This window comes from Candidatus Culexarchaeum yellowstonense (genome assembly GCF_024707025.1).
Classification (GTDB): domain Archaea; phylum Thermoproteota; class Methanomethylicia; order Culexarchaeales; family Culexarchaeaceae; genus Culexarchaeum.
The window spans coordinates 1-105,983 of record NZ_JANGFQ010000001.1 but is presented as its reverse complement, the minus strand read 5'-3'; the positions used below and the strand labels follow the sequence as shown (position 1 = coordinate 105,983).

General features: G+C 37.2%; 124 protein-coding genes, 14 tRNA genes, 1 other RNA gene and 1 pseudogene. 76 read left to right on the top strand and 64 right to left on the bottom strand.

Annotation, left to right across the window (positions count from 1 at the left end; all coding sequences use genetic code 11):
- From MRT15_RS00700 to MRT15_RS00690, 3 genes are all read left to right on the top strand, one after another.
- A partial coding sequence (locus MRT15_RS00700) for a hypothetical protein (RefSeq protein ID WP_304326952.1) occupies positions 1 to 442 on the top strand: 442 nt, incomplete at its 5' end.
- Between the two features lie 153 nt (positions 443 to 595).
- A complete protein-coding gene (locus MRT15_RS00695; protein WP_304326951.1) occupies positions 596 to 913 on the top strand; it encodes a hypothetical protein in 318 nt (105 codons plus the stop codon).
- Positions 914 to 988: 75 nt separating this feature from the next.
- A tRNA-Glu gene (locus tag MRT15_RS00690) sits at positions 989 to 1,089 on the top strand.
- A gap of 35 nt (positions 1,090 to 1,124) precedes the next feature.
- Here the strand turns inward: MRT15_RS00690 and MRT15_RS00685 are convergent.
- Entirely contained in the window at positions 1,125 to 1,583 is a 459-nt protein-coding gene (locus MRT15_RS00685) for a flavodoxin domain-containing protein (protein ID WP_304326950.1), read from the bottom strand.
- A gap of 83 nt (positions 1,584 to 1,666) precedes the next feature.
- On the opposite strand from MRT15_RS00685, the gene glmM reads away from it, so the two are divergent.
- From glmM to MRT15_RS00665, 4 genes are read left to right on the top strand one after another with little or no spacing between them, the layout of a single operon-like run.
- Positions 1,667 to 3,040 carry a phosphoglucosamine mutase gene (gene glmM / locus MRT15_RS00680; RefSeq protein ID WP_304326949.1) on the top strand — a complete coding sequence of 458 codons (1,374 nt, stop codon included), beginning with the start codon at positions 1,667 to 1,669 and terminating at the stop codon, positions 3,038 to 3,040.
- 3 nt (positions 3,041 to 3,043) lie between these two features.
- The gene (locus MRT15_RS00675) at positions 3,044 to 3,955 is read left to right on the top strand and encodes a hypothetical protein (protein WP_304326948.1); all 912 of its coding nucleotides are present in this window, start codon (positions 3,044 to 3,046) and stop codon (positions 3,953 to 3,955) included.
- 5 nt (positions 3,956 to 3,960) lie between these two features.
- Positions 3,961 to 4,743 (top strand): polyprenyl diphosphate synthase, encoded by a 783-nt coding sequence (gene uppS, locus MRT15_RS00670; protein WP_304326947.1) that lies wholly within the window; start codon positions 3,961 to 3,963, stop codon positions 4,741 to 4,743.
- Positions 4,733 to 5,737, top strand: coding sequence for a glycosyltransferase family 2 protein (locus MRT15_RS00665; protein ID WP_304326946.1), 1,005 nt, complete (start codon positions 4,733 to 4,735; stop codon positions 5,735 to 5,737). Before uppS ends, MRT15_RS00665 begins: the two co-directional genes overlap by 11 nt.
- Here the strand turns inward: MRT15_RS00665 and MRT15_RS00660 are convergent.
- Both MRT15_RS00660 and MRT15_RS00655 read right to left on the bottom strand, forming a co-directional pair.
- On the bottom strand, positions 5,723 to 6,118 hold the full coding sequence (locus MRT15_RS00660) for a Trm112 family protein (RefSeq protein ID WP_304326945.1): 396 nt from the start codon (positions 6,116 to 6,118) through the stop codon (positions 5,723 to 5,725). The genes MRT15_RS00665 and MRT15_RS00660 overlap by 15 nt on opposite strands.
- Before the next feature lie 56 nt (positions 6,119 to 6,174).
- Positions 6,175 to 6,618, bottom strand: a complete 444-nt coding sequence (locus MRT15_RS00655; RefSeq protein ID WP_304326944.1) for a hypothetical protein — start codon at positions 6,616 to 6,618, stop codon at positions 6,175 to 6,177.
- Between the two features lie 31 nt (positions 6,619 to 6,649).
- On the opposite strand from MRT15_RS00655, the gene MRT15_RS00650 reads away from it, so the two are divergent.
- Complete coding sequence (locus MRT15_RS00650) at positions 6,650 to 7,756, top strand: radical SAM protein (RefSeq protein WP_304326943.1); 1,107 nt, start codon at positions 6,650 to 6,652, stop codon at positions 7,754 to 7,756.
- 2 nt (positions 7,757 to 7,758) lie between these two features.
- Here MRT15_RS00650 and MRT15_RS00645 read toward each other — a convergent pair whose 3' ends face one another.
- The 6 genes from MRT15_RS00645 to MRT15_RS00620 are packed head-to-tail and all read right to left on the bottom strand — an operon-like array spanning position 7,759 to position 11,727.
- Positions 7,759 to 8,280: a hypothetical protein gene (locus MRT15_RS00645; RefSeq protein WP_304326942.1), complete on the bottom strand. Its 522-nt coding sequence runs from the start codon at positions 8,278 to 8,280 to the stop codon at positions 7,759 to 7,761.
- Positions 8,264 to 8,599: a hypothetical protein gene (locus MRT15_RS00640; RefSeq protein ID WP_304326941.1), complete on the bottom strand. Its 336-nt coding sequence runs from the start codon at positions 8,597 to 8,599 to the stop codon at positions 8,264 to 8,266. Before MRT15_RS00640 ends, MRT15_RS00645 begins: the two co-directional genes overlap by 17 nt.
- Positions 8,583 to 9,560, bottom strand: coding sequence for a DNA repair and recombination protein RadA (gene radA / locus MRT15_RS00635; protein WP_304326940.1), 978 nt, complete (start codon positions 9,558 to 9,560; stop codon positions 8,583 to 8,585). The genes MRT15_RS00640 and radA overlap by 17 nt, the downstream gene beginning before the upstream one ends.
- A complete protein-coding gene (locus MRT15_RS00630) occupies positions 9,550 to 9,897 on the bottom strand; it encodes a hypothetical protein (RefSeq protein WP_304326939.1) in 348 nt (115 codons plus the stop codon). The genes radA and MRT15_RS00630 overlap by 11 nt, the downstream gene beginning before the upstream one ends.
- A gap of 1 nt (position 9,898) precedes the next feature.
- Positions 9,899 to 11,233 carry a hypothetical protein gene (locus tag MRT15_RS00625; protein ID WP_304326938.1) on the bottom strand — a complete coding sequence of 445 codons (1,335 nt, stop codon included), beginning with the start codon at positions 11,231 to 11,233 and terminating at the stop codon, positions 9,899 to 9,901.
- 2 nt (positions 11,234 to 11,235) lie between these two features.
- Positions 11,236 to 11,727, bottom strand: coding sequence for a hypothetical protein (locus MRT15_RS00620; protein ID WP_304326937.1), 492 nt, complete (start codon positions 11,725 to 11,727; stop codon positions 11,236 to 11,238).
- 206 nt (positions 11,728 to 11,933) lie between these two features.
- On the opposite strand from MRT15_RS00620, the gene MRT15_RS00615 reads away from it, so the two are divergent.
- Genes MRT15_RS00615 through mtnP form a run of 8 tightly spaced genes read left to right on the top strand, consistent with a single transcriptional unit; the run spans position 11,934 to position 17,816 of the window.
- Complete coding sequence (locus MRT15_RS00615; protein WP_304326936.1) at positions 11,934 to 12,560, top strand: helix-turn-helix transcriptional regulator; 627 nt, start codon at positions 11,934 to 11,936, stop codon at positions 12,558 to 12,560.
- Positions 12,553 to 12,744: a hypothetical protein gene (locus tag MRT15_RS00610; protein ID WP_304326935.1), complete on the top strand. Its 192-nt coding sequence runs from the start codon at positions 12,553 to 12,555 to the stop codon at positions 12,742 to 12,744. The genes MRT15_RS00615 and MRT15_RS00610 overlap by 8 nt, the downstream gene beginning before the upstream one ends.
- 22 nt (positions 12,745 to 12,766) lie before the next feature.
- A complete protein-coding gene (locus tag MRT15_RS00605; protein WP_304326934.1) occupies positions 12,767 to 13,552 on the top strand; it encodes a molybdopterin-binding protein in 786 nt (261 codons plus the stop codon).
- 10 nt (positions 13,553 to 13,562) lie between these two features.
- Complete coding sequence (locus MRT15_RS00600; protein ID WP_304326957.1) at positions 13,563 to 14,315, top strand: ATP/GTP-binding protein; 753 nt, start codon at positions 13,563 to 13,565, stop codon at positions 14,313 to 14,315.
- 58 nt (positions 14,316 to 14,373) lie between these two features.
- Positions 14,374 to 15,066, top strand: a complete 693-nt coding sequence (locus tag MRT15_RS00595) for an acetate--CoA ligase family protein (RefSeq protein ID WP_304326933.1) — start codon at positions 14,374 to 14,376, stop codon at positions 15,064 to 15,066.
- Complete coding sequence (locus MRT15_RS00590; protein ID WP_304326932.1) at positions 15,063 to 15,938, top strand: coiled-coil protein; 876 nt, start codon at positions 15,063 to 15,065, stop codon at positions 15,936 to 15,938. The genes MRT15_RS00595 and MRT15_RS00590 overlap by 4 nt, the downstream gene beginning before the upstream one ends.
- Positions 15,939 to 15,972: 34 nt before the next feature.
- Positions 15,973 to 17,070 carry a DUF373 family protein gene (locus MRT15_RS00585; protein WP_304326931.1) on the top strand — a complete coding sequence of 366 codons (1,098 nt, stop codon included), beginning with the start codon at positions 15,973 to 15,975 and terminating at the stop codon, positions 17,068 to 17,070.
- Positions 17,067 to 17,816 carry an S-methyl-5'-thioadenosine phosphorylase gene (gene mtnP / locus MRT15_RS00580; RefSeq protein ID WP_304326930.1) on the top strand — a complete coding sequence of 250 codons (750 nt, stop codon included), beginning with the start codon at positions 17,067 to 17,069 and terminating at the stop codon, positions 17,814 to 17,816. Before MRT15_RS00585 ends, mtnP begins: the two co-directional genes overlap by 4 nt.
- An 11-nt stretch (positions 17,817 to 17,827) precedes the next feature.
- Here the strand turns inward: mtnP and MRT15_RS00575 are convergent, their stop codons facing one another.
- Both MRT15_RS00575 and hypE read right to left on the bottom strand, forming a co-directional pair.
- A complete protein-coding gene (locus tag MRT15_RS00575; RefSeq protein WP_304326929.1) occupies positions 17,828 to 18,916 on the bottom strand; it encodes a Xaa-Pro peptidase family protein in 1,089 nt (362 codons plus the stop codon).
- Between the two features lie 75 nt (positions 18,917 to 18,991).
- Positions 18,992 to 20,017: a hydrogenase expression/formation protein HypE gene (gene hypE / locus MRT15_RS00570; RefSeq protein WP_304326928.1), complete on the bottom strand. Its 1,026-nt coding sequence runs from the start codon at positions 20,015 to 20,017 to the stop codon at positions 18,992 to 18,994.
- Between the two features lie 73 nt (positions 20,018 to 20,090).
- Here hypE and MRT15_RS00565 point away from each other — a divergent pair, with 73 nt between their 5' ends.
- The 6 genes from MRT15_RS00565 (at position 20,091) to MRT15_RS00540 (ending at position 23,301) form a co-directional block, all read left to right on the top strand.
- On the top strand, positions 20,091 to 20,489 hold the full coding sequence (locus tag MRT15_RS00565) for a 30S ribosomal protein S8e (RefSeq protein WP_304326927.1): 399 nt from the start codon (positions 20,091 to 20,093) through the stop codon (positions 20,487 to 20,489).
- 87 nt (positions 20,490 to 20,576) lie between these two features.
- The gene (locus tag MRT15_RS00560) at positions 20,577 to 20,954 is read left to right on the top strand and encodes a signal recognition particle subunit SRP19/SEC65 family protein (protein ID WP_304326926.1); all 378 of its coding nucleotides are present in this window, start codon (positions 20,577 to 20,579) and stop codon (positions 20,952 to 20,954) included.
- Between the two features lie 89 nt (positions 20,955 to 21,043).
- A complete protein-coding gene (locus MRT15_RS00555) occupies positions 21,044 to 21,271 on the top strand; it encodes an H/ACA ribonucleoprotein complex subunit GAR1 (RefSeq protein ID WP_304326925.1) in 228 nt (75 codons plus the stop codon).
- A gap of 11 nt (positions 21,272 to 21,282) precedes the next feature.
- Positions 21,283 to 22,206, top strand: coding sequence for a transcription initiation factor IIB (locus MRT15_RS00550; RefSeq protein ID WP_304326924.1), 924 nt, complete (start codon positions 21,283 to 21,285; stop codon positions 22,204 to 22,206).
- Between the two features lie 92 nt (positions 22,207 to 22,298).
- Entirely contained in the window at positions 22,299 to 22,700 is a 402-nt protein-coding gene (locus MRT15_RS00545; protein ID WP_304326923.1) for a hypothetical protein, read from the top strand.
- A 1-nt stretch (position 22,701) separates the two neighbouring features.
- Entirely contained in the window at positions 22,702 to 23,301 is a 600-nt protein-coding gene (locus MRT15_RS00540; RefSeq protein WP_304326922.1) for an RlmE family RNA methyltransferase, read from the top strand.
- Here the strand turns inward: MRT15_RS00540 and MRT15_RS00535 are convergent.
- Both MRT15_RS00535 and MRT15_RS00530 read right to left on the bottom strand, forming a co-directional pair.
- A complete protein-coding gene (locus MRT15_RS00535; RefSeq protein WP_304326921.1) occupies positions 23,267 to 24,454 on the bottom strand; it encodes a tRNA (guanine(10)-N(2))-dimethyltransferase in 1,188 nt (395 codons plus the stop codon). The genes MRT15_RS00540 and MRT15_RS00535 overlap by 35 nt on opposite strands.
- A 1-nt stretch (position 24,455) precedes the next feature.
- A complete protein-coding gene (locus MRT15_RS00530; protein ID WP_304326920.1) occupies positions 24,456 to 24,980 on the bottom strand; it encodes an NTPase in 525 nt (174 codons plus the stop codon).
- 62 nt (positions 24,981 to 25,042) lie between these two features.
- Between MRT15_RS00530 and rnhB the strand changes: the two genes are divergently transcribed.
- The gene (gene rnhB, locus MRT15_RS00525; RefSeq protein ID WP_304326919.1) at positions 25,043 to 25,684 is read left to right on the top strand and encodes a ribonuclease HII; all 642 of its coding nucleotides are present in this window, start codon (positions 25,043 to 25,045) and stop codon (positions 25,682 to 25,684) included.
- Between the two features lies 1 nt (position 25,685).
- Here the strand turns inward: rnhB and MRT15_RS00520 are convergent, their stop codons facing one another.
- The 3 genes from MRT15_RS00520 to MRT15_RS00510 are packed head-to-tail and all read right to left on the bottom strand — an operon-like array spanning position 25,686 to position 28,089.
- Positions 25,686 to 26,159 carry a DUF61 family protein gene (locus tag MRT15_RS00520; RefSeq protein ID WP_304326918.1) on the bottom strand — a complete coding sequence of 158 codons (474 nt, stop codon included), beginning with the start codon at positions 26,157 to 26,159 and terminating at the stop codon, positions 25,686 to 25,688.
- Between the two features lie 5 nt (positions 26,160 to 26,164).
- A complete protein-coding gene (locus MRT15_RS00515) occupies positions 26,165 to 26,866 on the bottom strand; it encodes a fibrillarin-like rRNA/tRNA 2'-O-methyltransferase (protein ID WP_304326917.1) in 702 nt (233 codons plus the stop codon).
- A 2-nt stretch (positions 26,867 to 26,868) separates the two neighbouring features.
- The gene (locus MRT15_RS00510) at positions 26,869 to 28,089 is read right to left on the bottom strand and encodes a hypothetical protein (protein ID WP_304326916.1); all 1,221 of its coding nucleotides are present in this window, start codon (positions 28,087 to 28,089) and stop codon (positions 26,869 to 26,871) included.
- A gap of 87 nt (positions 28,090 to 28,176) precedes the next feature.
- Between MRT15_RS00510 and MRT15_RS00505 the strand changes: the two genes are divergently transcribed.
- The 5 genes from MRT15_RS00505 to MRT15_RS00485 all read left to right on the top strand — a co-directional run bounded on the left by MRT15_RS00505 (position 28,177) and on the right by MRT15_RS00485 (position 30,768).
- The gene (locus MRT15_RS00505) at positions 28,177 to 29,079 is read left to right on the top strand and encodes a dihydroorotate dehydrogenase (protein WP_304326956.1); all 903 of its coding nucleotides are present in this window, start codon (positions 28,177 to 28,179) and stop codon (positions 29,077 to 29,079) included.
- A gap of 5 nt (positions 29,080 to 29,084) precedes the next feature.
- Complete coding sequence (locus tag MRT15_RS00500) at positions 29,085 to 29,897, top strand: dihydroorotate dehydrogenase electron transfer subunit (protein WP_304326915.1); 813 nt, start codon at positions 29,085 to 29,087, stop codon at positions 29,895 to 29,897.
- Positions 29,898 to 29,946: 49 nt separating this feature from the next.
- The gene (locus tag MRT15_RS00495; protein WP_304326914.1) at positions 29,947 to 30,111 is read left to right on the top strand and encodes a 30S ribosomal protein S30e; all 165 of its coding nucleotides are present in this window, start codon (positions 29,947 to 29,949) and stop codon (positions 30,109 to 30,111) included.
- Between the two features lie 83 nt (positions 30,112 to 30,194).
- A tRNA-Leu gene (locus MRT15_RS00490) sits at positions 30,195 to 30,292 on the top strand.
- A 77-nt stretch (positions 30,293 to 30,369) separates the two neighbouring features.
- Positions 30,370 to 30,768: a CopG family ribbon-helix-helix protein gene (locus tag MRT15_RS00485; protein WP_304326913.1), complete on the top strand. Its 399-nt coding sequence runs from the start codon at positions 30,370 to 30,372 to the stop codon at positions 30,766 to 30,768.
- Positions 30,769 to 30,779: 11 nt separating this feature from the next.
- Here the strand turns inward: MRT15_RS00485 and MRT15_RS00480 are convergent, their stop codons facing one another.
- Positions 30,780 to 31,751 carry an asparagine synthetase A gene (locus MRT15_RS00480; protein ID WP_304326912.1) on the bottom strand — a complete coding sequence of 324 codons (972 nt, stop codon included), beginning with the start codon at positions 31,749 to 31,751 and terminating at the stop codon, positions 30,780 to 30,782.
- A 226-nt stretch (positions 31,752 to 31,977) separates the two neighbouring features.
- On the opposite strand from MRT15_RS00480, the gene MRT15_RS00475 reads away from it, so the two are divergent.
- The 3 genes from MRT15_RS00475 to MRT15_RS00465 all read left to right on the top strand — a co-directional run bounded on the left by MRT15_RS00475 (position 31,978) and on the right by MRT15_RS00465 (position 33,862).
- A complete protein-coding gene (locus MRT15_RS00475) occupies positions 31,978 to 33,177 on the top strand; it encodes an ORC1-type DNA replication protein (protein ID WP_304326911.1) in 1,200 nt (399 codons plus the stop codon).
- A 6-nt stretch (positions 33,178 to 33,183) separates the two neighbouring features.
- Complete coding sequence (locus MRT15_RS00470; RefSeq protein ID WP_304326910.1) at positions 33,184 to 33,759, top strand: DUF99 family protein; 576 nt, start codon at positions 33,184 to 33,186, stop codon at positions 33,757 to 33,759.
- A gap of 26 nt (positions 33,760 to 33,785) precedes the next feature.
- Positions 33,786 to 33,862, top strand: a tRNA-Thr gene (locus MRT15_RS00465).
- A gap of 176 nt (positions 33,863 to 34,038) precedes the next feature.
- Here MRT15_RS00465 and MRT15_RS00460 read toward each other — a convergent pair.
- Positions 34,039 to 34,452 carry an arsenate reductase ArsC gene (locus MRT15_RS00460; RefSeq protein WP_304326909.1) on the bottom strand — a complete coding sequence of 138 codons (414 nt, stop codon included), beginning with the start codon at positions 34,450 to 34,452 and terminating at the stop codon, positions 34,039 to 34,041.
- Between the two features lie 93 nt (positions 34,453 to 34,545).
- Between MRT15_RS00460 and MRT15_RS00455 the strand changes: the two genes are divergently transcribed.
- Positions 34,546 to 34,619, top strand: a tRNA-Ala gene (locus tag MRT15_RS00455).
- A 151-nt stretch (positions 34,620 to 34,770) separates the two neighbouring features.
- On the opposite strand, the gene MRT15_RS00450 is transcribed toward MRT15_RS00455, so the two are convergent.
- Positions 34,771 to 35,469, bottom strand: a complete 699-nt coding sequence (locus MRT15_RS00450) for a 16S rRNA methyltransferase (protein WP_304326908.1) — start codon at positions 35,467 to 35,469, stop codon at positions 34,771 to 34,773.
- A 47-nt stretch (positions 35,470 to 35,516) separates the two neighbouring features.
- Between MRT15_RS00450 and MRT15_RS00445 the strand changes: the two genes are divergently transcribed.
- The 19 genes from MRT15_RS00445 to MRT15_RS00355 all read left to right on the top strand — a co-directional run bounded on the left by MRT15_RS00445 (position 35,517) and on the right by MRT15_RS00355 (position 47,698).
- Positions 35,517 to 35,825, top strand: a complete 309-nt coding sequence (locus MRT15_RS00445; RefSeq protein WP_304326907.1) for a ribonuclease P protein component 4 — start codon at positions 35,517 to 35,519, stop codon at positions 35,823 to 35,825.
- Positions 35,826 to 35,879: 54 nt separating this feature from the next.
- Positions 35,880 to 36,161, top strand: coding sequence for a YhbY family RNA-binding protein (locus tag MRT15_RS00440; protein ID WP_304326906.1), 282 nt, complete (start codon positions 35,880 to 35,882; stop codon positions 36,159 to 36,161).
- Positions 36,162 to 36,216: 55 nt separating this feature from the next.
- On the top strand, positions 36,217 to 36,681 hold the full coding sequence (locus tag MRT15_RS00435) for a 30S ribosomal protein S19e (protein ID WP_304326905.1): 465 nt from the start codon (positions 36,217 to 36,219) through the stop codon (positions 36,679 to 36,681).
- A gap of 16 nt (positions 36,682 to 36,697) precedes the next feature.
- A complete protein-coding gene (locus MRT15_RS00430) occupies positions 36,698 to 37,045 on the top strand; it encodes a DNA-binding protein (protein ID WP_304326904.1) in 348 nt (115 codons plus the stop codon).
- A gap of 2 nt (positions 37,046 to 37,047) precedes the next feature.
- Positions 37,048 to 37,203: a 50S ribosomal protein L39e gene (locus tag MRT15_RS00425; RefSeq protein WP_304326903.1), complete on the top strand. Its 156-nt coding sequence runs from the start codon at positions 37,048 to 37,050 to the stop codon at positions 37,201 to 37,203.
- A gap of 10 nt (positions 37,204 to 37,213) precedes the next feature.
- Positions 37,214 to 37,504, top strand: coding sequence for a 50S ribosomal protein L31e (locus MRT15_RS00420; RefSeq protein WP_304326902.1), 291 nt, complete (start codon positions 37,214 to 37,216; stop codon positions 37,502 to 37,504).
- Positions 37,505 to 37,517: 13 nt separating this feature from the next.
- Positions 37,518 to 38,195 carry a translation initiation factor IF-6 gene (locus tag MRT15_RS00415; protein ID WP_304326901.1) on the top strand — a complete coding sequence of 226 codons (678 nt, stop codon included), beginning with the start codon at positions 37,518 to 37,520 and terminating at the stop codon, positions 38,193 to 38,195.
- A 1-nt stretch (position 38,196) separates the two neighbouring features.
- A complete protein-coding gene (gene rpl18a / locus MRT15_RS00410; RefSeq protein WP_304326900.1) occupies positions 38,197 to 38,448 on the top strand; it encodes a 50S ribosomal protein L18Ae in 252 nt (83 codons plus the stop codon).
- Positions 38,435 to 38,881 carry a prefoldin subunit alpha gene (gene pfdA, locus MRT15_RS00405; RefSeq protein ID WP_304326899.1) on the top strand — a complete coding sequence of 149 codons (447 nt, stop codon included), beginning with the start codon at positions 38,435 to 38,437 and terminating at the stop codon, positions 38,879 to 38,881. Before rpl18a ends, pfdA begins: the two co-directional genes overlap by 14 nt.
- 12 nt (positions 38,882 to 38,893) lie before the next feature.
- A complete protein-coding gene (gene ftsY / locus MRT15_RS00400) occupies positions 38,894 to 39,802 on the top strand; it encodes a signal recognition particle-docking protein FtsY (protein ID WP_304326898.1) in 909 nt (302 codons plus the stop codon).
- Positions 39,803 to 39,863: 61 nt separating this feature from the next.
- Positions 39,864 to 40,793 (top strand): ornithine carbamoyltransferase, encoded by a 930-nt coding sequence (argF, locus tag MRT15_RS00395; RefSeq protein ID WP_304326897.1) that lies wholly within the window; start codon positions 39,864 to 39,866, stop codon positions 40,791 to 40,793.
- A 63-nt stretch (positions 40,794 to 40,856) separates the two neighbouring features.
- On the top strand, positions 40,857 to 41,027 hold the full coding sequence (locus tag MRT15_RS00390; protein ID WP_304326896.1) for a protein translocase SEC61 complex subunit gamma: 171 nt from the start codon (positions 40,857 to 40,859) through the stop codon (positions 41,025 to 41,027).
- A gap of 4 nt (positions 41,028 to 41,031) precedes the next feature.
- Positions 41,032 to 41,475 carry a transcription elongation factor Spt5 gene (locus MRT15_RS00385; protein WP_304326895.1) on the top strand — a complete coding sequence of 148 codons (444 nt, stop codon included), beginning with the start codon at positions 41,032 to 41,034 and terminating at the stop codon, positions 41,473 to 41,475.
- A gap of 98 nt (positions 41,476 to 41,573) precedes the next feature.
- Positions 41,574 to 42,068: a 50S ribosomal protein L11 gene (locus MRT15_RS00380; RefSeq protein ID WP_304326894.1), complete on the top strand. Its 495-nt coding sequence runs from the start codon at positions 41,574 to 41,576 to the stop codon at positions 42,066 to 42,068.
- A complete protein-coding gene (locus tag MRT15_RS00375) occupies positions 42,069 to 42,716 on the top strand; it encodes a 50S ribosomal protein L1 (RefSeq protein ID WP_304326893.1) in 648 nt (215 codons plus the stop codon).
- Between the two features lie 11 nt (positions 42,717 to 42,727).
- The gene (gene rplJ / locus MRT15_RS00370) at positions 42,728 to 43,759 is read left to right on the top strand and encodes a 50S ribosomal protein L10 (RefSeq protein ID WP_304326892.1); all 1,032 of its coding nucleotides are present in this window, start codon (positions 42,728 to 42,730) and stop codon (positions 43,757 to 43,759) included.
- A gap of 56 nt (positions 43,760 to 43,815) precedes the next feature.
- Positions 43,816 to 44,139 (top strand): 50S ribosomal protein P1, encoded by a 324-nt coding sequence (gene rpl12p / locus MRT15_RS00365; RefSeq protein ID WP_369684923.1) that lies wholly within the window; start codon positions 43,816 to 43,818, stop codon positions 44,137 to 44,139.
- Between the two features lie 154 nt (positions 44,140 to 44,293).
- Positions 44,294 to 46,984: an alanine--tRNA ligase gene (alaS, locus tag MRT15_RS00360; RefSeq protein WP_304326890.1), complete on the top strand. Its 2,691-nt coding sequence runs from the start codon at positions 44,294 to 44,296 to the stop codon at positions 46,982 to 46,984.
- Positions 46,985 to 47,035: 51 nt separating this feature from the next.
- Entirely contained in the window at positions 47,036 to 47,698 is a 663-nt protein-coding gene (locus tag MRT15_RS00355) for a DUF434 domain-containing protein (protein ID WP_304326889.1), read from the top strand.
- A gap of 58 nt (positions 47,699 to 47,756) precedes the next feature.
- Here MRT15_RS00355 and MRT15_RS00350 read toward each other — a convergent pair.
- Positions 47,757 to 47,831: transfer RNA gene (locus MRT15_RS00350), tRNA-Arg, on the bottom strand.
- A gap of 109 nt (positions 47,832 to 47,940) precedes the next feature.
- Between MRT15_RS00350 and MRT15_RS00345 the strand changes: the two genes are divergently transcribed.
- From MRT15_RS00345 to MRT15_RS00305, 9 genes are all read left to right on the top strand, one after another.
- Positions 47,941 to 48,018: transfer RNA gene (locus tag MRT15_RS00345), tRNA-Asp, on the top strand.
- Positions 48,019 to 48,096: 78 nt separating this feature from the next.
- Positions 48,097 to 48,174: transfer RNA gene (locus MRT15_RS00340), tRNA-Lys, on the top strand.
- Positions 48,175 to 48,341: 167 nt separating this feature from the next.
- The gene (locus tag MRT15_RS00335; RefSeq protein WP_304326888.1) at positions 48,342 to 48,584 is read left to right on the top strand and encodes a DNA-directed RNA polymerase subunit H; all 243 of its coding nucleotides are present in this window, start codon (positions 48,342 to 48,344) and stop codon (positions 48,582 to 48,584) included.
- Between the two features lie 5 nt (positions 48,585 to 48,589).
- Entirely contained in the window at positions 48,590 to 51,919 is a 3,330-nt protein-coding gene (locus MRT15_RS00330; protein ID WP_304326887.1) for a DNA-directed RNA polymerase subunit B, read from the top strand.
- Between the two features lies 1 nt (position 51,920).
- Positions 51,921 to 54,578, top strand: coding sequence for a DNA-directed RNA polymerase subunit A' (locus MRT15_RS00325; protein WP_304326886.1), 2,658 nt, complete (start codon positions 51,921 to 51,923; stop codon positions 54,576 to 54,578).
- Complete coding sequence (gene rpoA2 / locus MRT15_RS00320; protein ID WP_304326885.1) at positions 54,579 to 55,757, top strand: DNA-directed RNA polymerase subunit A''; 1,179 nt, start codon at positions 54,579 to 54,581, stop codon at positions 55,755 to 55,757.
- Positions 55,758 to 55,823: 66 nt separating this feature from the next.
- A complete protein-coding gene (locus MRT15_RS00315) occupies positions 55,824 to 56,147 on the top strand; it encodes a 50S ribosomal protein L30e (RefSeq protein WP_304326884.1) in 324 nt (107 codons plus the stop codon).
- On the top strand, positions 56,135 to 56,569 hold the full coding sequence (locus tag MRT15_RS00310; protein WP_369684922.1) for a NusA-like transcription termination signal-binding factor: 435 nt from the start codon (positions 56,135 to 56,137) through the stop codon (positions 56,567 to 56,569). The genes MRT15_RS00315 and MRT15_RS00310 overlap by 13 nt, the downstream gene beginning before the upstream one ends.
- A gap of 35 nt (positions 56,570 to 56,604) precedes the next feature.
- On the top strand, positions 56,605 to 57,327 hold the full coding sequence (locus MRT15_RS00305) for a DapH/DapD/GlmU-related protein (protein WP_304326882.1): 723 nt from the start codon (positions 56,605 to 56,607) through the stop codon (positions 57,325 to 57,327).
- On the opposite strand, the gene MRT15_RS00300 is transcribed toward MRT15_RS00305, so the two are convergent.
- The 5 genes from MRT15_RS00300 to MRT15_RS00280 form a co-directional block, all read right to left on the bottom strand.
- Positions 57,320 to 57,763: a 30S ribosomal protein S12 gene (locus tag MRT15_RS00300; protein ID WP_369684921.1), complete on the bottom strand. Its 444-nt coding sequence runs from the start codon at positions 57,761 to 57,763 to the stop codon at positions 57,320 to 57,322. The genes MRT15_RS00305 and MRT15_RS00300 overlap by 8 nt on opposite strands.
- Positions 57,764 to 57,863: 100 nt before the next feature.
- A complete protein-coding gene (locus MRT15_RS00295; protein ID WP_304326880.1) occupies positions 57,864 to 58,823 on the bottom strand; it encodes a thiamine pyrophosphate-dependent enzyme in 960 nt (319 codons plus the stop codon).
- A 1-nt stretch (position 58,824) separates the two neighbouring features.
- Positions 58,825 to 60,027, bottom strand: a complete 1,203-nt coding sequence (gene porA, locus MRT15_RS00290; protein WP_304326879.1) for a hypothetical protein — start codon at positions 60,025 to 60,027, stop codon at positions 58,825 to 58,827.
- 5 nt (positions 60,028 to 60,032) lie between these two features.
- Positions 60,033 to 60,302 (bottom strand): 4Fe-4S dicluster-binding protein, encoded by a 270-nt coding sequence (locus tag MRT15_RS00285; RefSeq protein WP_304326878.1) that lies wholly within the window; start codon positions 60,300 to 60,302, stop codon positions 60,033 to 60,035.
- Positions 60,295 to 60,861: a 2-oxoacid:acceptor oxidoreductase family protein gene (locus MRT15_RS00280; protein WP_304326877.1), complete on the bottom strand. Its 567-nt coding sequence runs from the start codon at positions 60,859 to 60,861 to the stop codon at positions 60,295 to 60,297. The genes MRT15_RS00285 and MRT15_RS00280 overlap by 8 nt, the downstream gene beginning before the upstream one ends.
- A gap of 162 nt (positions 60,862 to 61,023) precedes the next feature.
- Here MRT15_RS00280 and MRT15_RS00275 point away from each other — a divergent pair, with 162 nt between their 5' ends.
- The 3 genes from MRT15_RS00275 to rpsJ all read left to right on the top strand — a co-directional run bounded on the left by MRT15_RS00275 (position 61,024) and on the right by rpsJ (position 63,309).
- A complete protein-coding gene (locus tag MRT15_RS00275) occupies positions 61,024 to 61,602 on the top strand; it encodes a 30S ribosomal protein S7 (RefSeq protein ID WP_304326876.1) in 579 nt (192 codons plus the stop codon).
- Positions 61,603 to 61,673: 71 nt separating this feature from the next.
- On the top strand, positions 61,674 to 62,969 hold the full coding sequence (gene tuf, locus MRT15_RS00270; protein ID WP_304326875.1) for a translation elongation factor EF-1 subunit alpha: 1,296 nt from the start codon (positions 61,674 to 61,676) through the stop codon (positions 62,967 to 62,969).
- 31 nt (positions 62,970 to 63,000) lie between these two features.
- Positions 63,001 to 63,309 (top strand): 30S ribosomal protein S10, encoded by a 309-nt coding sequence (gene rpsJ, locus MRT15_RS00265; protein WP_304326874.1) that lies wholly within the window; start codon positions 63,001 to 63,003, stop codon positions 63,307 to 63,309.
- Positions 63,310 to 63,388: 79 nt separating this feature from the next.
- Here the strand turns inward: rpsJ and MRT15_RS00260 are convergent.
- Positions 63,389 to 63,488, bottom strand: a tRNA-Ser gene (locus MRT15_RS00260).
- Positions 63,489 to 63,556: 68 nt separating this feature from the next.
- Between MRT15_RS00260 and MRT15_RS00255 the strand changes: the two genes are divergently transcribed.
- Positions 63,557 to 64,519 carry a DNA cytosine methyltransferase gene (locus MRT15_RS00255; RefSeq protein WP_304326873.1) on the top strand — a complete coding sequence of 321 codons (963 nt, stop codon included), beginning with the start codon at positions 63,557 to 63,559 and terminating at the stop codon, positions 64,517 to 64,519.
- Positions 64,520 to 65,014 carry a RecB-family nuclease gene (locus tag MRT15_RS00250; protein ID WP_304326872.1) on the top strand — a complete coding sequence of 165 codons (495 nt, stop codon included), beginning with the start codon at positions 64,520 to 64,522 and terminating at the stop codon, positions 65,012 to 65,014.
- Here MRT15_RS00250 and MRT15_RS00245 read toward each other — a convergent pair.
- On the bottom strand, positions 65,011 to 65,439 hold the full coding sequence (locus tag MRT15_RS00245) for a cyclic nucleotide-binding/CBS domain-containing protein (protein WP_304326871.1): 429 nt from the start codon (positions 65,437 to 65,439) through the stop codon (positions 65,011 to 65,013). The genes MRT15_RS00250 and MRT15_RS00245 overlap by 4 nt on opposite strands.
- A 178-nt stretch (positions 65,440 to 65,617) precedes the next feature.
- Positions 65,618 to 65,694 (bottom strand) — tRNA-Val (locus MRT15_RS00240).
- 111 nt (positions 65,695 to 65,805) lie between these two features.
- On the opposite strand from MRT15_RS00240, the gene MRT15_RS00235 reads away from it, so the two are divergent.
- Positions 65,806 to 65,879, top strand: a tRNA-Ala gene (locus tag MRT15_RS00235).
- 154 nt (positions 65,880 to 66,033) lie between these two features.
- Here MRT15_RS00235 and MRT15_RS00230 read toward each other — a convergent pair.
- Both MRT15_RS00230 and MRT15_RS00225 read right to left on the bottom strand, forming a co-directional pair.
- Entirely contained in the window at positions 66,034 to 67,404 is a 1,371-nt protein-coding gene (locus MRT15_RS00230) for an FAD-binding oxidoreductase (protein WP_304326870.1), read from the bottom strand.
- Between the two features lie 101 nt (positions 67,405 to 67,505).
- Positions 67,506 to 67,580: transfer RNA gene (locus tag MRT15_RS00225), tRNA-Ile, on the bottom strand.
- 68 nt (positions 67,581 to 67,648) lie between these two features.
- Here MRT15_RS00225 and map point away from each other — a divergent pair.
- Complete coding sequence (gene map, locus MRT15_RS00220) at positions 67,649 to 68,551, top strand: type II methionyl aminopeptidase (RefSeq protein WP_304326869.1); 903 nt, start codon at positions 67,649 to 67,651, stop codon at positions 68,549 to 68,551.
- Positions 68,552 to 68,555: 4 nt separating this feature from the next.
- Here map and carB read toward each other — a convergent pair whose 3' ends face one another.
- The 5 genes from carB to MRT15_RS00195 form a co-directional block, all read right to left on the bottom strand.
- Positions 68,556 to 71,825 (bottom strand): carbamoyl-phosphate synthase (glutamine-hydrolyzing) large subunit, encoded by a 3,270-nt coding sequence (gene carB / locus MRT15_RS00215; RefSeq protein ID WP_304326868.1) that lies wholly within the window; start codon positions 71,823 to 71,825, stop codon positions 68,556 to 68,558.
- A 4-nt stretch (positions 71,826 to 71,829) separates the two neighbouring features.
- Positions 71,830 to 72,963, bottom strand: a complete 1,134-nt coding sequence (gene carA / locus MRT15_RS00210) for a glutamine-hydrolyzing carbamoyl-phosphate synthase small subunit (RefSeq protein ID WP_304326867.1) — start codon at positions 72,961 to 72,963, stop codon at positions 71,830 to 71,832.
- Between the two features lie 245 nt (positions 72,964 to 73,208).
- A tRNA-Thr gene (locus MRT15_RS00205) sits at positions 73,209 to 73,283 on the bottom strand.
- A 276-nt stretch (positions 73,284 to 73,559) separates the two neighbouring features.
- Entirely contained in the window at positions 73,560 to 75,251 is a 1,692-nt protein-coding gene (pheT, locus tag MRT15_RS00200) for a phenylalanine--tRNA ligase subunit beta (protein ID WP_304326866.1), read from the bottom strand.
- Complete coding sequence (locus MRT15_RS00195) at positions 75,252 to 76,859, bottom strand: phenylalanine--tRNA ligase subunit alpha (RefSeq protein ID WP_304326865.1); 1,608 nt, start codon at positions 76,857 to 76,859, stop codon at positions 75,252 to 75,254. It abuts the gene before it with no gap.
- A 113-nt stretch (positions 76,860 to 76,972) separates the two neighbouring features.
- On the opposite strand from MRT15_RS00195, the gene dapA reads away from it, so the two are divergent.
- Together dapA and nth are read left to right on the top strand one after the other, a co-directional pair.
- Positions 76,973 to 77,851: a 4-hydroxy-tetrahydrodipicolinate synthase gene (gene dapA / locus MRT15_RS00190; RefSeq protein WP_304326864.1), complete on the top strand. Its 879-nt coding sequence runs from the start codon at positions 76,973 to 76,975 to the stop codon at positions 77,849 to 77,851.
- A 60-nt stretch (positions 77,852 to 77,911) separates the two neighbouring features.
- Positions 77,912 to 78,586: an endonuclease III gene (gene nth, locus MRT15_RS00185; protein ID WP_304326955.1), complete on the top strand. Its 675-nt coding sequence runs from the start codon at positions 77,912 to 77,914 to the stop codon at positions 78,584 to 78,586.
- Positions 78,587 to 78,781: 195 nt separating this feature from the next.
- Here nth and MRT15_RS00180 read toward each other — a convergent pair.
- The 9 genes from MRT15_RS00180 to MRT15_RS00140 all read right to left on the bottom strand — a co-directional run bounded on the left by MRT15_RS00180 (position 78,782) and on the right by MRT15_RS00140 (position 85,119).
- Positions 78,782 to 78,882 (bottom strand) — tRNA-Leu (locus MRT15_RS00180).
- A gap of 84 nt (positions 78,883 to 78,966) precedes the next feature.
- On the bottom strand, positions 78,967 to 79,224 hold the full coding sequence (locus tag MRT15_RS00175; RefSeq protein ID WP_304326863.1) for a TRAM domain-containing protein: 258 nt from the start codon (positions 79,222 to 79,224) through the stop codon (positions 78,967 to 78,969).
- Between the two features lie 21 nt (positions 79,225 to 79,245).
- On the bottom strand, positions 79,246 to 79,986 hold the full coding sequence (locus MRT15_RS00170; protein ID WP_304326862.1) for a 50S ribosomal protein L2: 741 nt from the start codon (positions 79,984 to 79,986) through the stop codon (positions 79,246 to 79,248).
- Positions 79,987 to 79,998: 12 nt separating this feature from the next.
- Positions 79,999 to 80,259 carry a 50S ribosomal protein L23 gene (locus tag MRT15_RS00165; protein ID WP_369684920.1) on the bottom strand — a complete coding sequence of 87 codons (261 nt, stop codon included), beginning with the start codon at positions 80,257 to 80,259 and terminating at the stop codon, positions 79,999 to 80,001.
- A 12-nt stretch (positions 80,260 to 80,271) separates the two neighbouring features.
- Positions 80,272 to 81,117 (bottom strand): 50S ribosomal protein L4, encoded by an 846-nt coding sequence (gene rpl4p, locus MRT15_RS00160; RefSeq protein ID WP_304326860.1) that lies wholly within the window; start codon positions 81,115 to 81,117, stop codon positions 80,272 to 80,274.
- A 5-nt stretch (positions 81,118 to 81,122) separates the two neighbouring features.
- Entirely contained in the window at positions 81,123 to 82,127 is a 1,005-nt protein-coding gene (locus tag MRT15_RS00155) for a 50S ribosomal protein L3 (RefSeq protein WP_369684918.1), read from the bottom strand.
- Positions 82,128 to 82,179: 52 nt separating this feature from the next.
- Positions 82,180 to 83,094 (bottom strand): putative RNA uridine N3 methyltransferase, encoded by a 915-nt coding sequence (locus MRT15_RS00150; RefSeq protein ID WP_304326858.1) that lies wholly within the window; start codon positions 83,092 to 83,094, stop codon positions 82,180 to 82,182.
- Positions 83,095 to 83,131: 37 nt separating this feature from the next.
- A complete protein-coding gene (locus tag MRT15_RS00145; protein WP_304326857.1) occupies positions 83,132 to 84,577 on the bottom strand; it encodes an RtcB family protein in 1,446 nt (481 codons plus the stop codon).
- Between the two features lie 92 nt (positions 84,578 to 84,669).
- The gene (locus tag MRT15_RS00140) at positions 84,670 to 85,119 is read right to left on the bottom strand and encodes an archease (RefSeq protein ID WP_304326856.1); all 450 of its coding nucleotides are present in this window, start codon (positions 85,117 to 85,119) and stop codon (positions 84,670 to 84,672) included.
- A gap of 60 nt (positions 85,120 to 85,179) precedes the next feature.
- Between MRT15_RS00140 and MRT15_RS00135 the strand changes: the two genes are divergently transcribed.
- Both MRT15_RS00135 and ffs read left to right on the top strand, forming a co-directional pair.
- Positions 85,180 to 85,290, top strand: a tRNA-Ser gene (locus MRT15_RS00135).
- Between the two features lie 44 nt (positions 85,291 to 85,334).
- An RNA gene (ffs, locus tag MRT15_RS00130) (signal recognition particle sRNA) lies at positions 85,335 to 85,660 on the top strand.
- Positions 85,661 to 85,668: 8 nt separating this feature from the next.
- Here ffs and MRT15_RS00125 read toward each other — a convergent pair.
- Both MRT15_RS00125 and MRT15_RS00120 read right to left on the bottom strand, forming a co-directional pair.
- Complete coding sequence (locus MRT15_RS00125; protein WP_304326855.1) at positions 85,669 to 86,604, bottom strand: TIGR00269 family protein; 936 nt, start codon at positions 86,602 to 86,604, stop codon at positions 85,669 to 85,671.
- 6 nt (positions 86,605 to 86,610) lie between these two features.
- Positions 86,611 to 87,795 carry a site-2 protease family protein gene (locus MRT15_RS00120; protein ID WP_304326854.1) on the bottom strand — a complete coding sequence of 395 codons (1,185 nt, stop codon included), beginning with the start codon at positions 87,793 to 87,795 and terminating at the stop codon, positions 86,611 to 86,613.
- A gap of 57 nt (positions 87,796 to 87,852) precedes the next feature.
- Here MRT15_RS00120 and MRT15_RS00115 point away from each other — a divergent pair, with 57 nt between their 5' ends.
- A complete protein-coding gene (locus MRT15_RS00115) occupies positions 87,853 to 88,557 on the top strand; it encodes a nucleotidyltransferase domain-containing protein (RefSeq protein WP_304326853.1) in 705 nt (234 codons plus the stop codon).
- Between the two features lie 36 nt (positions 88,558 to 88,593).
- Positions 88,594 to 88,857, top strand: a complete 264-nt coding sequence (locus MRT15_RS00110; RefSeq protein WP_304326852.1) for a hypothetical protein — start codon at positions 88,594 to 88,596, stop codon at positions 88,855 to 88,857.
- Positions 88,858 to 88,866: 9 nt separating this feature from the next.
- Here MRT15_RS00110 and MRT15_RS00105 read toward each other — a convergent pair whose 3' ends face one another.
- The 9 genes from MRT15_RS00105 to MRT15_RS00065 all read right to left on the bottom strand — a co-directional run bounded on the left by MRT15_RS00105 (position 88,867) and on the right by MRT15_RS00065 (position 95,638).
- Positions 88,867 to 89,574 carry an RNA methyltransferase gene (locus tag MRT15_RS00105; protein ID WP_304326851.1) on the bottom strand — a complete coding sequence of 236 codons (708 nt, stop codon included), beginning with the start codon at positions 89,572 to 89,574 and terminating at the stop codon, positions 88,867 to 88,869.
- The gene (locus tag MRT15_RS00100) at positions 89,565 to 90,191 is read right to left on the bottom strand and encodes a HemK2/MTQ2 family protein methyltransferase (RefSeq protein ID WP_304326850.1); all 627 of its coding nucleotides are present in this window, start codon (positions 90,189 to 90,191) and stop codon (positions 89,565 to 89,567) included. The genes MRT15_RS00105 and MRT15_RS00100 overlap by 10 nt, the downstream gene beginning before the upstream one ends.
- Positions 90,192 to 90,213: 22 nt before the next feature.
- Positions 90,214 to 91,053 (bottom strand): 16S rRNA (adenine(1518)-N(6)/adenine(1519)-N(6))-dimethyltransferase RsmA, encoded by an 840-nt coding sequence (gene rsmA, locus MRT15_RS00095; RefSeq protein ID WP_304326849.1) that lies wholly within the window; start codon positions 91,051 to 91,053, stop codon positions 90,214 to 90,216.
- Positions 91,054 to 91,058: 5 nt separating this feature from the next.
- Positions 91,059 to 91,634 (bottom strand): DUF655 domain-containing protein, encoded by a 576-nt coding sequence (locus MRT15_RS00090; protein WP_304326848.1) that lies wholly within the window; start codon positions 91,632 to 91,634, stop codon positions 91,059 to 91,061.
- 42 nt (positions 91,635 to 91,676) lie between these two features.
- Positions 91,677 to 92,018: an RNA polymerase Rpb4 family protein gene (locus MRT15_RS00085; RefSeq protein WP_304326847.1), complete on the bottom strand. Its 342-nt coding sequence runs from the start codon at positions 92,016 to 92,018 to the stop codon at positions 91,677 to 91,679.
- An 8-nt stretch (positions 92,019 to 92,026) separates the two neighbouring features.
- Positions 92,027 to 92,323, bottom strand: coding sequence for a 50S ribosomal protein L21e (locus tag MRT15_RS00080; protein WP_369684917.1), 297 nt, complete (start codon positions 92,321 to 92,323; stop codon positions 92,027 to 92,029).
- A gap of 75 nt (positions 92,324 to 92,398) precedes the next feature.
- Complete coding sequence (locus tag MRT15_RS00075; protein ID WP_304326846.1) at positions 92,399 to 93,742, bottom strand: tRNA pseudouridine(54/55) synthase Pus10; 1,344 nt, start codon at positions 93,740 to 93,742, stop codon at positions 92,399 to 92,401.
- Positions 93,735 to 94,220, bottom strand: a complete 486-nt coding sequence (locus MRT15_RS00070) for a hypothetical protein (RefSeq protein ID WP_304326953.1) — start codon at positions 94,218 to 94,220, stop codon at positions 93,735 to 93,737. The genes MRT15_RS00075 and MRT15_RS00070 overlap by 8 nt, the downstream gene beginning before the upstream one ends.
- Positions 94,221 to 94,300: 80 nt before the next feature.
- Positions 94,301 to 95,638 carry a signal recognition particle protein Srp54 gene (locus MRT15_RS00065; protein WP_304326845.1) on the bottom strand — a complete coding sequence of 446 codons (1,338 nt, stop codon included), beginning with the start codon at positions 95,636 to 95,638 and terminating at the stop codon, positions 94,301 to 94,303.
- A 125-nt stretch (positions 95,639 to 95,763) separates the two neighbouring features.
- On the opposite strand from MRT15_RS00065, the pseudogene MRT15_RS00060 reads away from it, so the two are divergent.
- A pseudogene (locus MRT15_RS00060) lies at positions 95,764 to 96,417 on the top strand (diphthine--ammonia ligase); the annotation flags it as partial.
- Here MRT15_RS00060 and MRT15_RS00055 read toward each other — a convergent pair.
- Together MRT15_RS00055 and MRT15_RS00050 are read right to left on the bottom strand one after the other, a co-directional pair.
- A complete protein-coding gene (locus tag MRT15_RS00055; protein WP_304326844.1) occupies positions 96,403 to 97,707 on the bottom strand; it encodes an amidohydrolase in 1,305 nt (434 codons plus the stop codon). The pseudogene MRT15_RS00060 and the gene MRT15_RS00055 sit on opposite strands and share 15 nt — an antisense overlap.
- Before the next feature lie 27 nt (positions 97,708 to 97,734).
- Positions 97,735 to 98,130 carry a translation initiation factor IF-5A gene (locus tag MRT15_RS00050; protein WP_369684919.1) on the bottom strand — a complete coding sequence of 132 codons (396 nt, stop codon included), beginning with the start codon at positions 98,128 to 98,130 and terminating at the stop codon, positions 97,735 to 97,737.
- Positions 98,131 to 98,214: 84 nt separating this feature from the next.
- Here MRT15_RS00050 and MRT15_RS00045 point away from each other — a divergent pair, with 84 nt between their 5' ends.
- Both MRT15_RS00045 and MRT15_RS00040 read left to right on the top strand, forming a co-directional pair.
- The gene (locus tag MRT15_RS00045) at positions 98,215 to 99,099 is read left to right on the top strand and encodes an NAD(+)/NADH kinase (RefSeq protein ID WP_304326842.1); all 885 of its coding nucleotides are present in this window, start codon (positions 98,215 to 98,217) and stop codon (positions 99,097 to 99,099) included.
- 3 nt (positions 99,100 to 99,102) lie between these two features.
- Positions 99,103 to 99,606: an NOB1 family endonuclease gene (locus tag MRT15_RS00040; protein WP_304326841.1), complete on the top strand. Its 504-nt coding sequence runs from the start codon at positions 99,103 to 99,105 to the stop codon at positions 99,604 to 99,606.
- Here the strand turns inward: MRT15_RS00040 and MRT15_RS00035 are convergent.
- The 7 genes from MRT15_RS00035 to MRT15_RS00005 all read right to left on the bottom strand — a co-directional run.
- Entirely contained in the window at positions 99,596 to 100,780 is a 1,185-nt protein-coding gene (locus MRT15_RS00035) for a PUA domain-containing protein (RefSeq protein ID WP_304326840.1), read from the bottom strand. The two genes, MRT15_RS00040 and MRT15_RS00035, sit on opposite strands and share 11 nt — an antisense overlap.
- A gap of 32 nt (positions 100,781 to 100,812) precedes the next feature.
- On the bottom strand, positions 100,813 to 102,225 hold the full coding sequence (locus MRT15_RS00030; RefSeq protein WP_304326839.1) for a Ni/Fe hydrogenase subunit alpha: 1,413 nt from the start codon (positions 102,223 to 102,225) through the stop codon (positions 100,813 to 100,815).
- An 8-nt stretch (positions 102,226 to 102,233) separates the two neighbouring features.
- On the bottom strand, positions 102,234 to 103,103 hold the full coding sequence (locus tag MRT15_RS00025) for a hypothetical protein (protein WP_304326838.1): 870 nt from the start codon (positions 103,101 to 103,103) through the stop codon (positions 102,234 to 102,236).
- A 3-nt stretch (positions 103,104 to 103,106) separates the two neighbouring features.
- Entirely contained in the window at positions 103,107 to 103,535 is a 429-nt protein-coding gene (locus tag MRT15_RS00020; protein ID WP_304326837.1) for a hydrogenase iron-sulfur subunit, read from the bottom strand.
- Positions 103,507 to 104,073, bottom strand: coding sequence for a 2-oxoacid:ferredoxin oxidoreductase subunit gamma (locus tag MRT15_RS00015; RefSeq protein WP_304326836.1), 567 nt, complete (start codon positions 104,071 to 104,073; stop codon positions 103,507 to 103,509). Before MRT15_RS00015 ends, MRT15_RS00020 begins: the two co-directional genes overlap by 29 nt.
- Positions 104,074 to 104,079: 6 nt before the next feature.
- The gene (locus MRT15_RS00010) at positions 104,080 to 104,946 is read right to left on the bottom strand and encodes a 2-oxoacid:ferredoxin oxidoreductase subunit beta (RefSeq protein ID WP_304326835.1); all 867 of its coding nucleotides are present in this window, start codon (positions 104,944 to 104,946) and stop codon (positions 104,080 to 104,082) included.
- Positions 104,943 to 105,983 (bottom strand): 2-oxoacid:acceptor oxidoreductase subunit alpha (locus tag MRT15_RS00005; RefSeq protein WP_304326834.1); only part of this gene is annotated, 1,041 nt, incomplete at its 5' end. The genes MRT15_RS00005 and MRT15_RS00010, both read right to left, overlap by 4 nt.

Below are 105,983 nucleotides of genomic sequence, written 5' to 3'. Positions count from 1 at the left end.
AATTATGAAATTGGTGGCATGGAAAATGCAGGAACAGAAGTTTAGAATATCACCCACATGTAGAGGGGCAATATTCAGAGCAAAAAGATGGTTTTATGCCACATTCTACAACAAAAACATACCACAAGAAGTTAGGGAAGAGAATAAGAAGGCTTGGACTGAGCTTGCTAGGAGGATGGTTGAGGAAGCTAATAAATATGGATATGTAGATTACCCAACAAGGCTATCAATAAAATATGAGACAGGTCCTAATAAAGAATTTAAACCCATCTCAGCAACATTAGAAATCATGAATATGGTTCCAGTAAAGACAATAGTGATTTCATCAAGACCAGAAGCATTAAAAGAAGAAGAGAAGGAAATATTAAAGAAGCAATTTGAAGAAATATTAAAGAAGGCAAAGGAGCTTGGAGTAGACGTAAAAGAATTAATTAAAAGCTAAATATACAGTCGCCACAACTAAAATTTAGAGGATAACCGAAAATCATATCACACCTCCAATGAGGAGGAAATTATATTAAGGTCCATAATTCATCCCATTTAAAGTAGTGGATAAGCTAATAAATAGGCAATTTAGATATGAAATGGGATTTGAATGAGGAGTTATATAAAATTGTATGGGCCATCAATAGATAGAGGGTTAGAGGCTTTAGATAAATTGATGAAAGAAATAACCAAAGTTTACCCATATGGTGAAGCCATAGAGCGTATAATATCCATTGTAGACCCAAGCATAGACTTGAAAACTGGGAAGAGTATACGTGGAGGCAGAGAAGTAATAGGGGAATACGACTACGTAGTGGAATGGGCCAACACCCCAACATTAGAGCAGCTTAGAAGCCTAATAAGGAAAATAGATGAAGCACTACTATACACTGGATGCAGATACACCATAACAACGAAAGAAGAATAGAAGAGTTTAGAAGCATGGGGAAAAAAATAAAACCCAAAATTTTTATCCATAAATAGTGTACTGAAAATTTTGGGAGCCTCGGTCGTATAGTCCGGCCAAGTATGCAGGCCTTTCGAGCCTGCGATCACCAGCATGGGTGACAGGAAACCCGGGTTCAAATCCCGGCCGAGGCACCAAAATAAAAATATTATTTAAAATTCGAGTAAAAAGTTCATTTTAATAATGAAGCCAATTTCAACCCAAACTCTTCAGCAAGCTTTAAATCATTCTCGCTGGGGGTCTCTGCGATGAAGAATCCAGGCATTAAAACTTTTAAACCCATAAGCTTAGCATACTTGTTGAAAACCCTTTCCAATGCTATTCCACCATCCCATCCATAACTTCCAAAGAATGCAAATGATTTGCCTTTTAAATTTAGTATACCAAGCTCTATTGCTTCCAAAATAGCCGTTAGTAGGGTATGCATATCAGGAGTGACATTTGCATATCTTGCTGGAGAACCAAACACTATTAAGTCAGCATCATTCAAAATTCTCAATGGAAATTTCTCATTAACCTTCTTCAACAATATATTAACATTTCCACCCTTTTTAAGGCCATTAACTATAGCTTCAGCTATTTTCGCAGTATTACCGGTAACACTATCGTATAGCACAACTACGTTACGCATAAATACCAAACCCAGTTACCAACAAATATAGTGGAGACAGAATTTAAAATTAACTGAGAATAAAGAATTGAGGGAGAATAAATATGGGAAGACTATTTGGGACTAATGGGATTAGGGGGAGAATAAATGAACTCACTCCAGAACTAGCTGTGAAAATAGCATTATCCATTGGAACATATTTTGGTGGAGGAGAAGTCATGATTGGATATGATGGTAGAATGACGAGTCCAATACTATTTAGAGCTGTGATAAGTGGGTTAATGGCCTCTGGATGTAACGTTTACAATTCAGGCTTAACGACAACCCCACTACTACAATTCTCAATTAAAACTCTGAAACTTGATGGAGGAGTAATGATAACAGCAAGCCATAATCCACCTGAATTTAATGGAATAAAGGTTATCGGTGGAGATGGAGTGGAAATAGATAGACCTGAAGAGGAGAAGATAGAAGACATATTCTTTAATAACAAAATTTCCAGGAAACCATGGAATGAAGTTGGACATCTCAGGGAAGCTCCCAACATGCTTGATGAATATATAAAGTCGATCAAGAGAAATGTGAATGTTAAGGGGATTTCATCAATGGGTTTTAGGGTATTAATTGACCCTGGAAATGGAGTTTCAACTCTAACGATACCAAAATTAATGAATGAATTAGACTGTGAATATGATGTGGTTAATGGGGAGATAAATGGTGAGTTTCCAGGTAGAGGGGCTGAGCCAACACCCCAAACCCTAATTGAAGTAGCTAAAATCGTGAAAAGTGGAGGATACGATTTAGGAGTATCATATGATGGGGATGGGGATAGAGCAATATTCACAGATGATGAGGGGATTGTGCATTGGGGGGATAAGACTGGAGCAGTTATAGAGGAGCATATTCTGAAGAAGAAGGGGGGAGGAGTTATAGTTACCCCAATAAGCTCATCAAAGATAGTGGAGGAGATAGCTGAGAAGTATGGTGGTAGAGTTCAATGGACCGTTGTGGGTAGCGTAGTGGTATCACATGAATTGATAAGGGTTAATGGTGTAATGGGGATGGAGGATAATGGTGGAATAATGTACCCAGAACACCAGTACGTTAGGGATGGAGCCATGGCAACAGCACTAATGCTTGAAGCAATCTATGAAAATGGAATAAAACTTTCAAAAATGATATCAATGTTACCAAAATATCATAGTGTGAAGAAGAGGGTGGAATGTAGAAATGAAATTAAACATGAAGTGATAAGGAAGATTTCCACAAAAATTGAAAGTGAAAAGCACTATAGAGTGGAAAAGATAGATGGTGTAAAAGTTTGGCTGAATAGAGATACATGGATACTCATAAGAGCCTCAGGAACCGAACCAATAATAAGGATATATGTTGAAGCTAAGAGCATGGAAGAAGCTGAAGAATTGGCATTAAGATATGAGGGTGAACTGAAATCAATTATACGAGAAATGGGAGGGTAATAGTTGAATGATCACGAATCTGAAGCAATTATAAAAAAGATAATTGCATTCAAAGATCTGGAAGACGCCATACAACTGGCAATCTCACCATCAGATACATGTATAATTGCTGAAAACGAAATCTATCAAGCAGCAAAAATATCCCCACTAATATCAGAAACCCTAATGGGCATTCCAATAAGATGCTACACACCACTAGAATACAATAGGTATGTGGCACCCTACAGAGATGCAGATAAAATGATAATCATGATAGATGATGGGGAGAAGCTGACACCAAACATGAAGAACACCATAGAAATATGCAGAATAATGGGGGTAGAATCAATCATAATACTATTCAGCGATATAAGTGGAGAATTGAAAAGGATGATGACCCCAGAAATAATTCCACTAAAATTCAGCCCAAACCTAGAAGCCATGGAGAAACTTATAATATCAACAGCAATAACAATAAAGGTATTGGCAGAAGCAGCTTCAAGGAAAATGGATAATCCAAGGGCAAAAGACGTATTGAAAGGATTAGGAGAAGTAAAGGTTTACGAGGAAGATGAAAGGAAGTTAAAAAGTATTTTAATGGAAATTGCAAATGGAAACATCAAACATGTATTTAGCGACCACATGCTAATGGGGGTAATTGAAACTGTCATAGAGGAAACCACTGTGAAAAAACAGTATGCAATAAAAGTTTATAGAATGGACGATCACCCAAAAATCACAATGAACATAATAAGCAGAGGTGGAAAAACAGCAATATTCACATCAGAAGTAGAAGCGGATGTAGCAAAACAAATACAAAACTACATGAAGATGCATGGAAGAGAAGTTGAAGAGTATATGGAGAAGGGGGATCCAATAATAGCCCCACTACAATTAAGCATAAATCTATTTAAAGCAAAAAGGGAGGTGGCGTAAGAGAAATGCTCAGAAGACTACTAGAAATCATCGGAATATACAAGTTATATGAGAAGTGGCTTTGGAGACAAATAAAGGATAAGGAGAAGCCAACACACGTTGGAATAATATTGGATGGAAATAGGAGATGGGCAAAGGGGAGAAAGCTTCCACCATGGATGGGGCATGAAAAGGGGGCTGAAAAGGTTAAAGATGTAATAAAATGGTGTTATGAAACTGGAATAAAGATACTCACACTATACGTATTCTCAACAGAAAACTTCAATAGAAGTAGGGAGGAAGTGGAGGCAATAATGAACCTAGCAAAGAGATACGTGCAAGAATACATGAACGACAAAAACATACATGAAAAGAAGGTTAGAGTAAAATTGCTGGGTAAAAGAGAACTTCTAGATGAGGATTTAAGAAGGAAGATAGAGGAGCTGGAAAAGGTCACAGAAAACTATGATGAAAGATACTTAAACATAGCATTGGCATATGGGGGTAGAGTGGAAATAGTAGATGCAGTAAAGGAGATATGCAAGAAAGTTATGAATGGAGAGATTAAGGTTGATGAAATAAATGAGGAAGTCATTGAGAAACACTTATACACTTCACATCTCCCCCAACCAAGCCCAGACCTAATAATTAGAACCAGTGGAGAAGAGAGGTTAAGTGGATTCCTGTTATGGCAGTCAGCATACAGCGAACTAGTCTTCCTAGATGTATACTGGCCAGACTTCAGAAAGATAGATTTTTGGAGAGCCATAAGAACGTATCAGAGGAGGAATAGGAGATTTGGAAGATAACAGTGAAAGCAAGTTACCAAAAGTATCAATAATAATTCCAGTTAAGAACATGGAAAACACTATAAAAGACTTATTGGATTCAATAATGCAATTGGACTACCCAAAGGATAAAGTGGAAGTCATAATTATTGATGGAGGTTCCAATGATAAAACATTGGAAATAGCTTCAAAATATCCAGTAGAGATATTGAGGGAGGAGGGGAGGGGGCCAAATTATGGTAGAAAGGTGGGGGTAATGAATGCCACCGGAGAGATATATGCATTCACAGATGGAGACTGCATACTACCAAGGGATTGGCTTAAAAGGATAGTTGAAAAATTGAGGGATCCTGAAGTTGGATGTGTTGGTGGAAGCGTATTCGTATCGAAAGATCTAGAGGATAATTTAATTGCAAAATATTCAGATGAATCAATAATGAGGGTAATGCCAATAGCTGAGAAAACGGAGAAAACTGGTGATGTAAAGATCTTCAAACATTTAGCCCTATGCAACATGGCTGTAAAGAGGGACATATTAAACATAGTGGGTGGACTAAGGGAGGATATGAAAACCTTCGAAGACGTAGACCTCATGGCTTCAATATGTAAAAGTGGATATAAAGTGTTGAGAAGCCCAGAAATATATGTGTGGCATAAGCATAGGAGTAGTGTGTGGAGGCTAATTAAGCAAACATTCAATTATGGTAGGGGGGCGCCTAAATTCTTTAAAAATCACCCTGAAACACAGATAGCAAGGATATTTATGCTTGGGTTGCTTGCATTCATAATATACCTCGTAATAGTGATTGTTGGATTAATTATGATGATAAATGGCAATCCAACAATAATAATTGCAATATCAACCATTACGTTAACAGCGTTAATATTGGATGTAATGTACTATGCTATTAAAACTAGGAACCTGTTGAAGGCGTTACTATATCCATTACTTGATGCCATGAGAATAATTGCCTTCGCCAGTGGAAGCTTAATGCAAATGTTAATTGGTGGATAAATTCCATGGAAGCCCCTTCAAAACAATATTGGCAGGTAAAAGGTTAGCATACTTCTTTAAGAAGGAGAGATCGGAATTCTTATCCCTCAAATCATCTGGAAGCATATGTGGTATCTCCTCAATTATGGGATACCATCGACCACACTTCGAGCAGAATAAAACCCCCTCATCAACCTCCCTCATAAGACAAGCCTTACAATCAATGGAACTCAAATTCAAATCCTTAAGGAACTTGGCATTCAAACCACAATACTCCTCACATAAGACCTTCCTTCCAAGATCAACATTATACTCATACTTGTTCTCATGGAATACATAGAGCTGTAATGGGAAGTTCTTGCAAATTGGGCATGCAAGGATATCCATCAACCTATACTTCAAACCAGAGTACACCAAAACAAGATTTCACATGTGAAGATATAAGGGTAACTGTGCATTCATAGTAGGATGAAGAATGCTCTAACCTCATTCGCTGACAACTCAACGGAAAACTTTATGATGTAATCCCCGGAAACCGTATATGGTATGTAGCTCTTAGTAGCATTATCCACAACCCCCCTAACATCTGAATATGATATGCTAACCCCAATATTCGCATCCCTCAAATCCAAAGTGACATAAACCTGCACCCTATATGGCTTAGGATTACGAACCAAATAAACTAGACATATACGATAGGAATTACCAGCAGGATACAGTGAAACAGTGTCAAAGACCGCTTTAACCTCAACCCTCTCAGGGATGGACAATAACAATACTGATAAAATGCCAAGGGATATTACTATCAAGAAGAATATTGATAGAAGCTTAAAACTCCTACCACGACCAGTAAACCTAGATTTACCTGGCATTGGAAATCCAAGATAACTAGGGAAACACAAATATTTATCACTTACAATTTAAATAGAATTGATGAGCATACTACTAAGACCAGATTCAATAATTGTAATGGGGGATCCCGAAGTTAAGAGTAGATTATCATGGTACATTAGCGTTATGAGAGATGAGAAGCCAGCAAAATATCTGATATGCAAAAGGGTGAGTGCAGAATTCAACCCAGAAGATGACATGGAAGAATTATGGAGGGAGCATGACAAGAAGGCTATGGAATTCAAGAAGATATATGATGAGATAAGGGAGGGGGAATTAAACTTAAATGAATTGCAAACACCAAAGATTAGCTTCCTAGATTTGAAAATAGAGATAGTGAATAGAATGCTTAGGGAATGCACATTCTGTGAAAGGAGATGCAAAGTTGATAGGAGGGTTAAAGCTGGATTCTGCAGATTAAACGCCAATACATATGTATCATCATGGTTCCACCATTGGGGTGAGGAAGCCCCACTAGTTCCAAGCGGCACAATATTCTTCTCATCATGCAACTTTAGATGCGTATTCTGCCAAAACTATGATATAAGCCAACTACACCCACATGGTGGAGTGAAGGTGAATGCTGAAATGCTTGCAAAAATATCAACAACATTGAGGAGGGAGGGGGTTAGAAACATAAATTATGTTGGAGGAGAACCAACACCAAACCTACACACCATAGTCAGCTCACTCAAATACATGAACATAAACGTCCCACTACTATGGAATAGCAACATGTACTGCAGCGAGGAAACAATGAAAATACTCCTTGAAATAATAGACATAGGGTTACCGGACTTCAAATATGGAAATGATGAATGTGCAAAGAGACTTTCAGCTGCAGAAAACTACTTCAAAATTGTGGCTAGAAACCATAAGATCATGCATGACTATCCAATAGATATGATAATAAGGCATCTGGTAATGCCAAACCACATTCAATGCTGCACAAAACCAGTCTTAAAATGGATAAGTGAAAATACTCCAAGAGCACTTGTGAACATTATGGAGCAATATAGACCAGAATACTTGGTTGAGAAGTATCCAGAAAAGTATAGCGATATTAATAGGAGGGTGAGCTGGAGCGAAATGAATGAAGCATATGAATATGCTGAGAAACTTGGAATATGCTATAAGCCAGTTTCATAAATCTAAACGATCAATGCGCAATTAGACTCACAATAGACAACTATATCGAACAATGAAGTTAAATCGTCTAGTATTTTTGGGGAGAATGCTAAGGCATCATCCTCAATGGATAGTACACCCCCCTTGAAAAGGAGTATCAATTTTAAAGATAACAATCTGCATATCTTCAAAACCCTCTTAACCCTCCCCAAAAACATGTTTAGAGAAACCTTGTATAATGGCATGAAACAATTGCTACTACCTTGTAGGAAAACCATTGATGGCAAGTAAATTATCGAATCAATACCTTTACCAATAAATTTGAAAATGTCAGATGGGTTGAGGGGGGTATAACATTCCACTATGTATTGGGAATCCCTAAACTGCACATTCAATGGCTGAGGGAGCTCAGATATTATCAGAATCCTACCCATGGAGCTCACTATGAAATTTAAGAATCGAAGTGCATCACAGCCGAAGATGAGTATCGATTGAATATCACTTGAGGAAAGTAGCTTTAATGCATCTTCAAATGCCATCTTCACTAAGCTCACCCCGAATCATCCTCCACAAAATTACACTACCAACATGCGTACACACACTCCTCATCCTAAATTGACCGTAAAGCTTATGCTTAGAGTAGCATGTACAGAAGTACCTTCCAGAACTCCTTACGAAATAGACTATGTAGAATGGTTCACTATCCCCGAAATTCGATCTACCCCTAACAATCCAAACCCTAGACCTTTCAACCTCACTCACATCTATAAGCCTAGCTACACAACGATTAAACCATGATGAACTCTTACCATGAAATTTCAACATGAAACGCTTAAGCACATCTGAATCACAATACATCCACAATCCCATCCTCACATATAGCGAAGAATGCATGCTCACCCCTAGGTAGATAGGGACTATCCTCCACAACCATCTTCCTAACGAAATGCTCCAACCCCTTCTTCACATTACTCAAAGATGAATGCTGTAAGAACAATCTATGGGTTGTACCATGAGCAACCACATTCCCACCAGCAGCAGCAATGGAGCCACCAGCAGTTGGCCTCGATATTATTTGATTGGTTACAATGACGTAGACGTTGTAGAGCATTGCTATACGCATGAGGAAGTTCAGCATGTAGTTGAGGGTCTGCTGCCTAGCCACAAGCATCTCCCTACCCCTATACTCAGCTCGAACATGTGAAACAAGCCCATCAAGCACTATCAACTTAACATTCTTCTCCTCAATCAAATTGGGTGCAACAATTCTAATGCAATCTATCTGCTCATCAACATTAACTGGCTGAGATACGAATATACTTTTAAGTGGATCACTTAAATTGAACCTTTCAGCTATCCTACATATCCTAGCATCAGAAAATGTCCCCTCACAATCAATATAGAAAACCCCACCATTAACGCCGCCACTATTAGTGGTCAGTTGAGTTGTAACGGAAAGCTGGAAACATAATTGCGTCTTCCCAGAACCATACTCCCCAACAAACTCATATATACATCTAGGCTCCAAACCACCCCTCAAAAGATTGTCTATGGAGGAAACTTTAGTGGATATCCTTGGAAGCCCCCTCCTATAACTTGACAATTCAATTGCACTTACAATCTTACTCTGATGGAAAGCTTCCCTCACATAATATAAGGCTCTGCTCAGCCTCGAGTAATCAGTTATATCCATCATGGAAGCCAATTCATCTAAACTGTAAAGTGAAAGCTGCTTTGGACTTGATATCCCAATCTTCCTAAGCTTCTCAGCCGTACTTGGACCTATACCCGGAACATCCTCCAAGCAAGAATATTTATCGCTCATAACATTCACCCCTAACCAAGTTCTTCAACCAATTTAAATGGAGAATGACCCTATCCAATTCATTAACTAACGATGGCATACTATTAACCAGTAGAGAATCTATTTTTTCGAGGGCTTTAATGAAGGCTTTAAACTCATCGGTACTGATCATCGATTCAAAGACTATCTTACCACCATACTTGCCAGGTTTCAACGTTTTCTTCGGATATATCTTTAAAGTTAAACTAACTTTATCTTCCACCAATCTAAATGATAAGAAAGCTACATATTTTTCATGAACCTTTATCGGAATCATGAAACCTCTAGAATCATCATCCCACACAATAAACTTGGACAATTCAACCACCTCCAGACTCAGAATACTCATTCATAACCGCAACCCCCATTGGAGAAATCTTTAGGTAATATTTTCCATCACGATGAACCCCCTCAATTATTAAGCCATTAACTGATAACGTCGTCAAAATCTTCTTAGCCTCCGCAGCGCTCAAACCATAAACTCCAGTAATGTAACCTATAACCAGATCCCTTTCAACAACCCCCTGAGCTAGGAATGAGAGAACCCCATATGCCACATCAGCCCTATTACCAAACAATTTGACTAAAGTGTTCATTTGAGAAGGCTTTAGAGGTTTAAGTTCATCAGGAAACTCAAATTCACCCTTAAACTCAACTTTAACGCTATAACTTGCAAGATTAATGTTGCCACCCCTAAAAACCATGAAATAAACGTCATCATTGACGTTAATAGACTTAAGGACGTTTGGATCGTAAGATTTGGAGGTGAAGGTGCGGAGGAGAATATCCAATGAATCCCTAATTTTCGGGATTGGAGCAAAGGCGATGTCTATGATGGCTCTAACTTTAGAATTCAACCACAATGGGTTATCGCAAGACAATAAGATGTATCTAGACCTACTACCATTAATTAAATCGTAAAATGTAATTGAACGTTCAAATGAGATGGCATACTCTTCACGTAAAGCTCTAGACATCTCCGGAGCTATTATGTCGGCATCCTCAATTAACATGAAATCAAAATTCCTCCCAAACTTCATCAACATCAATAATGATGAGAGAACTCTAAACTCAACGGGCAGATGACTAACATCAACAATTATTAAACTCGAATTCAGATTTGAAAAGCCATACGTTGAATTGAATGATGAACCAATACGCCCAACGGACATCAAATCGAGAAGTCTCAACAATCTATGAACGTAAGGATAAGATCTTGAAATTAAACTTTGAGACTCAACTTCAGAAATTATGTCGGAAATCGAGAACTCCAACCCCCTCTTAGAAATCAAGCTAATTAGGGAATCAAGTAAAACTCTAGCAGAATCTTCACCTAAATGAAGACTTAACCTGAAAATGTCGGAAACAATCTTAGCTTCAATATATGGATCTTCAGAATCAAATTTGAAGGGGTTTATTGAAGCATTAAATCCAAGCTTCAACAATTTAGCATCATCAAAAGCGCTACGCAGATACTTGTATAAGCCAACTGAATCTATGATTAAGGCGCTTTCCCAATCTGCACAATCGATCACTGAGTAATTCACCCTAACCCTACTTTGCAGAGGACCAAATGAGCCTAAGACGAATTTACCATCATTGCTAAGTAAATCAACTAAATTCACTCGCATAACATTTAATGTGGACTCAAACATGTCTAAGCCACCCCCTGAACTATGGGCAAAACTTTGGAAATAATTTCATCACCACTCAAAATGACAACGCTCTCAGCTGGAATGGAAAGTGAGAGTGAATTGAGAATCCCAACAAGCTTAGAAACTGTAAAATCTAGATCATGAAATCCAACCTTAACATGTAACAATAAAATGTAAGATTCACTGGAACCTTCACCACCCCTAAATATTAAGTGATATTCGAATGGGAGGCCTAAAAGTATGCTTTTAAGCATAGCAGGGTCTCTAACATTATGGAAGAGTAAAGCTCCATAGACATGTGTAAATCCAATGGAATTGGAAACGAGTAACAGTTTATCAGAAACTTTAAATTTAAATCTCAGATCAACTTCCCGAAGGCTTTCGAGTTCTAAGCTTCTAAATACAAACTCCCTAAGACATTTTTGCTCTTCAGCTTTATTAAATCTTGGAAAATTAAGCTTACCATTACGAGTAAACTTATAAATTATGAACAAGGCGACCATGAGTATGGAGATTATTAGAAACAACGATGGATTTACTAGGAAAATAAAGAACAATACCAATAACATTAGAGGAATCCACATGCCAACCACACGAAAATATACGTGAAATTCAGAAATAAAGCTGGTTTAGATGTTCGACGAAAACGGCGAAAAACGAATATTCTATTTCAAACGAATAGATATTTATGTGAAAAAGTGTGAGTGATCAATTAAACATTGAAGACATGAAGATCCTCAGTGAAGAAACGAGGATAAAGATAATCAAACTACTATACGATAAGGGGGAACTTGGATTAAATGAAATATCGGAACAAATAAAGAAGGCGAAATCAACAACATCAGAACATTTGAAAATACTGTTAGAAAATGAATTTATAGTGAGGATACAGACTGAGAGGGGGTACAGATATAAATTAGCTGAAAAGGGGGTAAAAGCTGTAAAGATGCTATATGAAGGTGAAGAAATAAAACTTCAAAAGAAGCCAACTGGAGTAAACATCCAAATAATATTGAGACAAAGAATCCCATGGATCCGATCCGCAATACCAGCAATCACTGGAGCAACAATGATCATACTCAGCGGAACACCACACATAATCATAGCGCTATCAATATTAAATGGGGCTCTCCTCGGAATAATGAAATCAAAATTCAAAGATATAGTGATGGGAGGAGTAATATTCTCATTTATAACATCAATAATATCAGTAGGAAAAATAGGTGTAATTGCAATGCCAATAACATTGGCATTATCAATAATAATATATATTTGTGTGGGAGGATTAACATGGGCAATAATCAAACTGGTGATTAAACATGGTTAAAGTATGCCCAGAATGCGGGGGAGAAATGTACTACGATAAGAAGGGATTCTACGTATGCTTAAAATGCGGATTAACAATATCAAAATTCGATTCAAATATAAAGGATTCAAAGGGTAGAGAATTAACCGAAGAAGATAAGAGGAAGGAATACCTCAAATGGTGGTTAAGCTCGAAAAAGAAGTAGTTACAATATTGAGGGGCGAACCATGATGGATAACTCGGTAGTGGAGATAATAAGTATAGGGGAGGAGCTTCTGATAGGTAAAATAGTGAATACCAATGCACAATGGATTGCTAAGAGATTAACTGATATGGGATGGAGGGTTAGAAGAATAACCACCATTGGCGATGATGTGAATGAGATAATCTCAGCACTAAGGGAAGCCATAAATAGAGGGACCAAAGTTATAATAACCACAGGCGGATTGGGACCAACATTCGATGATAAAACAATAGAAGCTATATCAAAAGCTACAAACAGGATATTAAAGCTAGATGAAAATGTGTTGAGGGAGATAGAGGGAAAGCTTAAGAGGAGGGGGCGAACCCTAAGCGAACCAGCAAAGAAGATGGCATACATACCTGAGGGGAGCAGGATAATAAACAATTTAATTGGAACAGCCCCAGGGATAATTCTCGAATATGAGGGGACAACAATAATAGCCCTACCAGGAGTTCCAAGCGAAATGGAAGATATGTTTGAAAGGGAAGTTATAAAGATACTGGGATTCAAACATAAATTTCAAGAAAAGGAACTAACAATACATAACGTTCCTGAAGCCGAACTTGCACCCACAATAATAGAATTGATGAAGGAGATACCGGACATATACATAAAATCACATCCAAAAACGGAGCTCGGCGATAAAATAACACTAAAACTACACATATACAGCCAAAAGTATGAAGATAAGGATTGGAATAAAGTTATAGAAAAGGTGAAGGAGAAGATACGGGAAAAACATAATTACTGCGAAATAAAGGAAATATAACTTGATTGAAATGGACACAATAATGCTCATTGGGACAGCTGGATCAGGTAAAAGCAGTTTAACATACACACTATCAAGATGGCTTGAGGAAAACGATAAATCCACTGGAATATTAAACTTGGATCCAGGAGTTAGATGGCTACCATACTCCCCAGACATAGATATAAGAGATTACATAAACCTAGACCAAATAATGATGCACTATGAACTTGGACCAAACGGAGCATTAATAGCAGCTGTAGACATGATGATAAACTACATAAAAGACATAAGAGAGGAAATAAAAAGCCTAGACTGCGAATACTTATTAATAGATACACCAGGACAAATGGAGCTCTTCGCTTTCAGAAGGGTTGGACCACAAGTAATCTCAAAGATATCAGAGGAAAACATGATAATACTATTCCTCATAGATGCAATGTTCACACAAAAGCCAAGCGATTTCGCATCAGCACTACTACTCGCAACATCAGTGCAATATAGGTTCCTAAAACCACAAATAAACGTTATATCAAAAGCAGACCTACTAAGCCAAAACTTAAAGGAGAAAATAGAGGAATGGATAGAAGACCCTGAAACCTTAAAAATGGAAATAATATCCAGTGAAGACACTCTGCAAAGCGAAATAAGCCAGAGAATCGTAGATGTGATAAGTGAAGAAATGTTTGCGGAAATAGTATTCACATCATCAATAACGGGTGAAGGGGGAGATGCACTCCTAGGAAGAATAGAGAGAATACTGGGGAAAACGATAATAGAATGAGCAAAGCGTTTTTAAATTAGAGAAATTAAATTGGAGTGAGGTATGTGGGGAAACATCCATGGATGCAGCGAAGATAATTGAAAACGCATTAAAAGAAGGGAGAAAGTATTTAATGGAACATGAAGCAAAAAGCATATGCCAACAATATGGAATGAGCGTAACTAGATTCAAAGTGGCAAAAGACCTTAATGAAGCACTAAAATACGCTGAAGAAATAGGGTATCCAGTGGTCTTTAAAATAGTTTCACCAGATATAATACATAAAAGTGATGTAGGAGGGGTAATAGTAAACATAAAGAATGAAGAAGAAGCAAAAAATGCATATAAAAAGATCATGGAGAATGTTGCAAAAAACAAGCCAAATGCAAAAATAATAGGCATACTTGTACAGGAAATGGCCCCGGCAGGATTAGAGGTAATAGTGGGTGCAATAAAAGACCCACAATTTGGACACACAATAATGTTCGGACTTGGCGGAATATTCGTTGAAATATTGAAAGACGTAACCTTCAGAATAGCCCCACTAACCATGGAAGACGCCATGGAAATGATAAGAGAAATAAAGGGATACCCACTATTAAAGGGTTATAGAGGACAACCTCCAGCCGATGAAAATGCAATAATAGATACAATAATGAAAACATCAAAACTACTAACAGACTTCCCACAAATAAGTCAATTAGACCTAAACCCAATATTCGTATACGAGAAAGGGGCAAAAATAGTGGATGCGAGGATAATACTGGAATGACCAACGAAGAAGACATACTAAATGAAATAAGCAAACTAAGAGAAACATATAAGCAGTTAGAGGAGGAAAGAGGAAAACTATTAGAGGAGAAAAGGAGGAGAAAAGAGGAAATAGATGACCTAAACAAAAAGATAAGCGAAGAATACAAAGCAATTGGAGAGATTAATCAAAAAATATCAGAAAAAATAGAAAACAAGAAGAAACTAATACAATTGTTAAAGGAGAAGAGCAAAGAAATAATGGATTTACGTAAAAAAAGAGAGGAAATAGTCAAACAAATTAGAGAAAACAGCTTGAAAACAAATAAAGACGAAATGGAGGTAAAGAGGGAAATAGAGGAATTAGAATGGAGACAACAAACAACAATAATGTCAAAAGAGGAGGAGGAAAGGATAATAAAAAGAATTGCAGAGCTAAGTAGACTATTAAAAAACATTGAAAAAACCAAGAAGGCAAAGGACGAATACACTGAAATTAAGAGGAAGATAAACGAAAAAGTAATGGAAAGAGAGGATATTAAAAGAAGGGTGGATGAGATAAGTAAAGAGATAAACGAAATAATAAAGGAGAAGGAGGAAAGGAGAAAGGAAATTGACAAGTTAAAGGAGGAAAAGCAAAGGAAAACAAATGAATTGAATGAAGTGGATAACCGCATAAAAGACGTATTAAAGGAAGAGGAAAGGATAAGAGAGAGAATTGTGGAATTGCAAGCAGAAATGAGTAAGATAAAATTCATTAAAAGAAGAGAGGAGGAGATGAAGATAAAGGAGGATCTGGCTAGAAGGGCCCGTGAAAAGATTAAGAGGAAGGAGAAACTGAGTTTCGAAGAATTCCAAGCATTAATGGAAATGGATGAAAATCATCAACTATAAGTATAACCAAAAAATACTATTTTATGGTATTTGAATGAAAGAAAACGCTGAGAAATTACTCATAATATGTGTAGATAAAGATAATGATGTAGGGAAGGCTACTGGATTCAAAACACCCATAATAGGGAGAGAGAAAAATATTGAAGCTGCCGTGAAATTTGCAATAACATCCCCAGAAGACTCAGATGTGAATGCAATATTCGCAGCTATAAAGGTTTATGATGAATTGAAACGCAACAATATGGAATGTGAAATTGCAACCATTGCAGGTGAAGCAGAAGGGGGATTAAAATCAGATATAAAGATAAGGGATGAACTAAATGAAGTTTTAAAATCATATCAAGCCACTGGAGCGATATTTGTAAGTGATGGAGCAGCAGATGAACTAATAATACCAATAATACAATCAAGAATACCAATAGTATCAGTTAAAAGAATAATAGTACAACAGGAGAGGGGGGTTGAAGAATCATACATACTATTTGCAAGATACCTAAGAAAGATCGTTGAAGAATCACAATACGCAAGAATATTTCTAGGAATACCTGGATTATTATTCCTATCAATGGCAATATTGATAGTCACAGGATACTCCCAGTATGCGGGTATGGGTGCATTATTCATTGTTGGAATAGCATTCATAATACGTGGATTCTCCATAGATACATATGTAATTGGATGGTTAAAGTCCTCCCCAGTAATATTCTTCTCAAGCCTCATGGGGGTAATAACAATACTAATATCAATGTATATGGGCGTGGGGAAAGTCCTATCTGAAATTGCTGTAAACCCAAATTTAATGGGTAATATAGCTGGGATGGCTGGAACATTCATAGACGTATCAAGCGACATAATCCTAATAGGCTTCTCCATAATAGTTGGAGGTAGAATTATTGAGAAAGTATTGAGGAAGAGTAGTAAAGTTTGGCATAACATAGTTAGTTTAACATTCATAATAACTGTAAGGCCACTATTAAAGGGGGTTGCAGAAACACTAATAAAGCAAGAATACTCAATTCAAGCCATTCTAACACCACTAATAATACCAACGGTCACCACAATAACCCTAATAATACTCTTCACATTAATAGAGGGGGTAATCTCAAAGAGAGGGGGGAGGGGAGGGAAATGAAGATTAGAATTGGAATCATTGGAGGATCTGGACTTGAAAATGCAATAGAGGGAGAAAGAGTATTGGTGAATACACCATATGGTGATGTACTTGTCAAAGTAGGTGTTATGGTAAATGAGAAAGTCGCATTTATACCTAGACATGGAGAAAGACATGAAACCCCACCACACAAAGTGAACTATAGAGGAAACTTATGGGCATTGAAAACTCTTGGGGTTGAAAGGGTGATAGCCACGAATGCCGTTGGAGGGATAAGGGATGGTCTAAACCCAGGAGACCTACTTATACCACATGACTTCATAGACTTCACAAAGGGGAGAACATACACATTTTACGATCAAAAAGCAGTTCATGTAGATTTAACAACACCATACTGCCCAGAGATTAGAAGGATAATCATTGAAGTTGCTGAGGAAATGGGCATCAAAATTTGGGATGGTGGAGTATATGTATGTACGGAGGGACCTAGATTTGAAACCCCCTCTGAAATAAGGATGTTTAGACTTTTAGGAGCAGATGTGGTAGGTATGACTGGAGTCCCAGAGGTCATTCTGGCAAGAGAATTGAAAATGTGTTATGCAACAATATGCGTAATTACAAATTACGCTGCTGGAATGCAGAAGAGGATATCACATGAAGAGGTAAATGAAATTATGAGGGGAAAAACGAGGGTTATTGTTGAAATTATGAACAAAGTTGTTCAGAGAATACCAGTTGAACGCAAAAATTGTATGTGTGGATTATAGGGGACTAATATTTAGAAGAACACTCTCTCCAAGCTATTAAGAATCTCACATCCACCTTCACGCACCAAAGCCATCTCCTCAACCCTAACGCCACCAACCCCCTTAATGTATATCCCAGGCTCTATGGTAACGATGCTACCACTGGGTAGAGGTGAATTATTCCTGGAATTCAACCCAGGTTCTTCGTGAACTGCTAAACCAACACCATGACCGAGACTATGCGTGAAATATTTTCCATAACCATACTTCTCTATTACACGTCTAGCAGCAGCATCAACCTCAGCTCCAGTAACCCCTGCTGAAAGGACACCCACAGCGGCGTTTATGGCTTCAAGCACAGGGGTGAACATCTTCTTCAAATCCTCATTTATGGAGCCTACTGTAATGGTTCTAGTTATATCTGAACAGTATCCACCATACTTAGCGCCAACATCTATAACCACCAATTCACCTTGACAAACCCTTTTCTGTGTTGTGGAAGCATGTGGAAAAGCTGAACGAACCCCAGAAGCCACTATACTATCAAAAGCATACCCTTCAGAACCAGCTCTCCTCATAGCATACTCAATTTCACCTGCAATCTCCACTTCACTCATCCCTTCATGTAAAACACTCAATAAATGTTTAATGCTCTTCTCAGATATGCTTAAAGCCTTTCTAATCAAATCAATCTCTTCAGAATCCTTTACAGACCTAATCTGCAATATGGATGTTGAGAAATCCATGAATTCAGATACATTCAATTTCTTAGCCAATGTGGAATACATATCAATATTCATGTACTGGCGTTCCACCGCAATATTCCCACTTACATGAAGCTCCGTCAACTTAGAATTAATAACATCAGATAAACTCATATCTGCCTTTAGGGGGATTACTACACCATGCTTAAATGTCTCTGTAGCTTCATCAAACTCCAGCTCCGAAACTAACAATATAGGGTCAGCATCTATGGGAACTATTAGGCTCCTACCCCTAGGGAATCCCGTCAAGTAATATATGTTCAATGAATTAAATAGTATTGCAGCTTTAGCCCCCCTCTTTTCAATCTCTCCACGTACCATCGCTAAACGTTTCCTAAACGTTTGAATTGATGGCAAAAATGACACCAAAAATATAATTGAGTAAACTTAAAATTTAAATACATTGTTTTGGGATTTAATCATCCACCCATATTAACAGATTCTGGGGAGCTGCGACCCAATTGGTGGCGGAACAACCCTACTCCCACCAATTACGGTTTCCATAACAACATACCCCTTAGGGCTACTCCTAACTTCACCAATTATGCTTGCAGATTCACACCCTTTAAATCTCCTTATCCTATTTAGGATGTCATCTGCATATGCTGGATCCACACTTAAAACAGCTCTACCCTCACAGGCTAAGTATAGGGGATCTAAACCCATCATCTCACATACGGCTTTAACCTCAGATCTAATTGGTATCTTGGATTCCTCGATCCATATACCAACATTACATTTACTTGCCCAAACATTTAAAGCCTCAGCTAAACCCCCCCTCGTGGGATCTTTAGCGGCATGAACACCTCCAACTTCAAGTGCAGCCTCCATCACATTATATATTGCAGCAACATCAGATTTGATTTCCCCAATAAAGGATAACCCTTCCCTAACAGACATTAAGGCAATTTCATGTTCACCAATACTACCAGTAACAATTATCTTATCCCCACACTTAACGCCACGATCAGTTATAATTTTACCCCTTGGCGCTATTCCAATCCCACTCATTCCAATAACTATTTTATCCAACTTACCCTTAGGTATAACTTTAAAATCTCCCCCCACAATGGCAACATTATTTTCCTCAGCCGTCTTAATCATCGAGTTAACAATTAGTTCAAGATCTTTCATTGGAAACCCCTCTTCAACAATTATATTATCCATTATGGCAAGGGGCTTAGCACCCATAACAGCAAGATCGTTAATTGTACCACATACAGCTAAAACACCAATATCCCCACCTGGGAAGAATATTGGATCAACAGTGTAACCATCTGATGTCATAACCAATTCAAAATCACCTATAGGGATTGATGCACCATCATCAAAATCCCTCAACCCCACACCCCCAAAAACATTATGAAGCTTAACTCTATTAACAAAAAGCTTATCAATGAGCTTATCAGTCAGCTGCCCACCACTACCATGGAAAAGCTTTACAAACTCATCAGACATATTCATGAACCAAAACATAATACTTAAAAGTATGAGATAAAAATATCGTGATAGCACAGCAAGGGTGAAATAATTGAGCTACTACCAAGGGAATGACCTTAAAAAACCATCAGGAGGAAGAAAGAGGCCTTATAGGGAGAAGAGGAAATATGAATTGGGGAGACCCCCCACAAACACCATTCTCAGCGAAAATGATGAGAGAGTGAAAATTAGAGTTCGTGGTGGAAACATAAAAGTGAGGCAGAAGAAGGCTGCCTACGCAAATGTGGCAATAACTGATGAAAGTGGGAGAAAGGTGGTTAAGGTGAAAATCATACGAGTAAAGAGCAACCCAGCAAATCCAGAATACGCAAGAAGAGGGATAATAACGAAAGGGGCAATTATAGAGACACCAATAGGAGAAGCAAAAGTTACCTCAAGACCAGGTCAACATGGAGTTATAAATGCAGTATTAATCAAAAAGATAAGCTAAAAACAGTAATGAGTAATAAGGAAGACAAACATCCTATAAATAGATAGCCTTCAAAATATAAATTTATGAGGAAACAATGAAATTAGGGTGATAAACATTAATGGAGCTAATGCATATACAGGTAAGGAAACTGTGAAAAGAAGGAAGAGTATAATATGGCCAGCATACATAGATGCAACATTAACCAGAAAATATGGGAGGAGGATTCCAAAGGACATGGCAGTACCAAACCCAACAATAGAGGAAATGGAGGCAGCAGCAAAGGAGCTGAAAATGAAGTACACCGTGGAAAAGGGTAAAAAATATCCAAAAACGTGGTTTAAGTCTGAAGGAAGAATAATAATAGAGGAAACGGGGAGGAAGACGGAGATTATTAAGAAATTGGCATTAACAATAAGTAAAATGAGAATTGAAAAACAAAGAATTAAAGAATCTGAGAAAAGCAAAGGTAAAAAAGCGGATTAGAATTAGTAAATGAAGCTTTTTGCTTAAAATCACAATAAACTTATAAGTTTATTCAACAGTAAAAATTATGTTGAAGTGGAGATGATCCCTTGACGCATGCAGGTAAAATCCTGCATAAAGTGAATGAAAGGCTAATTCTAGCGAGAGCAAAAAAAGCTCCAAAAACAGATTCAAAGGTATATGATGCTGATGGGAAAATCATTGGAAGCGTATACGAAGTATTTGGACCAGTAAAAAACCCATACATCCTAATAAAGGTATCAAATGAAAAGTCAACCCCCAAAATAAAGGGGGATAAAGTATACTTCGAAGAGTAGGAGGAAGATTAATGGGGGAGCCGGATAAAACCGTAAAAATATGTCCAGAATGCGGAAGCACAAATCTAATTAGAGATGAAGAAAGAGCTGAAATAACATGTCTAAATTGTGGATTAGTAATAAGTGAAAGGATGATGGATCCAGGACCTGAATGGAGAGCATTCAATCCGGAGCAAAAGGAGAAGAGAACCCGTGTGGGGGCACCACTCACATTGACAATACATGATAAAGGATTATCAACTATAATTGATTGGAGGGATAAAGACAGCTATGGTAAAGACCTAACACCAAAAAGGAGGGCACAAGTATATAGATTGAGGAAATGGCAGAGGAGAATTAGAATATCAGATGCCACGGAAAGAAACCTTGCATTCGCATTACAAGAAATAGAGAGGATAACATCCCAACTTGGACTGCCAAAAAGCATACATGAAGAAGCTGCACTAATATATAGGAGAGCTGTGGAAGAAAAACTCGTTAGAGGTAGATCGGTGGAAAGCATGGCTGCAGCAGCCATATACGCTGCTTGCAGAAAATATGGTGTACCAAGAACTCTTGATGAAATAACGAAAGTCGCTAGGGTAAATAAGAAGGATATAGGGAGAAGCTATAGATTCATGGCTAGAGAACTCATAAAGAAGGTAAACCCAACAAACCCCGTCGAATACATACCAAGACTTGCAACACAACTAGGACTTGTGGGGGACGTACAAATACATGCAAAGAGAATAGTGGATATAGCGAAGAACAATGGATTAACATCAGGCAGAGGCCCCATAGGAGTTGCTGCAGCAGCAATATACATAGCAAGCGTGATATTAAATGAAAAGAAAACGCAAAGAGAAATAGCAAACGTAGCAGGAGTCACTGAAGTAACAATTAGGAATAGATATAAAGAATTGGCTGAGAAAATAGTCATAGACATACCACTTTAAACCACGAAACACAATTCATTTACAATTTAAAATATAAATTAGTTTGAATTATCATAATATTAACTGAAAATTATTGGAGTAGATGATATAAAATGCCTAAAGCAGTAAAACTCAGCGAACTGGAGAAGAAGGCCATAGAAATAATCATTAAGAGAGGGGAAAATGGGATAATGCAAAGCGAATTATGGAAAATCCTTGGAACAGATAGTAGAGAGGGGTCGAGAATAGCTATCAGACTGGAAAAGAAGGGATTTGTGACTAGAGAACCAATAATACATGAAGGAAAACATACATATATACTTAAAATCGTTAAAAAGGAGCCTAAGAAGATATCAATATCAAGTGTAAAAGGGATACCATGCTTCACATGCCCAATAATAACGAAGTGCGGTCAAGGAGGCGAAGTAAATCCAATTACATGTCAAAAAATGACGGATTGGATTATGAGTCAGGTGGAGGGAATGGAGGAAATTGAAGGGGGGGCACCACAATAGAATGGATTACTACTATCGAAAAGCAAAAGCCGAAGGTTATAGATCTAGGGCAGCATACAAATTGAAGGAGATAAATGGGAAATATAATGTTATTAGGAGAGGAAACATAGTTGTAGACTTGGGAGCTGCACCTGGAGGATGGATACAAGTTTCAAGAGAAATTGTAGGGGATGATGGACTAGTGATAGGTGTAGATATAAATGAAATAGAGAAGTTCCCATGGAGTAATGTCATAACAATACAAGCAGACATAACGGATGAAAAGATAGTGGAGATTATAAGGAGCGTAATCCCTAATGGGCGCATGGTAGACGTGGTACTATCAGATGCAGCTCCAAAAATTTCTGGAATATGGGATACTGATCATGCAAGACAAATATTCATAGCAGAAAATGCATTAAAAATAGCTAAAGAATTACTGAAACCAGATGGGAGATGTGTAATAAAGGTTTTTCAAGGCCCTCTATTAAACGATTTCATAAATAAAGTTAAAGGAGAATTCGTAGAGGTTAAAATATTCAAGCCAAGCGCTTCGAGGAAGGAGAGTTCAGAAGTATATGTGATAGCTAAGAGGAGGAAGATTTCACTAAGTCAAAAATGATCTTTGAAGGAGCATTCGTCCTAATCCCCTTAGCATGGAAGTGGGTTCTAGAAGCGAAGAAACCCATGGATTTAAGTTCTTCTAAAATATCATCGACACTTGGGGAAGAGGTTTTAAGGATTTTTGAAATTTCATCCAAAACATAGAATGTTGGAGGCCCCCTACATTCATCAAGTATAATGTCCAAGAAACGGGTTAAATCGGGGGTGCTAGCATGCTTCCTTAACTCCACTATGAATTCTGGATTGAAGAGTGGGCCTACCCAAAGGGGGCCTGAGAAGTGGAGTTTGGAATTACAATTTGGACATTCACGTACATCAGGGGGCAGTATGCCATTCACAACAAATCTATGGAGACACTTATCGCAAAAGGATATGTAGCCAAGTTTCGACATAGACTCATTCGCGAGATCTACACTAAAATTGAAGCGTGCAAATATCCTTATGTAATGCGCCCTAGAATAGCAGAGTAATGGGGTGCATGAGAAATCATATGTGGAAACATTTCTCGAAATGTATCCAAGCAATATTCTAACAGCAATCTCCTGTGAGAAACTGGATTCAATGGGTATGGATCCATACCTCCTCAAACATGTGGTGGGATATTTGCCAAACAATACTGGAACATCGGTGGCAGTGATGCACATAAGCCCACCATCCTTTAATGAGGCTATGGCAGGCTGAATAAACTTCGATGGAGAGCCGAAGGGATCTATATCAATCACATGGAATCTCCTATTAAAACTGCTATTCATGAAAAACATCCTTCTCGCGTCTAAACAGGATACTATCACAGATGGTTTAATCGAGTTAAGGAGTATATTTTTATGAATTAATTCAACAGCCAATGGATTCCAATCATTAAACCACACCAGATCAACCCCATCCACTTCAAGACCATATCTTATACCACGAACACCAGTACCTGAGAAAGCATCACAAATCCTAAGATTCTCAGAGACGAAACTTCTAAATTGATTCACAACTAATACTGATAAACTTCTATCAAAAGTCATCCTTGGATTGTAAAATACTGGGGCATGTGATGGCTCATCATCGCCAACGTAATGGCCATAATAATCCATGTCTGGAACATAAAGTTTAGCTTTCCCCTCACATATCACCTTAAGCTTCAGATCATCAGGTAAAGTCAATCTACATCCCTCCAACCAAAAGGTTAAATATCTTATTTGGAAGCAACATCCTATTCTCAAAGGTTACTGTGAAAACTTTATAATCAACTTTTATTAGATCCCTTAAATTGTTAACCACTTTCCAGTGGACAACCATGAGAATAGGCTTATTAATTTTGGGAATTGAAGATAGGAAATTCAACACCACATTACTCTTCAATTCCATAGGGCCAACCTCATCAAAAACAATTACATCAGCATCCGTCAAAGCAGAGTTTAATGCATCAATTAAAACATCCTCAAAGGATTTCAACTGCACATAATACTTGCCAACCATAACTGGGGAAGGAATATTTACATGAGCCAATAATCCACTCTTACCACTCATCAAATCCAAAACTTTAAATCCAACTCTAACTCCCCCCTCCCTAATCTCGGGACAAATAACTCCACCAACCCTTAACCCCCTCCCCCTCAACAAATCTATAACCTTAAGGCAAACAGTAGACTTACCCACACCAGGCCTCCCAGTTACAACAATAATCATAAACTTAACCTGTAAAACTTTATTAAATAAACCTAGATAAGTTTAAGTTCGAGATTAATGTTATGTTGATAGCTGGAGTAGATGAGGCAGGAAGAGGCCCAATAATAGGACCAATGGTAATAGCTGGAATAATGATTAGAGATGAAGACCAAAACAAACTTGTGGAAATAGGAGTTAGGGATTCCAAAATGCTTACAAGGGAGAGAAGGCAAAAACTATATTACAAAATCTTAGAGTTAAGTGTTAATTGGACATACCAGATATTAACACCCATGGAAATAGATCAAGCAGTACAATATAAGAGGAGGACAGGGATAGGAGTACTAAACAAACTGGAAGCTGAGATTATGGCTAAGATAATAAATGAGTTGAAACCAGACGTGGCATATGTTGATAGTGCAGATGTAGACGAAGAAAGATTTAGAAGGATGATCATGGCAAAATTAACCCATAAAATTGAAGTAATATCAAAACATAAAGCAGACCAAACATACCCAGTAGTCTCAGCGGCTTCAATAATAGCGAAGGTGAAGAGGGATTCAATAATAGATGAAATAAAGAGGGTTTATGGAGATGTAGGCTCAGGATACCCAAGCGACCCAAAGACAATACTATTCATAAAGAAGTGTCTGGAAAGGGGGGAACTGCCCGACTTCATAAGGAGAAGCTGGTCCACCCTTGATAGGGTTAGAAGGGAAATATAGATTATAACTTCACTTCATCCTCAGCAGAGGAAGAGCCTACTTCACCAAACGATATAATCACACAACTAGGAATAGTCATCTTCAATTTAAACATATGAGGTTTGTAAATTCTAAGTGGAAGTGAAACTTTATCAATAGATACATTTTCACCCATAACCCTTAAAACTGTGAACGCCTCAACCACCCCGCCCACAAGCTCATAGGCACCTACCCCAAGATCCATCCTCCTAACGAAGACTAACGGCAACTTCAATTTTTCGTGAAATTCTGGAGGTAAAACTTTACTTAGAACATTAAGATCTTCCCTATCAATAATTATATCAGAACCATCCCTAGCTTTAACTGATGGAAGGTTGCTGGAAACTATTTCTTTTAAAGTCTTATATTCCGCTGGTAGATGACTATTAATCCTATCAATTTCCAATTTATAAATCAAGTTTAAAACCCTATCTATACGTCTATAATCAATATGCATTAAGATCACTTCTCAACATACCTTGCAACCACCATGGCATGATCCTTATCGTATGGCTCTAAATGAACTACACTTATTATCTCAAAGCCGCCATCCACCAAACAATTTATTTCACGCTTATAGACTTCACTTGGTTCTAAAGTTACATCAATACTCCTAGCCTTTATTGCAAGCATAGCTAAACCATTGGGTTTGAGGAAAAACTTAGCATTATCTATCAATATTTTAGCTTGATCAGGTTGAGCTACATCACAATACATCCCATCAACAATTGGAACTATACTCCGATATGCAGTTGGAGTACGGGCGTCCGATAATATTGGAACTATATTCCTTCTCTTCTCACATAAAGCCATAAACTCCCTGAAAGGTCTTGGAGCAACTTCAACTCCAAATACGCATCCATCAGGCCCAATAATGTCGCTCACATGGCTAATGGTTGTGCCAGTTGAAGTCCCCAAATATAGCACATACGAACCTGGCTTAACAGATATTTCACTTACACCCTTCAATATTGCTGCAGCAAGTTTACTTCTAAAGGCATTCCAAACTCTAAACTCAACACCACCATGGGAGACAAGCTGCTCACCATATACGCGAACTCCTGGAACCATATTGACAGTTGCAAGCCTCTTAGAACCATCTTCAAATTCACACCAATACACACCTTTAAACTTGCCATCCTCATATATTTTGGTTAAACTCATTTTCACCGCCTCCTCCTAGCCTTCCCCCTCTCCTTAACCTCAACACGCTTCTTAACGGGCTTTGGATAAAGCTTTCTGATCTCCTCAATCCTCTTATAAAGGTCTTCCTTTAACTGATCACCCACATATATGCCTGAGAAGGCATCAACCCTAGCCGCTATGGCAAGTCTACCAGCCAAGGCTCTAGCTATCTTCCCCCTCTGCCACTTTGGAGCCCCATGAACTTCCTGACATTGAAATATCACACCATGTTTAGGAGGCCTTGTACCTGTACGTAAAGCTCTAAATAGAGCCTTCTCAGCCCCAAGAACCTGAATTGTACTTGAGGGGAGTCTAGCAAGTTTATCCAATCCACCAGCCAATGAAATCAATCTAGCACTTATAAGGGGGCCTACAAGAGATTTCAAATTTGGACATACATCATCAGCTACGGAATCAACATAACTCTCCAACTCATCCTTCAAATCATATAGATGCATTATATTCCGAGCAAAATCCATAATAGCGTTAATATCATATTCGTTGAAGTCAGCTCCTATAGACGACTTGGCAGCAGATAATATTTTGCTAGAAGAAGATTCAGAAACCCCTAAAGCAGACAAGCTACTTGCATTATACTTATCCCTTGAACCAATATTACCCACAATCTTCGCATACAATCTATGATCATCAACTATCGAGTTTAATTCTGGGAAGTGAACGCCATACCATTCCCTCAAACGGCTAATCATCATATTCAGTATCTTATTAAGATCGTCTATGGCGTTAATTGATTGTGCAAGAAGTAGATCTCTCTTCTCAACAGCCTTCCTCAACCTCCTCCTAGATAGGAGTAATGAAACTTCATGTAGGAAAGTATAATAATCTTTAACTGTTGAAACAACCCTCTGCGAAACAGCTACATCAGGCAGAGCACCCCTAAACCTCTTGAATAATGGGTTAAGAGGGTCTATATGCAATTCAAAATCATGTAAAAGTCGCCTAACCATCATAAATAGCTTCTCATTATCGAAAAATACTTTACCAGCTTTAAAGGATGATGAAACCTTATTGCAAAAGGACTTCAACTCCTCAATCATTTCACCATTATCCAATCTAAAAAGTTTATCTGCAATAGCCTCCATATCTCCAGTGAAGGGTTCAAATATCAAAACCTTCCCATCAACGTCAAATAACATAAATCCAAATGGAGCATCCACCACAAAATACTCCAAACTAGACATTGAACACCACACTAACCAATAATGCATAATGACACAATAACTTTTAAATGTTTTATATCAATAATAGACGAGGGCTTAACATTGGATGTGGATATAAGCACGAAAATAGCAAACTTAAAAATTAGAAACCCACTGATACTCGCATCAGGGATTCTTGGAACAACGGGAGCCATATTAAAGAGAATTGCAATGGCTGGCGCTGGAGCCGTTACAACAAAATCGGTTAGCAAAAATCCAAGAGTAGGATTCCCAAACCCCACAGTAGTAAAACTCGAATATGGATTAATAAATGCCATTGGACTATCAAACCCCGGAATACATGAATTTAAAAACGAAATAAGAGTAGCGAAGGAAGGGGGAGTTCCAGTAATAGTATCCGTCTTCGGAGAGGAAGTGAAGGAATTCTCTGAAGTAGCCTATCAAGCTGAAGAGGCAGGGGCCGATGCAATAGAACTAAACCTATCATGCCCCCATGGACCAAACATACAATATGGACAAGACCCAAAACTAACATATGAAGTAGTAAATGCCGTAAAAAGCACAGTAAAAATACCAGTATTTGCAAAACTAACACCAGAAGTAACAGACATAGTGAAAATAGGGTTAAGTGCAGAGAAGGCTGGTGCAGACGCCATAACGGCAATAAACACATTAAAAGCAATAATAATAGATATAAAGATCGCTAAACCAATACTATCAAACATATATGGAGGATTAAGTGGGAAAGCCATAAAGCCAGTAGCCATAAGATGCGTATACCAATTATATGAAGCATTAAGCATACCGATAATTGGAGTTGGAGGGGTAACAAGCTATGAAGACGCCATAGAATTCATCATGGCTGGAGCCAGCGCAGTACAAATAGGATCTGCAATAGCATTTAAGGGTATTGAAATATTCAAGGAAATCGAGCAAGGAATTATGAATTTCATGAAGAATGAAGGATACAAGTCAGTAAAGGATATGATAGGGTTGGCACATAAGAGGTGAAGTTTATGAAAACAATGCCATCAAGAATAATAGCAGTAAGGGATGAGGGGAAAGATAGGAAAACGATAACGGTACACAATAAGGAGATAGCTGAAAAAGCCCATCCGGGACAATTCATAATGGTCTGGATACCAGGAGTAGATGAAATTCCAATGGGGATATCACATATAGGGAGAGAGGAAATATCGTTCACGGTACATAGGGTGGGGGAAGCTACAAACGCACTATACAACAAGAGAGTAAATGAGTACATCGGGGTTAGAGGACCCTATGGCAGAGGCTTCAAAGAAGTGGATGGGAACATAATAGTTATTGGTGGAGGAACAGGCACAGCACCACTAATGCCACTAATTAGGAGGCTCTGTGAAAGAGGGGGGAATAATGTTACAGTCATAAATGGAGCTAAAAGTATTGATGAAATGGTGTTTAAGGGGGAATTAAATGAACTGGCAAAACTGGGGAAGATCAAATATATACCAGCAACGGAAGATGGAAGCCTAGGATATAAGGGGTTGGCAACAACTCTACTCGAAAATCTACTGAGGGAGGGAGAGATGCCCAATGAAATATACGTATGCGGACCCGAAGTCATGATAAAGAGGGTTGTGGAAATAGCATTGGAAAGGGGTATACATGTCCAAGCATTGGTGGAGAGATATATGAAGTGCGCAATTGGAATATGCGGTTCATGCACCATGGACCCATTGGGAATAAGAGTATGTGTAGAGGGGCCAGTAATACCAATAGAAATCCTAGCAAAAATAACTGAGCTAGGTGTATATAAGAGGGATTCCTCAGGGAGGAAGATAAAAATATGAAGCGCTAAAAATTTAAGTAGCCCATTAAACCATAAAATAGTGAGCAAAAATGCCAAGCCATGGATCACTAACAAAAGCTGGGAAAGTTAGATCGGCAACCCCAAAAATACCAGCTAAACCAAGAAGAAACTCCCCTCCAAGATTGAGATGTAGGAAAATATACTTTAGACGCGAAATTATGGGAGGAGTCCCTTGGAGGAAGGAGAAGACTTAGAGTAAATGAAATAATTCAAGCTTCCCAGCATCCTGAAAACAACATAAATAATTTGTTTTAAAATAATTCAGTTTATATTGTAGGCGGGGGTTGCCGAGCCAGGTCAAAGGCGCGAGGCTCAGAAGTTAACTGGGAAACCTCGTGGCGTAGGCCTTCGTGGGTTCAAATCCCACCCCCCGCATCCATTTAAATTCACAATTAAAGTTGGGAGAATTATGTTTAATAGCAAAAATGAGTTAAAGTGTTTTGGGATGAGAATTGGCAAAAATAGTAAGAACTGGTGTAGCATTTAGGAAAGAGACTTTGAAAATGCTCAATGAATATATGGATAAGACGGGGATGAAGAATAGATCCAGAATAATTGATGAAGCATTGAGATTATACCTCTCAGACAGAGGGATTATGATGGAGGAGGGGATGTTTGGAGGAGTAATAGCAGTATACTTTGACCATGAAGCAGAACAAAAATTAACAGAACTACAACATGAATTTCTAGATATAGTCATATCAAATACGCATGTACATTTAGATGCGGAGAACTGTATGGAAGCAATACTTGTAAAGGGGGATATACTTAAAATAAAGGAGTTTATGTTGAAAATAGAGGGGGTTAAAGGGTTAAAAGCTATGAGGAGTAGCTTTTTCAAAATAATGTGATAAATTGAAGATTAGGGAGATACGACTCCAGGAATTTTTGGGAATGGCACGGCATCCCACACATATTTCAACCCACAAATGTATCTTGTTAGCCTCTCCACACCTATCCCAAAGCCAGCTGATGGTGGAATACCATCTTTTAGCATTTCAAGATACCAATTGTAATTTGAAGGATCTTCACCACTCCTCTTCATCCTCTCAACAACGAACTCATACCTATACTCCCTTTCACCACCAGATATGGCTTCACCATAACCCTCTGGATACATTAAATCAAAATCCCTTAAAAATCCAGGCCTACTCTCATCTTCCAAGTAATAAAAGCCACGAGCACTGATGGGATAGTTTGTTATCCAGAAAGGCTCTTTATGGAGAAAGGATAATACTTCTTCAGCATCCCATGGTATTTCGTAACCGTAACTCACATGATACCCCATGGATGACAGAAGCTTCACAGCTTCATCATAAGTGTAACGTTTAAATGGAATTTTCAATGGAGCCAATTCCCTACCAAGAGATTTAAGTTCATTGGAACAGTTTATTAAAACATCATCAATAACCCTCTTTAAAAGCCTTTCTGCAAGATCAAACATATCCTCACATTTGGCATATGCAACTTCTAAATCAATTTGCCTAAACTCAACTAAATGCCTCCCAGTACTTACGGCTTCCAATGGCTCTATCCTAATATTTGGAGATAAAGCAAATATTTTTGGATAGCATTTAATCATCATCTGCTTATATAAGATCATGCTACTCATAACCTTAAATTTTGACCCATAGTAATCTATTGAAGCTTGCTTAGCTCCACGTATACCAGGATCTGTGCATGGCCCTATTATTGGTGCTAGAATCTCTATAAACCCCTCACTTCTAAGGAAACTTCTAATTGAAGACAAAATGCAATCTTGAATCTTGAAGATGCATTTAAACTTAGGCTCCCCAATCGTTAAATGCCTAAAGATCACAGAGTTAAATGACATAATTAAATCTGAAGAATATGAGAGTCTAAATATAATATAAATCTTTACTGAAAAATTATGAATAAATGTAAAAAATACATGTATAGTATGGAAAGATATATGAAGAATATGATTTGAAAACATCAACATATGAAAAACAATTACATATTGAATTAAATGTGAAACTCCAATAGAAATATAGGTAACGAATGGCTAGGATAATTGGGTTTAATTGAGGAGATAAAGCTTGTCTAAGAAGATTGATGATATTTTCACAAGCATAATCCATTCACAAATATTCAAAAATAGAGAACTACTTAGACCAGACTATATACCAGATGAACTCCCACATAGAGAGAAACAGATAATGGCTATTGCAAAGGTGCTTGCACCATTACTTCAAGATCAAAGACCATCAAACATGTTCCTATACGGATTAACTGGGACAGGTAAAACTGCCGTGGCAAAATATGTTTTGGAGAGAATTAAAGCTAGAAGGGAAGTTTCGGGGAGAATTCTAACAGCATACGTAAATTGCAGATATGAAGACACAGATTACAGAGTACTTGCAACATTAAATGAGGCGATAGGGGTACATGTACCATTCACAGGATTAGCTACAGCGGAAGTATACAAGCGATTCTTGAATGGATTAGATAAGAGGAAAGTATCTATGGTGGTTGTGTTAGATGAGATAGATGGACTAGTTAAGAAATGCGGAGATGAACTGCTATACAAACTTACAAGGATAAACACTGAACTCAAAAATAGCAAACTATGCGTAATAGGGATAACAAATGATCTGAAATTCACAGAGTTCCTAAGCGCCAGAGTTCTAAGCAGCCTTGGGGAGGAAGAAGTGGTTTTCCCACCATACACTGCACCAGAACTTGAAGACATACTTTTAAGAAGAGTGGAAAAGGCATTTAGAAGTGGAGTCTTGGAGGATGGAGTAATACAGTTATGCGCGGCATTAGCTGCAAAAGAGCATGGAGACGCCAGGAGGGCATTGGAACTTTTGAGGATAGCTGGCGAAATAGCTGAGAGGAATGGTCAAGACAAGGTAACCATAGAAAATGTGAAACAAGCATATAAGGAGATAGAGAAGGATAGAGTAATAGAAGCCATAACAAGCCTACCACTACACTCAAAAATCCTCCTACTATCAATATACACGTTGCAATTGGAGATGGGTAAGAGGGAAGCAACCACTGGGGAAATATATGATACATACAAAACATTCTGCGAGAAAATCAAGATAGACCCACTAACACAGAGGAGAATTGGAGACCTAATAAATGAGCTTGATACGCTAGGAATAATAAATGTGAAGTTAGTGAGTAGGGGGAGGTATGGAAGGACAAAGATAATAAAGATTGGTGTAAATGAGAAAAGCCTTAGAGAAGGATTATTAAGCGATGAAAAGATATCAAATTTGCTAAAGTAGATGGAAATGAAGATACTAACATTTGAAGATGGGAAATTTGTTGGAAAAGGGTTTGGGAAAACATTATTGATAGGTTTAAAGACAGAAGACACATTAATTGAAGACATCTATTTTAGGGAGATTGAAATTGATGGACTTGATGCAACTGAAAAAGCCATTGAAATAATAAATGAAGCAAAACCAATAGATATAATACTTCTAAATGGAATATCCTACGCCGGATTCAACTTAATAGATGCTGAGAAAATATGGATTAACCTAAGAATACCATTAATAATATACACTAAGAAAAAGCCAGATAATAAGAAGGTTATATCAGCATTAATAAAACATTTCCCAGATTGGCGTATAAGATGGGAGATAATAAAAAACACTCTAAAAGCATCGAGGGGGGTGCATCAAGTAAAGATAAAAAGCCGTGAAAAACCAGTCTACATTGAAGTCATAGGGATAGACTTAGAGGAAGCAATAAAGATATTGAAGAATAACACCATATGGGGGAGAACACCGGAACCAATAAGAATAATAGAAATCATAGCTGAAGAATCATCAAAAATATACTTGCAAGTTAAAAATAAATAGCAAAAATTAAATCTGAATTATAGAATGCCTCGGTAGCTCAGCTCGGTAGAGCGGCGGCCTTGTAAGCCGTTGGTCGCGGGTTCAAATCCCGCCCGAGGCTCCATCCTCTTAAATTAAACTGTTTAGGTAAATTTTACCCTAAACTTGAAAGGCTATAAGTGGTTCTTCTTAAAATAATGTTGTCCGGGTATGGCTAATGGGAATGAAATTCAAAATAAACTTCCCTATTAACATTTCATAATCCCTCATTAGAATGACCTAAAAATGTTGAAGTGGATATTAGAACTGGTCCTTACTTTCGGCAAGCCTTTTAATGAGGTCCAAGACTTTCTCTTTTATTGCATCTCTGATTTTCCTAGCTTCATCAAGCGGCATATTTGCTGGGTCAGGCATATTCCACTCCTCAACATATCTGGAGTATATTATGGGGCAAAGGGCACCACTACACACTATCACTGCCACATTAGCCTTTTCCTGAAGCTCCCTAGTAATCATTTGTGGTTTTTTATGGCTTATGTCTATGCCTTCCTCAAGCATTAGCCTTACAGCATTTGGATGAACTTTATCTGCCGGTTTTATTCCAGCACTTATGGCAGTCCAGCCTTCAGGAGCATACTTGTTAAAGTAAGCTTCAGCAATTTGACTTCTGAAACTATTTTCAACACATACAAATAAAACGGTTTTCAAGTTCATCCATCTCCCCCTCAATATTCCCGGGAATCACACATGACTATGGCATTATAGGATAAAAATTTATTTCTAACATTAACAATTACTTTAAATGTTGGGCCGGTAGCTCAGCCTGGAAGAGCATCCGCTTGGCATGCGGGGGGTCGCGGGTTCAAATCCCGCCCGGTCCACTATAATCAAATTGATAATGACGACGATAATAATTTATCAGCCAACTGCAATATTTATGTAGTAGATTTGTTTAGATGATTGTGAAATGATGTGAAGAGGGTCAATGAGGGGGAACCGATGATTTACGCTGGAAACACTGATCATATAATGTTAGATCGTGGAGTATAGGTTCATTTCAATCTCATAATCATGTACAACCATTGCGGCTACAACCCATGCATCTAGAGTTTCAGGGTATATTGAGAATTTTACATCGGCCAACTTCAAGTTTTCCTCTGAAAACTCCCCCTCTTGAAATCCTCCTATAATGACTGCTGGATTATCCTCTTTGACAAGCATCTTCGCTAGATCATTTGGATGTATTCTTTCACCAGCAGAGGTTAATAGTATGGTTTTAGATGGGCGAATACTGTTAATTAGATTTGACAAGTTGCAAGCCTTAATGGTTATTAGAGGAGTATCACTATTGGGTGGAACTCTTCCAACTTTAAACAATTGCTCCATTAAACCCACAAATCTATTATAATTCCTTGGTAGGCGGATTGATGGGTGAAAAGTTATGACCATATCATTTATTGTATGAACATACACTTTCACTAACCCCCTCTTGCTTGCAGGAAAACCTAAAACATTAAGTAGTATTAAATGTGTTATATCAGGTCTACCACGTTTCCAAAAATCCTTTAGTGATTTCATAGCCCAATAATGTTTGGAAATATCTAAGAGAAGTTCAAAACTCTTCTTCCCCCTCCTCTTAGCATCTTTCACCACAGCTGGATGATCACTTATCTCCCTAGGGATAAGTTCCAAAGCTGCCTCTCCAACAATTAAGTTAAGATGATTATGCAAAATGAATAACACCCAATTTAAATATAACCATTAAATCTATTAATTTAATGCGGAGGATCATACGTGAGATAGGCAGAGAACGCATAGACAAATTATTCAGAATGGCGGAAAAAGTATTTCACGAAAACCCTGAGCTAGCAGATAGGTATGTGGAGATTGCCCGTAAAATAAGTATGAAAGTCAGAGTAAGAATACCGACAAAATGGAGACGTAGATTTTGTCATAAATGCTACACATTCCTAGTTCCAGGAGTAAACTGCCACGTTAGAATTAGAAGTAGGAGGAGTACGCATATAGTAGTAACATGCCATAAATGTGGAAATAAAATGAGATATATAGTAAAGAGGGGGAAGTAGAGGGATATCAGTGAAAAATATTTATTGCAACATCCACTTATTCTATTGATATCAATGGGTAGTGAAAAACGCAAGATCAAATCACTCATAATTAGAAATGAAATTCCAAAGATAAATGTGGGTAAAAGTGGGTTGACGGAAGCCGTTACGAAGGAGATAGATAGACAACTAGATGAACATGAATTTGTGAAGATAAAATTACTCAAGAATTCACCATTAATAGAAGAAGCTGATGTAAAGGGGATAGCTAAAGAGCTGGCTTCATCACTAAAAGCGGAAGTTATAGACGTTAGAGGGAGAACAATAACATTATATAGAAAACGGAAAAGCAAATAATTTATAATAGATAATACGATTTGAAAAGTAGTTTAACAAAATTTGGTGACGGACATTGGTTTCACCAAAAACAGTTCCAGCAAATAGATTGATTAAAGAGTTAGCTGAGATTATAAAAGAAAATTACCCACAAATAAAACCGCCAACATGGGCACAATACGTGAAAACAGGAAGCCATAGGGAGAGAATCCCCGATAACCCAGATTGGTGGTATATCCGTGCTGCAGCAATACTTAGAAAAATATATTTAAAGGGTGGAGTAGGGGTGGAAAGGCTTAGAACAGCCTTTGGCGGAAGGAAGCAGAATGGAACGAAGAAATGCCACTTCAGGAAGGGGGGAGGTAAGATTATTAGAGAGATAATGCAACAATTGGAGGATGCAAAACTTGTGAAGAAGGTTGAAGGAAAGGGGAGAACTCTAACTCCCGAAGCTCTCTCACTCCTATACACAACATCGAACAAAATATTTAGAAGTCTTATGAAAGAAAATCCTGAACTCAAAAAATACGTTATCGCATAAATGAGGTGAAGGTAATATGGCAAATGAGGGAGATGAAGAAGGATATGATGAAGAATTAGAGGAGATTAGACGTAAAAGAATGGCGGAATTAAAAAGACAAATAGAGGAAGCTAGAAAGAGGGAGGCAATAGAGGCAGCTAAACAAGAGGCTTTAAGGAGAATACTTACCCCAGAAGCTAGAAGTAGACTTGCAAATTTAAAAATGGTTAAACCAGAGATAGTTGAGCAAATAGAATTACAATTAATACAATTAGCTCAAAGTGGAAGGATTCAAGTACCAATAACCGATGAGCAATTGAAAGAAATATTAAGCAGAGTGATTAGTAGAAGACCAACTAAAATTATATGGAAAAGGGGGGAGTAAGTTTGGCGAGAAATAAACATTTAGCTAGAAAACTTAGATTGGCCCATGCAAATAAGCAAAACTCCCCAGTCCCATTATGGGTTATTATAAAAACCATGGGTAAGTTTAGGAGACACCCAAAACTCAGACATTGGCGTCAAACAAAATTGAAAGTGTAGGGGGATTAGAATGAGTAAAAGTGGTGAAAAAAAGGAGGATATAGTCCTAGAACGAATATACACAATACCACTAAAAATAGCCTATTATGTACCTAGAGGTAAAAGAACCCCACGTGCAGTTAGATTTTTAAAGGAATTCATAATGAAGCATATGAAAACTGATAAAGTGATCATAACCCCAGAAGTAAATGAAATCCTATGGTCAAGAGGCATACAAAAACCCCCAAGAAGGATAAGGGTAAGGGTGACCAAGAATTCAGAGGGGGAGGTAAAGGTATACCCATTTATGGAAAAAGAGTAGGGGTAAAAACAATTTGATAGAAAGACTATCGGTTTATGGAAGTAATAATATAGGGGTTTTCTTCTCAGCATCAGATAAGTATGTTCTAACACCATCAAATATACCAGTAAAGATAATGAAGATAGTTGAAGAAGTATTAGGGGTAAAAACAGTACAAATAAACTTATGCAACTCAGTACTCCTGGGAGTACTAACTGTTGGAAACTCCAACGGGATACTTGTACCATACTATACACCACAAGAAGAAATTGAATATTTAAGAAGGGAGCTAAAGGAGCTAGGAGTAAACATTGAACCATTCCCAAGCAAGATAACAGCACTTGGAAACATAATACTCACAAACGATTATGCCTCAATAGTAAGTCCAGACCTAAATAGAGAGGAAATTAAATGTATAAGGGATGTATTAGGTGTTGAAGTTGAAAAGTGCACGATAGCAGGATATAAAGTGGTGGGATCTGTTGGAGTAGCAAGTAATAAGGGGTGCATAGTTCATCCAATGACCACTGAAGAGGAACTAAAAAATATAAGTGAGATATTAAAAGTTAAGGTGGATGTAGGAACAGTGAATGCAGGATTCCCCATAGTGGGGGTAGGGATAGTGGCCAACTCCAAAGGAATACTGGTTGGAAGCTCATCCACAGGACCGGAAATAGCACAAATAGAAAGAGTTTTGGGAGGGATGATATGATATGAGTGTGAAAATATATAGGGTAAGTGGCGAAGTAATTCTGAGAAATGGAGCTAACATGAAATTCACATTAGACATACCTGGATTGAAGCCTGAAGAAGCAATTGAAAGAGTCTATTCAAATTTAAGTGGAATACATAGAGTGAAAAGGGGGAATGTGAGGATTAAAAACATAGAAGTAATAAATCCAAAAGATACAAAAAATAGTTTGATACAAGTTTTATGGAGAGAGAAGATAAATGAAGAAGATTGATCGAAAAGAGGTTGAAGAAGAAGTTGGCAGACTATACGCACAGATAACCACACTAAATTCAATAGCAGACGCATTAAAGGAGCAGAGTGAAATCTTACAAAGACAGATAATAGACACCCAACTCGCGCTGGAAACTTTAAATGAAATAAGTAAACTGGAAAAAAATCATAAAGTTATACTGCCACTAGGATCACAAATAATGGTTGATGCAGTAATAGTGGACAATGAAAATGCATATGTAAACGTAGGCTCCAACATAATAATCAAAAAACCAAATAAAGAGGTAATAGAAATACTTGAGAAGAGAATGGAAGCCCTACAAAAACAGCAAATGGAAATACAGCAGAAATTAACAGAAACATTAAGTGGAATAGAATACTTACAAAATCAATTAAACACATTAATACAACAATTGAGAGAAAAAGGCACTTAAGGATGATGAATATTGTTCAGCAAACTCAAAAACGCAATAAAACAAATAATTGAAATAGTATCCACAAAGACACTATCAAAGGAAGAATTAGAACCAATACTATTCGAGTGGAAAATGCAATTAGTAAGCTGTGATGTAGCATATACAGTTGCAGAATACTTGGAGAAGAGAATACTTGAAACATTGACAGGCTCAAAAATCCCAAGAAACGAAGACCCAGCAACAAGGGTAAGGGAGTGTATAAAGAAAGCAATAATGGATATACTTGTAGAAGCAGGGGAAATGGATTTAGAAGAAGAAATTAGTAGGAGGATTAGAAGTGGAGAAACACCAGTAAAAATAGTCTTCGTAGGAGTAAATGGTAGCGGTAAAACTACCACCATAGCAAAACTTGCATTCAAACTTAAAGAGAAGAATATAAACTCTGTTCTCGCATGTAGCGACACATTTAGAGCTGGAGCTGAGGAGCAACTGGCTATACACGCAAATAGAATTGGAGTGAAAATGATAAAACACACCTACGGAGCAGATCCAGCGGCAGTAGCTTATGATGCTGTGAAATATGCACAAGCACATAAAATACCAGTAGTACTAATAGACACAGCTGGAAGAATGCATACAGACAAAGATCTAATGATGGAATTAACAAAGATAATTAGAGTCATCAACGCAGACTACACAATATTCATTGGAGATGCATTAACAGGCAATGATGCACTAAACCAAGCAGAAACCTTCAACAAATATGTGGGTATAAGTGGATCAATAATAACGAAGGTGGATGCAGATGTAAGAGGCGGAGTAGCCCTATCAATAATGTTTGCAACAAAGAAACCAATACTATACATTGGAACAGGACAAAAATACACAGATTTAGTTAAATTCGATGGAAACTGGTTAATACAGAAAATAGTAGAATAAATTAACATCGAAAAATAAACAATTTTATATTACAAAACAACACTAAATAGCTACAGAGAACATGTCACTCAAAGGTAGAGACCTCTTAACATTACAAGAATTCACAACCGAGGAATTATGGAAACTATTAAAATTAGCGGAAAAGATGAAGATGGAATATTACTCTGGGGAGAGAGTAAAGGAAGTTTTGAAGGGGAAAACTTTAGCAATGATATTTCAGAAACCATCAACAAGGACAAGAGTATCCTTCGAAGTGGCAATGCATCAATTGGGTGGAAAAGCACTATACTTAAGCTGGAATGAACTACAACTTGGTAGAGGGGAAACAATAAGCGATACAGCAAAAGTCCTCAGTAGATATGTGGATGGTATTATGGCAAGGGTATACAGGCACATAGACCTAGAAGAGATGGCCAGAGCAGCCACAATACCAGTAATAAATGGTTTAAGCGATCTACATCACCCATGCCAAGCACTATCAGATGTATTTACAATGTACGAGAAGAAGGGGTATTTAAAGGGGATTAGAGTAGCATTCATTGGAGATGGCTCAAACAACGTATGTAGCTCACTAATAATAGCATCCACAAAATTTGGAATACATGTAAACGTAGCATCACCAAAGGACTACATGCCCAGACAAGATGTAATGAAAATAGCTGAAATAAACTCCATTGAAAGCGGATCCACAGTAAACTTGTATACATCACCGGAGGAAGCTGTGAAAAATGTGGACTTCATATACACAGACGTATGGGTAAGCATGGGACAAGAGGAGGAGAGTGAGAAAAGGATGAAAGTATTCGCACCATACCAAGTGAATAAAAAATTGTTGTCATATTCTCCAAAGGCAATGGTGATGCACTGCTTACCAGCACACCGCGGCTTAGAAATAACTGATGAAGTCATTGATTCAGAAAACTCAATAGTTTGGGATCAAGCTGAAAACAGGCTACATGTACAAAAAGCAATACTAGCATCACTACTATAATGCAAAAACCAACAACAATTTTATATAATAAAGATTCCCCTTAAATCTAGAGGCGTGAATGTGATGAGCAGCTTCAGAGAATCCATTAAAAGGATCATAAGACTATCTAGGAAACCAACATGGGAGGAATACTCATTAACCATAAGAATATGCATACTAGGACTTCTGATACTCGGTGGATATGGATTCATAATACAGTTAATATCACTAGTTTTACAAGCATTACCAAGGTGAAAATATGGCGCCATACTACACTATTAGAACAACCGCTGGACAAGAAAACAATGTTGCATTACTAATAGAAGCAAGAGCAAAAGCTGCAGATATGGGGGTACTCTCAATAATAGTGCCAAAAGACATCAATGGATTCATATTCATAGAAGTAACTCATGCCACGAAAATAATGAATGCAATAAGTGGAATAAGACATGTAAAGGGGTGGATTCCAGGAGTTGTAAACATAGAGGAAATAGAGAAATTTCTAATTCAAAAACCACCACTAGAAGGATTAAATGTGGGAGATATCGTTGAGATAGTAAGTGGCCCATTCAGAGGTATGACTGGTAAAATAACAAAGATAAATGCGGAGAAAGAGGAAGTGACATTGGAATTATTGGAGGTAACGTATACATTGCCAATAACAATAAATGCTGATGCCGTAAGGAAAGCTTCAAAAACTTAAATTCATAGGAGGAGACAAACAGTATTTAAGAAAAGTATAATAGAGAGAGATTATTGGATAAACATTAGCAAAGTAAGTATGTGATGATGGGGAAGCTTATGAAGAGTACTAAAAGCTTTACATTCCTGGTTGAGGGGGGAAAAGCTACAGGAGGACCCCCCATAGGCCCATCCCTAGGACCTCTGGGAATAAATGTAATGCAAGTGGTAAATGAGATAAATGAGAAAACAAAGGAGTTTCTTGGGATGAGAGTTCCAGTCACGGTAACTGTAGATGTTGAAACAAAGAAGTTTTCCGTAGAAGTTGGAATACCAACAACAGCAGCCCTAATACTTAGAGAGATAAAAGCAGAGAAGGGGTCTGGAACACCACACGCAAATAAGGTTGGAAATTTAACAATACAACAGGCTATAAAAATAGCAAAAATAAAAAGGCCACAACTATTGGCAAAAACACTTAAAGCAGCTGTAAAGGAGATTTTAGGAACATGTGTGAGTATGGGAGTCACAGTGGAGGGGAAAGACCCACGAATCGTTCAAAAGGAAATAGATGAAGGGAAGTATGACAAAATATTTGAGGAGGCTGAAAGGTAAATGTCATCACTGGAAGATAAATTGAGAGATGCAATAGAAGAAGCAAAGAAGGAGTCTAAGAAAAGGAACTTCAAACAATCCGTAGAGCTAATAATAAATTTAAGAGATGTTGACTTAAAGAAGCCGGAAAACAGGATAAACGAAAAGGTCATACTTCCAAATCAAATAGGGAAGGAAATAAGCGTATGCGTTTTTGGAGATGGAGACTTTGCATCAAAAGCTAAAGAGGCAGGGGCAAAGGCAGTTATTAGCAGGGAAGCATTGGAAAAGCTGGCATCAAATAAAAAGGAATTAAAGAAGTTGGCTGAAAATTATGATGTATTCATAGCTAGAGCAGACTACATGCCGCTCATAGGCAGACACCTAGGACCTATACTGGGGCCTAGAAATAAAATGCCCGAACCAATACCACCCACAGGAGACATAGCCTCAGCAATAAGTAAAGCACAAAATACTATTTGGATTAGAACTAGAAATCAACCATTAATACAATGCATAATTGGCACAGAAGACATGCCAACAGAGAAACTTTTAGAAAATGCATTAACAGTGATATCAAAGATAAGAGAAAAGTTTAAAAGCTTAAGGAATATTGAGTCAATATACATTAAGACCACCATGGGAAAACCAGTAAAAATCACTGTGTGAAGTGATGAACAATGTTGAAAACCATTGAGAAGAAAATTCCGAAAAAAGTGAAGAAGCAAAAAGTCTTAGAAGAACTAATGGAACTAATGAAGTCCAATGAGATAATAGCCATAGCATCTCTAAAAGGGTTGAGAGCTCGTCAATTACAGGAAATACGTAAAATATTGAGAAACAATGGTATCTACTTGAAGGTAGCTAAAAACACTCTGTTCAAAAAAGCAATCGAAGAATGTTCAAATGATCTGAAGAACATAGAGGCTTTGGGGAAATACTTGTCAGAACAAAATGCATTCATATTTTCAAATGGAAACCCATTTGAACTTGCACTAATACTGGAAAAGAATAAGGTATATATGGAAGCAAAAGCAGGGGATATTGCACAAAATGACATAATAGTGCCAGCTGGAAATACTGGAATGACTCCTGGACCAATAATAAGTAAATTCAATGCATTAAAAATCCCAGTGAAAATTGAGGAAGGATCTATATGGATAACTAAAGATACCATAGTTGCCAAGAAGGGGGATATAATAAGCCCAGACTTAGCAGATATACTTAAAAGGTTGAATATAAAACCCATCGAGGTGAAGATGAGGATAAAAGCATTATACTTTAATGGAAGAATACTTGGAGAAGAAGAACTTAAACTAAATATCGAAGAATACCACCAAATGATAAAAGATGCCGTTAGAAACGCATACGTAATAGCCATAGACGCTGCACTCCCAATACCAGAAGTAATGGTTCAAGTAATAACTAAAGCTGCAAGAATTGCGAGGAAAATTGCAGCAGAAATCGCTACACCAGAACCGGGAATTATAAAGGAAACATTGGCAATCGCAAATAGTAGGGCATTAATGTTAGCTATGAAGCTCATGCAAATAAATCCAGAATTAAAAATTATTGAGGGAATAACAATGCCTGCAGCAGCCAGTGCAGCACCATCAGCTGAAGCAAAACCAAAGGAGGAAAAGAAGAAGGAAGAGAAGAAGGAGAAGGAGGAGGAAGAGATAGCAGAAGGACTAGCATCACTATTCGGATAAACAACTTTAAATATACGTTTTATAACTCTTTTAATCGCATATTGGAGGTGATTAGTATAGAATACGTATATGCAAGCCTCCTCTTACACTACGCTAAAAAGCCAATTGAAGAAAAGAGCTTAAGAAGGATACTAGAGGCAGCTGGCATTGAAGTGGATGATGTCAGATTGAAAGCTATGGTGGCAGCTTTAAAGGAAGTCAATATAGATGAAGCAATAAGTGCAGCCTCAACAATCACCCCAACAGTAGCAACAATGCCTGCAGCAGCCAGTGCAGCACCATCAGCTGAAGCAAAACCAAAGGAGGAAAAGAAGAAGGAAGAGAAGAAGGAGAAGGAGGAGGAAGAGATAGCAGAAGGACTAGCATCACTATTCGGATAAACAACTTTAATAAAATTTTAAGATTTAAGAGAATCATTTATCGAGTTTAGTTTACATAATGATGAAATCAACTTAATTGTCAAGTAGTTAATATATAATTGTTGAAACTTATCATTAATTTGTAGAGCATAATATAATGGATGGTGGAAAATGAATGAAAGGAAATGTTGATGAATATGCAATAGACTACTTTAAGAAAAATGGTTTTGAAAGGAAAATATGTAAAAAATGTGGAAATCCATTTTGGACCATAAACCATAGCAAAACAACTTGCGGGGAAGCACCATGTGAACCATATGATTTCTTGATAAATCCAATAATGAAGAAGTATAGTTCATTAGACGATTTGAGGAAGACATATTTAACATACTTTGAAAAAAATGGGCATACAATAATAGACCCATATCCAGTGGTGGCGAGATGGAGGGATGATATTTACTTAACTATTGCTAGCATAGCCGTATTTCAGCCACACATAACAAGTGGAGAAGCGGATCCACCTGCAAATCCACTGGTAATTTCACAACCATGTATAAGATTAGTTGACATTGACGATGTGGGAAAAAGCATGAAACATTTAACAATATTTGAAATGGCAGCCCACCATGCCTTCAACTATCCAAACAAGGAGATCTATTGGAAGGATAAAACCGTAGAACTATGCCACAACTTCCTAACGGAAATAATGAATGTAGATCCAATGAACATAACTTACAAGGAAAGCTGGTGGGAGGGAGGGGGGAATGCAGGTCCTTGTCTAGAGGTGTGCGTGGGAGGATTAGAGATAGCCACACTAGTATTCATGATGTATAAAGTGATAGATGACAAATATGAGTTAATGCCCATGCGAATAGTTGATACTGGATATGGACTTGAAAGGATATTATGGGAATCGCAAAGCAAACCAACTATATTCCATTCCATATACGATGAAATATTAAATGATGTTCTATCAAAGAGTGATATTGAAGATAAATCTGAGATGCTAAGGGAATATGTATATAAATCTTCAATGGGAGACAGACAAGACTATAAAACCTATGGAGAATACTTAAATATAATACAAGGGGTATTTGCATTACTAGACTATACCAAATGCTTAACATTCATGCTTGCAGACGGCCTTGTACCGTCAAACTCAGGGGGAGGATATCTGGCAAGACTCCTTATAAGAAGAGCCTTAAGATTAATCAACACAACGAAAATAAATCTTTCACTAAAAGATCTAATTAAACTTCAAATAAGGAAATGGGGAAAAACATACAGACACATAGCAGAAATGGAGGAGGAAATATATGACATGTTAAACGAGGAGGAGGAGAAGTATATTGCCACAATGAAACGTGGGGAAAGGATAATTCAAAACATAATAAATGAGGTAAAGAGGAAGGGTGCAAATACGATACCATCATCAAAACTCATAGAACTCTATGATTCCCAAGGGATACCGCCAGAAATGGTTCAAGAAGTTGCAAAGAAGAGTGATATTAAAGTAGAAGTGCCTGAGAACTTTTACTCAGAAGTGGTTAAAAGGCACTTAAAAGCATGTGGAAGTGGAGAAAAGAAGGAATTGAAAATAAGCATTGAAAAGTATCCTCCAACTAAAAGGATATATTATGATGACCCATATCAATTTGAATTTGAAGCAAAGGTCATAGGGATTGAAGGAAACAAAATAATACTAGATTCCACAGCATTCTATCCTGAAGGGGGAGGACAACCTTACGATCAAGGGGTAATAACATGGAATGGAGGAAATGCAAAGATAATAAATGTACAAAAGGTGGGGGATGTAATTCTACATGAAGTAGAAGGGGATAAACCGCCCTTAGGAGAAATTATACATGGATTTATAGATGTTGAAAGAAGATTAGCGTTGATGAGAAGCCATACAGCCACACATATACTGGTAGCTGCACTAATGAAAGTATTAGGAAAACACATTTGGCAAGCCGGAGCACAAAAAGACGTCTATAAAAATCGTTTAGATGTAACTCATCATAAACAGTTAAGCGATGAGGAAATAGAAAAGGTTGAAGAAATTGCCAACACCTACGTTTTAAAAAATGTTGATGTTAAAGTGTATGAAATGCCTAGAGCTGAAGCAGAAAGGAAATATGGAGTAAGAATCTATCAGGGGGGCGTAGTGCCTGGAAGGAATGTGAGGATAGTGGAAATAGAGGGAATAAACGTTCAAGCATGCGGAGGATTACATGTAAAAAGGACAGGGGAAGTGGGATTAATAAAGATATTAAAATGCAATAAAATTCAAGATGGAGTCCTGAGGCTTGAATTCACATGTGGACTATCATCACTAAAACATATACAAAACAAGGAGAAACTAATAAAAGAGGCTACAAAGATCTTAAATACACAAGAAGAACATCTAATTAAAAACATTGAAAAGCTAAAGGGTGAAAACGAAAAAGTGAAATTAGAATACAGACAGCTCTGGAAGAAACATATACAAGAAATTATATTGAAAAATATTATTCCCAATCCAATAGTATGCGACCATACAAAAATATTCATAACGAAATTCAATGACCTCACAAAAGAACAGATGATAGAAATTGGTGGGGAAATCCTAAAAATGGAGAAGGAGGCAATGGTTATAATATTAAATATGAATGCCAACCTCATTAATTATGTAGTAATGATGAATGAAGATTTAGTGGATAGAGGGTTAAATGCATCCATAATTGCGGAGAGGATATCAAAAATATTAGAAGGGAAGGGTGGGGGAGATAAAACCATAGCACAAGGATACGGCAAAAGAATAGATAGAATCGCCATGATAGAAGAGGAAGTGAAGAAATATATTAAAGAGTTGCAGAAAACTTAGTATTAAAGTAAACAGTAATTGATTAATTGAATATTAAAAAATATGATACCTATGAATCTAGAAATACTGAAGGAAGCAATAATAGATATGAGATACTTACTCAATAGAGGGTATAATCGAAAGACTGCAGCAGACTATGTAACATCAAGGTATAAGTTAAGTAAAGAAGAAAGAGCTATAATATTTAGAGCAGTATACCCAGATGAGCAAGCAAAGAGTAGATTAAAGAAGTTAATCAACATAGAGGAAGTTGCTGGAAATACACTTTTAATAGATGGGTTTAATAATATAATTACCATAGAAAACGCATTAAGAGGAGCAATACTAATAAAATGCGATGATGGACTAATACGTGATATATCATACACGTCTAGAAAGTTCAAAATGACACAATATACTGAAAAGGCAATAATGCTGATATTTGAAACATTAAGAATGTGCAGAGCAAAAGAATCGATATTCTTTTTTGATGAACAGATAAGCTTCAGCGGTGAAATAGCATCAAAAATAAGGCAAAAAATGAGGGAAGAAGGGGTAAATGGAGATGCAAGAACATCTAAAAGGAATGATACTGAAATCATATCAAAAGGTGGGATAATAGCATCAAGTGATTCATTAATAATGGAAAGAGCTAATAAAATATTCGATCTTGCTGGATATATAATAAACTCAAAATTTAAGGAAAGAATACTCGATATTACAATATTCAAATAGCGTGATATGTGAACAAGACACTGCTAAAATAATGCCAAAATCGAAATTTAATTGGATGCGGGCCCGCCGGGATTTGAACCCGGGACCCCTGGCTCCGAAGGCCAGTGCTCTATCCAAACTGAGCTACGGGCCCATCCACAATTACGATATCACAATAAATGTAACATCAAACACAACTCAATAATTATCATTACGAAAAATATTAATAAATATGCTCAATTTAATTCTAATGATAAACTCTAGCCCAGGTGGTGTAGCCCGGTCTAACATCCGAGCCTGTCGAGCTCGGGCCCCGGGTTCAAATCCCGGCCTGGGCGCCATTCAATACCGTCGTGAGAGAGTAATTTTTTAATATTCACATTAACATGAAATATTTGGGTTTAAAATTCAGTTGCAGTGGGCCCGTAGCTCAGCCAGGACAGAGCAGTGGGCTTTTAACCCATTGGTCGCGGGTTCAAATCCCGCCGGGCCCGCCAAATATTTAATGATGATATTGTATGAGGGAGTTAATCATTATTAGATGATGAAGTGATAAGTTTAACGCCTCACAATTTATTTAATTGATGAAAAAGCGAAATATTTATTGGTTAGTATTTACGCTTAACATTTTTGACTTAATATTTTAATGTTTGGTGATATGGGAATGAGTAAAAAGTTTTCCATTTTTGATCATGTTCTTGTGCCACAACACATACTATTAAGTAAGAAAGAAGCTGAAGAAGTTTTAAAACAACTCGGTGTAAAACCTCATCAACTACCATATATACGTGTTAGTGACCCGGCTGCAAGAGCTTTGGGGGCTAAGAGGGGGGATATAATAAAGATTATCAGGAAGAGTCCTACAGCAGGAACTACCATAGTGTATAGGTATGTGGTTCCAGGGTGAGTGGTATGGTTAAATTAAAAGATGAAGATAGATGGGCTTTAATGGAAGCATTCTTTAAAGAGAAAGGTCTTGTCAGACAGCACTTAGATTCATTCAATGATTTTGTAACTAGAGGGATTCAACAAATAGTGGATGAGCAAGGAGAGATTGAGACAAGCATACCTGGATTGAAGGTTAGATTAGGAGAAATAAAGATAGGGGAACCTACAGTTCTTGAGGCAGATGGTTCTGAAGATAAAATTTATCCCATGGATGCTAGGCTTAGAAATCTAACCTATGCGGCATCGATATATTTAACAATGATACCAGTTGAAGACAATATAGAGGGGGAAAGAGTAGAAGTTTTCATAGGAAGACTCCCAATAATGGTTAAATCCATCAAATGTAGATTAAACGGGTTAAGTAGGGAACAACTCATAGAGCAAGGGGAGGATCCAGACGACCCTGGAGGATACTTCATAATAAACGGTTCTGAGAGAGTACTCGTGGCGCAAGAAGACCTTGTGGCAAACAGGATACTGGTGGATGTGGGGAGAGCAGGCTCCTCCGCAACACACACCGCAAAAGTCTTCTCAACAGCTGCAGGATATAGGGTGCCAATAACGCTCATTAGGTTAAGGGATGGAACACTCCACGTATCATTCCCATCAGTTCCTGGTAGAATACCATTATGCATACTTATGAAGAGCCTTGGATTAAAGACGGATAAGGAAATAGTGGAAACAGTTTCAGATGACCCTGAAATACAGCAATTAATGATACCTTCACTAGACCAAGCTTCTGCAATAACAACCGTTGAAGACGCTTTAGATTACATTGGAAATCGTGTTGCAATAGGGCAAACTAGAGAGTACCGTATTCAGAGAGCACAACAAATACTTGATAAATATTTCCTTCCACACCTAGGGACAGATGCCAGAAGTAGGAAGAAAAAGGCATTATTCTTAGGGCAAATGGCTGAAAAGCTACTTGAACTGGTGTTAGGTAGACGAAAACCAGATGATAAAGACCATTACGCAAATAAAAGACTAAAACTTGCCGGAGACTTATTAATGAGCCTATTTAGAGTGGCATTTAAGAATCTATGTAGAGATATAAGATATCAGCTTGAACGCGCAAAAAGCAGAGGGAGAAGAATAAACATAGTGAATTTAGTGAGAGCAGACATAATCACGGAGAGACTAAGACATGCCATAGCAACTGGTAATTGGGTTGGAGGAAAGGTGGGTGTAAGCCAGCTTCTAGATAGAACAAACTATATGTCAACACTAAGCCATCTTAGAAGGGTCGTTTCACCATTAAGCAGAAGTCAACCACACTTCGAAGCGAGGGATCTACACTCAACACACTGGGGTAGACTATGTCCAACAGAAACCCCTGAAGGCCCCAACTGTGGCCTCGTAAAGAATTTAGCATTAATGGCAATAGTGTCTGTGGGCACAGATGAAGAGAGCATAGAGAGAAAGCTCATCCACCAACTTGGAGTCATACCCATAGAGGTAGCGAAACGGGAAAAGATAGCTGGGGCAAAAGTATTCTTAAATGGATGCCTAATAGGGGTTCATCCAAACCCAGAAGCTCTATGCACAGAATTTAGAAAACTCCGCAGACTTGGAAAAATACACTATGAAGTAAACATCGCACATTACAAGGACGAATACATAAATGAAGTTTATGTAAATTGCGATGCTGGAAGAGTTCTACGCCCACTATTCGTAGTTGAAAATGGAGAAGTGACCATCACAGAAGAAGTGATCAATAAAGTGAAGAGAGGGGAACTTTCATGGAGTGACGTTGTGAAAAACGGATATATTGAATATCTGGATGCAGAAGAAGAGGAAAACGCATACATAGCAGTAAAAGAAGAAGAATTAACTAAAGAGCATACACACCTAGAAATAGCACCGCCAACAATATTGGGAATATGTGCATCCATAATACCCTACGCTGAACATAATCAATCTCCAAGGAATTCATATGAAGCAGCCATGGCAAAACAAGCCTTAGGACTATATGCAATAAACGAACATATAAGAATGGATTCAAGAGCACATCTACTACACTACATCCAAAAACCAATAGTAACAACAAAGCCCAGTAAGATAGTTAAATATGAAGAACGCCCCGCAGGACAAAACCTAATAGTTGCAGTCTTAACATACTCAGGATACAACATCGAAGACGCAATTATAATAAACAAATCATCCGTGGAAAGAGGCCTAGGGCACTCAACATTCTTCAGATGCTATGAAGTGGAGGAGAAGAGGTATCCCGGGGGAGAAGTTGACAGAATAGAAGTCCCAGATCCATCTGTAAGAGGGTATAGAGTGGCCGACGCATATAAACTACTGGACGAAGATGGAATAATAGAACCAGAAGTGGAAGTGAAAGGTGAAGTAGTGCTAGTTGGAAGAACGAGCCCACCAAGATTCTTAGAAGAACCAACTGGAATAAGAGTTGAAGAACGTACAAGGAGAGAAACCTCCCTCACACTAACACATGGAGAAAGTGGGATTGTTGATAAAGTTTTACTAACGAAAACCTCTGAAGGTGATAGATTAGTTAAAGTTAGGGTAAGGGAGATGAGGATACCTGAAATAGGAGACAAATTTGCATCAAGACATGGCCAGAAGGGGGTAATAGGTATTTTAATTCCACAAGAAGATATGCCATTCACAGAAGATGGAATAGTTCCAGATCTAATAATAAACCCACATGCATTCCCATCAAGAATGACATTAGGACAATTACTGGAGAGCATAGCGGGAAAAGTTGGAGCACTTGCAGGAAGATATGTTGATGGAACACCATTCGAAGGTGAAAAGGAGGAGGATATAAAGGAAGAGTTGAAGAGACTTGGATTTAAATCAAATGGATGTGAAATAATGTATGATGGAAGAACAGGGCAAATGTTACAAGCAGAAGTATTTATAGGGGTCGTATATTATCAGAAACTACACCACATGGTTGCAGACAAAATACATGCACGTGCAAGAGGACCTGTACAAATACTAACCAGACAACCAACGGAAGGAAGGGCTAGGGAAGGGGGGCTGAGATTTGGAGAAATGGAGAGAGACTGCTTAATAAGTCATGGAGCATCAATGCTATTAAAGGAGAGATTACTAGAAGAATCTGACAAAACAACAGTATATGTGTGTGAAAGATGTGGGACTATAGCATATTATGATGCAAATAGGAGAGAATACGTTTGCAGGATTTGTGGAGATAAGGCAAAAATCTCACCAGTAATAATGTCATATGCATTTAAACTACTCTTACAAGAATTAATGAGTTTGACAATTATGCCAAAAATAATCTTGGAGGAGATGTAATATGGAAAGCGTAGTTGAAACGTATAAAAAGATAAAATCATTACAATTTGGATTACTATCACCAGACGTTATTAGGAAAATGTCAGTTGCCATAATATCCACACCAGACACTTACGATGAAGATGGATGGCCCATAGATGGAGGATTAATGGATAGAAGACTTGGAACCATAGAGCCAAGTCAGAAATGTGCCACATGTGGCAATAGAATGGGAGAATGCCCAGGACACTTTGGACATATAGAATTGGCGAGACCAGTAATACATGTTGGATTCGCAAAAATAATACATCAATTGTTAAGAGCAACATGTAGAAGATGTGGCAGAATACTCTTAACACAAGAGGAGATAAACAATTATAAAAGGATAATCAATGAATACTCAAAACGCTGGCCTGAATTGCTAGATGACCTCTATAGAAAGATACTTTCCAAATGCCTCAAGGCGAAGGAATGCCCACATTGCAATGAAGTACAATACAAGATAAAACTGGAAAAGCCAACAACATACTATGAAGAAACGAAAGAGGGAGTAGTGAGATTATCCCCAATAGAGGTAAGAGCAAGACTTGAAAGAATACCAGATGAAGATCTAACCCTACTGGGAATAGACCCAAAGAATGCAAGACCAGAATGGATGGTATTAACAGTGCTACCAGTTCCACCAATAGCTGTAAGACCATCAATAACACTGGAATCTGGAGTTAGATCAGAAGACGATTTAACACATAAATTAGTGGATATTGTACGTATAAATGAACGTTTAAAAGAAAACATAGATGCAGGAGCCCCGCAACTGATAATCGAAGATTTATGGGAATTGCTACAGTATCATGTGAACACATACTTTGATAATGAAGTGTCAGGTATACCTCCAGCACGCCACAGATCCGGAAGACCTCTGAGAACACTAACCCAGAGATTGAAGGGGAAGGAAGGAAGATTTAGAAGTAACCTATCTGGAAAGAGAGTAGACTTTTCAGCTAGAACCGTAATATCACCAGATCCAAACATAAGTATAAATGAAGTTGGTGTACCAGAAGAGGTGGCAAAAATACTAACAATACCAGAAAGAGTTACCCCCTGGAATATTGAAGAGTTAAGGAAACTTGTTTTAAATGGACCCTTCAAGCATCCTGGAGCAAATTACATAATTAGACCAGATGGTAGAAGAATAGATTTGAGATATCCGAAGGATTTAAGCGCCATAGCAAACAATCTGGCACCAGGATACATAGTTGAAAGACACATTAGAGATGGAGATATAGTGATATTCAATCGCCAACCATCTCTACATAGAATGTCGATAATGGCCCATAGGGTAAAAGTTTTGCCATACAAGACGTTTAGGTTAAATCTATGCGTGTGCCCACCATACAATGCAGATTTTGATGGAGACGAAATGAACCTACACGTACCACAGAGCGAAGAAGCAAGAGCTGAAGCAGCAATACTCATGCTAGTACAAGAACAGATACTATCACCAAGATACGGGGGCCCAATCATGGGTGCACTGCAAGACTACATAACGGGAGCGTACATGTTAACAAGGAGAGAAACTTTGCTAAATAAAGAAGAAGTCTGCAAACTACTATATGCTGCAGGATACGATGGCCCACTACCCCCACCAATAATTAAAGAACCAAAGGAAATGTGGTCTGGAAAACAAATTGTAAGCCTATTCTTACCCCCAGACTTAAACTTTGAAAAGAAGGCAAACATATGCAATAAGTGTGATGAATGTAAGAAGGAGAAATGTCCATACGATGCATATGTAGTTATAAGGAATGGAAAATTAATTTCAGGAGTTTTTGATAAAAAGATAATAGGTGCAGGACAACCGGAAAGCTTACTTCATGAAATCATCAAAAGATATGGTTCAGAAGCCGCTAAAAAGTTCATGGACCAAGTTTTCAAACTCTTCCTAGCATACATAGATATGCATGGATTCACCATAAAGCTTGATGATCAAAGCATACCAATTGAAGCTAGAGAAACCATAAAGAGTGTACTTAAAAAGGCTGAGGAAGAATCGAAGGAGATTATAAGGGCATACAAGGAGGGAGAGTTACAGAGACTGCCAGGAAGAACACTTGAAGAGACATTCGAAATGAAAATGATGGAAGTATTAAGTAATGCAAGAGATACTGCTGGGAAAATAGCTGCAGAATATCTAGGTTTAAACAATAGTGCCGTAATAATGGCGAAAACGGGTGCTAGAGGGAACATACTTAACCTAACACAAATGGCAGCCGTCATAGGACAACAATCAGTAAGAGGCGAAAGGATATCACGCGGATATAACAATAGGACACTACCACACTTCAAATGGGGGGATATGGGTGCAGCTGCAAAGGGATTTGTTTACAACTCCTATAAAACAGGATTAAACCCACTGGAATTCTTCTTCCACAGCATGGGTGGAAGAGAGGGACTTGTGGACACAGCAGTAAGAACATCGCAAAGCGGGTATATGCAGAGGAGACTTATGAATGCACTACAAGATCTAAAAGTAGAATATGATGGAACTGTAAGAAATGCAAGTGGGAAGATAATTCAATTCACATATGGAGAAGATGGGGTGCACCCAGCAAAAAGCTATCATGGTAAAGCTGTAGACATTGACAAAATAATAAAAGAAGTTTTAATGGAGGGGAGTTAAATGGAAGCATTAACTAAAGAAGAAATATTTAAAGAGATAGATAAATTAAGCAACATACTTCCAGTATCAATAATTGAAGAATTAAAAGTAAAGCTTCAAAACATCAAACTCACAAAGGAAACTTTAAAAAAGATATTAGATAGGGTTGTAAACGAATATCTCAATTCACTTGTAGAACCAGGAGAACCCGTAGGGGCAGTGGCAGCACAATCCGTAGGTGAACCAAGCACACAAATGACCCTCAGAACATTCCACTATGCAGGAGTCAGAGAATTCAATGTAACATTAGGATTACCAAGATTAATAGAAGTATTAGATGCCAGAAGAAACCCATCAACACCAATGATGACAATATACCTAGATGAAGAACACAAGTATGATGAAGAGAAAGCAAAGGAAGTAGCGAGAATGATAGAAACGACATACATTGAAAACATCATAAAGAATGTTGAAATAGATTTTGTATCTGCATCAATAACATTATTAATGGATTTAGAAGTAATGAGAGACAAAGGGATAGACATGGAAAACGTAGTCAACGTCATTGAAAAAATGAATATAGGAGAAGTAGAGGTGCAAGGAGAAGACAAGATAATCATACATACGAACATATATGAAATAAATAGGTTACAGAAGATAAAGAATAGGATAATGAGTACAAAGGTAAAGGGAGTAAAAGGGATAAATCGTGTAATAGTGAGAAAAGAAAAGAACGAATATGTGCTATACACTGAAGGATCAAATTTAGCTGCAGTACTTAGGATAAAGGGGGTGGACGCAACTAGAGTTTACACAAACAATATACATGAAATAGAAGAAGTCTTGGGGATAGAGGCTGCGAGAAATGCCATAATAAAGGAAGCTATGGGAGTTTTAGAGGAACAAGGGTTAGATGTTGATATAAGACATGTAATGTTAATAGCAGACATGATGACTGCAGATGGAACAATTAAACAAATAGGTAGACATGGCGTAAGTGGAGAAAAACCAAGCGTATTAGCAAGAGCAGCATTCGAAGTAACAATTAACCATCTACTTGAGGCAAGTGTACGCGGTGAAAAAGACGAACTACTTGGAGTCACGGAAAACGTAATAGTTGGACAAATAGTACCAGTAGGTACTGGGATAGTTCAAATGCTTATGACTATGAGAAGTGCAAAAAATGAAGGGAAAAATTAAATTAACCCTTATGCATTTTAAATATGAAGTCAAAAGTGAACTTGAAGTGCTTGGACGTGAGAAGCAATGTCAATAAAAATAGAAAAAGAACTTCAAGTAATAGCTAAAACGGGAAAAATGGTGTTTGGATCAAAAAGCGCTATAAAGAATGCCAAACTTGGAAAGGCAAAAATGATAATAATTTCATCAACAATACCAGAAGACATAAAAGCTGACATACAATACTACTCAAAGCTTTCACGCATACCAGTAATTGAATTCAAAGGATCAAGCTGGGATCTTGGAGCAGCATGCGGAAAACCATATATGATATCAGCAATATCAATACTTGACTTCGGAGAATCCGAAATACAAAAATTGGTGGAAGGTGATGCAAAATCCCAAGCATAAAATTGACAATAGATGAAATGAATTACATAGCATTATTCGAAAGCGTAACCGGAGCAGTCACAAAGGATTGCATAATAGATGAAAATAATGATAGGATTATATTCATAGTCAGACAAGGGGATATGGGACTAGCTATAGGCAAAGGAGGGATAAACGTAAAAAGGTTGAAAAACATATTGAATAAGAACATAGAAGTTGTTGAATATGCGGAAGATCCTGAAACCCTAATAAAACATGCCTTAGCACCAGCAAGGGTAAAAAGTGTAAAAATCATGAAAACACCAGACGGCCAAAAGACGGCTTACGTAACAGTTGAACCTCAAGATAAAGGTATAGCCATTGGAAAAGATGGCAAAAATATTTTAAAAGCAAAATTAATTGCAAAAAGATACTTCGACATAGAGAAGATAGTTATGCTATAAGGATTTATAAATTGTGTGGCAACATAATTTAATCCATGAACAATAATGCTAATTTCATATCTTCAAAAGCAATCTATAAAGATGTAATATTCGAAGGAAAATGTATAATTCTTGGACAAACAAAAATAGGATCCAACACTATTATAGGGGAGGGAAGCATAATAGGCTACCCTACAAAAGCCAGCATAAAGGAGCTAATTAAATTAAAAGAGGTAAGCTGGCTAAAATATGACGAGGTAAGTGTAGGTGCAATTATAGGTGAAAATAGCATAATACGTTCAGGGACAATAATATATGAGCATGTGAGCATCGGAGATAATTTTGAGGGAGGTCATGGAATATTAATAAGAGAAAATACAACTATAGGGAGGAACGTAAGAATAGGTACCAACACTGTGATAGATGGATATGTAAAAATAGGGAACAATGTAAATATACAAACAGCAGTATATATACCACCAAAATGTGTAATAGAAGACGATGTATTTATAGCACCAAGAGTTTGCTTTACTAATGATAAGTATCCACCAAGTAAAAGGTTATGTGGGGTTACCGTTAAAAGGGGGGCTGTTCTCGGAGCGAATTGCACATTAATTTCAGGAATAACTATAGGCGAAAATGCGGTGGTAGCTGCTGGAGCTGTTGTTACAAAGGATGTGCCAAGTAACGTTGTTGTAGCAGGGGTGCCTGCCAGAATTATTTCAACTAGGAAGGAATTCAATGATAAGAAGAGCATGTGGGAAATTGAATTTACCTAACAGGCTTTTGTTTCTTACCTTTCAATAGCGCATCTAAGGATACTCCATTAACCTTTATAACCTTATATCTAACTCCGGGAAGATCACCGTAAGCCTTCCCCATAGACCCACCTATACCCTCTATGATTACTTCATCGTGCTCTTCAATGAAATTGAGCGCCCCATCCTTAGGTAAGAAGGCTGTTACTTGCTTACCATTCTTTATAAGTTGAACCCTAACGCACTTCCTAACAGCAGAGTTCGGTTGTCTACTTTCCACACCAACCTTTTCAATTACTATCCCCCTAGCTTGAGGGGCTCCTTCCAGGGGGTCTGCCTTGACATCAAGCATTAACATCCTCCTCTTGTAGTCTCTCTGCTTCCACCTAAACTTTTTCCTCTTAGCCTTAAGCTTTCTTGCAGCGTATAGTCCACGAGGGGATTTTGAACCCAAGATCCCACCTTACATAGCACAACTTTAAATTAATTCACAGAAACATGCATTTAAATATTTTTCTTAACATATAAAATTGAAAAAAGATTAGTTAGAATTGTTATTAAACGTTTTCACATCTACCCTTCAAGTCCTCCCAAACGGCATCCACATATTCCTGCAACTTCTTTATTACCCATTGATTTTGTGGAGTGAATAGATGACTGAATCTACCTTGAACTTTAAGGAATTCCTCTATTGGCTTCTTCATTTCTGGATTTTTAGCTATCATTAAGCTTCTATCAGTTAACCTATATACACCATTATCATACTCCCATAGTGGGAAGTAACATGTTTCAACAGCTTTTCTGCAAATATCAATGGTTAAAGCCTCGCTATGCCTCCATCCTCTTGGGCATGGTGATAATGCATGTATAAATGTTGGACCATTAACTTCAAGAGCTTTCCTAGCCTTCCTAATTAGATCTAGGTAATGTGCAGGAGTCGCTGTGGCAACATATGGCACCTTATGCGCAACAACTATATCTGCTATTGGCTTCTTATTTTCAGATTTACCTGGAATAACCTTTCCAGCAGGCGTTGTGGTCGTCGATGCCCCAAGCGGTGTCCCCCCACTTCTCTGAATTCCAGTATTCATGTAAGCTTCATTATCGAGCAGAACATATAGGAAATCATGCCCTCTTTCTAATGCCCCACTCAATGCTTGTATCCCTATATCGTAAGTTCCACCATCCCCTGCAAAGGCTATGACATCTATATGATCATACTTGCTCCTCCCCTTCTCACGTAGAATTTTTGAGGCTGCTTCTATCCCGGAGGCCACGGCAGCAACGTTTTCAAAAGCCACATGAATCCAAGGAACATTCCAAGATGTGTATGGGTAGATTGTGGTTGAAACCTCAAGACAACCTGTGGCTGTTGCCACTATAGTAGGCCCCCTAGTGGCGAGCAAAATTTGCTTAACTATTATGGGCTCAGCACATCCAGCACACAACCTATGACCTGAAAGCAACCCAAGAGGTTTCTTTGCAGCTTCCCTAATATTAAATCTGAATGTACTCATATCACCTCACCCCCAAGAATTTGACTTCCCCACCTTCCAATTTTGGCAATTCCTCAAACATCTTTTCAATTAAAGCTGGCGGCGTATCTCTGCCTCCCAAGCCATATATGTAATTGACAATTTTAGGTTTCCTTTTACTATTATAGAATGCTGCTAGAGTTTCAACGAAAACAGGACCTCCTATACCACCATAAGCTCCACTTCTATCCATAACACCAATAACTTCAACATCCTTTAAAGCGTCAACAATCTCCCTGTACGGAAATGGTCTAAAAGTTCTGAGCCTAAGCACACCAACCTTCTTACCTCTACCTCTAAGTTTTTTAACAATACTTCTAACAGTACCAGCCGTAGACCCTAAAACTATAACTGCCAATTCAGCATCATCTAAACCATATCCATCTATAAACCCATCCCCATACCTTCTACCACTAATACCATAATATTCATCATGGATCTCTCTTATAACAGATCTAGACTTCTCCATAGCTTCATGTTGCTGAACTTTATGCTCAAAGTAGTAGTCATATAGATCCAGCGAACCAAATGTCAGTGGCTTCTCTGGATCTAAAACCATTGGAACCTTCCCCATCCCTGGAACCTCTATCTCCACAGGCTTCCTCACACCAACGAATCTTCTCACAACATCATCCGGAAGCACCTCAACCCTCTGCAATGTATGACTAATCGTGAAACCATCTATCGTCACCATCACTGGTAACTGAACATCCTCATGCTCAGCTATCCTGAAGGCTTGAATTATGGTATCGTAGGCTTCTTGAGCATCCTCACAGTACATCTGTATCCAGCAGGAATCCCTACATCCCATGCTATCACTATGATCACAATGTATATTTATTGGTGCAGACAACGCCCTATTAACGACAGCCATAACTATTGGAAGCCTAAGCCCAGAAGCTATATATAGTATTTCCCACATTAAAGCCAAACCCTGTGAAGATGTGGCTGTGAAAGTTCTTGCACCTAAAGCTGCAGCACCAACGCAAACACTCAATGCTGAATGCTCAGATTCCACTGGAACGAAAGAGCATTTAACCTCACCATCAGCAACAAATTCCGAGAACCTTTCAACTATTATGGTTTGTGGAGTTATTGGATATGCTGACACAACATCAACATCACATTGCTTAACAGCGAAGGCTATAGCCTCATTACCATTAAGCCCCATAACAATCTTATCCATCGCCCTCACCCTCTCACCATACTAATACATTTAACTGGGCATTCATTGGCACATATACCGCACCCCTTACAATAATCATGTTTCTCACGGACTCTCTCACCATCCCATTCCATAGCCATATCTGGGCAAAGGATCCAGCATATTAAACACTTAGTACACTTAGTTTGATCTATCTTCGGTTTAAATGGAGACCAATCTCCAGTTTTATTTTCAATGGAAAGCTTCCAAGCAACCCCACCTATGGGTATTTCCCTCCAACTCTTAAGTTCACTCAACTCCACCCACCCCCCTAGTCTCAGAATAAGCTCTCTCCACAACTTTAATATTCAATTCAGCAACTTTAGCTGGAAACCTCTCCCTCAAAACCTCTTTAACACTATCTAAACTTACAATCCTAACAACTCTAAGGAGACCACCAATCATGGCAGTATTGGTTATTGGTCTCCCCAGAATTTCCAAGGCTATCTCAGTGGCTGGAGTCGTATAAACAGTCTGTCTACCAGATATCCTCAACATTTTGAGGATATTTTTAGGATCCTCCTTTGAATTAACTATAACCTTCCCCTCACTTTTCAACCCCTCAGTTACATTCAATGATTGCAATAAGGAATCATCTAAGACTATGACTACGTCAGGCTCGTAGATGTTGCAGTGCAACTCAATAGGCTCATCACTAATCCTTGTGAATGCCATTACAGGAGCACCCATCCTCTCAGGACCAAATGTTGGAAAGGACTGCACATACTTCCCCTCCTTCAAAGCTGCTTGAGCAAGTATGTTACTTGCAGTCCAAGCGCCCTGTCCACCCCTACCATACCATACCAGCTCCAACATACCCCTCACACGTAAGTCATGTAAACACTTATAAGGTGGATTAACATAAACCTTTTTATTCCCAATACATAAATAGAAATAGCAATATTAAACAACTGAAGGTACTGACAAAATTTAAATTATAGTTCACACCCTTTTTCATGATGAAAAAGTGGTGGAAAATTGAGTGCACAACAAACGGAGATAAAGCTCTTCGACAAGTGGAGTTTCCATGATGTAGAAGTTAAAGATCCAGGGCTGAGAAGGTATATATGTTTAAAGCCAGTCTACATTCCACATACTGGAGGTAGACATGAACATAAGAAATTCGGAAAAGCAGAAGTACCGATAGTTGAAAGGTTAATAAATAAATTGATGAGGCCGGGTAAGAATATGGGTAAGAAGCATCTTGCAACAAACATAGTTAAACAAGCCTTTGAAATAATACACTTAAGCACAGGTGAAAATCCAATACAAGTATTGGTTAGAGCTATAGAGAATTCAGCTCCAAGAGAAGAGACCACCAGAATAATGTATGGTGGAATAGTTTACCATCAATCAGTGGATGTATCACCACTCAGAAGACTAAACTTAGCATTAAAGTTCATAACTGAAGGTGCAAGAAGCGCGGCTTTTGGAAACCCAAAAAGCATAGAAGAAGCTTTGGCTGAAGAGATTATAAAGGCAGCAAAATCAGATCCATCATCATACGCTATACAAAAGAAGGAGGAAATAGAAAGGATAGCTTTAGCTTCAAGGTAAACTTAATTTAAGACCACAAAAAACTTAAATATGAAAGTAATTCACTAATTTGCGAGAGAGGAGAGTGTAATATGTCTGAAAAGCCACATCTAAACATTGTGGTAATAGGTCATGTAGACCACGGTAAAAGCACAACAATGGGACACCTACTATACCTAACGGGAAACATAGATGAACGTACAATGAAGACTTTAGAAGAAGAATCTGAAAAGATGGGTAAAGGATCCTTCAAATTCGCATGGGTCATGGATAAATTGAAGGAAGAGAGGGAGAGGGGATTAACAATAGACTTATCCTTCTGGAGATTTGAAACGCCAAAATACTACTTCACAATAATCGATGCCCCAGGACATAGAGACTTCGTAAAAAACATGATAACAGGAGCTTCACAAGCAGATGCAGCTATACTAGTGGTATCAGCTAAGAAAGGGGAGTACGAAGCAGGCATGGGCGCAGCAGGACAAACAAGAGAACATGCATTCCTAGCAAAAACGCTAGGTATAGATCAGCTCGTTGTAGCAATAAACAAAATGGATGACCCAACAGTAAACTACAGTAAAGAAAGGTACGAAGAAGTTAAGACTGGAGTAGGTAAATTCCTAAGAATGATAGGATATGATATAAACAAAATCGATTTCATACCAATATCCGGATGGTATGGAGACAACTTGGTAACAAGAAGTGATAAAATGCCCTGGTATAACGGACCAACACTAGTAGAAGCATTGGACAAACTCACAGAACCCCCAAGACCAATAGACAAACCATTAAGAATACCAGTACAAGACGTTTACACGATTTCAGGTGTTGGAACAGTACCAGTAGGCCGCGTTGAAACTGGAGTATTAAAAGTTGGAGACACCGTACTATTCCTACCAGCCAAGAAGAGTGGTGAAGTTAGAAGTATAGAAATGCATCACCAACCACTACAAAAGGCAATACCGGGAGACAACATTGGATTCAACGTGAGAGGTATATCAAAGGAGGATATAAGGAGGGGGCATGTATGCTGCCACCCCACAAACCCAGTTAAAGTTGCTAAATCATTCATTGGAAGAATATTTGTGTTATACCATCCAACAGCCATAGCCGCAGGGTACACACCAGTCCTACACATACACACAGCAACCGTGGCTGTAAGATTCGATCAACTACTAAAGAAGATAGATCCAAGATCTGGTGCAACAATAGAGGAAAATCCATCATTCCTAAAGCAAGGTGATGCAGCGATAGTTAAATTCGTACCACTAAAACCAGTATGCATGGAGAAGTATGCAGATATCCCACAACTAGGTAGATTTGCCATAAGAGATATGGGAAGAACAATAGCTGCAGGAATAGTAATGGATATAGAAGAAGAGAAGTAAACGAAGATAACCAGCGAAATAGGTGAAGAAATTGGTTAGAAAAGCGAGGATAAAGCTTTCCAGCACCAATCACCAAAAATTGATGGAAGTATGTGAGGAAATAAAGAGGATTGCAAAAACCACGGGAGTAAGAATAGCTGGACCAATACCATTACCAACCAAGAGACTAGTAATACCAGTAATGAGAACTCCCTGCGGAGATGGAACAAAAACTTGGGACAAATATGAAATGAGAATACATAAAAGGATAATAGATATAGATGCCGATGAGAGGACAATGCGCCAAATAATGAGGATAAGAGTTCCACCCGAAGTCAAAATAGAGATTGAATTGACATAAATTACGAGGAAATATACCCATACCCCCTTTTTTAATTTCGAATACTTTATTTTGTTAAGGGTTAAATAAGGCATTATGACGCCGGGGGCGGGATTCGAACCCGCGCGGCCTTAAAGGCCATCGGCTTTTCGCGGAAGACTTAGCAAGCCGACGCCCTAACCAGACTAGGCGACCCCGGCCCAAATATAGCTTTAAGAAAAAGTTTCTTTTATCTGTTTCCTTCAAAATATGTGGAGATGTATGTATTATGTATAAAGTTATTGACTTATTCTGTGGTTGCGGAGGATTTGCAAGAGGATTCGTGGAGGAAGGGTTTGAAATATTGTTAGGTATAGATATAGATGAGAATTCACTAGCTACATATTCCAGTAATGTAAAAGGAGCCATTACATGGAGGATGGATTTAAGGGAAGTACACTCACAAGACATAACAAACATCATAGGCTCAAGCCCAGATGTGATCATAGGAAGCCCTCCATGCGAACCATTCACACCAGTTAACCATAAAAGAATGAAGAATGAGCTTGACAGACTATACATAGATGAAATGGGAAGACTAACATTACACTTCATACGTATAGTTGGAGATTTAAAACCAAAAATTTTCGTAATGGAAAACGTCCCACAAATAGTTGAAGGAGAATTGAGGTGGGCATTAAAGTGGGAATTCAACAGAGTTGGATATAAGAGGGTATACTTCAATGTACTCAGAGCAGAAGATTCACAAACACCATCAATTAGAAGACGAATTTTCATATCAAACATACCAATTAAAATTAAACGTGAAAGTAAAAGGGTAAATGTGGAAGAAGCTCTGAGGGGATTACCAGACCCGGAGGAGATGATAGACTACCCCAATCATGAAATAACACCATTAACTGAAAAGAAGATTAAGAAGATAGCTAAGCTAAGGTGGGGGGATGCTTTAATATTATTTAAGGGAGCTGATGGGAAAATATATAGGAATATGATTAGACTACATCCAAAACGGCTTGCACCAACGGTTATGGGAGGATCAAGATTTATACATCCATACGAAAATAGGTTATTAACCGTTAGGGAGCAGGCGAGGCTAATGGGATTTCCAGACACCCACATATTCTACGGCTCAAGGGAAGAACAATACAACCAAATTGGAGAAGCTGTCCCTCCAACATTATCTAGGGCTATTGCGAAACAAATTAAAAGAGTACTTGATGAGGGATGGTAAATGTACGAAAGAATAAAGAACCTGATAATGACAATACATAACATAAGTTCACAACAAAGGTTAATTGAACTAGCAAAAGTATTCTATGGATTGGGATACAAGAATCTAGTAATATCTAAAGCCACTGGAACAGCAGCTCAGATTGGAATACCAGAAGTACAAAAGATATCAATAAAAAATGGGGGGAAACTCATAATAACTGCAGACTTGGAAGATGCAATAGAACTAATAAAACCAAACACGATAATCCTATTAACACAAAAAGCGTACGGAAAAACCGCATATAAACCTGAAAACATTGCAGAGAAACTAAGTAGGGGGTTAACCGTAATGATGGTGATCGGAGGATTGGAGCCTGGATTAACATCAAGAGATCTATCCTTAGGCGAACCCACATATATTCAAGGCATAGAAGGAGACTTAGGGTCAGTTGGATTGGCAACTATAGCCCTATATGAATTGAAAAAGCATATAGAAAATCATAAAACATGTTAATGCAATATTAGGGATGGCCTAAACTTTAAAATATCCTTTAAAACTCTATCCACATAATCATTAAGATAATTCGCGACATCCTGTGTTGTGAGAACCCCATAGATAATCCCATCCCTAACAACTGGAAGTTTACGAACCCTCTTCTCACTCATAATAGCGGCAGCCTCGCTTAAAGTGGCATCAGGATCTATAGTTAAAAGTGGGGTCGTCATAATATCAGATAGCTTAGTGGTTTTAGGGTCTCTATCGGCAGCTAAAACCTTACTGATCAAATCCTCTTCAGTAACAATTCCAACAGGTTTACCGCCATCTAAAACAATGATGTATGGAATCTTCTTCTCAACCATAAGCTTTGCAGCTTCAAAAACGCTCAAATTCTTGTCAGCAGATAAAATAACCCTAGACATATAATCTTTAACAGACATATTTAAATCACTAAAATGATTTAAAGATAATATTGAAATATAAAGTTTGACTTACAAAAACGATAATAAGAATTCTGATTCAATTACAGAATTATCAAATAATTATGCAAAAACAGCACATGTAAGTTTAAGGGGATGATCATTCTTTGTAAAGATGGAAGTTTCCTTTTCTGTCTGATGGTGGGCGGGCTGGGATTCGAACCCAGGACCACCGCCGTGTCAGGGCGGTATCCTAACCAGCTAGACGACCCGCCCCCTCTCATACTTACATAGGACTGAAATTAAATAAACTTTTTTTGTTATATCCCTTTTTATTTGGAATTGTTAAGTTCAAAATTTTATATCTATGAGGTAATTTATATTATTGGGCCGGTAGCTCAGCCTGGAAGAGCATCCGCCTCGCACGCGGGAGGTCGCGGGTTCAAATCCCGCCCGGTCCACTAAACTTGAACCTAATAGACCCCATAAAGTATAAATGACCATTTATAGTGTCATCATTATAGATCATTTGTAAGAAATGATACGCTGAAAATGATGTTAACAGGATTTAAAGGCATTAAATAGTTGTGCATTTATAGGCGATATCCTCTAGCTCTATATTTTCTTGCCTGGATTCATAATGTTGTATGGGTCTAAAGTCTGCTTTATCATTGATAGTAATTTTAATGTATTTGCATCTATTTCAAGAGGCAGATACTGTTTTTTAGCTATGCCAATACCATGTTCTCCACTTAAAGCACCATTATTTTTTACTGCTATCTTGAATATGTTTTCTTTAATTTTCTCTATTTCAGGGGTTAGAGATTTCTCTTTTGGAACTAGTATGCTTGGATGTAAATGTCCATCACCAGCATGTCCAAAAACAGCGATATTTACATTGAATTTACTGCTTAATGATTTTATTTCCATAATTGTTTTCGGTAGGAGAGATACTGGCACTATAATATCTTCATCTAGTCTACCACCGTAAACCTTTTCAAGGGATTCTCCAGCAAGCTTCCTTTTCCTCCACATTTCATCAGCATTATAATATACATGAACATTTTCATCAGGTATTCCAAGGTTTTTTAGATAAGACGCCAGAGCTTCAAGCTTATTATCCATATCGTTACTTGAGAAGGCCTCAATCTCCAATAGTATTATTGCATCCGATTCTGGGAGACTTGCATTATACGCTTTGTTTATAGCAGCTATGGTTATATCATCCATTAACTCTATTGCAGAAATGTCTATGTTTAGTTTTGTCAACGCAACTATAATTTCGCCTGCATTTTCCAAATTATTGCTGGATATGGATACTCCAATTCTATATTGCGGTTTAGGGGCAACCCTCAACAATGCTTTAGTTATTATCCCAAGAGTCCCCTCACTACCAACAATAAGTGACACTAAATTGTATGCGGACACCCACTTCTTTGTCCTTGAACCAATCCACACCTTACCAACAGAGGAAGTTATAACTTCCAACCCTAAAACCCAATTTTTAATGGTGCCATATTTGTAACTGCGAGGACCAGCAGAATTTTCAGCAAGCATCCCACCTATAGTGCATTGATCTCCAGTTGCAGGATTTGGGGGTAAGAATAGGTTATATTTAGATAGAAAGTCATTTAAATTGTCATATATGACTCCAGGCTCCACCAAAACTTGCAAATTATTTAAATCGAATTCCAAAATCCTATTCATCCGTTTAAAATCCACAATTATTCCACCAAATATTGGGACGCTACCACCGCTAAGTGAAGTCCCGCCACCTCTAGGAATAAGTGGAATTCTAAATTCCTTAGCCACCTCAACCAATTTTTCCACTTCTTCAGAAGTTTCAGGTATTACCGCAAGAGATGGTTTACCTTTAATGTATGATTGATCCTCTTCATATTGTTTTAAGATTTCCTCATCAATAATGATCCTATCCCCAAATATGCTTCTCAACTTGGATAAACACAGTTCACTAACACCATGCATAAGGCTCACCCATCACAGCAATATTCGATGTTAAATTTATTAATGTTTGGTAAATAACATTATCCTTCCACATTGGCATTGTAAAAGAGAAAGTTTAGATGTGGGCCCGGTGGGATTTGAACCCACGACCCCCCGGTTATCAGCCGAGTGCTCTAACCATGCTGAGCTACGGGCCCATGCAGACAATATATCTATCTACAAAAATTTAAGATTTCATTTCATAATAAATTCTTTTTGGACGCACATGTATGATGAGGAGTATATTGAAAAAACTTTGAAGGCTGGTGAAATTGTAAATAGAGTTTTAAGGGATTTACCAAGAATGGTGAAGCCTGGAGTAAAAGTTTTTGATTTATGTGAGAAGATAGAGAATCTAATAATTGAGGGGGGAGGGAAGCCAGCTTTCCCATGCAACATATCCATAAACAACATAGCAGCCCATTATACAGCGTTTCCAGAAGATCAATCAATAATTCCAGATGATGCGGTGGTTAAGGTTGATATAGGTGCCCATTTTGATGGTTACATAGTGGATGCAGCAACCACAATATCGTTCAACAGCAAGTACGATGACATGGTTGAAGCGAGTAGGATAGCTTTGAAGAATGCATTGAAAGTAATTAAGCCGGGGGTAAGGGTGAGCACAGTGTCAAAGGAAATTGAAAGGACAATTAGTGGATTTGGGTATAAGCCAATAAGCAATTTAACGGGACATATGCTTAAACGATACATATTGCATGGCGGGAAAAATATACCTAATGTTTATGGGGAATATCCATGGATCATGGAAGAAGGGGAGATATATGCAATTGAACCATTCGCTACTGATGGTATAGGTAGCGTTACTGAAATGCAACAAGCATACATATACTCTTTAGCAAAAGTACATTCTGGAAGAACAAGACTGGAAAAAGAATTATTAAGGTACATTTATGACAACTTTAAAACACTTCCATTCTGCGAAAGATGGTTGAAAAATTTTAATGTGAAACAGGAAAATATAAGGGAAATAATTTATAGATTGGTTGAGAATGGGGCATTAAACATTTATCCAGTTTTGAGAGAAGTTAAGAATGGTATAGTAACTCAATTTGAAACAACAGTGATAGTTTCAAAAGAGGGACCAATAATAACTACGGAAATTTGAGAAGTTACCATAATTTCCATAGGAGGCCATCCATATACTCATTTAGAGAACGAATAGTCATGTATTCCACTTGCTTCACAGCTTTAACCAGCGCTTTAGCCAATTCAATGGTTGTTATCAGTGGGATATTGAACTCCACAGCTATACGTCTAAGCTTATATTCATCATGATACTCTTTGTAGTGGGAGTTATTTTTAGAGCATACATTTATTACAATGTCCACCATCCTCCTCTTAATAACATTTATTGGCGCATTATCTTCATTAAAAACTGCAATTTCATAAGGAAGTGCATATTGACCATTGAAGCAATCATTTAATAGTTCAAAAGTACGTTTAGTGAGGTATACTTTAAAACCAATTCTAATTAAATCAGCAATAATTTCTTTAATGTCGTTTATCTTCGTATTGTCACTAATACTTAACAAAACAGTACCATTTCTAATTGGTAAGTTAAGTTCTGCTGCGTGAAGAGCCTTCAATAATGCGTCAGCAAAGTTCTCACCCAAACATGCCACTTCACCTGTACTCCTCATCTCCACTCCAAGCACGGGATCTGCACCGGATAATCTCATAAAACTAAATTGGGGAACTTTGACACTCACATGAGGTATTGGTGGTAACTCAAATATTCCAATATCCCTAAACCTTTTACCTAAAATTGCCATTGCCGCTAAATCTATTAAATTCACACCAACAGTTTTACTTGTATATGGGAATGACCTTGAAGCCCTCAAGTTACATTCAATTACATAAACAACGTTATCTTTTACCAAAAACTGAATGTTAAATGGTCCAACAATCTTAAGCCTCCTAGCTATTTTACTAGAGTAATCTTTAATAACATTTATGATTGAGGGCGCTAGAGTTTGAGGTGGTATACACATGGTTGCATCACCACTATGCACCCCAGCCTCCTCCACATGCTCAATAATGGCGCCTATAATGACATCATCGCCATCAGAAACGCCGTCAACTTCCACTTCCTTGGCTCCACTAATAAATTTTGAAATCACCACAGGATGTTCTGGGGAAACTTTAGTGGCGAGGGATAAATATTCTTCTAATTCCTTCTCATCATAAGCTACACGCATACTTGAACCTGATAAAACGTAACTTGGCCTTATTATTACGGGGTAACCGATCTTGGAAGCAAATAGTTTTGCTTCATCAATTGTTTTAAAAGAGCCCCAAGCAGGTTGAGGTATTTGTAATTCATCTAATATGGAGCTAAATTTAGCTCTATCCTCAGCCATATCAATACTTATAGGCGAAGTACCGAGAATATTAACACCATTCATACTCAACTTCAAAGCAAGATTATTGGGTATTTGACCACCTACAGAAACTATTACTCCAATAGGTTTCTCAAATTCATAAATATCTAAAATTCTCTCCAAACTCAATTCCTCAAAGTAAAGCTTGTCTGAAACATCATAATCCGTTGAAACAGTTTCAGGATTGTAATTTATCAATATAACCTCCTTAATACCATGCTTCTTTAAAGCCCAAACCATATTCACTGCACACCAATCAAACTCAACGCTAGATCCTATTCTAAACACACCAGAACCTAAAACTATGATCTTACTTTTTTCAGGTGAACTTTCCGTTGTTATGTCATTTTCATCCCCACAATATGTTAAGTATAGGTAATTGGTTTTCGCAGGCCATTCAGCAGCTAAAGTATCTATTTGCTTTACACAAGGAAAAATTCCAAACTTTTTCCTTAACATTCGCACATAATCTTCTGTAACTCCCAAGCATAACGCTATTTGCTTATCTGAAAAACCAAGCCGTTTTGCTTCTTTTATTAATACTACGATATTCTTGTCATTTATATTTGCTTTACGGAGTTTCTCCTCCATATCTACAATGTTTTTAATTTTATATAAGTAAAAGGGGTCTATGCCGCTAAGCTCATATATCTTTTCGATACTAACACCAAGTTTTATGGCTTTAACTATCTTGAATATTCTATCATCTCTTGGATGGGAAATTGCATATAGAATGTCTTCAAGCGATTCACATTCATTTTCATCAGTATTACACACTAAACCATTTTTCCCAATATCCAGCATTCTAATGGCTTTTTGTAATGCTTCTTCAAAACATCTCCCAATGGCCATAACTTCTCCTACAGACTTCATCTGAGTGCCTAAACTTCGATCTACACCAACAAACTTTTGAAAATCCCATCTTGGAAATTTAACAACCACATAATCCAAGGCTGGTTCAAAACATGCCGTTGTAACCTTTGTCACTTTATTGATAAGTTCTGGCAGTAGGTAGCCTATCGACAATTTGGCAGATATATATGCAAGCGGATATCCAGTGGCTTTACTAGCCAAAGCAGAACTCCTCGACATACGCGCATTAACCTCAATAACCCTAAATTCCTCAGAATTAGGATTCAAAGCCCATTGAATATTACACTCACCAACTATTCCTAAACTTTGAATAACCTTAATCGATGCAGACCTTAGAATATGATATTCGCGATTGGTGAGAGTTTGTGATGGAGCAACAACAATAGAGTCTCCAGTATGTATCCCCATAGGATCCACATTCTCCATGCAACAAACAGCAATGCAGTTATTCGCATAATCACGCATCATTTCGAATTCTATTTCTTTCCAATGTCCCAAATACTCTTCTACAAGAACTTGGAAGATGGCGCTTTGAGTTAATGCACGCTCAACGATTTCAATCAATTCTGAATCATTGTGAGCTACTCCAGAGCCTTTCCCACCAAGAGTATATGCCACCCTCACCACAACGGGATAACCTATATCTTTAGCTGCTTTCAAAGCTTCTTCAACAGAAGTTGCGGAGAAACTTCTAGGTACAGGGATTCCCGCATTTATCATTGCATTTTTAAATAGCTCCCTATCTTCAGTTTTCTCTATGGCATCTATAGGCGTACCTAAAACCTTAACGTTATACTTATCGAAAATACCCATTTTAGACAATTGTACGCCACAATTTAATGCCGTCTGACCCCCAAAGCCGAGTAAAATACCATCAGGCCTCTCCCTCTTAATAACCTCCTCCACATAAAATGGAGTTACAGGTAGAAGGTATATTTTGTTTGCAAGCTTAGGATCTGTTTGTATTGTTGCAACATTTGGATTCACCAGTATAGTCTCAATCCCCTCTTCCCTCAAAGCCTTCAAACACTGACTACCAGAGTAATCAAATTCTGCTGCTTCACCAATCTTTATAGCTCCACTCCCCAATATTAGCACTTTTCGAATACCATCAAGTTTAGGCATGAAATCACCTCAGCATTCTTATAAATACATCAAAGAGAAAACATGTATCGAGGGGGCCTGGAGAACCTTCAGGATGCCATTGAACGGAAAAAGCATCTTTCTCCACATGTCTTATTCCTTCAACAGTTCCATCATTAGCATTTACATACCAAACTTTCAACTTAGTATCTTTCAATGATGAAGCATCCACAGCAAACCCATGATTTTGAGAAGTTATAAAGCAAGTATTATTTTCAATATTTAGTACTGGTTGATTTTGAGATCTGTGGCCATACTTCAATTTATACGTCGAACCACCCAGAGCTAAAGCGAGTATTTGATTTCCAAGGCAAATCCCAAAGGTGGGAATACCACTATCAACAATTTCCCTTACAGTTGCAATAGTTTCAGTTAATAATGCTGGATCACCAGGACCATTGCTTATTAAAACACCATGAGGCTTATAAGATAAAATATCTTCAAATGGGAAGTTATATGGAACTCTAATAACATTAACCCCTCTTCTCAAAAGGTTGCGAATTATACTCAACTTAACTCCACAATCTATCACGACAACATTCTTATCGCTACCAATATGGTAGGATACAGGCTCTTTAATGGAAACCTTCTCCACAAGATTACTTTCAATAGGATTGGTTGAGCACTTCAATTCCTCAAATAATTTCCCAGGGTCAACAGATACACATTCATCAAACACATAAAGTAAACCCATCATAACACCCTTAGACCTCAATTTCTTAGTAATACTCCTAGTATCAACGCCAAAAATACCTGGAACACCATTTTCAAGCAACCACTCATTAAAAGATTTAGAAGAAGCCCAATGTGAAGGCATAGTACATAAATCACTAATAATAACACCGGAAACTTTTATACCAAATGACTCGAAGTGTAAGGGTATATTATACTCGTCAACTAAGCCTAATGATGGAACACCATAATTTCCAATCAATGGATATGTAAACAATAAAATTTGACCCATATATGAGGGATCGGTTAAAGCTTCAGTATATCCAACCATAGAAGTCGAAAAAACAACTTCCCCTACAACCTTAGTAGAAGCACCGAATCCATAACCAACATAAGTAGAGCCATCCTCAAGAATTAGCACAGCCCTTTTAAATACAGTCTCGGTCATTGGAATACTTTCAGCCTCCAAAAACTTGAAGAGAAAGACGCTTTAAATTTTATGTTACAATTGTAACAATAAGAAGGGGGATTCATCAGAAAATAAGAGCATTATCGTTAAGAATGACATTAGGATTATCATAAACCCTAGAAATAAAAATGCTACCTAATAAACGTCATTTCATCATCATTACAAATTATAAAAATGGTTCCTCAAATTCAGAGTAAAAATATTAAGTTTATGTAATGTTTTGAAGCCTCGGGCGGGATTCGAACCCGCGACCTACGCCTTACCAAGGCGCCGCTCTAACCAGGCTGAGCTACCGAGGCATTACACCAATATAAATTAAAAATTATAAAGATTCTTTAAGTTTTTGCTGGAATGGCAATAGCATGCTACACTACTTCTTTATGAGATCCATGAACCTAGCGCAATTAACACAGACTTGCATGCCCTCCCTCTCCGTTATACAGTTTTTACACACGTTTTTGAAACACATTTCACACTTGTATATTTCATTAACTTTAGCTCCACATATTGGACATGTATACAAAGCGCTTTTCACCTTTAAAAATAAATTATTGTAAAATAATATTTATTCTTTGTTAAAGCCATTTCGCTGTTAAATCGTCTTTAAACGTTTTCACTTTGACGCCTTTAAGAGGGAAAGTTGGTTGGCAATGGGTAAACTCCAAAATAGATACTGGCATTTCAATGTTAAAATTAATTAAAACTTTTGGATGAATTTCACCTATTAAGCCAATGCATCTATTTTTAACTTTCACAACAGCAACTCTGCCACTTATAAATGATGGATGATTATACTGCTCTAGGGATGCCTCGACTCCAAGCCCATCCATTAATGACGTCAAAACTTCCTTAGCATCTGTAAATGTAGCCTTTGAGGCTGAAATAGCAATGGCAGTATTTCTCTGAACATAAATGTCATCTTCCGACGGTATTGCCACATACCCTATTTCAAATATTTTTTGAGGATAAGCAGAATGTTTATTTTGTGAAAGGAAGCGTAGTAGATTCGGAGTTATCCAAAATCGGTAACAATTGTACTCTTCACTAACTGGATTCACTAATCTCAATACATTTGCATTAGTGATATTCATTAGGGTTGTTTGATTGGCAACATTTGTTAATGTAAAGGTCATTACCTCCTGAAAGCCCATTCCAATGAGTATTCCTCTGATTTTTCCTTCTAAAACTTCTATCAATGATGGTTTCCCAACAGTCATTATTGATGGGAGTTCGGGAGTTATATTCTCATATCCATAAGAGATCAGCATATCTTCAATAATATCAACGGGATGAAGAATGTCAACTCTATATGGGGGTATAATGACCTTGACCTCTCTGTGATTTACCACTTCAGCTCCATAACCCATTCTCCTCAGTAGTGTTAAAGCTTCATTTAGGTTTATCCTCAAACCAGTAAGTTTATTGAACATCTCAACATTGACGTGCATTTGTTTAGGCGTTAAATCGGGGGTTATTTTGCTAAAATTGGGATATTTAATGGAAACCCTCTCCACAATGCCGCCTCTCTCAAGAATGTTACAGACAAGCACATTTAATGTTTGTTCAACAGATTTCTCATCGGTTCCAGTCAATTCTATAAATAGATTCTTCGTGGATTCATTTACTCTAGTACGTGCTCCATTTATTATAGGAGGAAAGCTGAAAATACCTTTCCCATCAATGTATACTGGATAAGTCCCCTTTACAAGTGCAGAATAAGCTTTACCCTTAGGATGCTTAACCAATATTTCTTTAAGAGACAGCTCCTCCTCCATATCTAATGGAACCATCTTTTCATCTCCATTCACTTCAGTATATATTATTGGTGGCGTTATTTTGTCATAATCATGTATTCCTATAGCAACCTTCCTTCTATTCCTACCTAAAGTTATATGTAAAGCCTCTTGCATGTTCATTAAACTCTTTATGAAAGCACTGTCAATAGTTAAATTTCTAATTATTGCGCACGCTATATATGGGCGTGTCTGAGCATCTTTAACGTAAACCTCCACGCAAGGTTTATTTGAAGACAAGAGAGCATATGTAGTGCAACTTAACTCGATTTCAAAGAAGTTTCTTATAGCTCTGGATAACCCCTCAACGCTTAAGAGATCGGGGCGATCAGGCTCAAGTTCAACTATGACCTCTTCCCCCTCAACGTTTTTAATTTCCCCCTTAAATTGCCGTATAGCATAAAATATCTTTTCAACACTTTCCACACGACTAAACTTCATCAAATCATTTATATTGAAACTTAAGGTGGGCATTTAGACCCCCCACAATGTTGGAATTCTCTTTGATCTTAGCCAATCTAAGTCATTGGAGAAAAGTAGTCGTATATCTTCTATTCCGAGAGCCACCATAGCCAATCTATCTATCCCAAGTCCCCAAGCAAGAACTGTAGCTTTAATTCCAAGTGGGTACGTGACCTCAGGTCTGAAAATCCCTGCAGGTAATGCTTCAATCCAACCCAATTTATCATGTTTAATGTACCCAACAACACTGGGTTCCGTGAATGGGAAATATGCTGGCTGAAATTTAACCTCCTTTATGCCAAAGGCTTCCGCAATAGTTTTTAAGAAGCCCAGCAAATGTTTAAAATTAACATCATATGATACAACTATACCCTCACACTGATTAAATTCCATTAAATGAGTTGCATCGATTTTATCAGGCCTATAATTTCTGTCAATCGTAAATATCTTCTTCGGCAAATCAGAGTCACTTAACTGAGATAAACAACGCACAGATACTGCTGTAGTCTGACTCCTCAATATACGTTTTAAAGCGAGTTCAGGATCCCAGTAACCCCAGCCTTTCGAACCAGTTTCCCAGCCGTTTTCATGAGTAGCTTTAACACGCTCCCATATTTCCCTCTCGCAGACTTTATCTAAATTCATTTGTTTATAATCAACATAGAAGACATCATGTATATCTCTTGCAGGATGATCTGAGGGCATGAAGAGGGCATCTGTATTCCAGAAGTTGACTTCTATTGGTGGACTAGTAACCTCTTCAAATCCCAATCCTATAAGTATTTCTCGAATTTCATCTATTATCTCCCTATATGGATGCTTCTTCCCAAAAATAAGTTTCTTTACAGGAGCGGAGACATCATAAGGTCTAAAGTAAAGATTAGACCACTCCCCAGAAACTATAATGTCCCTTGTAAGTTCATTAACTATTTTTATGTTTTTAATGTCCAATACATTACGAATTGAGAAAAGCTCCTTAATCATACTCAAAGCTTTTAAGCCAACTTGAGTTAATGAGGCTTTAACTTCCTTTACACTTCTATCCTTAATAATCCTCCCTCTCTTCCTCAGAGATCCCAGCAAAACAAGGTCTTCCTTAGAAAGTGGAAAGCCATTATTAATTTTACTTAATAATATGTATGGAGGATAATTGTTTAGTAGGTCGGTAGCATTTTCAACCTTCAATTTTACAAGTCTATTTCCATTCACTTTTTCAATAGAAATCCAACCCAATTTCACAGCCCAACTTAATCCTATCTTTAATTCAGCTTCACTCAATTGAAGATCTTCAATTAAAGATGCACCACCATGCTCAATCAATTTCTTGATAACCCGTTGCTCTGGAAATAGTTGCTTTAAGTATTCCTCTCCTTCCACATCCAATTCATATATGGATGTAAGAACTTCTTCTACTGATATTAGATTCTTGACCTTTAGAGATTCAAGAGCCCATAACACGGAGTCCACTGATAACCCAGTTTTCTCAGAAACATCTTTTAATGTATGGGAAGTCTCTAAGGCAATCAAAACTTTCATTTCAATTGGATGAAGCATCCCTATGATTTTTTGAAGAAGGTCTATTGAAATTGGAGCTCCATTACTCCCTCCCATACTACACATTTTAACTCTCCTTTTATATATTTATTCATTAACAGTCTTCCCAGTTTATAAGGTTTTAAGTACAATACGTAAACAAAATTCTTAAATAGAATTTACAATAGGGAAATTATATCATGGAGATAAAAGGGATATATGTACCACATGTCACACCATTCAAACATGATGGGGAAATAGATAGAGAAGCACTGAAAAAATGCATAGAGTTTTGGATCAATAGTGGAGTTAACGGCCTTGTAACATTAGGTAGTAATGGGGAATTCCCATACCTAACTTACGAGGAGAAGATATCTGTAGTGAAAGATGTAATTGACTATGTTAATGGAAGAGTGAAGGTTATAGTGGGAACAGGAGCACCGAGCACATATGAAACAATAAAATTCTCTAAAGAGATTTTAGATTTAGGAGGAGTGGATGCACTAATAATAGTTACACCCTACTACTTCCCACTATCATCAAATGAATTAATAGCCCATTATTCAGAAGTACTAAGTAAAGTGGATGCACCAATACTACTATATGATGTACCAAAATTCACTGGATATAGCATGGATGTAAGTGTAGTGGAAAAACTTGTAAAAGAGTACAGCAATATTATAGGTATAAAGGATAGTACTGGAAACATGCTTCACATATCAGAAACCATAAGAACCGTGGGGGACAAAATTAGCGTATTGTCTGGGACTGCCGAATTTATATTGCCAACATTAATGCTTGGAGGGAAAGGAGCAATAGTAGCTGTAGCGAATTTCATACCAGAACTCACAGTGAAACTCTATAATGACTTCATTATGAAAAGATATGGAGAAGCTGCAAAAATCCAATTGAAAATAAATGCCATATGGAATGCTCTTAGAAGATTCAATCAGCTTTCAGCAGTAAAAGCCTGCATGAATGTAAGGAATATTAATGCAGGATATCCAAGAAGACCATCACTACCATTAAATGACAATGAAATGAACTATGTAAGAGAAATACTATCAAAGTACTTGTGAAGAGTAAAACTTATTTAAATTTTATTTTTAAATAGATGATTGAATTGGTGATTGCCGAAGATGGAGGAAAATGAGCAAAGTAAAAATATTGCTGAATTGAAGGAAAGAGCTCAGAAGATTTTATCATTGCTAAAGCAGGCATATCCAGATGTAAAGGGGACTGAACTGAATTTTAGCAATGCATGGGAATTGTTAGTTGCAACAGTATTAGCCGCACAGACACCAGATGCGAGAGTAAATGAAGTAACAAAAGTATTATTTCAAAGATATAGGTCAATAAAAGATTACGCTGAAGCTGATGATAGAGAACTTGAAGAAATATTGAAACCGATAAACTTTTACCGTAAGAAAGCACAAAGGATAAAGTCAATAGCTAAAATAATATTGGAGAAGTATAATGGAGAGATCCCGAAGTCAATAGAAGAGTTAACAAAGATACCAGGCATTGGTAGGAAAACAGCAAATATGGTATTGGCAAATGCATTAAATGTGGTTGAAGGAATAACTGTAGATACGCATGTAATGAGACTTGCCAATAGATTCAAATTAACCACGCAAAAGGATAGAAACAAAATAGAAAAAGAACTCATGGAGATAATACCGAAAGAGGAATGGTTCGATTTCTCAAACCTGTTAATAGCACATGGCAAGAGAGTGTGCAGTGCTAAAAAACCAAAATGTGAAATATGCGTTATAAGAGAATTATGTCCATCAGCTCAAACAACAAGTGAATGAAACAAAGATACACTAAAAGATTTAGAAATAAATTTTTATTAGATTTAATGTTATGTTAGTTCCTGTAAAGATGTGTAGTGTTTCCTCGAAGTTAGCTATGATTATCAGTTTAATAAGTAGTGGATTATTCTAAAAAGCGTTTATACATATTTGGTGAAAGTAAGAGGGGCTGCTATAGCTTTAATGGTGAATTGATGCGGGGGGTGGGATTTGAACCCACGAACCCCTTCGGGACAGCCGTTCTGAGAGAAATTCTCCTCAGGGCTGCGCCTTTGACCTGGCTTGGCTACCCCCGCAATGCATACGATATAATTTAACACAGCATAGCCTAAAAATATTGTTTATTTGCTAATTGAAGCAAAGTATATTTATTTGCAAGTTTATTGGACTACGCCTATCCTTGATATTATATCTCCCCTTGCTTTTTTGAATTTCACTGAAGTAATCTTTACTTTGACTATCTCTCCAATTTTTGCCCCTGGAATAAATATAGCTGTATCTTTAACTCTTGCTATACCCTCACCTTTATCTGAATAATCCTCAATTACAACTGTGTATACGTCTCCTTCATTAACCCTACTGAAGAGGTATACCTTTTTCTTTTTGCTAGATTTACGTTTAGAACTCTTCTTGCCCATATTTTTCCCCGTCTAATGAGGTTAACGTACTCTTCTCGGAGCCCCCTTCTTCCTTCCAGTTCTTCTGGGAGCGATTATACCGACCTTCTGTCCTGGAGGAGCTGTTCTAGGAACTGGCGTTCCACCTTTTGGATGGGATCCCCCACCATGTGGATGACTTGCAGCTACCATCGCCTTACCTCTAACAATAGGCCATTTAACAGCTTTTCTCTTTATTAAATGATATTTATTTCCAGCTTTTAGGAATGGTTTTTCAATTCTTCCTCCCGCAGCAACTATTCCTATAGTGGCTCTACACCTAGAGTCTATTGTTTTTAGCTTACCTGAAGGTAACTTTATAACCGTTTCACCGGAAGAGTGTGCAACAACAATTGCGTATGCACCAGATCTACGTGCTATTTTACCACCATCTCCAGGTCTCAGTTCAACATTGCAAATATTTGTTCCCTCTGGAATATTACCCACCGGAAGTATGTTTCCAACATCTACTTCTGCAAGTACACCTTTAGCTACATTTTTACCCACATATATACCTTCAGGGGCTACTATCAACTCCCTACTACCATCCTCGAATTTTATTAATGCCAATGGACAACCTCTACCTGGATCATGTAAAAGATCCTCTACAACTCCATTTATTTTTGATGTGTATTCAATTTTACTTGGAGTGTTATATCTTGCAGGACCAACTTTAATCCATTTTGGAGATCTGAAATTTGACCCGCCTCTACCTTTACGCTGTACAAGAATTCTTTTCCCCATTTCATTACACCTCTATAGTATACCCATCTTTGAAGCTACATCTGAAGCTGAATATTCTGAGCTAAGTTTGACATAAGCCTTCTTCTCACCTTTCGGCGTTATAAGCGTGTTAACTTTATCTACTTTCACATTAAATAATTTTTCTACAGCCCACTTAATTAAGTGTTTATTTGCATTCCTATCAACAATGAAAGTTAGTTTATTTTCTGTTTCAATCTTCCTTAATGCGGATTCGGATATCACAGGCCTTATTATTATTTTCCAAGGATCCATATCCTCCATGACTTAACCTCCAACCTTTTGAGATTTAATCTCATAATTAAATATGTTTGTGTACAATAAATGTTTACCCTTATACAATGAGAAGCGTTCATTTAATATGTCTATGGCACTTTGTGTGAAAATCGTTAGTCTACCAGGGTTTCCTCCAGGGGCCAAATGCACAACACTCAAATCACGTGCATTAACCACATCCAATCCAGGAAAATTCTTCACAGAGTTTATGAGTGGATAAATGTTTGAGACTACTATTAGGGGGCCTTTACCAATCTTGTATCTTCTACCCCTAAGTTTACCCTTACCAGCCCTAATCCTTATACCCTCTTTAACCCTCTCAATATCAGCCCAAAAGCCTAATTTAAGTGCAATATCTCTAAATGACTTACTCTTTTCAACTTTTTCCAATTCATTAGAAACTATCAATGGTATTTGAGGAATTGATGATACTAAGTGACCTCTTCCCGATACGAATGTTACATTTGCCGTGGCAGATAATGCTGATAAAATGGCATAGATACGTTCTTTCTTATTTATTTTTTCATGAATACGCTTTTCAACAGTTGGTGCATGAGCACTCCTACCGCCAACGGTCATAGTTGCAAAGGCAGCCACCCCAGCTTCAGGATATCCAGAACCTTTAACTCTTGGAACTCTTGCCACCCCATGGCCTACACCCCAACTTTTAGCAGTCGTACGTTTTCCAGCAAGTGGATCTCTACCCTGAGGTTGAATTCTTGCGGTTAAAGATGATATATAGGCTCTTCTGATAATATCCTTCCTAATTGGGATTTGGAAAAACCATGGGGTCTCCATCTCCCCAATCACAGATCCATTTAAGTCATATATTTTCATGTGAATCACCTATTAATGTACACCAATTTCGGTTGCTTAATTTGATAATCTTCTGGCATTCTTATTGCAGGTCTAATTTTAACTAATCTCTTGGGAGGACCTGGGACTGAACCTTCGATCAAAATGTAATTGCTTTTGACTAGACCGTAGTGGCAAAAACCACCTTTAACATTAATCTCCTCTCCACTCTTCCCAATTTTAAGTATCCTCTTATTGAACTCTGTCCTGAGGTGAAATCCCATCTGCCCAGGTCTGGGAACTGTCCACATAACGCCTGATGGCGTTCCAGGGCCTATGGATCCCACCTTTCTCGACCCTTTTCTATGCTTATGCCATCTCCCTAAAACTTTTACGCCAAATCGTTTAACCACACCTTGAAATCCCTTACCCTTAGTTACTGAGATCACATCAACATACTGCCCTTCCTTGAAAACATCAGCTACATTTATTTCCGAACCAAGTAGTTTGAAGGCAAAATCCAACTGCTCTTTCAATGTTCCACCATCCACCTTTATTTCAAAGAGTTCAGGCTTCTTCTTTCCAATTCCAGCTTTATTTGGTTGCGTACATGTAATTAATCTAACTTCACTTATTTCATTCAATTTTGAGTATAATTCATCAATGGAGGGAGGTTCAATCTTTTCTGGTAACGTGAAAACTCTCTCTAAAGATTTGGGGATTTTATCAGACCATAACTCCGTTAATGATCTTAAGGTACCATACTTCTTCGAATAAACTCTTATACCAGCAACGAATAGGGGTGGTGTCTCTAAAATTGTTACAGCTTTAACCACTTCCTTACCAAACATTGGAGTTCCAGGTCTATCTTCAACAACAACTACATGTGTCATTCCAACTTTATAGCCAGCAAATCCCATTATCCTAACAGCACCTTTGGCACTAGGCCAAGATCGAATTCTTGGGATTATACTCTTAGCTCTAACTCTAGGTGCAAATGCTAAGGATCCTCTTCTTGGAGCACTATACTTTCTATGACCCAAAGCCCCCACCAGATAACCTTTAAGTGGAAAATACAATCATATATATTTATCTTTTGCGTGTTTAAATGTAATGCATGATATTGATAATACTCAAAGTGGCAAGCATAGCCTCCTCAGTTCTCACAGTTTCACATCCCTGAAAAGGAATTGTATTAACTATGAAATGCGCAATATCCGATAAATTCACTTTAAATCGTTTGCATATCTCAAAGAGACCTTCATGAGGTGAACCAAATAAGATTAATATTTTATTGCTTTTTCGAATGGCATCTTTCATGTCGTTGAAAACTTTGGTGATCGGATCTCCATACTTAGAAGTGGCAATTACAAGATCGGCATTAAAACTTTTTATGGAATCCACTAACCCCTTATGCTCATAATTAACTGTGTAACCCCAATATAGTTTGACTTCTTCACGTGACACCACGGACAATTTTAAAGAATCTTTCGTTTTGTTTATTTTAACGGTAACACGTTCCCCCCTTTTCAATTTCTTTGGAACAAGAAATGGTTTATCTAAACCTATATCCACCAAGGACCCATCTTTGTAAGTCTTTATCACAACACCATCTCTAAAATCTCCATCTTTTATACCATCCAAACTTGAAGCTACAGTATGTGAAGGTATTTTCAGTGGAGGGAGAAGACCAACATATTTAAATAGGGCGGAAATCGTATATATTCGTTTTCGAAGATACTGAGGCGTTTCACAATATCTCAATATATTAGCTAATAATTCTCCCTCATCTTCAGTGCCATGCTTATCTACATATATAATTATCTCATCAACTCTAAATATTGCCGCGGTTCTAGCGATCAACCCAGCTTTAACGGTTTTTTCCCTTAGATGGGGGAGATCAGCAGTAAGACTAGCAGGCAAAGCCACAGCTAAAGGCTTGCTTCGTTTCTCAGGATAAAGCAAAGGGGAACACCACATTACTATTTCAACTTCATTGCTGTGAATAGCCAAAAACATTTATCATGTAAAATTATATAATATAATAAAGATCGATTCACCCCTTTGCAACAGCTATTGGTATAAATCTGGCAACGAGGGTAGCTATTCCAACATTGTGGGATACACTGGCAACCCTATCGATATCTTTATATGCTTCAGGAGCCTCTTCTATAATTCCATCCCTACTAGCTGCTTTTATTAAAATCCCCCTACTAGCTAATCTTCTAGTTATTTCATTGGCTGTAAATTGCTTTAAAGCTTGTGCACGGCTGAGTAAACGTCCAGCTCCATGCGCCGTTGACCCAAAACTAATCTCCATAGCCTTTTGCTGGCCCAGTAGTAGATAGGATGCCGTCCCCATGGATCCGGGTATTATTACTGGTTGACCAATCTTTCTGTATTCTTCTGGTAGTTCTGGGTGACCTGCTGGAAATGCTCTAGTGGCGCCCTTTCTATGCACATAAACTTTACGCGTCTCCCCATTTACCTTATGATCCTCAAGTTTAGCTATATTGTGTGCCACATCGTATATCATATGCATTCCTAAAGATTCCGCAGATTGCTTTAGAACCTTTTCAAACGATTCTCTCACCCAATGCAATATTAATTGTCTATTAGCCCAAGCATAATTTGACGCACAAGCCATGGCTGCAAAATAATCTTCAGCCTCCCTACTTTTAGCTGGCGCATACACCAATTCTCTATCTGGAAATCTAAGATTATACTTTCTAGAGGCTCTTTCCATTATGACGAGGTAATCAGAGCAAACTTGATGCCCAAGTCCACGTGAACCTGTATGTATCATCACAGTAATTTGTCCTTCATGAAATATACCGAAGGCCTTAGCTACCTTCTCATCATATATCTTATCAACAACTTGTATTTCTAAGAAGTGATTTCCACTCCCAAGAGTACCAAGTTGTGGAGCTCCTCTAGCTTTAGCTTTACTTGAAACCTTACTTGGATCTGCATTCTCTAAAGCTCCATATGCTTCACATCTCTTTACATCTTCCTCCCAGCCATAACCGTTTTCAACAGCCCATTTAGCACCCCCCATTAATACTTCATCAAGCTGATTTGTGGATAATCTGATCTTCCCTTCAGAACCAACACCTGATGGAACCATAATGAAAATGGTATCAAGAAGCTGTGCTACCTTATCTTTAATGTCGTTATAGCTTAGATCTGATCTTATTAACCTAACACCGCAATTGATATCATAACCTACGCCACCAGGACTCACAATACCTTCTTCAGCATCAAAGGCGGCAACCCCACCTATTGGAAAACCATAACCCTCATGTCCATCAGGCAGAACTATTGAAAATTTGTATATCCCGGGAAGTTTGGCAACGTTTATACATTGCTCAAGCGTTCTATCTTCCTTCATTTTCTGAAGCAATACATCATCAGCGTAAACTATGCCAGGAACCTTCATACCAATAGTTGGATCTTTAGGTATAATCCACGTGAAATCATTAACTCGCTCTATTTTAACCATATTATCCCCACCTAAATACTATGATAGTAATGATCCAATAAAAACTTTTGTACATAAGGTGGCAACTTAAAATTAACGCACACCGAGTTACCCTAAATATCTAAAAGGAACTTTGCAACAAACTTGTTATCCTCATTGTATATCTCCATTTGAGAATATGTAATTGCCTTTACTACAGTTCTCCTTTCATGTTTCGCCGAATCAAATTTTTCTCCAAATACGATGGCATCTAACACATAATTTTCTTCATCAATTTTAGATATACGCTGAACATTAAATGAGGAGAAAACTAATCCTTCAGCATCAAAAAGATACAACAATTCCTCAAGCCATGAGTATAGTAGTGAGTAAAGGTCAAAACCATTAACATGAATTTCCCTTCTAATTGATGGTTCTATCTTTGAAGTATCTGTCATGACTTCAAACATAGCTTTTGCTGCATATTCAAAGCACTCATTTAAACTCTTTCCGAAAGCCATTACATAAACATCTGCTTTATGATCAAGAAAGACAAATCCATGATCACCATGGATTTCTGACATAATAAATACTAAGCAGAACAACAATTTTTATTTTATCTAATTGAAAATTATTTATGCAGAGCCGGGGTGGCCGAGCGGACTAAATAGAAGGATTTTCTAGGTCAAGGCGCAGGCCTTGAGAGCCTGTGTCCCTTCGGGGACTCGCGGGTTCAAATCCCGCCCCCGGCGCCAAACAAATAAAATTAATAAAAGCCGTTGAAGAAAAATATAATGGGGTGGCGGCTAGGCGGGGTGCTCGGCCTACCCTTGCAGGGGTTCCCCCCTGCACCGCAAATGGTCGATATGGCGGGCCGAAGCCGATGCGAGGCATCCCAACAAGTGCTGAAACCCACAACCCAGCGATGAAACCTCGTCCCATGGGGTGCACGGAGGCGATAGGCTCCTCGGAGGAGGAGCTGAATCGCCCTTACCAAGCGAACCGGGTTAGGCCAGGAATGGAGCGGCCCTAAGCTTGGACGTGCACGTTCATGGGGTTGCGGGGTTAAGTATGATGTGGGATTTCAGCACTTGAATGGGATGTCCAGCATCGGCGTGCCGCCACCCCTCTAATTATAGGATCTTTAAATCTTCGAGTAACTCGCAAGCTCTACATATTTCTCTTGTTGTTGGCTCACCACAATGCTTACATCTATTTAGTTTTATTTTCATTAAATCCTCTTTACCCATAATTTTGTTTACAAAGTCTTCAAACGATGAGACGATTGAAAATTTTACGTCTGGATGTCTAGTTTCATAATCGTTCAGGAAGGATCTAACTTCACTTCTAAGGGAGAGTTTGGAGAATGGACATTCATTGGAATATAAGTCTATTCCACTATAATATGCATAGAGAGCTATTTCCTTTTCCGGGATATATTTCATAGGCTTTACACGAGGTATAAACCCTTCATATTTTTGTGATTCTATTCTGAATGACTCAATTAACCGTCCTATGTCTCCACGTAATATATTCATCAAGATGGTTTGTGCCTCATCATCTAAATTGTGGGCTGTAGCTATTTTTGTTGCACCAATTTCCCTACCTTTCACGTTCAGAATCTTCCTCCTTAAAACACCACAATAAGTGCATGGATGATAAGGTGATCCTTTCTTCTCTGCTATATCAATTATTTCTTTAAGTGTGTATCCGTAAAAATCTTTAAATGAAAAAGTTAAATGCTCCACCCCAAACATGCTTGAAAATTTCTTCGCTATCCTTATTCCTTCCACACGATAACCATTAAATCCCTCATCAATTGTAATGGCAGTTAATTTCACATCAGGAAAGTTTCTCTCAATCTTAGAAACAATTTTCATCATAACAACACTATCCTTCCCACCGGAAACTGCAAGGACTATATTATCATTCCAATCAAATAGCTTCCCCTTATTTATAGTCCAGCGAACCCTATCTTCAACATGTTTTATAAAACAATTCTTGCAGTAAGCAACGCCAGATATCCTCTTAAAATATACCGCTTGCCTATCACAAAATGAACATTTCAATCAACATCACCTCAAGAACATTGATTGCGAAACGTTAAGGAATAGTAGAAGCAATGAAGCAAATTTCAAAATTTCCAAAAACAATTCCCCAATCCCAACAGATTTGCCCATAAAGAATGTTTTCTTTGAATTAAGCGTTTTGTGACTAAATAAAACTTCAAAAAATCGTCCTCCATCAAAGAATGATATTGGAAGCATATTTATAAAGGCAGCACTTAAAGATATAACCTCAAACCAATTCAGGAAATTATAGTAATAGTAGGGTAGAAGTGGAGATGATAACAATGGAATGGATGAAGGATAATAATTGAAAACACGTACGCCAAGGAAAACTTTTGACGCATTGCTTGGATGAGCACCTCCAATCATACAAATATCGCCTCGAAGTGTAGTTAATGTGACATTCGAATTAGCTGGTATAGAACTGAGTATATTCGAAAAAGATAAAGAATTATTGATTTTAATTCCATTAATCCTCAATATAACATCCCCAACTTTAACTCCATAAAATTGCGCCGGTGACCCATCGACAACCTCAACCACAACAACACCAGAGGGAGGGCCGTAAAATGGGGATATGAAAAAGGAGAAGTTTGCAATAATGGAAAGTGCGATTATTCCAGTTATCAAATTCGCCGCCGAACCAGAAGCAAGTATTCTCAACTTAGACAGAACTTTAGCAGAATTCATTTCATTTTCATCCAGTTCAACAAAACCTCCTCCCAAGAACATTGCAAGCAATATACCTACACTCTTAATATTCACATTCTCGGTGAAAGCTGCAATTCCATGTGCAAACTCGTGAAAGAAGAAGACCAAGACCACTGAAATGATAAAATAAGGTAAAGAATTAAATGAGATGGTTATTCCAGGAATTAGTGGAAGGATGGGTTGAACTTCACCCATTCGGGAATAGTAGGAGATTATGTTGCTTATGAAAAAGTTTAAGGTAAATAGTGCTTCACCAATACCCAGAAAAACACCTATTGTAAAGAGCACCTTCCAAAATCTTCTTGCATAATTAGCTACTTTAAAAATAAACACGTTCAGCTTTTCAGTTTTCCATAATAGTACTAGATATGGTTTTATCTCAACATTATATCTTTCCAATTTAAACACTTTGTAAAGTATAAATAAAGTTGCCCAAAATATGGAAAGATAAGCTAAGAATAGCAGTATGTCGCCAATCATGCCACTACAACCAACCAAAAACTTAACAATTACTATAAGATAAATTCTTCTTAGAGTATGAGGAGGAAGGTAATCACTAAAGGTGATGCAAAGAAGGTTGTATACGATCAAGATCATTGGAGCCTATTTTATAGCTTAAGAAGTAAAGCTAGAGAGATTATGGAGGCCTTGAAGAAGATGGGAATTGATTGCGTAGTGCATGGAAGTTTGGCGAGGGGTGATGTGCATAAGGATAGCGACATAGACATTTTCATACCATATCCAATACCATCATATTTGGTGGAAATAGCATTGGATAAAATAGGTGCAAAGATATATGGTAAGGAACTTGTCCAAGCCACACCTAATCATGTAATGAAAGCACATATAGAGTTAAGTGATAACATAATCATAACATTCCCATTAATGAATATGCGAAGGCTGGAAAGAGAATTTTACAAATTCGGGGGAGAGGTGGATTTAGATGATATTATAAACAATAGGAGGAAACCAGGAGTTACGAAAAGCCTCCTACTAATAGAACCAACAGAAGATGGACATATAGAATCTCCAATAATTGGGAGAGAAGAATATGTCGCGAAGATACTAGGTGTTTCCATAGATATAGTAAAGGAGAGAGAACGAATACTAATGAGGCGCGATGAAATTGGAAGAACAGGAGTCTATTTCAAATATATATTGTCACCAGCTGAAAACTTTGAAGAAGTATTTAAAAATATGTTAGATAGAAACCCAGCATTAAGAAGAAGGTACAGCCTTTAAATAGTATCATATTTATGTGAAAAGAGGGATAAAATAATGATTAACCTAATTATGGTAACACAAAGTCTAGAAGAAAAGTTTAGGGATATTGTAAGTAACTGGATAAAGAGTGTGGAAGAGAATATAATATGGATAACTTCGATGATAAAAGACGCAGCGTTAACCATTGGGAGGGCATCATACTCATCAATGATAATAATTGGAGTTATAATGTGGTGTATGAACATACAAAAATATTACGCAAGAAGATTAATATATGGTGGAATAGTATTGGCGTTAATCACAGAACTGCTGGCTTGAAATCCACAATTACTTGCTAAGAGAAAGTAATATTCGTCTAAAAACACCCATCAAAGTAAATGCTTCTCTACCAGATATAAATGATCTTCCAATAATATGTTTGAACACTATAAAGGCTCTCTCCCTCTTATGTGAAGGATAATTAATGGCATCTAGAATATTCTTAAAATACTCTAAGAGCTTTTCCTTCTCTATTTGAGAAGACTCTCTATACTTAGCAGGTTTACTGGAACTCTTTGATAGAAAGAGCTCGTATAGTATTATGGCAACTGCATGACTAAGATTGAGGGATGGATATAGGTGGCTTGTGGGTATTGTAACTATGACATCACAAAATTTTAATTCCTCATTCTTAAGTCCAATACTTTCCCTACCAAAAATTAAACCTATTTTACCACGAACATCGCTAATAGCATCGGCAAGCATTCTAGGCGTAATGGCCATTCTTAATAAATTGTAATCATGACCACGTTTACTTGTTGTTCCAATATTGAAATCTGTAAAATCTTTCAGTTTAGTTAAGTCATCAAGGACGATAGCGTCATCCAATATCGGTTTAGCATGAACAGCATAGATAGAAGCTTCATTAACATCAATTTTCGGATTTATTAATATTAAATGTTTAAAACCAAAGTTCATCATAACCCTTGCAACGAAGCCCACATTACCTGAATATTCAGGTTCAACTAAAACGATGTATATGCTCTCTAATTCCATCTTCTCACCGCTCTAATTAAATATAATTTCTCAAAAAAGAAGCTTTTTTCAAGAACGACCGAAACTTCGAAGCCCATTTCATATAATTTACTAAGAGTTTTCTGAGGATTGGATAAAGAAGATTGTAAAAGCAGAAGTTCACCATTTTTACGAAGCATGTAAGGAAAAGCATCTATAAAACGATCTATAATCAATCTACCATCCACACCTCCACACCATGCCATCCGCTCCTCCTCATCAATATATAAATCATATTTATCAGCGGGTAAGTATGGGGGATTAAAAACGATCAAATCAAAGGTTGATGGCTTAAATGGATCTACAAGATTACCTCTCACTATTGATATTTTATTTTGTATGGAATTTAGCTTCACATTATACCATGTGTTTCTCGTAGCATTACCACTTATGTCAATTGCAACCACATGTTTACAAACTCTAGTTAGAAGCATAGACAATATGCCACAACCACATCCAACATCCAGTCCACATTCATACTCCTTGTTAAGCGATTTTATCAATTCACAAAACATAAAGCTGTCATCAGATGGGCAATAGACTTTTGGAAATACTGTGATTTCAAAACCGTAAAGATTAAAGCGATGTATATGCTTCATAACGATCTATAGGCTTATTATTTCACTTCAACTTAAAATTAAGTTGATTATATAAAAGCGATGCTACCATATATAATTCATCGATGCCCAACTCTACAACTCTTTTCTCAATAAATGGTATTTTACACACCGTATCATTGTATATTTTTCCAGGAAGGTTTTTGAATTTAAAATAGATATCTAGAGCGTTTCTCAATTTTTTATTCTTACAAGTGAAAATAATTCTAACAAAATCTAGAAAAAACAGGTTTACATCATCTTGAAGTGAAACATTTTTGGGTGTTAACCTTATTAAAGAAATATCAACCTCAGGCTGTGGGTAAAAACAGTTTTTAGATACATTTTCAAGAAGATCTATTTGAAAAAAGAAGTTTGAAGTTACGCTTAACCTACCATAATCTTTAGAACCAGGCTTAGCTAACATTCTATCTACAAACTCTCTCTGTAAAGTTAAGACAGCTAATTTGAATTTGATCTCTTGAGCCATCTTAAACAATAATGGTGAAGATATGTTAAAGGGTACATTAGAAATTATCTTGTCAACGTTACTAATATTTAATTTCAAAACATTGGCATGTATAATGTTTACATTTTCAAAATCTTTCAACATTGACCTTAGGATATTTACAAGTTTAGCATCTATCTCAACAGCTATGACCTTTTTAGCCTTTTCAGCTATCTTTCTAGTTAAAAAGCCAAGACCTGCCCCAACTTCCAAGACAACATCATCACTTTCAATATTTGCCGAATCAATCATTTTTGAAATTAAAGAAGGGCATATAACGAAATTTTGCCCCAATCTCCTTTTAGGCTTTATATTGTACTGTTTTAATATATGTTTAACTTCAGCTAAAAGGCTCATAGCCACTAACCTTTCACAAATAACCTATACTTATCCTCCCCTATTAATTCTGAAATAACACGTTTAATAATCAGCTTCTTTGGATCGGAAATTTTAGCTCTTAAACGTATATCTTCAAAACTTTCAAATGGCTTGACCCTCCTTTCTTCTAGGATAATCCATAAATGTTTTTTCCCGATCCCTGGTAATAATTCAAGTGAATGCATTCTTGTAGTTAAAGCTCCAGCTGTATTGAAGAAGTTTACGAACTTCTTTTCTTGCTGCGTTACAATGATATCAAGCACATTTAATAGCTCATCCTTAGCAGTAGCGGTTAAGTCATTATATGTTATTTTACGTTTAATTCGTAATACTTTATCCCTAACACCCTTACCTATGTACAAAAGCTCTCTGGGGGCAACTGACATATTAGGTCTTATGACAACTTCTAGTAAAACAAAGTAATCTGCGCCTATAACCTGCGCTATTGGCTCACTTTTAAAGAGAGACTTCTCAGTAAGCGGATGACCATATGGTAGGAAATCAAGTACGTAGGCATAATTTTCATAGAAACTATCGGTTTTACCTCTATAAGAAGACATGAAAGAACACCTAAAAAAAGTTTGGATTAAACAAGGATATTGTTAGCAGAAGCTTCTTATAACTTCCAATATTTTTTGCAATTCAGAAGTTAATAGAACTCTTCCCTCGGTTATGGTAAGAACTCTTAACTCCTCTATAGTTTTGGGTAGAATGTTAGCTATTTGAACTGCAGAAAATCGTGATAATTTAAATTCATCTACCAACTTTTTTATTAAATCCTCAGCTTTTTGCGAATCAATCTTAGCTATTTTTGATGATACATCTAATGTGAGATTTTGTAGTGTGGAGAGATTCCCACTCTCCATTCTCTTTTTCAAAAGATCCTTCACTATTGCATAGGGTACTTCAATTTTTTCAGAAATGATTCTTGGAATAGAAATCACCTCAAAATTTAAGTGATTAGCGGCCTGATATGTTGCGGTCTAACAATTAGTGTTTTCTCTTTCTCTCCAAGATTGACTTTAATTATGTAAGCTCTGCCTCTACGACCAATGATCGTCCCCACCTTCCCATGATAGCGTCGGTGCGGCATCCCCTTGTGAACACTTGGGTCAATAACTATGGAAACCTTATCACCTTCCTTATATGGATAAATTATTCTACTTAAAGGTGCTAAACCTTTCTCCCTCACATTTTTACGTAATAATTTCCGAGTTCTACTTCTATACCCAACAGAGTGCTTCACCAATGCCTTCACCTAAACAACAATTTTACAATAGTTTATTTTATAGGGTAATTAATAAATATTCCACCAATTTACTTCCTATATTTCCTCAGATACAAAGATAATGGATAATTCAACGCATCTGGCTTTGAGTTGCAATATTTGAGAAAAGTTAGGTATTGTCCTATTGTTATCTCCGCTTATAAGCTCTTTCACATATAATCCGCCTTGACATTCTATGGTGGCTTTAAATCTTCGGGAATCAATAAGTTCAGTTTTAACAGAATAAACTTTTTTCACTCTAATTTTGTTAGCTCTTCTATGTAGGACACGTAATGGAGTGTACTGCCTAATTTCTCTATTAAAGAAATATTCCTCTAACTTTTTAAGAGAATTTTCATCTAATTCTCCGTCAACTTCGATTAAAGCTTGATAAACTTTTCTGGAAAATGCCGATAAAGTTTTCAGTTTTCTTACCTCTTTCCTATTAGAAAAACGAATTAATTTTACTTCTATCATACCTTTAGCGTTATCATTAATTGCCTTCTCTAAGTAAGCTAAGTCTACATTCCTACGCTTAGGATCCTTTATTTCAACAATGAATGGTCTCCCATTCCCAAGAGTTAAAGTGTCAACGTCTTCTCTCCCCGCACCATGAAAAATGCCTTCAACACCATTAGTAGCATTAAGGATGGGACCTATGATTAATTCAGAGATGGAAGTACTATAGCGTTTACCAGTATAGTTACATTGAGGACACCCCTTCCCCCAGCAATTACTACAAAACCATGTCGTCTGCGGAATACCCCTCACGAGCTTTTTATACCGACCATAAATGAAAACGGGTTTTGGATTTATTGAGATGTTAAAGTTTTCAATGTCCACTATAATAACGATGTCGGGATCATCAAATGACACTTTCTTTCCAATTATAACTTGTAATTTTTTGCCAATTAACCGGTTAAGTTCGGATTTTAGTGATTCACCAACATCAACGCCTATATGTGATCTTACAATGTCTTCTCTTTCTAAGAAATCTGCTGGTATTTTAGTGCCTATAAGAAAGGTGTTGAAATCATATTCATTAAGTATGGGTAAAATCCTCTTCACATATTCATCCAAATTTTCAAATATGTTTTTACATATGAAGCATTCTTTTACACTTTGAAAATCACACCCGATATGTTTCAATAAATCCTGCGCTGGTTTAAAGAAGCCATTACTAGCCAATACTTTTAGGTTGTCTATAGCTAAATCTTTAGATTCATCATCTTTTAACATTAAATGTGAAATCATTGTGAGTAACAATTTTATTGAATATCCTCTATCAGCATTATTTACCCCCTTACCCAATCGCGCGAAGAGTCTTCCAAAACAATGGTCGCAAAGCGGAAATTCCTTTAAAATGTTCATAGCGTTATCTAGAATTTTAGCATTAATCATTACACTTCACCTCTTGTTTATCTAAATAGTTACTTAATATCGTCAGCAAGGCACCAGGCAATTTATACTTTGAGGCAACTTTAATAGGTTTTGCATTTAATTTGATTAATAATTGCAATATGTTTGGATCGATAGATGGATAGAAAATTATGAACTTAAAATTTTTAGGAAAATGAACTTTACCAATCCACATACCTTTATCATCATTGAAAAATAAGTTACTCGAACCTTTAATCAAGCCTGAAAAATCTACTCTACTATACGAGACCCCAGGGGTTAAGAAGGCTTCCATCCCAAATCTCCCATATTTGAGATTCATGGATAAAACTTTGCGGAAAAAGCCAATGGTGGATTGCATATCTGGGCGTAAATTCCTTAATCTATCTGAGTTAAATGTTACACATAACGGATCATTAAAATGTAACAGCAACTTTACATTGGATCTTATACCATGTGAAACTAATAATGCAGAGTACACACTTGAAGAAATTAAGTATGGAAATTTATTTATCAAGCTGCTTAAGGTGTCATTAAATTTCACTATGAAAAACCTTATAGTTAAACCCCTGTAAATCCCTTTAATTTACCAAACAATTTAGTTTTTCTCTTAAACATCTTCATCATTCTTTTCATATTCTTATATTGCTCTAGAAGCTCTTGAACATCTCGAACAGATGTACCTGATCCCATCGCTATCCTACGCATCCTTGAACGATCAATAATTTCAGGTTTTTCACGCTCCTCCTTCGTCATAGATTCTATTATGGCAGAGTACCGCTTTATCTTAACCTTTGACAATTCTTGAAACTCATCTGGAAGTGATAGTGAAAATCCAGGGATTAATTGAATTAATTTATTTAATGGACCCATTTTAGAAATAGATTTAAACTGAGTTAATAGATCGTCTAAAGTAAACTTTCCAGATAGAAATCTATTAGCATCTTCCTCTGTTGGCTTATACTCTGCTAATTCAAACTTCTCAATTAATGATTCTAAATCCCCAAGGCCAAGTATTCTACTAACAAACCTCTTTGGATTAAACGTTTCAATTTCATCTATTTTCTCACCAACGCCAACAAACTTTATTGGTACACCAGTAACTGCGACTGCAGATAATGCTCCACCACCCCTTGCAGAACCATCTAACTTTGTTAAAAATATGGACCCTATTTTTGTGTTTTCATGAAAAACTTTTGCTTGAATGTAAGCTTGTTGACCAATAGTGGCATCAATAATTAACATTATTTCATCAGGCTTAATCTTTTCAGCAATTTCACGCATTTCATTCATTAAGCCCCTTTCTTCCTTATGCCGACCTGCAGTATCAACAATTATGATGTCAAAACCTTCATCAACAAATTTCTTAACACCGTTAACAGCTATTTGAACACTACTAGTCGCATTTCTCTCTCCATAAACTGGAACACCTATTTTCTCACCAAGCTGCTTCAACTGGTCAAATGCACCAGGGCGGTAATTATCAGCACAGACTAATGCAACTTTATAATTTAGCTTCTTATAATAGAATGCTAATTTGGCAGCAGAAGTTGTTTTACCAGAACCTTGAATACCTACAAGCATCATCACATATGGTTTTTTATCAGGCAACTTAACTTTATCAGAAATGTCACCACCAAGAATCTTCACCAATTCTTCGTAAACAATTTTTAATAGTAATTCTCTTTTGGAAAAACCTTGAGGAACCTTCTCTTCTCTAAGTCTTTTTTCAATGTTTTGAGAAATTTGTAAAACTAAATTTACATTTACATCAGCTTGAAGAAGAGCCCTTTGAATATCTCGTATGAACTCCTTTATGGTTTTCTCATCTATTAAAGGAGCTCTCAATATTTTTCTTATAGTTTCACTTAAGGCTTTGCTTAAAGACTCCAGTACCATATAGTTACCTCACGAATAAAGTTTTAATTACTTAGATAAATATATCGTGAACACATATATACATTCTTTTATACTTGTATTGCTGATTTCAACTTTGGGGAAAGACAACGTTAACAGCATTATTTAGTGGTGGAAAGGACTCTACCTTCGCAATATATTATGCTTTAAGCCAAGGGTATATTATAAAAAATTTAATAACCATAGAGCCTAAGAAAGACTCCATATACTGGCATTATCCAAATATCGAGTGGACAGAATTACAAGCAGAAGCCATGGGAATGCCATTAACAAAGATACATGAAGAAGGATATGATAGTATGGGAAGTCTAGAGGAGGTTCTGAAAGAACTGAAAAAGGAAAACGAAATAGTTGGTATAGTATCGGGAGTTATTTATTCTGACTTTCAAAGGAAAGTTTTAATTAAAATATGTAAGAAAGTGGGTTTAAAACTAATTACACCATTATGGATGAAAAATCCGTTAATGATACTTGATAAAATTGTGAAATGCGGAATCCGTGCAATAATAGTTTCAGTTGCCGCCCAAGGGTTAGATGAAGAATGGCTTGGAATGGAAATAAATTATGATACTATTAGCAAATTGATTGAAAAGAATAAAAGGTATGGTATAAGTTTATGTGGAGAAGGAGGGGAATATGAAACGTTTGTTTATGATGCCCCCTTCTTCAAAAAAAGAGTAAAGATAAATAAGTATGAAAAGATATGGATGAAGGATAGTGGAATTTTAAAGATAAGGGATGCAAAATTAGTTGGAAAGTAAATCGAAGTATGCCTTCTCAACTCTTTTATAGATTTCACGTTCATTTACCCTTGTTAGAAAACCGTTAAAAAGAACTATTTCACCATCTATAATGACATGTAATACGTTATGAGGAGAACATGCATAAACAATATGGGAAATTAAATTATTCTCAGATAGGGGATGCATATTTGGTGCAAAGGAGTTCAAAACAATTATATCTGCAGGAGCGTCTTCAACAATTTTTCCCAATGAGTTTATTTTATTCGTTGCAAGAGCACCATTCACAGTTCCAAAGTCGAGAACAAGTTTAGCTGAAGTTAATGAGGGATCTAAAGTGCTATGTTTATGTATCAATGCACAAAACTTCATAACTTCAAACATATTCAAAGAATTATTACTTGCGGCACCATCAGTTCCTAAGCTTACTATGACATTATTCGCTAAAAATTCACGTAAAGGTAAAACTCCACCCACCGCCAATTTCATATTTGAAATCGGACAATGTGATACTTTCACATTGTTCTCTCCTAAAAGGTTAATTTCACGTTTACTAACCCATACACAGTGAGCAGCAATTACATTTGAGAATAAAAAGCCAATATCGTTTAAATATTCAATTTCACGCTTTCCATATTTTTCTTCAAACATTGCTTGCTCCTCCATAGTTTCAGCTAAATGAATATGAATTAATCGCTTTTCCTTTTCAGCGATATCCTTACATTTCATTAACAATTCATTAGAACATGTATAAGGGGCATGAGGCCCAATCGCGCCAATTATTTTAGGTTCGTATGGTTTTACTTCATGTAGAAAAGTGTTAATCTCATTAATCATTTTATTTCTCATGTAAGAGTCATCAAAATCAAAAACGCCTATAGAAACTATTGCTTTCAACCCTGTTTCAGCAGCGGCTTTTACTGTCATCATGGGATTAAAATACATATCAAGAAATAATGTTACACCATTTTTAATCATCTCAATGCATGAAAGTAAGGCACCAATGTAACACTGTTCTGGCGTAAGCTTTCTTTCAAGAGGCCATATCTTATCTTTAAGCCATATTTCTAATGGAAGGTCATCGGCATAACCCCTAAATAGAGACATTGCAGCATGAGTATGCGTATTAATTAACCCTGGCATACAAATCTTATCTTCACAATTAATCACATACTCTGCCTCCACATCTATTTTCTTAGAAATTTCAGATATTTTACCATCCTCAATAAAGATGGAGTGATCTTTCAATATTTTACCGTCATTCTGTGTAATGATAAATTTACAATTTTCTAGTTTTATGCTACGAGCCACCAATAAGCCACCCTATAATATAGCTTTTCACTTTACCCTCATAATCTTCCTTCTACCTAAAATTTCCCAGTATTCAACCTCAACTCCTGGAGCAAGCTTTTCCTTCAACTCAGGTTCTTCGGGGGGCGTTGCATCAAATATTTCATAAGTTGACATATCCATTACTTGTAGAGATGTGGGAGTTACAGAAATTACTTGCCCAACTTTCTTTTCAATAATTGGTACTTCAACTTGAGCATCAACTGGTCCGACATATGTTCTCTTTTTACCATCGAAAACACCGATGGCAACTATTCTCACCTTTGCAGAACCATGCTTCCCAGCTTTAGATTTTTCTATATCGACAACTTTACAAGGTTCATCATCAATAACTATGAAGGACCCTACCTTTAGTGACCCCGCACTTTCTGGCCTCTTCAAAATGTACACCTCAAAAACTATTCAATTCTTCATTCCTTAAAAACATTTACATTTATATTTAGCATTCAATTACTAATTTGAGAAAGAATGAAGAAATGGAGTAAAGTTTTGTTAGCATCACGGACGGATTCGGAAAAAGCAATAAATATGGCTAAAAAAGTGTATGAGATGTTAGTATCTGAAGGTGTCGAGACATTAATTGAAAGAGAACTTTCATGGAAACTGAATATGGATAAAGGGGTTTACATCAAATGTGCTGATGTAGAGGCAATAATAGTGATTGGAGGCGATGGAACAATATTAAGAGTTGCAAATGACGTAAAGGATAAGGGAATACCAATTCTTGCGATAAACGCAGGAACTATAGGATTTCTATCAGAATTGGATTCAAACGAAATGGAGAAAGTATTGGACATTCTAAGAGGGGAATACTTTTTGAAGGAATGCACGAGAATAAAGATTTCCATGAAGGAGTTACCAGTAAAGGATCAACTAATTGAAAAAGTCGAAGAAAGTATTTATCCAGTAAGTGATGCACTAAATGAAATAGCCATTATAACTAGCGTACCATCAAAAGTTGTAAACTTGGTTGTTAAGAAGGATGGAAATGAGATATTAAGTGGGAGGGGGGATGGCTTGATAATATCAACCACTACGGGGTCTACGGCATATTCCCTCTCTGCAGGGGGACCGATAGTGGATCCAGAATTGGATGTTTTTATAATAACACCACTTTCTCCTTTAAATCTTATACAGAGGTCGATAATTGTCCCAACAAATTCAAAAATAGAGGTAAAGGTGTGTGAAGATGGAGCGGATGCACTTATAGCAATTGATGGAAGAAGTTATATACATGCACCTGCTGGGACAATATTATTGCTCGAAAAAAGCGAATTTACAACAAAGTTTATACGGTTAAAGGAAAGAAGGTTTTATGAAAAATTGAAGAAGAGAATGTCGAGGGAATTATGATATATGAAAAGAGTGCTTATTTTAGATTCTTCAGCCATAATGAATGGTTATAATCCACTGTTAGTAACTAACTGTAGGCAAATAATATCAGTTGATGCTCTGAATGAGATATTAAAAGATGATGAAAAAGCTTTGGTGGAATATGCCATTGAAATTGATAGGCTTGAAAAAGCAACACCTAAACCAGAAACTATCATGAAGGTAGAAGAAGTTGCAAGAAAAACTAATGACAGAAAATATCTTTCAAATAGCGATCTTTCAATACTAGCATTAGCATTGGATCTTATCGAAGAAGGATGGAACCCAGTTATATTAACTGATGATTTCTCAATACAAAATGTAGCAAAAGTTTTGGGAATAGAATATGCGCCAATAGCCACACGAGGTATTAGAAAAGTGATTAACTGGAAGCTGTATTGTCCAGCATGTGGAAGAAGGTATGAAGATGAAGACATAAGTGAGTGTAATGTTTGCGGAACGAAATTAAAAAGAAAACCTAGACCTTAACAAATTTAGCTATGAAGTATCCAGGCGTATCATGTTCATCAGGATAGAAGCGTTGAAGTAAATTTGACCCTTTAATAATGTTTAATCCTTGTGTACCAAGATAAAGAATCTGTTTATCCAATTCCAATGGGAAATTTTCTAAAGCATACTTCACAATAATCTCATTTTCATCTGGTGTTATAGTGCATGTTGAATATACAAGAATTCCACCTTTTTTCAAAATTTCCACAGCAGATTTAAAAAATTGCATCTGATATTGAGCACATGCAATAATATCCCTAACTGATTTATATTCGAATAATTTAGGTCTTACACCAAGTGCAGAGCATGGTGGATCCAGTAACACTTTGTCAGCCTTTAAAGATGGGTAATCTACATGGAGGTATCTAGAATCTGAAAAAATTACACTTACATTCCTTACTCCTAATCTGTTGATATTTTCTATTAACTTACTTATTTTTGACTTAGAATTATCAAAGGCGTATATTTTGGCTTTATTGGAAGTTAATTGCGCCAAATGTGTTGTCTTACCACCTGGAGCTGCACACATATCCACTATAACATCATGTGGCGTTGGTTCCAGAATAATACTAGTTAATATGGCAGGTATGTTTTGATCATAAATCTTACCAGAAGCATATTCATCTAGACATCTAATGGATGCACTTTGATATCTTGATCGCAAAACTTTAACTGCTAACCCCTTCCTCTGGTTGAGAATATCTACTTCACTTTGCATAGCGATTCCATTAGCCACAGGAAAACCTTTTTCATCAACGATAGTAACAAAATCCGATCTTGCAACACCCTTTGCTGATATAACGCCAGGAGCATAAAGATCAGCACCCACATAAACACTCTCTGCAGCTTTTTTATCTGCAACAACTATTTTCCCTTGAACTTCAATTTCAAAAGGCCCTTTAACTTTAATTAGTAAAACATCATCTAATATTGGATGAAAAACCGTTTCGATATTTTTCTCGCATAAAGACCTATATACTTCTTCAACACTAGCCTTAAGAGTATTTACGCGAATGGAATAGAATGAGGGGGGGTGCACTAATGCGCCAATTATATTACTTGTTTTTGAAAAACCGAAAAACTTACTTAAATAGGAAAAAAGTTCTTCTGAAAAGCGAGTCCCTTCAGCAAGCTTACAAGTATTGTCAGCCATAATATACAAATAGTATAAAGTAGTTGAGGTATTTAAGGTGTATTTGGGGCGGCAGGGTAAAGTAAAACTTTGTTCTCATTTTTGATGTAAATTTCAAGTGTGAGGGGGATGCTGGAAGTGTGAGTGGCGCATGAAAGGCATGGGTCATAGTTCCTTATCATTCTGGATATAGTATCATATAACCTCTCTTCAGAAACACCATACTTATCAATAACTTGTTGTGATCTGGCAACAATTTCACTTTCAATTACTGGTGTATTTTGGACGGTGGCCACTATCAAGTTTGCATACTTTATGTAGCCATAATCGTCAACCTTATAGTGATGTATAAGTAATCCCCTAGGAGCCTCTATAATACCAATACCATCACTATTCATGGGTTTCAGATTCTTTTGCAGGTAAACGGATTCCATGATTCTTTTATCATCTAATATTTCAAGAATTTTATCCAATACGTATTTGATTTCCGCTATTCTAACAATGTTATAATACTCAGAGGCGCATATTGGTGAAGGAACGTTATACAAAAATTGTTGGGCAAAGATTTCAGAATTTTCAGAATAGAATTTACCATTTATATTGAACCTAGCAAGAGGACCTACTCTATAATAACCGTTATCAATGATCTTCAAATATGGAGCTTTAGCATAACTCCAAGAAACTGCTTTTTCACATATCACCTTCAGATAATCGTTATGCTGAAAAGAGGTTAACAACTCGCCTTTTGGAGAAATGGCATGAATCTCATCTGAATGGTAGAGAGGATAACCTGACTTAGAATGTAACGACACAAAATTGCTTGGCAAACTTATAGAGTTCTCCAATATTTTACTTAACTTATCTTCGATTGTTTCAACGATGATATTAAATAGTTTTATTGATTTTGATGCTTTATCTCTCAATTCAGTTTGTTGTGAAGGTTTGAGTGGGTTAAGAAAAGTTCCAGCCATAGTTGCAGAAGGATGAATTGATGAACCACCTAAAATTTCTAGTATTTGTTGTGCAAATCCTCTAATTTCTAAAACATCTTTAACTAATGATGGATAACTTTTAATCATACCGACAAATCCAGGATTCGGTTTAATATCAGAGAATAATATGTCAGGGAGATATAGTATGAAAAAGTGAAGTAAGTGGCTGTGTAAAAATCCTGCGTAATGTAATAATTCACGTAACCTTATGATATTTTCTTTTGGGATCACTCCGAATATTTCATCCAACGCTTTAACCGATGCTAAATGGTGAGATGGAGAGCATAGACCGCATATTCTTGGTACGATTAATGGAACTTCTTCGATGGGCCTATTTATTAGTAGTTTTTCAAACCCCCTATATTCGGTTACTTGGAAATACGCATTTTCAATCTTATCATCATCTAAAACTAATGTAACTTTAGAATGTCCTTCTATTCTAGTTATTGGATGAAAAACCATTTTTTTACTCATGGCATTAATCACCTTCGTTTAATAAAGTTTAACTTAGAAGACGCTAATGTGTATCGGTATAGAAGACCTATGAGATCTCTTATTTTATTTATATCAATATCTTTTGACTTCTCATCAATCATTGACGAAATGGATGACAAAAATTTTACCGCTGCTTCATCGACATTATGGATGGGTCCCATGCAACCTCTACATGGAGTATTAGCTTTTATACATCTAGCATCACAACCAGCTCTAATTATGGGTCCAAGACAAAGCACACCTTGTTCTAAGAAGCATTTATTTGGCGTGACAGGCTCAAGGGAGAATCGTCGAATACTTTTTATAACTTTATCTTCACCAGTGTTTAGTGGACATTCATTACATATACTTTTTTCAGGTAGTATGAAAGGTTCGCCTTTTAATAAATGTTCAAACAATTTAAGAATTAGATTTTTAGGCGGTGGACACCCTGGAATGGCAATATCAATATTAACAAAATCAACAATAGGTTTAGCATTATCAATCAATTTAGGCATATCATAATCGTCAAAAGAGGTATTAGGTGAATAAACATCGTTAATTACACTTTGAATATCATGCAAGTTCAGTAATCCAGGTATACCCCCATAACAAGCGCAACTCCCAAAGGCTACAAGTAATTTACTCTTTTTACGCCAATTCAACAACTTATTTACATCTTCATGAAAACGCACATTTCCAGTTACTATTCCAATATCAACATTATCCGGTTCTTTAAAGTCGGTTAGTATGGGTGAATATACTATTTCCAAATTGTTGAAAATAACATTATCAACACGCCATATATCAAGTAATGAGTTTTCACAGCCGCTACATCCAATTAATGGAAAAATGGCTAAAGTTAGCTTGGAATTCATAGTCTATAACCTCCCACATTTAATTTCACATGGACCAAGCTTAGTTATCTTATAAGTGAAATCATCAACTATTTTGGAGAAGCGATCCCCCTCGCCAGCAGAAGCCCAGTCTATATGTAATCTATCTGGGTTTATACCCATTTCTTGTAAGAATTTTTTAAAAAATTCCACTTTCATCTTGGCTTTATAATTTCCATTTATATAATGGCAGTCTCCAGGATGGCAACCTATAATCAAAACACCATCTGCACCATGCTGAAATGCGTACAATATATGTGTTGGGTCCACACGTCCACTACACATAACTCTTACTATTCTCAAATTGGAGGAATAGGTTTTCCTTAAATTTCCTGCTAAATCTGCAGCTGCATAACCACACCAATTACATAAAAACCCAATTATTTTAGGTTTGAATACCTCCGCTTGTTGCAAGAAGCTTCATCCCATAATTGTATCCTTCACGTAATGCTTTTAAATTTAATTCCTCAGAGCCTTTTGGAACGCTATCTAAAATAGCCTTCTCTAAAGCACTATATGACACGATACCAGTTATTGCACATAAAGCACCTAAAATAACTATATTTGCAACAATTCTCCTACCAAGTGCCGTTGCTATTCTTGTGGCAGGAACTTTATATATTCTAACATTTTTCCTAGGCGCCCCTTCTACTTTTACAAGATCTTCATCCACTATTATTACTCCATTTTCACATACATAGTCTTTATAGTAATTGTATGCATCTTGGGATAGAGCAATCAATATATTGTTTGATGTTATGTATGGATAATCAATGTCCTCATCAGATATTATCACATCAGTCTTAGATCTGCTACCTCTGGCTTCAGGACCATAGGACTCTGTTTGAACAACATTTTTATTATCAAATATTGCTGAAGCTTTTCCAAGAATATATCCAGCTAAGAGTATTCCTTGCCCCCCAAGTCCGGAGATACGTATCTCCCACTTCATAAGTGGCTACCCTCCCGAAACTATTGACTTAAGTTCAAGACCGCTTTGTTCTTTAATTATTCTATAAAGTTCTTTAACGAACTCTGGCCTATCTCTATCTATGAACTCTCCAACTATTATCTTTTTATTTTTATCTATGTCAACCTGTGCAGGATCCATTCCATTTTGAATTACACTATTTTGAAGTAGATATTTTAAAACTTCTGAGGGGCCTCCAAGTTTATTATATCTTGCATACAAGGTAATGCATGGAGCAATAACTTCAATGAAAGAGAACCCTGATTTTTGGAACGCCTTCTTTATGGTTTTTATCAAAGCAAAAGGTTGAGCAATAGTCCATCTAGCAACAAAAACAGCACCAGCAGCAGTAGCAAGATATGGCAAATTGAATGGATGCTCAATATTACCATATGGCGTAGTTGTCGTTATTGATTGGAAAGGTGTGGTAGGACCGAGTTGCCCTCCTGTCATCCCATAATTGAAGTTATTTACACATATTACAAGTAAATCCACATTTCTCCTTGCTGCATGTATAAAATGATTTCCACCAATGGCAAATAAATCGCCATCCCCACTAATAACTACAACTTTTAAATGAGGTTTAGCAATTTTCACTCCCATAGCAACAGGTATAGCACGCCCATGCGTAGTGTGAAAAGAGTCAAGTGCAACATAGTTGGCTATTCTACCAGTACAGCCTATACCTGAAACAACGACAACGTTATTTAAGTCAATGCCAGATTCCATTAATGCCCTCAAGTAACAATTTAGAACGATTCCTATACCACAACCAGGACACCATATATGTGGCATTCGTTCTGATAGTATTAGATTATCTAATGGATGAGTTTCTTCATAATCTTCGAAACTCATTTCCCACTCACCTCATAAATTAAATTCAATATTTCATTAGGCGTATGAGGATCCCCTCCCATCTTTGGAAGGAAGAAGACCGGTTTCCCTTGAACGCATCTTTCAACCTCCCTAACTATCTGACCATAATTCATCTCAACTACTATGAAGGCTTTGGCATGCTTTGCATAATCAAGGAATTTACGTTGTGGAAAGGGCCATAATGTTATCAGTCTACATAAACCAACTTTTAATCCTCTTTCCCTAGCGATACGTACAGCTCTTAAGGATGATCTAGCAGGTGCACCATAAGCTACGACAACAATTTCAGCGTCTTCCATAAATCTTTCATCAACTTTTATGATTTTCTCAGAGTTTAATCGTATCTTGTCACATAGTCTCTTAACCAATTTCCAATGCACTTCAGGATCAACTGAAGAGGGGAAGCCACTGAAATCATGAGTTAAACCGGTGACATGAACTTTGAACCCTTCACCAAAACACGCCATTGGGGGTACTAGATCTTCATCCGGTTTAAAAGGTAAAAATGACTCTTTTGATAGAGGTTTTTTACGATTGACTATTTCAACTTCTTCAGGTAATTTGATAATAACCTTCTCTCTCATATGACCTACAATTTCATCTGCTAAGAGTATTACTGGGGTTCTAAATTTTTCAGCTAAGTTGAATGCTTCAATGGTCAAATCAAACATTTCTTGAACAGAGAAGGGTGATAATGCTATTATTTCATAATCACCATGGCTCCCCCATTTAGCTTGCATTACATCCCCCTGGCTTGCACGTGTAGGTTGACCTGTACTTGGTCCACCGCGCATCACGTTAACTATAACTATTGGTGCTTCAGTCATAAAAGCTAAGCCTATATTTTCCATGAATAAACTCATACCAGGACCACTTGTGGCAGTCATAACTTTTGCTCCAGCATATGATGCCCCTATTATTAATGCTATGGAAGAAAGCTCATCTTCCATTTGTATGAATACACCACCTACTTGTGGAAGTCTAGCGGCAAGTCTCTCAGCAATCTCGGTAGAGGG

What these genes read in the sequence shown, in the direction of transcription:
- MRT15_RS00695 (WP_304326951.1), top strand. Translation starts at nt 596, where the DNA reads ATGAGGAGTTATATAAAATTGTATGGGCCATCAATAGATAGAGGGTTA.
- MRT15_RS00685 (WP_304326950.1), bottom strand. Translation starts at nt 1,583, where the DNA reads ATGCGTAACGTAGTTGTGCTATACGATAGTGTTACCGGTAATACTGCG.
- glmM (WP_304326949.1), top strand. Translation starts at nt 1,667, where the DNA reads ATGGGAAGACTATTTGGGACTAATGGGATTAGGGGGAGAATAAATGAA.
- uppS (WP_304326947.1), top strand. Translation starts at nt 3,961, where the DNA reads ATGCTCAGAAGACTACTAGAAATCATCGGAATATACAAGTTATATGAG.
- MRT15_RS00650 (WP_304326943.1), top strand. Translation starts at nt 6,650, where the DNA reads ATGAGCATACTACTAAGACCAGATTCAATAATTGTAATGGGGGATCCC.
- radA (WP_304326940.1), bottom strand. Translation starts at nt 9,560, where the DNA reads ATGAGCGATAAATATTCTTGCTTGGAGGATGTTCCGGGTATAGGTCCA.
- MRT15_RS00625 (WP_304326938.1), bottom strand. Translation starts at nt 11,233, where the DNA reads ATGTTTGAGTCCACATTAAATGTTATGCGAGTGAATTTAGTTGATTTA.
- MRT15_RS00610 (WP_304326935.1), top strand. Translation starts at nt 12,553, where the DNA reads ATGGTTAAAGTATGCCCAGAATGCGGGGGAGAAATGTACTACGATAAG.
- MRT15_RS00605 (WP_304326934.1), top strand. Translation starts at nt 12,767, where the DNA reads ATGATGGATAACTCGGTAGTGGAGATAATAAGTATAGGGGAGGAGCTT.
- MRT15_RS00600 (WP_304326957.1), top strand. Translation starts at nt 13,563, where the DNA reads ATGGACACAATAATGCTCATTGGGACAGCTGGATCAGGTAAAAGCAGT.
- MRT15_RS00595 (WP_304326933.1), top strand. Translation starts at nt 14,374, where the DNA reads ATGGATGCAGCGAAGATAATTGAAAACGCATTAAAAGAAGGGAGAAAG.
- MRT15_RS00590 (WP_304326932.1), top strand. Translation starts at nt 15,063, where the DNA reads ATGACCAACGAAGAAGACATACTAAATGAAATAAGCAAACTAAGAGAA.
- MRT15_RS00585 (WP_304326931.1), top strand. Translation starts at nt 15,973, where the DNA reads ATGAAAGAAAACGCTGAGAAATTACTCATAATATGTGTAGATAAAGAT.
- mtnP (WP_304326930.1), top strand. Translation starts at nt 17,067, where the DNA reads ATGAAGATTAGAATTGGAATCATTGGAGGATCTGGACTTGAAAATGCA.
- hypE (WP_304326928.1), bottom strand. Translation starts at nt 20,017, where the DNA reads ATGTCTGATGAGTTTGTAAAGCTTTTCCATGGTAGTGGTGGGCAGCTG.
- MRT15_RS00550 (WP_304326924.1), top strand. Translation starts at nt 21,283, where the DNA reads ATGGGGGAGCCGGATAAAACCGTAAAAATATGTCCAGAATGCGGAAGC.
- MRT15_RS00545 (WP_304326923.1), top strand. Translation starts at nt 22,299, where the DNA reads ATGCCTAAAGCAGTAAAACTCAGCGAACTGGAGAAGAAGGCCATAGAA.
- MRT15_RS00540 (WP_304326922.1), top strand. Translation starts at nt 22,702, where the DNA reads ATGGATTACTACTATCGAAAAGCAAAAGCCGAAGGTTATAGATCTAGG.
- MRT15_RS00530 (WP_304326920.1), bottom strand. Translation starts at nt 24,980, where the DNA reads ATGATTATTGTTGTAACTGGGAGGCCTGGTGTGGGTAAGTCTACTGTT.
- rnhB (WP_304326919.1), top strand. Translation starts at nt 25,043, where the DNA reads ATGTTGATAGCTGGAGTAGATGAGGCAGGAAGAGGCCCAATAATAGGA.
- MRT15_RS00520 (WP_304326918.1), bottom strand. Translation starts at nt 26,159, where the DNA reads ATGCATATTGATTATAGACGTATAGATAGGGTTTTAAACTTGATTTAT.
- MRT15_RS00515 (WP_304326917.1), bottom strand. Translation starts at nt 26,866, where the DNA reads ATGAGTTTAACCAAAATATATGAGGATGGCAAGTTTAAAGGTGTGTAT.
- MRT15_RS00510 (WP_304326916.1), bottom strand. Translation starts at nt 28,089, where the DNA reads ATGTCTAGTTTGGAGTATTTTGTGGTGGATGCTCCATTTGGATTTATG.
- MRT15_RS00500 (WP_304326915.1), top strand. Translation starts at nt 29,085, where the DNA reads ATGAAAACAATGCCATCAAGAATAATAGCAGTAAGGGATGAGGGGAAA.
- MRT15_RS00495 (WP_304326914.1), top strand. Translation starts at nt 29,947, where the DNA reads ATGCCAAGCCATGGATCACTAACAAAAGCTGGGAAAGTTAGATCGGCA.
- MRT15_RS00480 (WP_304326912.1), bottom strand. Translation starts at nt 31,751, where the DNA reads ATGTCATTTAACTCTGTGATCTTTAGGCATTTAACGATTGGGGAGCCT.
- MRT15_RS00470 (WP_304326910.1), top strand. Translation starts at nt 33,184, where the DNA reads ATGAAGATACTAACATTTGAAGATGGGAAATTTGTTGGAAAAGGGTTT.
- MRT15_RS00460 (WP_304326909.1), bottom strand. Translation starts at nt 34,452, where the DNA reads ATGAACTTGAAAACCGTTTTATTTGTATGTGTTGAAAATAGTTTCAGA.
- MRT15_RS00445 (WP_304326907.1), top strand. Translation starts at nt 35,517, where the DNA reads ATGCGGAGGATCATACGTGAGATAGGCAGAGAACGCATAGACAAATTA.
- MRT15_RS00440 (WP_304326906.1), top strand. Translation starts at nt 35,880, where the DNA reads ATGGGTAGTGAAAAACGCAAGATCAAATCACTCATAATTAGAAATGAA.
- MRT15_RS00430 (WP_304326904.1), top strand. Translation starts at nt 36,698, where the DNA reads ATGGCAAATGAGGGAGATGAAGAAGGATATGATGAAGAATTAGAGGAG.
- MRT15_RS00420 (WP_304326902.1), top strand. Translation starts at nt 37,214, where the DNA reads ATGAGTAAAAGTGGTGAAAAAAAGGAGGATATAGTCCTAGAACGAATA.
- rpl18a (WP_304326900.1), top strand. Translation starts at nt 38,197, where the DNA reads ATGAGTGTGAAAATATATAGGGTAAGTGGCGAAGTAATTCTGAGAAAT.
- pfdA (WP_304326899.1), top strand. Translation starts at nt 38,435, where the DNA reads ATGAAGAAGATTGATCGAAAAGAGGTTGAAGAAGAAGTTGGCAGACTA.
- argF (WP_304326897.1), top strand. Translation starts at nt 39,864, where the DNA reads ATGTCACTCAAAGGTAGAGACCTCTTAACATTACAAGAATTCACAACC.
- MRT15_RS00390 (WP_304326896.1), top strand. Translation starts at nt 40,857, where the DNA reads ATGAGCAGCTTCAGAGAATCCATTAAAAGGATCATAAGACTATCTAGG.
- MRT15_RS00385 (WP_304326895.1), top strand. Translation starts at nt 41,032, where the DNA reads ATGGCGCCATACTACACTATTAGAACAACCGCTGGACAAGAAAACAAT.
- MRT15_RS00380 (WP_304326894.1), top strand. Translation starts at nt 41,574, where the DNA reads ATGAAGAGTACTAAAAGCTTTACATTCCTGGTTGAGGGGGGAAAAGCT.
- MRT15_RS00375 (WP_304326893.1), top strand. Translation starts at nt 42,069, where the DNA reads ATGTCATCACTGGAAGATAAATTGAGAGATGCAATAGAAGAAGCAAAG.
- rplJ (WP_304326892.1), top strand. Translation starts at nt 42,728, where the DNA reads ATGTTGAAAACCATTGAGAAGAAAATTCCGAAAAAAGTGAAGAAGCAA.
- alaS (WP_304326890.1), top strand. Translation starts at nt 44,294, where the DNA reads ATGAAAGGAAATGTTGATGAATATGCAATAGACTACTTTAAGAAAAAT.
- MRT15_RS00355 (WP_304326889.1), top strand. Translation starts at nt 47,036, where the DNA reads ATGAATCTAGAAATACTGAAGGAAGCAATAATAGATATGAGATACTTA.
- MRT15_RS00335 (WP_304326888.1), top strand. Translation starts at nt 48,342, where the DNA reads ATGAGTAAAAAGTTTTCCATTTTTGATCATGTTCTTGTGCCACAACAC.
- MRT15_RS00330 (WP_304326887.1), top strand. Translation starts at nt 48,590, where the DNA reads ATGGTTAAATTAAAAGATGAAGATAGATGGGCTTTAATGGAAGCATTC.
- MRT15_RS00325 (WP_304326886.1), top strand. Translation starts at nt 51,921, where the DNA reads ATGGAAAGCGTAGTTGAAACGTATAAAAAGATAAAATCATTACAATTT.
- rpoA2 (WP_304326885.1), top strand. Translation starts at nt 54,579, where the DNA reads ATGGAAGCATTAACTAAAGAAGAAATATTTAAAGAGATAGATAAATTA.
- MRT15_RS00315 (WP_304326884.1), top strand. Translation starts at nt 55,824, where the DNA reads ATGTCAATAAAAATAGAAAAAGAACTTCAAGTAATAGCTAAAACGGGA.
- MRT15_RS00305 (WP_304326882.1), top strand. Translation starts at nt 56,605, where the DNA reads ATGAACAATAATGCTAATTTCATATCTTCAAAAGCAATCTATAAAGAT.
- MRT15_RS00295 (WP_304326880.1), bottom strand. Translation starts at nt 58,823, where the DNA reads ATGAGTACATTCAGATTTAATATTAGGGAAGCTGCAAAGAAACCTCTT.
- porA (WP_304326879.1), bottom strand. Translation starts at nt 60,027, where the DNA reads ATGGATAAGATTGTTATGGGGCTTAATGGTAATGAGGCTATAGCCTTC.
- MRT15_RS00280 (WP_304326877.1), bottom strand. Translation starts at nt 60,861, where the DNA reads ATGTTGGAGCTGGTATGGTATGGTAGGGGTGGACAGGGCGCTTGGACT.
- tuf (WP_304326875.1), top strand. Translation starts at nt 61,674, where the DNA reads ATGTCTGAAAAGCCACATCTAAACATTGTGGTAATAGGTCATGTAGAC.
- MRT15_RS00255 (WP_304326873.1), top strand. Translation starts at nt 63,557, where the DNA reads ATGTATAAAGTTATTGACTTATTCTGTGGTTGCGGAGGATTTGCAAGA.
- MRT15_RS00250 (WP_304326872.1), top strand. Translation starts at nt 64,520, where the DNA reads ATGTACGAAAGAATAAAGAACCTGATAATGACAATACATAACATAAGT.
- MRT15_RS00245 (WP_304326871.1), bottom strand. Translation starts at nt 65,439, where the DNA reads ATGTCTGTTAAAGATTATATGTCTAGGGTTATTTTATCTGCTGACAAG.
- MRT15_RS00230 (WP_304326870.1), bottom strand. Translation starts at nt 67,404, where the DNA reads ATGCATGGTGTTAGTGAACTGTGTTTATCCAAGTTGAGAAGCATATTT.
- map (WP_304326869.1), top strand. Translation starts at nt 67,649, where the DNA reads ATGTATGATGAGGAGTATATTGAAAAAACTTTGAAGGCTGGTGAAATT.
- carB (WP_304326868.1), bottom strand. Translation starts at nt 71,825, where the DNA reads ATGCCTAAACTTGATGGTATTCGAAAAGTGCTAATATTGGGGAGTGGA.
- carA (WP_304326867.1), bottom strand. Translation starts at nt 72,963, where the DNA reads ATGACCGAGACTGTATTTAAAAGGGCTGTGCTAATTCTTGAGGATGGC.
- pheT (WP_304326866.1), bottom strand. Translation starts at nt 75,251, where the DNA reads ATGCCCACCTTAAGTTTCAATATAAATGATTTGATGAAGTTTAGTCGT.
- MRT15_RS00195 (WP_304326865.1), bottom strand. Translation starts at nt 76,859, where the DNA reads ATGTGTAGTATGGGAGGGAGTAATGGAGCTCCAATTTCAATAGACCTT.
- dapA (WP_304326864.1), top strand. Translation starts at nt 76,973, where the DNA reads ATGGAGATAAAAGGGATATATGTACCACATGTCACACCATTCAAACAT.
- nth (WP_304326955.1), top strand. Translation starts at nt 77,912, where the DNA reads ATGGAGGAAAATGAGCAAAGTAAAAATATTGCTGAATTGAAGGAAAGA.
- MRT15_RS00175 (WP_304326863.1), bottom strand. Translation starts at nt 79,224, where the DNA reads ATGGGCAAGAAGAGTTCTAAACGTAAATCTAGCAAAAAGAAAAAGGTA.
- MRT15_RS00170 (WP_304326862.1), bottom strand. Translation starts at nt 79,986, where the DNA reads ATGGGGAAAAGAATTCTTGTACAGCGTAAAGGTAGAGGCGGGTCAAAT.
- MRT15_RS00165 (WP_369684920.1), bottom strand. Translation starts at nt 80,259, where the DNA reads ATGGATCCTTGGAAAATAATAATAAGGCCTGTGATATCCGAATCCGCA.
- rpl4p (WP_304326860.1), bottom strand. Translation starts at nt 81,117, where the DNA reads ATGAAAATATATGACTTAAATGGATCTGTGATTGGGGAGATGGAGACC.
- MRT15_RS00150 (WP_304326858.1), bottom strand. Translation starts at nt 83,094, where the DNA reads ATGTTTTTGGCTATTCACAGCAATGAAGTTGAAATAGTAATGTGGTGT.
- MRT15_RS00145 (WP_304326857.1), bottom strand. Translation starts at nt 84,577, where the DNA reads ATGGTTAAAATAGAGCGAGTTAATGATTTCACGTGGATTATACCTAAA.
- MRT15_RS00140 (WP_304326856.1), bottom strand. Translation starts at nt 85,119, where the DNA reads ATGTCAGAAATCCATGGTGATCATGGATTTGTCTTTCTTGATCATAAA.
- MRT15_RS00120 (WP_304326854.1), bottom strand. Translation starts at nt 87,795, where the DNA reads ATGATTGGCGACATACTGCTATTCTTAGCTTATCTTTCCATATTTTGG.
- MRT15_RS00115 (WP_304326853.1), top strand. Translation starts at nt 87,853, where the DNA reads ATGAGGAGGAAGGTAATCACTAAAGGTGATGCAAAGAAGGTTGTATAC.
- MRT15_RS00110 (WP_304326852.1), top strand. Translation starts at nt 88,594, where the DNA reads ATGATTAACCTAATTATGGTAACACAAAGTCTAGAAGAAAAGTTTAGG.
- MRT15_RS00105 (WP_304326851.1), bottom strand. Translation starts at nt 89,574, where the DNA reads ATGGAATTAGAGAGCATATACATCGTTTTAGTTGAACCTGAATATTCA.
- MRT15_RS00100 (WP_304326850.1), bottom strand. Translation starts at nt 90,191, where the DNA reads ATGAAGCATATACATCGCTTTAATCTTTACGGTTTTGAAATCACAGTA.
- rsmA (WP_304326849.1), bottom strand. Translation starts at nt 91,053, where the DNA reads ATGAGCCTTTTAGCTGAAGTTAAACATATATTAAAACAGTACAATATA.
- MRT15_RS00090 (WP_304326848.1), bottom strand. Translation starts at nt 91,634, where the DNA reads ATGTCTTCTTATAGAGGTAAAACCGATAGTTTCTATGAAAATTATGCC.
- MRT15_RS00075 (WP_304326846.1), bottom strand. Translation starts at nt 93,742, where the DNA reads ATGATTAATGCTAAAATTCTAGATAACGCTATGAACATTTTAAAGGAA.
- MRT15_RS00065 (WP_304326845.1), bottom strand. Translation starts at nt 95,638, where the DNA reads ATGGTACTGGAGTCTTTAAGCAAAGCCTTAAGTGAAACTATAAGAAAA.
- MRT15_RS00045 (WP_304326842.1), top strand. Translation starts at nt 98,215, where the DNA reads ATGAAGAAATGGAGTAAAGTTTTGTTAGCATCACGGACGGATTCGGAA.
- MRT15_RS00040 (WP_304326841.1), top strand. Translation starts at nt 99,103, where the DNA reads ATGAAAAGAGTGCTTATTTTAGATTCTTCAGCCATAATGAATGGTTAT.
- MRT15_RS00035 (WP_304326840.1), bottom strand. Translation starts at nt 100,780, where the DNA reads ATGGCTGACAATACTTGTAAGCTTGCTGAAGGGACTCGCTTTTCAGAA.
- MRT15_RS00030 (WP_304326839.1), bottom strand. Translation starts at nt 102,225, where the DNA reads ATGAGTAAAAAAATGGTTTTTCATCCAATAACTAGAATAGAAGGACAT.
- MRT15_RS00025 (WP_304326838.1), bottom strand. Translation starts at nt 103,103, where the DNA reads ATGAATTCCAAGCTAACTTTAGCCATTTTTCCATTAATTGGATGTAGC.
- MRT15_RS00015 (WP_304326836.1), bottom strand. Translation starts at nt 104,073, where the DNA reads ATGAAGTGGGAGATACGTATCTCCGGACTTGGGGGGCAAGGAATACTC.
- MRT15_RS00010 (WP_304326835.1), bottom strand. Translation starts at nt 104,946, where the DNA reads ATGAGTTTCGAAGATTATGAAGAAACTCATCCATTAGATAATCTAATA.